At 52.8% G+C, this 115343-nt stretch carries 84 protein-coding genes, 1 tRNA gene and 5 pseudogenes (2 of these 90 only partly in view); 24 read left to right on the top strand and 66 right to left on the bottom strand.

What is annotated here, in order from left to right; translation table 11 throughout:
- The 5 genes from smpB to E6C60_RS01390 all read right to left on the bottom strand — a co-directional run.
- On the bottom strand, nt 1-190 hold the 5' portion of the coding sequence (gene smpB / locus E6C60_RS01410) for an SsrA-binding protein SmpB (protein ID WP_138224128.1). It extends 290 nt beyond the left edge of the window; the window shows 190 of its 480 coding nt (coding positions 1-190); it begins with the start codon at nt 188-190; its stop codon lies off the left edge, out of view.
- A gap of 249 nt (nt 191-439) precedes the next feature.
- Nucleotides 440-3082, bottom strand: a complete 2643-nt coding sequence (gene rnr, locus E6C60_RS01405) for a ribonuclease R (protein WP_138224127.1) — start codon at nt 3080-3082, stop codon at nt 440-442.
- A 235-nt stretch (nt 3083-3317) separates the two neighbouring features.
- Nucleotides 3318-3548, bottom strand: coding sequence for a preprotein translocase subunit SecG (secG, locus tag E6C60_RS01400; RefSeq protein WP_138224126.1), 231 nt, complete (start codon nt 3546-3548; stop codon nt 3318-3320).
- Between the two features lie 163 nt (nt 3549-3711).
- Nucleotides 3712-4137 carry a hypothetical protein gene (locus E6C60_RS01395; protein WP_138224125.1) on the bottom strand — a complete coding sequence of 142 codons (426 nt, stop codon included), beginning with the start codon at nt 4135-4137 and terminating at the stop codon, nt 3712-3714.
- A gap of 12 nt (nt 4138-4149) precedes the next feature.
- A complete protein-coding gene (locus E6C60_RS01390; RefSeq protein ID WP_138224124.1) occupies nt 4150-4443 on the bottom strand; it encodes a hypothetical protein in 294 nt (97 codons plus the stop codon).
- A 101-nt stretch (nt 4444-4544) separates the two neighbouring features.
- On the opposite strand from E6C60_RS01390, the gene E6C60_RS01385 reads away from it, so the two are divergent.
- From E6C60_RS01385 to E6C60_RS01375, 3 genes are read left to right on the top strand one after another with little or no spacing between them, the layout of a single operon-like run.
- Entirely contained in the window at nt 4545-4871 is a 327-nt protein-coding gene (locus E6C60_RS01385) for an ArsR/SmtB family transcription factor (RefSeq protein WP_138224123.1), read from the top strand.
- The gene (locus tag E6C60_RS01380; RefSeq protein WP_138224122.1) at nt 4868-5845 is read left to right on the top strand and encodes a cation diffusion facilitator family transporter; all 978 of its coding nucleotides are present in this window, start codon (nt 4868-4870) and stop codon (nt 5843-5845) included. Before E6C60_RS01385 ends, E6C60_RS01380 begins: the two co-directional genes overlap by 4 nt.
- Before the next feature lie 9 nt (nt 5846-5854).
- Nucleotides 5855-6910 (top strand): flavin-containing monooxygenase, encoded by a 1056-nt coding sequence (locus E6C60_RS01375; RefSeq protein ID WP_138224121.1) that lies wholly within the window; start codon nt 5855-5857, stop codon nt 6908-6910.
- A gap of 101 nt (nt 6911-7011) precedes the next feature.
- Here E6C60_RS01375 and E6C60_RS01370 read toward each other — a convergent pair whose 3' ends face one another.
- A complete protein-coding gene (locus E6C60_RS01370) occupies nt 7012-7371 on the bottom strand; it encodes a winged helix-turn-helix transcriptional regulator (RefSeq protein WP_397331199.1) in 360 nt (119 codons plus the stop codon).
- Nucleotides 7372-7579: 208 nt separating this feature from the next.
- Here E6C60_RS01370 and E6C60_RS01365 point away from each other — a divergent pair, with 208 nt between their 5' ends.
- Nucleotides 7580-8794 (top strand): MFS transporter, encoded by a 1215-nt coding sequence (locus tag E6C60_RS01365; protein ID WP_138224119.1) that lies wholly within the window; start codon nt 7580-7582, stop codon nt 8792-8794.
- A 144-nt stretch (nt 8795-8938) separates the two neighbouring features.
- A complete protein-coding gene (locus E6C60_RS01360; RefSeq protein ID WP_138224118.1) occupies nt 8939-10114 on the top strand; it encodes an acyl-CoA dehydrogenase family protein in 1176 nt (391 codons plus the stop codon).
- Between the two features lie 144 nt (nt 10115-10258).
- Here the strand turns inward: E6C60_RS01360 and E6C60_RS01355 are convergent.
- Together E6C60_RS01355 and E6C60_RS01350 are read right to left on the bottom strand one after the other, a co-directional pair.
- A pseudogene (locus E6C60_RS01355) lies at nt 10259-10894 on the bottom strand (BCCT family transporter); the annotation flags it as partial.
- 1 nt (nt 10895) lies between these two features.
- Nucleotides 10896-11660: pseudogene (locus tag E6C60_RS01350) on the bottom strand (transposase); the annotation flags it as partial.
- A gap of 557 nt (nt 11661-12217) precedes the next feature.
- Here E6C60_RS01350 and E6C60_RS01345 point away from each other — a divergent pair.
- Genes E6C60_RS01345 through E6C60_RS01335 form a run of 3 tightly spaced genes read left to right on the top strand, consistent with a single transcriptional unit; the run spans nt 12218 to nt 14195 of the window.
- Nucleotides 12218-12580 carry a helix-turn-helix domain-containing protein gene (locus tag E6C60_RS01345; protein ID WP_138224116.1) on the top strand — a complete coding sequence of 121 codons (363 nt, stop codon included), beginning with the start codon at nt 12218-12220 and terminating at the stop codon, nt 12578-12580.
- Complete coding sequence (locus E6C60_RS01340) at nt 12574-13440, top strand: ImmA/IrrE family metallo-endopeptidase (protein WP_138224115.1); 867 nt, start codon at nt 12574-12576, stop codon at nt 13438-13440. The genes E6C60_RS01345 and E6C60_RS01340 overlap by 7 nt, the downstream gene beginning before the upstream one ends.
- Nucleotides 13437-14195 carry a hypothetical protein gene (locus tag E6C60_RS01335; protein ID WP_138224114.1) on the top strand — a complete coding sequence of 253 codons (759 nt, stop codon included), beginning with the start codon at nt 13437-13439 and terminating at the stop codon, nt 14193-14195. Before E6C60_RS01340 ends, E6C60_RS01335 begins: the two co-directional genes overlap by 4 nt.
- Nucleotides 14196-14398: 203 nt before the next feature.
- Here E6C60_RS01335 and E6C60_RS01330 read toward each other — a convergent pair.
- A pseudogene (locus tag E6C60_RS01330) lies at nt 14399-14773 on the bottom strand (transposase); the annotation flags it as partial.
- A 167-nt stretch (nt 14774-14940) separates the two neighbouring features.
- On the opposite strand from E6C60_RS01330, the pseudogene E6C60_RS21535 reads away from it, so the two are divergent.
- Nucleotides 14941-15421 (top strand): annotated as a pseudogene (locus E6C60_RS21535) (helicase C-terminal domain-containing protein).
- Nucleotides 15422-15461: 40 nt separating this feature from the next.
- Here E6C60_RS21535 and E6C60_RS01315 read toward each other — a convergent pair.
- Complete coding sequence (locus E6C60_RS01315; protein ID WP_138224112.1) at nt 15462-15950, bottom strand: hypothetical protein; 489 nt, start codon at nt 15948-15950, stop codon at nt 15462-15464.
- Between the two features lie 241 nt (nt 15951-16191).
- On the opposite strand from E6C60_RS01315, the gene E6C60_RS21530 reads away from it, so the two are divergent.
- Entirely contained in the window at nt 16192-16452 is a 261-nt protein-coding gene (locus E6C60_RS21530; RefSeq protein ID WP_138224111.1) for an integrase core domain-containing protein, read from the top strand.
- A gap of 564 nt (nt 16453-17016) precedes the next feature.
- Here the strand turns inward: E6C60_RS21530 and E6C60_RS01305 are convergent.
- The 3 genes from E6C60_RS01305 to E6C60_RS01295 are packed head-to-tail and all read right to left on the bottom strand — an operon-like array spanning nt 17017 to nt 22476.
- Entirely contained in the window at nt 17017-19221 is a 2205-nt protein-coding gene (locus E6C60_RS01305; RefSeq protein ID WP_138224110.1) for a DEAD/DEAH box helicase, read from the bottom strand.
- Nucleotides 19218-20573, bottom strand: a complete 1356-nt coding sequence (locus E6C60_RS01300) for an ATP-binding protein (RefSeq protein ID WP_138224109.1) — start codon at nt 20571-20573, stop codon at nt 19218-19220. The genes E6C60_RS01305 and E6C60_RS01300 overlap by 4 nt, the downstream gene beginning before the upstream one ends.
- A 7-nt stretch (nt 20574-20580) precedes the next feature.
- The gene (locus E6C60_RS01295) at nt 20581-22476 is read right to left on the bottom strand and encodes a TerB N-terminal domain-containing protein (RefSeq protein WP_138224108.1); all 1896 of its coding nucleotides are present in this window, start codon (nt 22474-22476) and stop codon (nt 20581-20583) included.
- 209 nt (nt 22477-22685) lie between these two features.
- Here E6C60_RS01295 and E6C60_RS01290 point away from each other — a divergent pair, with 209 nt between their 5' ends.
- The 3 genes from E6C60_RS01290 to E6C60_RS01280 all read left to right on the top strand — a co-directional run bounded on the left by E6C60_RS01290 (nt 22686) and on the right by E6C60_RS01280 (nt 27106).
- Complete coding sequence (locus tag E6C60_RS01290) at nt 22686-23387, top strand: M50 family metallopeptidase (protein ID WP_138224107.1); 702 nt, start codon at nt 22686-22688, stop codon at nt 23385-23387.
- A 235-nt stretch (nt 23388-23622) separates the two neighbouring features.
- Nucleotides 23623-25413, top strand: a complete 1791-nt coding sequence (locus E6C60_RS01285) for an ABC transporter ATP-binding protein (RefSeq protein WP_217496365.1) — start codon at nt 23623-23625, stop codon at nt 25411-25413.
- The gene (locus tag E6C60_RS01280; protein ID WP_138224105.1) at nt 25373-27106 is read left to right on the top strand and encodes an ABC transporter ATP-binding protein; all 1734 of its coding nucleotides are present in this window, start codon (nt 25373-25375) and stop codon (nt 27104-27106) included. Before E6C60_RS01285 ends, E6C60_RS01280 begins: the two co-directional genes overlap by 41 nt.
- A gap of 946 nt (nt 27107-28052) precedes the next feature.
- On the opposite strand, the gene E6C60_RS01275 is transcribed toward E6C60_RS01280, so the two are convergent.
- The 6 genes from E6C60_RS01275 to E6C60_RS01250 all read right to left on the bottom strand — a co-directional run bounded on the left by E6C60_RS01275 (nt 28053) and on the right by E6C60_RS01250 (nt 39218).
- Nucleotides 28053-28445, bottom strand: coding sequence for a DUF4181 domain-containing protein (locus E6C60_RS01275; protein ID WP_138224104.1), 393 nt, complete (start codon nt 28443-28445; stop codon nt 28053-28055).
- Between the two features lie 220 nt (nt 28446-28665).
- Complete coding sequence (gene chrA, locus E6C60_RS01270) at nt 28666-29880, bottom strand: chromate efflux transporter (RefSeq protein ID WP_138224103.1); 1215 nt, start codon at nt 29878-29880, stop codon at nt 28666-28668.
- A gap of 397 nt (nt 29881-30277) precedes the next feature.
- Entirely contained in the window at nt 30278-31570 is a 1293-nt protein-coding gene (gene ltrA / locus E6C60_RS01265; protein WP_138224102.1) for a group II intron reverse transcriptase/maturase, read from the bottom strand.
- 588 nt (nt 31571-32158) lie between these two features.
- Nucleotides 32159-35176 carry a glycoside hydrolase family 2 TIM barrel-domain containing protein gene (locus tag E6C60_RS01260; RefSeq protein WP_138224101.1) on the bottom strand — a complete coding sequence of 1006 codons (3018 nt, stop codon included), beginning with the start codon at nt 35174-35176 and terminating at the stop codon, nt 32159-32161.
- A 160-nt stretch (nt 35177-35336) separates the two neighbouring features.
- Nucleotides 35337-36902, bottom strand: a complete 1566-nt coding sequence (locus tag E6C60_RS01255) for a sulfatase-like hydrolase/transferase (protein ID WP_138224100.1) — start codon at nt 36900-36902, stop codon at nt 35337-35339.
- 69 nt (nt 36903-36971) lie between these two features.
- On the bottom strand, nt 36972-39218 hold the full coding sequence (locus E6C60_RS01250) for an FAD-dependent oxidoreductase (protein ID WP_138224099.1): 2247 nt from the start codon (nt 39216-39218) through the stop codon (nt 36972-36974).
- 147 nt (nt 39219-39365) lie between these two features.
- On the opposite strand from E6C60_RS01250, the gene E6C60_RS01245 reads away from it, so the two are divergent.
- On the top strand, nt 39366-40169 hold the full coding sequence (locus E6C60_RS01245) for a helix-turn-helix domain-containing protein (RefSeq protein ID WP_138224098.1): 804 nt from the start codon (nt 39366-39368) through the stop codon (nt 40167-40169).
- An 81-nt stretch (nt 40170-40250) separates the two neighbouring features.
- Here the strand turns inward: E6C60_RS01245 and E6C60_RS01240 are convergent, their stop codons facing one another.
- The 4 genes and pseudogenes from E6C60_RS01240 to E6C60_RS21235 form a co-directional block, all read right to left on the bottom strand.
- Nucleotides 40251-42605 carry a beta-galactosidase gene (locus E6C60_RS01240; RefSeq protein WP_138224097.1) on the bottom strand — a complete coding sequence of 785 codons (2355 nt, stop codon included), beginning with the start codon at nt 42603-42605 and terminating at the stop codon, nt 40251-40253.
- A 209-nt stretch (nt 42606-42814) separates the two neighbouring features.
- Nucleotides 42815-48949 carry an S-layer homology domain-containing protein gene (locus E6C60_RS01235; protein ID WP_175415132.1) on the bottom strand — a complete coding sequence of 2045 codons (6135 nt, stop codon included), beginning with the start codon at nt 48947-48949 and terminating at the stop codon, nt 42815-42817.
- A gap of 219 nt (nt 48950-49168) precedes the next feature.
- Nucleotides 49169-49981, bottom strand: coding sequence for a sugar phosphate isomerase/epimerase family protein (locus E6C60_RS01230; protein ID WP_233281092.1), 813 nt, complete (start codon nt 49979-49981; stop codon nt 49169-49171).
- Between the two features lie 299 nt (nt 49982-50280).
- Nucleotides 50281-50460, bottom strand: a pseudogene (locus tag E6C60_RS21235) (SAP domain-containing protein); the annotation flags it as partial.
- A gap of 329 nt (nt 50461-50789) precedes the next feature.
- On the opposite strand from E6C60_RS21235, the gene E6C60_RS01220 reads away from it, so the two are divergent.
- Nucleotides 50790-51461, top strand: a complete 672-nt coding sequence (locus tag E6C60_RS01220) for a L,D-transpeptidase family protein (RefSeq protein WP_138224095.1) — start codon at nt 50790-50792, stop codon at nt 51459-51461.
- A 110-nt stretch (nt 51462-51571) separates the two neighbouring features.
- Here the strand turns inward: E6C60_RS01220 and E6C60_RS01215 are convergent, their stop codons facing one another.
- From E6C60_RS01215 to E6C60_RS01165, 13 genes are all read right to left on the bottom strand, one after another.
- The gene (locus E6C60_RS01215; RefSeq protein ID WP_175415131.1) at nt 51572-51865 is read right to left on the bottom strand and encodes a hypothetical protein; all 294 of its coding nucleotides are present in this window, start codon (nt 51863-51865) and stop codon (nt 51572-51574) included.
- A gap of 264 nt (nt 51866-52129) precedes the next feature.
- The gene (locus E6C60_RS21525; RefSeq protein WP_407669144.1) at nt 52130-52204 is read right to left on the bottom strand and encodes a hypothetical protein; all 75 of its coding nucleotides are present in this window, start codon (nt 52202-52204) and stop codon (nt 52130-52132) included.
- An 8-nt stretch (nt 52205-52212) separates the two neighbouring features.
- The gene (locus E6C60_RS01210; RefSeq protein ID WP_175415130.1) at nt 52213-53847 is read right to left on the bottom strand and encodes an extracellular solute-binding protein; all 1635 of its coding nucleotides are present in this window, start codon (nt 53845-53847) and stop codon (nt 52213-52215) included.
- 309 nt (nt 53848-54156) lie between these two features.
- Entirely contained in the window at nt 54157-54231 is a 75-nt protein-coding gene (locus E6C60_RS21520) for a hypothetical protein (protein WP_407669144.1), read from the bottom strand.
- 8 nt (nt 54232-54239) lie between these two features.
- On the bottom strand, nt 54240-55880 hold the full coding sequence (locus tag E6C60_RS01205) for an extracellular solute-binding protein (protein ID WP_175415129.1): 1641 nt from the start codon (nt 55878-55880) through the stop codon (nt 54240-54242).
- 319 nt (nt 55881-56199) lie between these two features.
- A complete protein-coding gene (locus E6C60_RS01200) occupies nt 56200-58107 on the bottom strand; it encodes a glycoside hydrolase family 127 protein (RefSeq protein ID WP_217496364.1) in 1908 nt (635 codons plus the stop codon).
- Nucleotides 58108-58159: 52 nt separating this feature from the next.
- Nucleotides 58160-59779, bottom strand: coding sequence for an extracellular solute-binding protein (locus E6C60_RS01195; RefSeq protein WP_138224090.1), 1620 nt, complete (start codon nt 59777-59779; stop codon nt 58160-58162).
- A gap of 57 nt (nt 59780-59836) precedes the next feature.
- Nucleotides 59837-60727, bottom strand: a complete 891-nt coding sequence (locus E6C60_RS01190; RefSeq protein ID WP_138224089.1) for a carbohydrate ABC transporter permease — start codon at nt 60725-60727, stop codon at nt 59837-59839.
- 13 nt (nt 60728-60740) lie between these two features.
- Nucleotides 60741-61634, bottom strand: a complete 894-nt coding sequence (locus E6C60_RS01185; RefSeq protein ID WP_138224088.1) for an ABC transporter permease — start codon at nt 61632-61634, stop codon at nt 60741-60743.
- Nucleotides 61635-61823: 189 nt separating this feature from the next.
- Nucleotides 61824-63992 (bottom strand): helix-turn-helix domain-containing protein, encoded by a 2169-nt coding sequence (locus E6C60_RS01180; RefSeq protein WP_217496363.1) that lies wholly within the window; start codon nt 63990-63992, stop codon nt 61824-61826.
- 199 nt (nt 63993-64191) lie between these two features.
- A complete protein-coding gene (locus tag E6C60_RS01175; protein WP_175415126.1) occupies nt 64192-65544 on the bottom strand; it encodes an ABC transporter substrate-binding protein in 1353 nt (450 codons plus the stop codon).
- A gap of 71 nt (nt 65545-65615) precedes the next feature.
- Complete coding sequence (locus E6C60_RS01170; protein ID WP_233281091.1) at nt 65616-66446, bottom strand: carbohydrate ABC transporter permease; 831 nt, start codon at nt 66444-66446, stop codon at nt 65616-65618.
- A gap of 18 nt (nt 66447-66464) precedes the next feature.
- On the bottom strand, nt 66465-67364 hold the full coding sequence (locus E6C60_RS01165) for a carbohydrate ABC transporter permease (RefSeq protein WP_138224085.1): 900 nt from the start codon (nt 67362-67364) through the stop codon (nt 66465-66467).
- 224 nt (nt 67365-67588) lie between these two features.
- Here E6C60_RS01165 and E6C60_RS01160 point away from each other — a divergent pair, with 224 nt between their 5' ends.
- Nucleotides 67589-68809, top strand: a complete 1221-nt coding sequence (locus E6C60_RS01160; protein ID WP_138224084.1) for a GNAT family N-acetyltransferase — start codon at nt 67589-67591, stop codon at nt 68807-68809.
- Nucleotides 68810-68924: 115 nt separating this feature from the next.
- Here E6C60_RS01160 and E6C60_RS01155 read toward each other — a convergent pair whose 3' ends face one another.
- From E6C60_RS01155 to E6C60_RS01105, 11 genes are all read right to left on the bottom strand, one after another.
- Entirely contained in the window at nt 68925-69854 is a 930-nt protein-coding gene (locus tag E6C60_RS01155) for an N-acetylglucosamine kinase (RefSeq protein WP_138224083.1), read from the bottom strand.
- A 12-nt stretch (nt 69855-69866) separates the two neighbouring features.
- Nucleotides 69867-71429: a glycoside hydrolase family 3 protein gene (locus E6C60_RS01150; RefSeq protein WP_138224082.1), complete on the bottom strand. Its 1563-nt coding sequence runs from the start codon at nt 71427-71429 to the stop codon at nt 69867-69869.
- Between the two features lie 18 nt (nt 71430-71447).
- Nucleotides 71448-72590 carry an exo-beta-N-acetylmuramidase NamZ family protein gene (locus E6C60_RS01145; RefSeq protein ID WP_138224081.1) on the bottom strand — a complete coding sequence of 381 codons (1143 nt, stop codon included), beginning with the start codon at nt 72588-72590 and terminating at the stop codon, nt 71448-71450.
- A 63-nt stretch (nt 72591-72653) separates the two neighbouring features.
- Nucleotides 72654-73853: an anhydro-N-acetylmuramic acid kinase gene (locus tag E6C60_RS01140; protein ID WP_138224080.1), complete on the bottom strand. Its 1200-nt coding sequence runs from the start codon at nt 73851-73853 to the stop codon at nt 72654-72656.
- Nucleotides 73853-74713, bottom strand: coding sequence for a carbohydrate ABC transporter permease (locus tag E6C60_RS01135; RefSeq protein WP_138224079.1), 861 nt, complete (start codon nt 74711-74713; stop codon nt 73853-73855). Before E6C60_RS01135 ends, E6C60_RS01140 begins: the two co-directional genes overlap by 1 nt.
- Before the next feature lie 17 nt (nt 74714-74730).
- The gene (locus E6C60_RS01130) at nt 74731-75633 is read right to left on the bottom strand and encodes a carbohydrate ABC transporter permease (protein WP_138224078.1); all 903 of its coding nucleotides are present in this window, start codon (nt 75631-75633) and stop codon (nt 74731-74733) included.
- 109 nt (nt 75634-75742) lie between these two features.
- The gene (locus E6C60_RS01125) at nt 75743-77173 is read right to left on the bottom strand and encodes an ABC transporter substrate-binding protein (protein ID WP_138224077.1); all 1431 of its coding nucleotides are present in this window, start codon (nt 77171-77173) and stop codon (nt 75743-75745) included.
- 59 nt (nt 77174-77232) lie between these two features.
- Nucleotides 77233-78138 carry an N-acetylmuramic acid 6-phosphate etherase gene (gene murQ / locus E6C60_RS01120; RefSeq protein ID WP_138224076.1) on the bottom strand — a complete coding sequence of 302 codons (906 nt, stop codon included), beginning with the start codon at nt 78136-78138 and terminating at the stop codon, nt 77233-77235.
- Nucleotides 78139-78438: 300 nt separating this feature from the next.
- Complete coding sequence (locus E6C60_RS01115; protein ID WP_138224075.1) at nt 78439-79302, bottom strand: MurR/RpiR family transcriptional regulator; 864 nt, start codon at nt 79300-79302, stop codon at nt 78439-78441.
- Between the two features lie 105 nt (nt 79303-79407).
- On the bottom strand, nt 79408-80769 hold the full coding sequence (locus tag E6C60_RS01110; protein ID WP_407669125.1) for a (Fe-S)-binding protein: 1362 nt from the start codon (nt 80767-80769) through the stop codon (nt 79408-79410).
- Nucleotides 80762-82177: an FAD-binding oxidoreductase gene (locus E6C60_RS01105; protein WP_138224074.1), complete on the bottom strand. Its 1416-nt coding sequence runs from the start codon at nt 82175-82177 to the stop codon at nt 80762-80764. The genes E6C60_RS01110 and E6C60_RS01105 overlap by 8 nt, the downstream gene beginning before the upstream one ends.
- Nucleotides 82178-82293: 116 nt before the next feature.
- On the opposite strand from E6C60_RS01105, the gene E6C60_RS01100 reads away from it, so the two are divergent.
- Complete coding sequence (locus E6C60_RS01100; RefSeq protein WP_138224073.1) at nt 82294-83010, top strand: FadR/GntR family transcriptional regulator; 717 nt, start codon at nt 82294-82296, stop codon at nt 83008-83010.
- Nucleotides 83011-83212: 202 nt separating this feature from the next.
- A complete protein-coding gene (locus E6C60_RS01095; protein ID WP_138224072.1) occupies nt 83213-84802 on the top strand; it encodes a sulfatase family protein in 1590 nt (529 codons plus the stop codon).
- Between the two features lie 275 nt (nt 84803-85077).
- Here E6C60_RS01095 and galB read toward each other — a convergent pair whose 3' ends face one another.
- On the bottom strand, nt 85078-87504 hold the full coding sequence (gene galB, locus E6C60_RS01090; protein WP_138224071.1) for a beta-galactosidase GalB: 2427 nt from the start codon (nt 87502-87504) through the stop codon (nt 85078-85080).
- Between the two features lie 20 nt (nt 87505-87524).
- Complete coding sequence (locus E6C60_RS01085) at nt 87525-89033, bottom strand: sulfatase family protein (RefSeq protein WP_175415125.1); 1509 nt, start codon at nt 89031-89033, stop codon at nt 87525-87527.
- Between the two features lie 124 nt (nt 89034-89157).
- Here E6C60_RS01085 and E6C60_RS01080 point away from each other — a divergent pair, with 124 nt between their 5' ends.
- A complete protein-coding gene (locus E6C60_RS01080) occupies nt 89158-90015 on the top strand; it encodes an AraC family transcriptional regulator (protein WP_175415124.1) in 858 nt (285 codons plus the stop codon).
- A gap of 139 nt (nt 90016-90154) precedes the next feature.
- On the opposite strand, the gene E6C60_RS01075 is transcribed toward E6C60_RS01080, so the two are convergent.
- From E6C60_RS01075 to E6C60_RS01050, 6 genes are all read right to left on the bottom strand, one after another.
- The gene (locus tag E6C60_RS01075; RefSeq protein WP_138224069.1) at nt 90155-91558 is read right to left on the bottom strand and encodes a sulfatase family protein; all 1404 of its coding nucleotides are present in this window, start codon (nt 91556-91558) and stop codon (nt 90155-90157) included.
- 21 nt (nt 91559-91579) lie between these two features.
- Nucleotides 91580-92983: a sulfatase family protein gene (locus E6C60_RS01070; RefSeq protein WP_138224068.1), complete on the bottom strand. Its 1404-nt coding sequence runs from the start codon at nt 92981-92983 to the stop codon at nt 91580-91582.
- Nucleotides 92980-93840, bottom strand: a complete 861-nt coding sequence (locus tag E6C60_RS01065; protein WP_138224067.1) for a helix-turn-helix domain-containing protein — start codon at nt 93838-93840, stop codon at nt 92980-92982. The genes E6C60_RS01070 and E6C60_RS01065 overlap by 4 nt, the downstream gene beginning before the upstream one ends.
- A 41-nt stretch (nt 93841-93881) precedes the next feature.
- Complete coding sequence (locus tag E6C60_RS01060; protein WP_138224066.1) at nt 93882-94517, bottom strand: bifunctional 4-hydroxy-2-oxoglutarate aldolase/2-dehydro-3-deoxy-phosphogluconate aldolase; 636 nt, start codon at nt 94515-94517, stop codon at nt 93882-93884.
- The gene (locus E6C60_RS01055; protein WP_138224065.1) at nt 94514-95545 is read right to left on the bottom strand and encodes a 2-dehydro-3-deoxygalactonokinase; all 1032 of its coding nucleotides are present in this window, start codon (nt 95543-95545) and stop codon (nt 94514-94516) included. The genes E6C60_RS01060 and E6C60_RS01055 overlap by 4 nt, the downstream gene beginning before the upstream one ends.
- Before the next feature lie 93 nt (nt 95546-95638).
- Nucleotides 95639-97060 carry an aldehyde dehydrogenase family protein gene (locus E6C60_RS01050; protein ID WP_138224064.1) on the bottom strand — a complete coding sequence of 474 codons (1422 nt, stop codon included), beginning with the start codon at nt 97058-97060 and terminating at the stop codon, nt 95639-95641.
- Between the two features lie 210 nt (nt 97061-97270).
- On the opposite strand from E6C60_RS01050, the gene E6C60_RS01045 reads away from it, so the two are divergent.
- Nucleotides 97271-98059, top strand: a complete 789-nt coding sequence (locus tag E6C60_RS01045; RefSeq protein ID WP_138224063.1) for an IclR family transcriptional regulator — start codon at nt 97271-97273, stop codon at nt 98057-98059.
- 93 nt (nt 98060-98152) lie between these two features.
- Here E6C60_RS01045 and E6C60_RS01040 read toward each other — a convergent pair whose 3' ends face one another.
- A complete protein-coding gene (locus E6C60_RS01040) occupies nt 98153-99301 on the bottom strand; it encodes a mandelate racemase/muconate lactonizing enzyme family protein (protein WP_138224062.1) in 1149 nt (382 codons plus the stop codon).
- Between the two features lie 226 nt (nt 99302-99527).
- Here E6C60_RS01040 and E6C60_RS01035 point away from each other — a divergent pair, with 226 nt between their 5' ends.
- Together E6C60_RS01035 and E6C60_RS01025 are read left to right on the top strand one after the other, a co-directional pair.
- A complete protein-coding gene (locus E6C60_RS01035; protein ID WP_175415123.1) occupies nt 99528-101441 on the top strand; it encodes a glycoside hydrolase family 127 protein in 1914 nt (637 codons plus the stop codon).
- Nucleotides 101442-101869: 428 nt separating this feature from the next.
- Nucleotides 101870-102157: a CopG family antitoxin gene (locus tag E6C60_RS01025; protein WP_138224059.1), complete on the top strand. Its 288-nt coding sequence runs from the start codon at nt 101870-101872 to the stop codon at nt 102155-102157.
- A 293-nt stretch (nt 102158-102450) separates the two neighbouring features.
- Here the strand turns inward: E6C60_RS01025 and E6C60_RS01020 are convergent, their stop codons facing one another.
- From E6C60_RS01020 to E6C60_RS00990, 7 genes are all read right to left on the bottom strand, one after another.
- Complete coding sequence (locus E6C60_RS01020) at nt 102451-103887, bottom strand: hypothetical protein (protein WP_138224058.1); 1437 nt, start codon at nt 103885-103887, stop codon at nt 102451-102453.
- 281 nt (nt 103888-104168) lie between these two features.
- Entirely contained in the window at nt 104169-105455 is a 1287-nt protein-coding gene (gene eno / locus E6C60_RS01015; RefSeq protein WP_138224057.1) for a phosphopyruvate hydratase, read from the bottom strand.
- Between the two features lie 72 nt (nt 105456-105527).
- A complete protein-coding gene (gene gpmI, locus E6C60_RS01010) occupies nt 105528-107072 on the bottom strand; it encodes a 2,3-bisphosphoglycerate-independent phosphoglycerate mutase (protein ID WP_138224056.1) in 1545 nt (514 codons plus the stop codon).
- 1 nt (nt 107073) lies between these two features.
- A complete protein-coding gene (gene tpiA, locus E6C60_RS01005; RefSeq protein ID WP_138224055.1) occupies nt 107074-107823 on the bottom strand; it encodes a triose-phosphate isomerase in 750 nt (249 codons plus the stop codon).
- A gap of 91 nt (nt 107824-107914) precedes the next feature.
- Nucleotides 107915-109096, bottom strand: a complete 1182-nt coding sequence (locus E6C60_RS01000) for a phosphoglycerate kinase (RefSeq protein WP_138224054.1) — start codon at nt 109094-109096, stop codon at nt 107915-107917.
- Between the two features lie 138 nt (nt 109097-109234).
- A complete protein-coding gene (gap, locus tag E6C60_RS00995; protein ID WP_138224053.1) occupies nt 109235-110239 on the bottom strand; it encodes a type I glyceraldehyde-3-phosphate dehydrogenase in 1005 nt (334 codons plus the stop codon).
- Between the two features lie 105 nt (nt 110240-110344).
- On the bottom strand, nt 110345-111391 hold the full coding sequence (locus tag E6C60_RS00990) for a sugar-binding transcriptional regulator (protein WP_138224052.1): 1047 nt from the start codon (nt 111389-111391) through the stop codon (nt 110345-110347).
- Between the two features lie 246 nt (nt 111392-111637).
- Between E6C60_RS00990 and E6C60_RS00985 the strand changes: the two genes are divergently transcribed.
- Nucleotides 111638-111712 (top strand) — tRNA-Arg (locus E6C60_RS00985).
- A 177-nt stretch (nt 111713-111889) separates the two neighbouring features.
- Nucleotides 111890-112486, top strand: coding sequence for an ATP-dependent Clp endopeptidase proteolytic subunit ClpP (gene clpP / locus E6C60_RS00980; protein ID WP_138224051.1), 597 nt, complete (start codon nt 111890-111892; stop codon nt 112484-112486).
- A 110-nt stretch (nt 112487-112596) separates the two neighbouring features.
- Here clpP and E6C60_RS00975 read toward each other — a convergent pair whose 3' ends face one another.
- The 3 genes from E6C60_RS00975 to E6C60_RS00965 all read right to left on the bottom strand — a co-directional run.
- On the bottom strand, nt 112597-113664 hold the full coding sequence (locus E6C60_RS00975; protein ID WP_175415122.1) for a PdaC/SigV domain-containing protein: 1068 nt from the start codon (nt 113662-113664) through the stop codon (nt 112597-112599).
- 203 nt (nt 113665-113867) lie between these two features.
- The gene (locus tag E6C60_RS00970; RefSeq protein WP_407669143.1) at nt 113868-114881 is read right to left on the bottom strand and encodes a polyamine ABC transporter substrate-binding protein; all 1014 of its coding nucleotides are present in this window, start codon (nt 114879-114881) and stop codon (nt 113868-113870) included.
- Between the two features lie 128 nt (nt 114882-115009).
- Nucleotides 115010-115343 carry the 3' portion of an ABC transporter permease gene (locus E6C60_RS00965; RefSeq protein ID WP_138227560.1) on the bottom strand. 428 nt of this gene lie beyond the right edge of the window, so 334 of the gene's 762 nt are visible here — the last part of the coding sequence; its start codon lies beyond the right edge, outside the window; it ends in the stop codon at nt 115010-115012.

Below are 115343 nucleotides of genomic sequence, written 5' to 3'. Positions count from 1 at the left end.
TGTTGTGGATATGAACCTCACCGTTCCGAATCGTGGCAAAAGCGTCCCCGATGTTCGCACGCCCGTTGCGCAATGACTTGATCTCCGTTCCGGTCAGCACCATGCCGGCTTCATACGTATCTTCGATGAAGTAATCATGGGAAGCTTTTTTGTTCTGGGCCAGAACCTTCCCGTCACTTTTCTTACCCATAGGATCACTCCTTAGCTTCATAAATATATGGTCACCCTAGTGAAAAAAGACCTCCGGTAAACGCATCCTGACAGCGGTTCACCAGAAGTCCATTGTATCAACTGCATCCTCCAAAAGCAAGGCGGGGCCTGCACTCCGGCATCGGTGACCCCCGCAAATACACTAGAGTCTCACTGCTGCACTTTAGCCGAGGAAATTGGCCTAAAAGGAGCAGCGACGGGTGTCCCTCCGCTTTTCTGCCTTACACCCTTACTTTTTGTTCTTCCGTACAAAAGCTGCCGTGCCGCCGCCCTTCTTGCGCTTGCGGCCGCCACCGCCATTTCCCGGACCAGGCGATGCGCCTTCCCCGATAAAAATGCCGCTGCCAGACGTCTTCTTGCGTCGGCTGCCGCCTTTGCCGCTGCCGGCATTGCGATCGAAGCCGGTCGAGCTCGCGCCCTGCGAGCTGTAGCCGCCCTTGCCGCTGCCAAAGGCGAAGCTGCGCGGCGTCTCCTCGCTGCGGCCCAGGCTCACGCCGCCACCGCTGCTGCCGCCTGCAGCGCCACCGGCACCGCCGGCGTCACCGCGCTTGCTGCGCCTTGGCTTTCCGCTCGCATCGCCGGCTGCGGCGGGCTGTGCATCGCCGCCGCGCTTGCCGCGGCCGCCCTTGGCCCCGCCGCGCCCGCCATGATCACGGCCTCCGAAGCCTCGGCCGCCACCGCCAGCACCGCCGCTGCGCTTGCCGGCGCCGCCTCCGAAGCCGCCTTCACGGCGCGGCTTCATATCCACCATCTCGAAATCGATGGTGTGCTCCTCCATGTTCACGTTCGCCACGCGAACCTTGACCTCATCGCCGATACGGAACATTTTGGACGTACGCTCGCCGATAAGCAGCATGTGACGCTCATCAAAATGATAATAATCGTCGCTCAGCGCGCTAAGGCGGATCAAGCCCTCAACCGTATTCTCCAGCTCGATAAACATGCCGAAGCTTGTTACGCTGCTGATCATACCCTCAAACTCTTCGCCTACCTTATCGAGCATATACTCCGCTTTCTTCAGCGCCTCGGTGTCGCGTTCGGCATCCACTGCCACGCGCTCCCGCTCGGAGGATTGCTGGGCAATATCCGGCATTTTAGCGCCCAAATATTCCTGACGCTGCTCCGTCAGCGTATTGCCGTTCTCGAACACCTCGCGAATGACGCGGTGAATGACGAGATCCGGGTAACGCCGGATTGGGGAGGTGAAGTGCGAGTAGAACTCCGCCGCCAGTCCGAAATGCCCCGTGCTCTCAGCATCATATTTCGCCTGCTTCATCGACCGGAGCATCATCGTGCTCAGTACAGTCTGCTCCTTCGTGCCCTGAATGTCCTCCAGCAAGTTCTGCAGCGCGCGCGGATGAATCGAATTGCCCCGTCCCTTGACATGGTGTCCGAAATTCGCCGCAAACGCCATAAAATTCTGCAGCTTCTCCGGGTCCGGCTCCTCATGAATCCGGTACAGGAACGGCACCTTCAGCCAGTGAAAATGCTCTGCCACCGTCTCATTCGCCGCCAGCATGAATTCCTCAATAATCTGCTCGGCGATGGAGCGCTGGCGCTTCACAATATCGACCGCCTTGCCGCTCTCATCGACAATGACCTTGGATTCCACAAAATCAAAATCCACCGCGCCCCGCCGCATCCGCCGGTCCCGCAGCTTCATTGCCAGCTCGCGCATGAGGCGGAAATCATCGACCAGCTCGCTATAGCGCTCCATGAGCTCCGGGTCCTCGTCCAAGAGAATTTTGCGCACATTGCTGTACGTCATCCGTTCCTTCGTCTTAATCACGCTCGTGAAGACGTCATGCTTGACGACCTTCATCTGCTCGTTAAATTCCATCTCGCACGACAGCGTCAAGCGATCCACCTGCGGATTCAAGCTGCAGATGCCGTTCGACAGGCGGTGCGGCAGCATCGGAATAACCCGGTCAACCAAGTAGACACTGCACCCCCGTGCATACGCTTCCTGATCCAATGCCGACCCTTCCCGCACATAGTAGCCGACGTCGGCAATGTGTACGCCCAGTCTGTAATGACCGTTAGGAAGACGCTCAACGTTCACGGCATCATCCAGGTCTTTCGCGTCCTCGCCGTCAATCGTCACAATGTTCAGCCCGCGCAGATCCCGTCTGCCCTGCTTCACAATCTCTTCCTCGGTAATGGAGCTCGGCGCCTGCTCCGCTTCAGCCAGCACCTCTTCCGGGAAGCCCTCGGGCAGCTGATGCTTGCGGATGATGGACAAAATATCGACGCCCGGGTCATCCTTATGCCCCAGCACCTCCACCACTTCACCTTCCGCCGCTGCACGGCCTTCCGGATAGCTGAGCATCTTGACGACGACCTTTTCGCCGTCCACTGCTCCGTTCATTCCTTGTCTCGGGATAAAAATATCCCGGTTAATCCGCTTGTCATCCGGAATGACAAAGCCATACACCTCATGGTTCTGAAACACACCCACAATCTGGGTTACCGCACGCGTAACGATCCGGACGACCTCACCTTCCAGCTTGCCCCCGGCATGGCTTTGGGAGGTGACGCGCAGCAGCACAATATCTCCGTTCATTGCGCTTTTCAGGTCATTGGCATGGATGTATACATCAGGATGCTCCCGATCATCAGGAATCAGGAAAGCAAAGCCCTTCGCATGAGCTTGGATCCGTCCGCGCACCAGGTCCATCCGCTCCGGCACTCCGTAGCGGTTCGTGCGGGTCAGCAGAATTTGTCCCGATTGCTCCAGCTCATTCAGCAGCTTCAAAAATTCGCGGAAATCTCCCGCATCCTCAATCCCAAAATGCTGCTCCAGCTCCTGGTATGTCATCGGCTTATAGGCGGTTTCCCGCATAAATTCCAGTAATGTCTGTTCTGTTATCATCTTTTCACCTCAAGAAAACGTGGCATAAGTGTAAACCTGTATTCATCCAACCTTTACCTATATATACCCATAACCTAGTATACACGAATTTAATCGAAGGTATCCTTAGGTCAGGCTCTATGCGAAGCCAGAGTGGGAAATCATTCAATCTCAGGAATTATGTACATTGGAAAAATGGTATAAAAAAACCTCCGCTCTCTTCCGAACTGAAAAAAGCGAAGGTTCTATGTTCATTCTATTTCAGCATCGCGACAATAACAGCAGTGACAATAAAGCCTACAGCGATGACAACGGTGGTGCGCTGCAGCACCAGGTCCATCCCGCGAGCCTTCGTCTTCCCGAAAAGATGTTCAGCACCGCCGGAGATGGCACCAGCAAGACCCGCACTTTTACCCTTCTGAAGAAGAACGACCACGATCATAGCGATCGAAAAAATAACCAGCAGAACCTCCCAAAACATTACCATACCTTCCACCTCCCAAGCGAGTAAACATCATCAATATAAAAAACACCATTATTATTCTACCACAGTGAATTGCAGGTTGACAAGAAAGATAAAGCGACTTCCGGCTCTTTTCCTTATCCCAAAAGCCTATTCTTACCTTAACTTGAGTTCGTTTATTCCAGATTTACCACAATGGCGCGATCGAGTTTGGATTTGCGCGTTTGTTGGGCGCGGGGGTGGCATACGGACTCATCGGGTTCGGTTTTTCGCATTCATTTACCCCAGAACCACTCCAGTGGCGCATCGAGTTCAGTTTTTCGCGTTCATTTACTCCAGAACCACCACAACGGCGCATTGAGTTCGGTTTTTCGCATTCGTTGGGCGCAGGATCGGGCGGCGCGCCCATCGAGTTCGGTTTTTCGCATTCGTTGGGCGCGAGGGCGGCATACGGACTCATCGGGTTCGGTTTTTCGCATTCATTTACTCCAGAACCACTCCAGTCGCGCATCGAGTTCAGTTTTTCGAGTTCATTTACCCCAGAACCACTCCAGTGGCGCATCGAGTTCGGTTTTTCGCGTTCGTTGAGCGCGGGGGCGGCATTCGGATGCATCGGGTTCGGTTTTTAGCATTCATTTGCTCCAGAACCACCACAACGGCGCATTGAGTTCGGTTTTTCGCATTCGTTGGGCGCGAGGGTGGCATACGGACTCATCGGGTTCGGTTTTTCGCATTCATTTACTCTAGAACCACTCCAGTGGCGCATCGAGTTCGGTTTTTCGCGTTCGTTGAGCGCGGGGGCGGCATTCGGATGCATCGGGTTCGGTTTTTCGCATTCATTTGCTCCAGAACCACCACAACGCCGCATCGAGTTCGCTTTTTCGCGTTCATTATGCGCGGGAACCTCCTGCAGCTGCATCGAGCTCTACGAGGCAAAAGGAGTTGCAATCTGTCGCACATCTTTGTATTCTATATATGAGCATATGCTCATATATAGAATACAAAGGGCGGCGAATGCATATGGAGGCTCATGAGCACTCTTTTTTACAAGCACAGACGGTTGAGGATGTATCCCGAATATTTAAAGCATTGTCAGACCCCACGCGCATCAAGATCCTATATATGCTCGCTCAGGAGGAGTGTACGGTGGGTCATATTACGGAGGTGCTGGATATTTCCCATTCAGCAGTATCGCACCAGTTAAGCCTGCTGCGGACGATGCGTCTGGTCAAAAGCCGGCGGGAGGGCACCAGCATGATCTACTCCTGCGATGATAATCACGTCATATCCTTACTTAATCAGGCGGTCTGTCACGCCGAGCAATGTCAGGAGGCTGAAACGCTATGAGCTCTCACTCTCATTCCCATCACGGGCATAATCACGATCATACGTGCCACGGTCATGGCCATGGCCATCATGGACACCACCACGGTCATCATCACGGGCTGGACCCCCAGGGCAATAAAAAGGGCCTGCTTCTCGCGTTAGGCATCACGTTCAGCATTATGCTGCTTGAGTTTTTTGGGGGGCTGCTGACGAACAGTCTGGCCCTGCTCTCGGACAGCGGCCATATGCTGAGTGATACGGTCTCGCTGCTGCTAAGCCTGGTTGCCGTCTCTTTTGCTTCCCGGCCATCCTCTCCGAAGCGGACGTTTGGCTTTTACCGGTTTGAGATTCTGGCAGCGCTGCTCAATGGGGTGACGCTGTTTGTTGTGGCCGGCTTCATTATGTGGGAAGCGTATGGACGTTTTACCGAGCCACCCGAAGTGGCCAGCGGCTCCATGATGCTGATTGCGTCCATCGGTCTCGCCGCTAATGTGCTGAGCGCCTGGGCACTGATGCGAAAAGGCGATGTCAAGAACAACATCAATTTGCGCAGTGCCTACCTGCATGTGCTGGGGGATGCTCTGGGCTCTGTAGGTGCCATTGCAGCAGGCGCGGTTATGCTGCTCTTCGGCTGGTATATCGCGGACCCCATCATCAGCGTAGTGGTAGCCCTCTTGATCTTGCGCGGCGCTTGGGGCGTAATTACGCATACCGTGCATATCCTGATGGAGGGGACGCCGGCTCATGTGAATGCCGCTGATGTTGAGGACGTTCTGAGCCGCATTCCTGGCGTTACAGAGGTGCATGATCTCCATATCTGGAGTATTACCTCGGGCCTGGATTCACTCAGCTGCCACCTGGTTATTACCGATGGACAGAATTCCCAGATTGTGCTGCAGGCTGCGATTACGACCATCGCTGAGCGATTCGGAATTGACCACACCACGATTCAGATTGAAACCCCGGCAACCCGGCATGCCGAGCTGAAGGTATAGGTGCTGCAGATGAATACACATGTGGATATCTTTATTATAGGGGCAGGCCAGGCGGGATTAGCCGCCGCCTACCATCTGAGTAAGACAACGATAAATTTCCTGCTGATCGGGCAAGAATCACGCATTGGAGATCCCTGGAGACAGAGATATGACTCTCTGATCACCTTTACTCCCCGTGCCTACAATGCGCTGCCCGGTCTTTTGCTGGAGGGGAATCCGGACGGCTGCAGCAGCAAGGACGAGATTGCCGATAGCCTGGAGCAGTATGCTCGGCATTACGGCTTCCCGATGCAGCTGGGTGTTAAAGTTCAGAGACTGGAGCGGACAGCCGCTGGATTTGCAGTCACTACGAGTCAAGGTGAGATTCAAGCACGACAGGTCATTGTGGCGACAGGCCCTTTTCAAAAGCCGCACCTTCCTCCCTTTGCTCAGCAGCTATCCGAAAATATCCGCCAAATGCATACCTCGGAATACGTAAACCCCTCCTCCCTTCAGCAAGGCAACGTTCTGATCGTTGGGGCAGGCAATTCCGGTGCACAGATCGCCGCGGAGCTGTCTTTGGAGCGGGAGGTTCATCTCTCTGCAGGGCAGCGGCTGAAATTCATGCCGCTTACTTTTTGGGGTAAAAGCATGTTCTGGTGGTTGAATCACAGTGGCGTGCTTCGTGCCTCCGCTGACAGCCCGGCAGGCCGATGGCTTCGCGCTAAAGGCGATCCCATTTTTGGCACAGAGGTGAAGCGTGCGTTAAGGTCCGATGCCGTCACTATCAAGCCGAGGACCGTAGCAGCCAAACAAGATGTGATGCTCTTTGAGGATGGCACCCAAGCCGTGTATCCCAACATTATATGGGCTACCGGATTTCGGCCTGATTACGGCTGGATAAAGGTTCCCGGGGTGCTGGATGGCGAGGGCAGGCCCCTGCACCAGCGCGGGGTCTCTTCGGTCCAAGGCTTGTTCTTTCTGGGGCTGCCATGGCAGCAACGCAGAGATTCCGCACTCCTGGGAGGAGTGGGACGCGATGCAGAATACATTGTGCAATGGATCAGGAAAAGCCGCCGAGACTGAAGGCAGGAGCACCCGCATTAGAGTTTATCCTTAGTCTCACCGCCCGGTCCATCCTGCTGAGTGCATTTGGTGATTACGGCTGAGCCCTCCCGCCGGTAAAGTCACGATGAAGTTCCTGCAGTCTGAGGCTCTCCCTCCGTCATCAAGGTCTGGCCCGTCTTCTTCATATGGCACTCTCCCCAGGCGCACATCGTATCCAGGATCGGCTTCATCGACCAGCCGTACTCCGTTAAGGAGTACACCACCTTGGGAGGCACCTGTTCAAAAATCTGCCGCTTCAAAAGCCCCGCCTCCTCCAGCTCTCGCAGCTGCTGGGTCAGCATTTTCTGGGTAATGCCGGGCATAAGGCGCTTCAGCTCACTGGTGCGCTTTTCCCCCTTATCCAGATGGCATAAAATAACGACCTTCCATTTTCCTCCGATGACCTCCAGGGTCGCTTCAACCGGTATATTATAGGCCACAAGCCTCGCCCTCCTCATTTCGTATACTCTGATATGTGAAGTGCACCTTTCTCGAGCCTGCAAAAAACATAGGTACTTAAAGGTGCCTACAGTACTTTAAAGTGCGTACTTACCTCTGACATTCTACCGCCCTATAATAGCATTTGTCCGCCGGATGTAAAGCATTCGGGGCTTGGACAAATTTGTTATATCAGGAGGCTTCCTCTATATGAACTCTAGTAGTAACCCTGCAGCCCTGCCTGCTTCAAAAGCCGGGACCCCCTCATCCCGTTGGGCGCTGTTCGCGCTCGCCGTCAGTGCATTCGGCATTGGAACGACCGAATTTGTGCCGGTGGGACTGTTATCTTCCATCGCAGACGATATGAGCATCCGGATCACCTTGGCCGGCCTGCTCATCTCCATCTATGCGGTCGGTGTCGCTGCCGGTGCACCCGTGCTGACGGCATTGACGAACCGGATGAGCCGCAAAAGCCTGCTGCTCTCCCTGATGGTGCTGTTCATTGTAGGCAACACCGCCGCTGCCTTGTCGCAAAGCTTTGCGCTTCTGCTTACAGCCAGAGTCGTTACAGCATTTGCACACGGCGTATTCTTCTCGATCGGCTCAACCATCGCGGTCCAGCTCGTTCCTGCGGAGAAAAAAGCCAGCGCCATCGCTCTCATGTTCACAGGTCTGACCGTCGCCACCGTGACCGGCGTGCCTCTGGGCACATATATTGGTCAGGGCTTTGGCTGGAGAGCTACTTTTGCCGGTGTAGCGGGACTTGGCGTTATCGCCCTCCTTGCGCTATCCGTGCTAATTCCAAAGAATTTGAAGCAGCCGCCTCCAGCCAAGTTCCAGGACATGCTTCGGCTGTTGACTCATCCCTCTATTCTGACCGGACTTGGCATGACAGCCCTTGGCTACGGAGGAACCTTTGTCGCTTTTACCTACCTGACTCCGATGCTGCAGGATGTCGTCGGACTCAAGCCCTCCGCCGTAGGTATTGTACTGCTTATTTATGGCCTTGCCGTTGCTGCCGGTAATGAGATCGGCGGACGATGGGCAAACCGGAATCCGGTGTCAGCCCTCCGTTACATGTTCATCATCCAGGCAGCTGTGCTCATTCTGATGTCTCTCGTTATCCCGTTCCGAGTCGCAGGACTGGCGGCAGTGATCCTGATGGGACTGTTCGCCTTCATGAACGTGCCGGGCCTGCAGCTGTACACGGTGCAAATGGCTGAGAAGTATGTGCCCTCGGCTGTTGACGTAGCCTCGGCGCTGAACATTGCCGCATTCAACGTCGGGATCGCTTTAGGCGCCACCATCGGGGGGATCGCCGTGGATACGATTGGCATCCGGCATACGCCTTGGATCGGCAGCCTGATGGTTCTTGCCGCCGCTGCCCTGGCGATTCATGCCACCCGGCAGTCTGCAAAAAGATAGCACAAGCGCCTCAAGCATTCCCTCTTATGCTTACAGCGTGCTTCTCCCGGCGCGCGGGGCAGAGAGACCGGGTGTCCCGTGCAATGATATTTCCCTTTGTGGTATTATGTGTACGAATCCGATTGGAATGCTAGGAGGGACGCCATGAGCTTGTTACGAGAGCAATATATCCGGAATGATGTTGAACGAGAGCGCCTCAAGAAGGTGCGGGAGCTGGCCATGCGGTTTGCGAAGCGGGCTCCGAAGCATGATGAGGAGGGCTCTTTTCCATTTGATAACTTTGAAGATCTCCGCCAAGGCGGCTACAACGGGCTAACTGTGCCTAAGTCACACGGCGGAGAAGAAATTTCATTATATGAGCTGGTGCAGGTTCAAGAGTGCCTTGGCTGGGGCGACGGCTCCACGGCGCTCGGCTTTGGCTGGCATCTGGGCCAGCTTCTGCATCTGCGCACGAGCGGTAAATGGCCGGAGCCTCTGTTTGAAGAGCTGTGCCGGGATGTCATTCAAGAGGGCTCCCTCCTGAATGTGTTCGGCAGTGAAGCCGGCACGGGCAGCCCAAGCCGAGGCGGCAAGCCTGCCACCACTGCAGAACGTATCACAGGAGGCTATAGAGTCAACGGCCGCAAGACCTTCAGCACTCTTTCACCTATACTGGACCGTTTTGTCGTCACTGCGACGGTCACCCCGGAGGACACCGTGAGTGAATTTCTGGTGAAACGCTCCGAGGCCGTGAAGGTCATTGAAACCTGGAATACGATGGGGATGCGCTCGACCGGCAGTCATGATGTGGTGCTAGAAGAGGTTTTTGTTCCTGAGGAAGCACGCATCGTAACCGGAAGCGGCACCGATGACGGCAGCGGGTGGCTACTCCATATTCCGGCCTGTTATGCCGGAATCGCGATGGCTGCAAGAGACTTTGCCGTGGAATTCGCAGGCACCTACTCCCCGAACAGCCTTCCCGGACCGATCGGAGAGGTGCCGACGGTACGGCAGCTCATCGGGCAGATGGAGGCCGAGCTGCGCACTGCGCGGTCTGTGCTTTATGAAGCGGCGGCTGTCTGGGACAGACAGCCCAAGCTGCGGCCCGGCCTGCGCCCGCAGCTTGGGCTGGCCAAGCATGTCGTCACGAACCGCGCGCTTCAGGTCGTAGACCTCGCCATGCGGATTGTCGGCGGAACCAGCCTCTCCAAGGCTTTGCCGCTGGAGCGTTACGCCCGGGACATCCGGGCGGGCCTGTTCAATCCGCCTATGGATAATATGCTGCTGGACCAGCTCGCTAAAGAAGCGCTGGGAGAGTTTGGCCGCAGCAGCGCACTATAAATATAAGCCAGCAGGCAGTCGTAAAGACCATGCCCTGCTGGCTTGGTTAAATGTAAAGCAGTTCTTCACTGACCTCGCCCGGCGGCGGGGTTTTTGCTGTTCCATTAGATTGACACGTCCTGCGTCCTGCACATTGCTCAAGGCTCACCGCTGCTTCCTGCTCTTATTGACGGCTTCCTCCAGCCGCTTGAAGCGTTTCACGTCGGCCTTGCGGATCGGCAGCGGTTCTCCCTTGAACATGCGGATGACTGCAATCACCAGCAGCAGCAAGATGATCGTGAACGGCAGTGCCGAGATCAGGGAAGCGGTCTGCAGCGCTTCAAGGCCTCCGGTATAAAGGAGCACGCCTGCAATGGAGGCCATCAGAATGCCCCAGACCATTTTTACATAAAATGGGGGATTTAGGCTGCCCGAGGTCGTCATGCTGGACAAAATATACGTCGCCGAGTCCGCCGAAGTGATGAGGAACGTCAGGATCAGAAGGAGAGACAGCACATGTACGATACCTGACAGCGGCAGCAGCTCAATCAATTCAAAAAGCGCTGTCGATACGTCATGATATACGGCTGTAGCAATGCCTGCATTCTGGTTCATATCGAGCCACAGCGCGGTTCCGCCAAACACCGCCATCCACATACAGGCAATCAGCGGCGGCACAACCATAACTCCCAGAATAAACTCCCGGACGGTCCGCCCCCGGGATACGCGTGCGACAAAGGCACCGACAAACGGGGACCAGGCAATCGCCCACGCCCAATAAAAAATCGTCCACTTGCGCACCGATGATCGCTTCGAGCTTCTCCCGCGCTTCATTCAGCAGGTTCAGATCTGTGGGATATGCTACATCCGCTGGCGCGCAAGTGGCATCTACCAGTATGGTCCCTTGATTTTGCAAAGCTGTCGCTTCTGATACTGTCGATACCAGATGCGCTTCAGAAACAGACGTTGTCGCTTCAGGACTCTCTGGCATTGCGGCCGTCTGGGGTGGTCCTGCTTTTGACGATTCATCCGACGCCTCCACAAACATCGTTTGCTGTTCGGCTTGAACGGCAGGGACTTCCTTCTTCGAGCGCTTTACTTTTCCTTGACCACCGCCGCTTGCGTCATTGCTGTCATCATCGTCTTTTGTTTCCTTCGCGCCCGTGGAGGCGACGAGCTCGTTCAGTTCAGCCAGCACTTCCGTCAAGCGCTTTCGGAAATGCGTCATCATGGAATGATGGAACGGCTGCTTCATCGCGAATCCGGGCAGACCGATGAAGTATTGCATATAGGGATTTTCACGAATCGATTCCAAGGTTTCTCTATCCGTCAACTGCATACGCTCTTGAATGATTCATGCACCAAGCCCCATCCGCAAACTGATCGTTTGTCGACCGCGGAGCGTGTCTTTGAAAAACTGTCCGTACTTTTTCTCGGCTTCCACCCAAGGCACCAACCGCGCCAACTGAACCCAGCGATTTTCTTCGTTCAGTTTCCCTCCGAAAGGGAGAAAGAAATCGCCTGGCATGATCAATTGATTTTCGAGATACGCGGTCGGTTTGAACACTTCCATCACTCCATCTGCAAAGTTTTTGCTGTACTTTCGATGCATTCCTTTGCATATGAATTCGACACAAAGCACCAAAAGCCCTTGTTGTTATGCGGTTTCTAGCGATTTTATGAGCGTTCAGCAAGCCCTAATTATAGCCTGCAATTACTTTTTGCGTGGCAAGACTGACATCTGAAGGTCCAATCCTGGCTGAAGAATCCGTAATTGTGCGATTTAACATTCCTGTCAAGTTGCATTATAAATTCATAGAACATATGAGTCATTTGTGAATCCATTGGAAACATTAATTGAATAAAGGTAAAATGGCAACCCACCAAATCAATCAACTGTTTTCGTTAAATTAATGGTCACAAGGTATAGTTAAAGTTAAAGAAGCACGTCAGTGCTTTTTCTAAGGGTTGTAGAAAATTCAACATAATTCACTTTAATAATTATAAATAATGAACAAATGACTCCACCTATTGATATACGAATTGTATAATTCATTAAATTAACTTGTTTTAAAAATATACATAAAGTATAATTTATTTATAAATAGTTTGGAGGGATCTAAAATGAGCATCTCACTCACAAAACTTTCCGAAGTTGTACATCATAAACGTAAAAATGTACGAAAAATTACGTTAGAGGAATTGAGCGGGGAGACCAATATAAACAAAGATACATTAAGCCGTATAGAGAATGGCCGTTTTTATCCAAGTATTGAACAATTGAATATTCTTATGGAGGCCCTACGTTTTTCTTTAAAAGATATTGAGGAAAATCCGGATGAGAAGAAGGTATTTCTTGCGATGATGGGCAGCGCAACAACTGAAATTGAACGTGTAAACTTCGATAAAATGATTTCTATGATGCTTTGCCTCAGAAAACATGATCGTTTGAGAAAGAGACAGAGAGAGGAAATGACTTCGTGTTAACAAAAGAAGATCTTTATACCATTGAAGAGCTTGCTAAAGAAAAACGTAGAGTCCTGGAGCTCGGTATGGGGCCGTTAGGAGATAACCTTTTCAAAGTTATACGAACATTGGGCATTCAGCTGATCCAGATTCCGTTTTTGAATGAAGGAGAAGAATCTGATAACCCTCTTGCAGCTCTGTATCTCTCTTCCAAAGAAGAGGATGGATACTCGATTTGTTATATCGGTTTGAATACAACAGATTATTGGGATAAACAAATTTTTGCACTAGCTCATGAATTATATCACCATTTCGAATCTTCAGACCCTTTTGTTTTATGTAGAGGCCTTGATCATTCAAGTGATATCAGGGAATTAAAGGCAAACCGATTTGCTGCTGAATTTCTCCTTCCTACAGAAAAACTTGTACATGAGGTTAAGGAAAAGAACAAAGGCAATCAAGATTTAAAAGGTTGGCCTACAAATGCATTGCTGCGCCTAATTGCGGAGATACATTGTGATTACCGGTTACCTTTTAAAGCAATCGTTCGTCGTTTACAAGAAGTTGGGGCAATCTCGAAAACTGTACTTGAGAACCTCTTAAAAATTGATGCAAGAGATCACGAAGGCATTTATTATACTCTTGGCTCAAATATAAACTTAAAAGCTTTCCAACAACTAAATACCAGAACCAATCTATTTGGAGCTGAGGGAGAGAATTTAGGAAAGCTTATTGAGAATTATGAAGAAGGAAAAGTATCACTCAGTGAACTTTCAGACGATTTAAATTTATTTGGAAAGTCCTTGGATGACTATAAGTTAATGGAAGAAGCCGACTTCGATGATGATCTGGCCCTCCTATTTAAGGAGGAGGAGGATTGAGAGTCAATGTAATCGATCAAAACCCAGCTCTTGTTTCGCTTATTAATGACTATACTCAACAGATACCTCTCGATGCTAATTTCTTCATTTCTTTTGATCGTTCAAACACAGTCAAAGGTTCATTTGCTATCCCCTTTAAATCATTTCAAAAGTTTTGGCTTGATCCGCTTTTTCTTACTTTCCCTTATCTATCCATCCATAGAGTGGTTATTAATGAACTTGTAAGTAGTGACTCAAGAAATTATGCTCAAAGTCGAATAGATCAGGGCCATCTTATTGTTATGGAAGATAGCGAATTTGATTCGGATACAGAAATTTATAGACAGTCCTTTGAAAAAGCGATAGCTGCCCATACTGCCTATGAACCTGAGTTAGATAACGCTGATGATCGTGGTGAAGTTAAGTCTTTAGCCTATATCGCTACAAAACCACTTAACTTTTTTGCCTCTCATGATTCGAGAGCGTTGAGACTATTAGAATCACCAACCAAAGAAACAATTGGGCTGTCAAATGTTGGGGCAATTGAGATTTATGAACTTTTGTACTATTTACGGCGGATGGAAATGGTACAACCTGAAGATGGCGTAAATGGTTTGAAAATGATTTATAAATATTTATATTATCTTACTAAAAAGGAAAAACTGGAAAATCCCAATTGGGGAGAATTCTATCAGCTAATGGATGGTTTATATGCATCCGAAATTCAAAAAAGCACTGGTAACCCTACTCCTTACAGGTCTTTTATCGATGGATAGACCCCCCCCATTTAGAGTCGCTATTCTAGCGACTCTTCGTATTATTAGGTCAGCCAGAGATTTTCTCGTTGGCCTAATTAGGGCTTGCTGAACGATTCTTTATCCAGCCTTCAGAGCTAGGCGTCCACGAGACTGCATCGTGAAAATGAGGAAAAAATAACGCGGAGCCTACGTTCTAAGTTCATCACCAGAAGCTGTAGCGTAATCACCGATTCACTTGTCTTTGCAAGGCGTGCGCGAATACAATGATGGAACGGCTGCTTCATCGCGAATCCGGGCAGACCGATGAAGTATTGCATATAGGGATTTTCACGAATCGATTCCAAGGTTTCTCTGTCCGTCAACTGCATACGCTCTTGAATGATTCATGCACCAAGCCCCATCCGCAAACTGATCGTTTGTTGACCGCGGAGCGTGTCTTTGAAAAACTGTCCGTACTTTTTCTCGGCTTCCACCCAAGGCACCAACCGCGCCAACTGAACCCAGCGATTTTCTTCGTTCAGTTTCCCTCCGAAAGGGAGAAAGAAATCGCCTGGCATGATCAATTGATTTTCGAGATACGCGGTCGGTTTGAACACTTCCATCACTCCATCTGCAAAGTTTTTGCTGTACTTTCGATGCATTCCTTTGCATATGAATTCGACACAAAGCACCAAAAGCCCTTGTTGTTATGCGGTTTCTAGCGATTTTATGAGCGTTCAGCAAGCCCTATTTAGACTTGGACAGTACACCCCTTACGAGTTATGTGCAGATGACAAGCTTCCATAGCTTGCTGAATGATTGGTTAGCCGAGCAGGATATAAAGCCACTGTTACATACCCGTGATGTAAATCGGGAGACTCTGCCAAGTGATTTTAAATCTTCAGAACGGGCCGTGCTGTTTGGGGCAGAAAGTTTTTGGGAGGGGGTAGATGTTCCAGGAGACGATCTTATCTGCGTGGTAATCGTCAAGTTGCCGTTCTTCGTACCTAGTCGCGGCAAGGTGCCTGAAGATTGTAGAGGTTGGTGGGAATGACTTTGAGGAGTTTATGCTCCCGAATTGCATTCTGAGGTTGAAGCAAGGCTTTGGTAGACTCATCCGGACAGTGAACGATAGGGGCGCTGTGGTAATCCTGGATAACCGAATAGTAACCGCGAGGTTTGGCCAGAACATTCTTAAGAGCCTACCTGCTGCTACAATATCAAGAAATTTAAGTGATGTAATGAAATATACATGCAAAATCTAAGGCCGTACACATGTTGTGTATGGCTTTATCGCCTTTTCATCTATCTTGTAGCTTGATTACCAACACTAATTTCAATGTCATTTTCTATAATGATTCTGTTATTACGTACAGAGAAAAAAATTGTCTTTATATTAGCTTTTTTATTTCCATCAATGCTTGGGGTTTCGGCACTAATATCAATCTGGTAGAGAGTATCATTAATCAGTTTTTCTAATTCAATTGTTTCTACAACTTCTTTGTTCATGGAGAGATACTCTTTAAAAAATGTATCAGTTTGTATAGGTTTGGGTAAATTTTTTATCTTACGAGTGAATAGGGTATACTTTCCTGTTATTTCACGAGTTTCTTCCCGGTTTAAAGAAACGCGAATGTTTAACTTGGTACTTTCATTCGATACGAGATCCGATGGGAAGCTTCCTTGAATAACAATTGTATCTTCTGTAGGCCCTGCTGGTTGTGACTTCTCACTGCAACCTATTATTGTTACTACGACAAGGAGAAGAAACATGCCAAAGTACTTTAGCCTCATGACGATTTATCTCCTTTCGAGGAGTGTAGCCGATATGTAAATCACATATCGGCTACTCCTATTTTAGAAATACGTAATAGAGTTTTGTTTTATAGATTCTTTTGCATTCGTGCTATATCCAAGGCCTTTCCATTTCGACCAATACTCGCTAAATGTATTTACTTTTGCGTTATACATCGCCTTATAGATTGAACTGAACGTGAAGTTATAAGTATCCGTCCCATCGTTTGACGAATCATACATGTCCCACAGTGCGCCTATTACCCGTCCTTCTACACTATCCCCTACGGAGTTTGGTATGGTCCACGAGCGTATTCCACCTAAAACGCTGAACAAAAATGCTCACATCGAGTCCTATCATGCCATCATCGAACTAGAATGCTATCGTCGCAATGAATTCGATACCTATCCGCAGGCTTATGAAATGGTTAGTCAGTTTATTCAAGATTACAACCAAATTCGTCTACATGGTAGCATCTACGACTTCTCTCCCTCCATATGAATGTATACTCCCCATGACCAGTTATACATTCTTTTACAGTTTGGACTGCTGCGCGCCAACAGATTGAATGAGGTTGAGCTTTTAGACACACATATGTACAAAATACCTAATGATAAAATAGTCTGGAAGCAAAATCCTCAAATTTGGCCATTTGGGGCGACGGCATCAGACTAGCTTCTTCAGGATCTGAACCTGTTTACTTCCAAGTTGAGGTTTGAATAAGAAATACTATCCCAAAAATAATCAAAGCCATTAATACAGAGCCCGTCCCTGTTTGATTAATTGTTTCTTCGCCCTTTTTAATGTTCTTAAGAAGTGTGACTGTGTTTATGTACAACCAAACTCCTAAGAAGGGCAAACCAAATAGCAAAAGCATTGTAAGAAAACCGTCCATTATATTCACCTGCCTATAGAAAGTTATAGAGAGGGTCGCTTATGATAGCCACCCTCTGATGAGACCCTATAACTGAATTTATAGAGAGCCATTTCACGTGGATGACGCGCGCCTTTAACCCAGCGGTTATTCTAAAAAACTGCCTGATTATACAGGCAGTTCTCAATCCCTTAATGATCCTTCAAGCCTCGCAGCGCATCACTCAGCCCTTCAAGATCCAGGCCGTCTACGGCAAATGCCGTGCGCAGCAGCTCCGGCTTGACGAATTCATCGTATTTGCCCAAATATGGCGCCTCTTTCGGATCAAGCAGCGACTCGGGCCCGGCGACAAGGCATTCGTCCAGCTCTCCAGCGATGGCATCCATCAGCTGCTCCGGGGTCGTCTTGCCCGCGACCACCATATAATACGGCTCCATGGGTACGATGGACCGCAGGGAGTGGGCGCCAGCAAGATTGTGCTTCAGCAGCCGCTCCAGCGTACGGAATGGCTTGCTGCCCGCCCAGGGAAGGACAAACATGGAGTCTCCCCCCGCAGGTATGACGGTGCTGTTCAGCAGCCCGCTCTCCCGGGCGAGACGCCGGGCCCGCTCCAGCCGCTGCACCGCACCAGGCGCCAGATAAGGATACAGCGTGCTGTCATCGAGAACCTGGCGCATTTTGCGGACGACCCTGGTATGGATGTCTCCGCCTGCACCAAGCCAAAGGGTGTCGACCTTGCCCTTGGACGATTTGACGTACAGCGCCTTATGCCGGGGATCGACCTCCTCCACCTTCCACAGCTTGCCGGCCAGCGAGAAGCAGTAGCCTGGCGGCGGCACGGTCGTGATGGAGCCGATCTCCTCCGACCCGTTATACACGACATGCTCTTCATCGTCTTTGAACACCGCGTAGAAGCGGAAATGGTTCACGATGCGCTCTCCCGTCAGGCCGATAATGAGCGGCCCTTCATCGGTGCGCTGGATATGGTCTGTCTGCAGCAGATAATTCAGAAAATCCCTGTACTCTGCCGCCGTGAAGCCGCGAAAAGCAGGCAGCGTCAGCACCGCCTTCGCCAGCTCGGCCGGCTCGGCTTCCCCCATGCTTTTCAGAATGCTCATCGTCTGATGATACAAGAGCCCGACCGGCTTCTGCCGCAGTGTCAGCGGCTCCACCCACCTCTCGCGAACATACAGCTCAATGACCGCGATCGCGCGCAGCAGCATCCAGGGCATGCGCGCCGGGAGCTGTGCAGTTTCATCCTCTTCCTCCGGACATAGAAACAGCATCTCCGATGCCTGTCCACGTCTGCCGGAGCGCCCCAGCCGCTGCACAAAGCTGGAGCAGCTGTACGGGGCACCGAGCTGCACGACCCGCTCCAGCTCGCCCAGGTCAATGCCCAGCTCCAGCGTCAGCGTGGCGGCGGCTACAGCAGGACCGGGGCCGCTGCGCAGCGCCGCCTCGGCTTCCTCCCGCAGCATCGAGGAAATGCTGCCGTGATGAACATGAAATACATCCGGCTCCTGACGCTTCGCAGCCACCCGCCGCATTTCCAGTGTCGTCAGCTCGGCATCGGAGCGGCTGTTCGTAAAGATGAGCGCTTTATGACGGCGGGTCGTGTCATACATATAATCATAATATGCTTTCTCTGCGTGCTCCCGCTGCTCCGCCTTCTTCTCATCCCGTGCATCCGGAAATGAAAAATGCTCGACGCTGATCCGCAAGCGGCGTGATCCTGGCGGGGACACCACCTCCGCCAGTTCCTTCGTGCCGGCAGCAAGCCAGCCGGCCGCCGTGTCATAATCCTTGAGGGTGGCAGACAGCCCGATACGGCGCGGCGTGCAGGCTGCCATCCGCTCGATTCGGGTCAGCTGGCTCAGCACCTGAATCCCCCGGTCTGCCCCCATAAAGGCGTGCACTTCGTCAATAATGACATACCGCAGGTCGTGAAACAGCGCCGGAATGGCATTCGGGCGATTCATAAGCAGTCCTTCCAGCGATTCCGGTGTAATCTGCAGCACGCCGGAAGGATTTTGCATCAGCTTGGTCTTCTCCTCCTGCGACACATCCCCATGCCAGTGCCATACCGGCACCTCTCCCTCCCGAAGCAGCTCCTGAATCCGCTCAAACTGGTCATTGATAAGTGCCTTCAGCGGACCAATGTACAGAATGCCAACCGAGGACGAGGGGGCTTCATACAGTCCTGTCAGTGCCGGAAAAAAAGCCGCCTCCGTCTTCCCCGACGCCGTCCCCGATGCGATTAGAAGATGATGAGAGGTGTCCAGCAGCACCCGGCAGGCCTCCACCTGTGCTTCGCGCAGGGTGTCCCAGCGTTTGCGGTACATGTATTCGCGGATGAAGGGAGCCAGCCTGTAGAACAGATGACCCTGGCTGCTCATAGCTCAAACTCCGCCAGGAAATCATCACTGTCATCCTCCTGGTTCTCATCGGAGCTGGATTTGGCGCCTGTAGACGCCGAAGTCTGGGCCGGTGAGGACCGCTTCCCGAGCAGCGTGTCAAAATTACTGTCCGGGTGCTGATGCAGCGTATGCAGCAGATCCAGGAAATCCCGGACGACCTCGCGCGGAGTCAGCAGCTCCTCAGCGCCGAGGCGGTTTACCGCATTTTGCATAAAGGCAACCAGCTGCGCATCCTCCAGCGCCGCCGGATATTGATAATGCAGTGCATGAATGTCCCGCAGCTTCTGAAGCAGAATGAGAATCTCTTCATGCGACAGCATGCTCAGCGTAAGAATGGGCGAGCTGTAGGTGCGGTACGACTGCGAGCCGTAGCGCCCGTCGATCAGGCGCGAGCGCAGCGCGTCATAGCTGAACAGCCCCCGCCGCTCATCCTCGACGAACTGAGGCGTACCGCCCAGCAGAATACCAAGATGCCGGGCCTTGCCCTGCATCGTATCATTGAACAGCGTCAGCAGCTTCTCATAGTTGCTTTGGCGGGATACGGTATTCGTGATTTTGTACAGATTGACACCCTCGTCGATGAAGAGCAGCAGCCCCTTGTAGCCAATCAATGCTGTAAATTCCGCCCAAAGCTTCATGTAGTCGTACCAGCTCTCATCATCAATGATCATTCCGACTCCCAGCTCCTGCCGCGCCTCTGTGCGCGTCCGGTATTCCCCCCGAAGCCAGCGCAGCGCTGCCTGCTTGACATCATCATCTCCCAGCTTGCAGCCTTTCCAATACGCCGTCAGCACCTTGGCAAAATCAAAGCCGTGCACTAGGCTCTGCATACTGCCCGTCACTTCAAAAATCCGCTGCTCCACCCTCAGGCTAAAGCCCGGATCATCGGCGGAGATGCCCTCCTTCTGGACCAAGGACTGCTGGATGGCAGAGATCCATTTCTGGAGAATAACCTCCAGCGCTCCGCCGTCCGGTCGTGTCCGGGTGGACAGGTGAGTCATAAGCTCACGGTAGGTGGCAAGACCCTGTCCCTTCGTCCCCACCAGGCGCCGCTCCGGCGACAGATCCGCATCGGCTACGACGAAATCCCGGTCCATCGCATAGTTGCGAAGAATCTGGAGCAGAAAGCTCTTGCCGCTGCCGTACCGCCCGCTGATCAGGCGAAAGGCTGCACCGCCCTCCTGAATATTGTCCATATCCTGCAATAGCGCTTCGACCTCCGGTTTGCGGCCCACCGCAATGTGCTCCAGCCCCACTCGCGGCACGACACCGGCCGTGAACGAGTTCATCAGCGCGGTCGTCAGCCGCCGCGGAATTTTTAACTCAGTCATCTCTTGATCACCTCTTCGTGAAATCCAGCATATCTGCATAATCCTCCAGCAAAGCATCTCCATCTATTAAAAGATCGCCGATCCACTCCATCGCCGCCTCGTTAATCTCATCCAGCAGCAGCTCTGGCATGGATCCGGCACGCTCTGCCGCTGCCTGCCGAGCAGCAGGCCCCAGATTGTGCTTCAGTGCATACAGCATCTCCAGCTGCGGAGGCGTCAGTCTCAACGCCAGCTCCTGCCACTCCTGTCCCAGCTGCTCCGTATTCCAGTGTATCCCGCCATCGGCCGTGTTGTCCCAAGAAGGAGGGACAGGCGCCGCCCCGGCAAAAGATTCGCTCTCATCCGGTGCAGGAGATCCCTGGTCCTCAGACTCCGGCTCTTCCACCATAAGCAGGTCCCGCACGAGATCCGACTCCTGCTGCAGCCGCTGCAGCTTGTCCGGATCAATAGTGACCACGGGCGCCGGCGGCTGGGGCGCTTTCACGCCGGCGCCGAGCGCTTTTTCCAAATAACGTCGGATGAGCTTACCGAGCTCTGGCTCGACACTCACGCCCTTCAGCCGCCCTTTAAAGTGCATCAGCTCTCTCAGCACGTTCTCGGTCAAGCGGACCAGCTGTGTGAGAAACGCCCGGAGAGGGGAATAGGCGGACAGCTTCATATAGCGCACAGTTACCGTGCGTCCAAACAGGCTCTCGTCGTATACTGCCGTCCGGAACAGCGGCCGCTCCGCGTTAATCTCAGGCGGTCTAAAGCGCTCCAGCAGGCGTCCGGCTCCCGTCTTCTCTCCGTAAGCATCTGCCAGAGCAATCACTTTGGGGGCATAGGTCTTCAGCGCCTTACTGCCGGATTCCTGAAAAAAACGGCTCTTCTCGGGATCGACATCCAGCAGCTCCCGAAGCACGTCCCAATTCAGCTCAACGGGACGGGCGCTGAACCGCCGCAGCCACTCCCGCTCCCGAAGCTCGGGCGAGAGGCTGCGGGGGAGCTTGTCCAGGACGTCCGCTTCCGGCAGCTCCAGGCCGTGCACCCGGGCAAAGTCAAACCGCCACTCTCTCAGATAACTGTCGAGCTTACGGTACCGGCCGCGGTAAGCAAGCCAGACCTGATTCAGCAGCTGCCAGCCCTGCTGCGGTCCGCTCCAGCCGATGCCGTGAATTAGCTCATAAATATAGAGAAACAGGTAGGAAAGGTCCGTGTCCGGGTAGCTTCCGGAACGCACCTCCTCCCTCCAGTAGAAATACCAGCGCTCCTGCGGCGGTGACATTTCACTGTACACCGGCCAGTAGCTCTTGAACGGAGTGAAGGGCGCCTGCGGCTCCGCATGCCACTCCAGCTCCTTGGCCCGCAGGTAAAACTGCTGCTCACGCGTGTAATATCTTACACCATCAAAAGACGGGGGCACGCTGGAGGCCGGCAGCGTCGAAACCTCGGGAGAAGGCGGCGTCGGTCGCGTCAGCGCGTGACCAGCATGGCTGGCTGCGCCTGAGGGCTGCTCCCCTGACGGTCCAAAATCCAGCTCCGCCAAGGTAAGCTGTCCTGTGAAAGCCTCTTGGCTGTCGCCCGTGAATTTCTCTGGCTCCCGCAGGGCAGCCTCGGTCTCCTGCATGGCCGCTTCTGTTTCCTGATGCCTGCGTACTGCAGACTCCTCCGGAATTCTCAGCTCCCGCTCTTCGCCGCCCAGCTGAAACTCAGCAAAGGTGAGCTGCAGGTCATGGCTCCGCCATGACTTCACTTTTGGCCCCTCCTGGCGGGAAACTTCGTGTACCTGACCCGGTCCGGGGCTTTGATGCCGCTGCTCCGATCTGGAGCTTTGATGCGGCTGCTCCGACCTTGGGCTCACGCCTCCGCTGCTCTCTCGCTTGGCGTGGCGGGGTCTGCGTTCCGGTTCCTGTGGCTGCGTCACGGCCTCTCACCTCCTTTTTGTCCACTTCGTCTCTCTATTGTACCACTCCCCGCGAGGAGCTGGATTCGTTTGTACAATGACTGTATTGCCGTCTATACTTGATATAGGCGAGCTTCCATGGAACATACGTTCCATTTTATCACAACATGAATCGCCCTGTCTGTATGTTCCACAGCCCATCGCAGACTTCCTGTAGAAAGGATTATGATATGAACAAGTGGATCAAAACGATTCTGTATCTGGTTGGCGCCGCCATCTTGACCCGCCTCATTCCTTTTTCCTCCTGGTTCCGCATTATGGACACCATGGTGCATGAGCTCGGTCATGCGCTCGCGACCCTCGCCTTGTCCGGACGGGTACTGAGCATCGAGCTGAATCCGGATCACAGCGGCGTGACCTACTCCCTTGTAGCACCGGGATGGAAGTCCCTCGTCGTTTCCATGGCAGGATATATTCCGGCCTCCCTGTTCTCTGTGCTGATGTTTTACGTTTATGCCCGCCAGAAGCAGGGACAGGGGCTGCTAGCTATAACCGTAACTGCACTGCTCATGATTATCCTGTTCGTCCGCAACGGCTACGGCATCTGGTGGCTCTCCATCTTCATTGTGATTACCCTTGCCTTCTATTTGATTGGTGGAAAAATCCGAAATGCCTACTATCTCTTACTCGCTTTCCTCTGCCTGGAGGAATCAGTCATGGGACCGGTAACGCTACTCATCTATGGAATCATTACTCCGGCGCGTGCCGGCGATGCGGCGAATCTCGCCCATCAGACCCCTCTGCCTGCAGCCGTGTGGGCGCTGATCTTTTTAGCCTTTGCCCTGTGGTGCGCCAAGCTCGCGCTGCAGCTGTTCTGGGGCAGGCGGTCAGCATCAGGCCGCAGCCTGGACATGAGCGCGCGGCTGCGCTAGCACCGCGCCAGGCGCCCGATCCTCTGCTCGATGCTCCAGCGCAGCAGAGCTACCCTCTTTTTTTGCAGCTGGTTGCAGCTGCCAACCGCATAATGATAGCGCTTAAATTCTCTGTTGACGGAAGTCAAGCGGCTCCTGTAATATGGAATTCACTTGGAATTTATTCGGTGTCATAGCAGAAACTGGGGGGGGTAACCGGGTGGACGCAGCGGGGGATGGTCAAATCAGAAATACCTTGAAGAACAAATGGAGCGCTTATCAAGAACGGAGACAGACCTATTTCTGGGTGCTGTCTTATTTGAAGCCTTACCGCGGGAGTTTGATCGCCCTCATTGTGATGGGACTTGTTCTCGCGCTTGGCGAGATTAGCATTCCGCAATTTTTACGCTATCTCATTGATGTAGTAGTTCCTGAGAAGAGCAACACACTATTTTTCACAGCGCTGGCCGTATTGATCCTTGTTCTGGGATTGATGTTTGCAGCGACGGCCCTTTGCAACATTCTGGAACGCTCGGTGCAGGAGAAGGCCGCCCGGGATTTACAGCTCAGCCTGTTCACACATCTAAGGAAGCTGGGCTTTGCTTACTATGAGCAGCACCCGACCGGAGAAACCCTGTCTCTGTTCAACCACAACCTGACGGCGGTTCAGAAGATCTACACCCAATACCTGCCCCTCATCATCCGGCATCTGCTACTCATTCTGGTACCCCTGGTCATGGTACTCCATATGAACACGAAGCTGACGCTTTTCATTCTTCCATGCTATTTCCTCTACTATTTGATAGGTCCTACTATTGATGGAAAAACAGCGATGTATTTTAAACAGCAAACCCAGGAGCGGGAACGACTAAATCAGAAAATTTATAATTCGGTCAGTTCACTGGTAGAAGTGCGTGCTTTTGGCGCGACCTCCTGGGAAGTGGGGCGTTTTACGGAAACGTATGAGCAATATGCAAAAACCCGTCTCGGCTCCCTGCTCTACCGGCATCTGCAATTCTCTTTTCGAATGACGGCTACAGCCGTCGGAGTCATCCTGATGTACATCCTCGGCTCTCAATCAATTACGAGTGGCAGCATGAGTGTGGGCACTTTCGTATCATTTACCATCTACATATTGATGATCTTCCGCTCGATCGGGCGTTTGACTTTTCAACTGCTGGAGCAAAGCTACTGTATAGGCCAGGCACAGCTATTGTATCAATATGCTCAGCACAAGCCTGTGGTTCAAGAAGACCGAAAGCCCCGGTTCCTCTCTGACATTGCCGGAGCGTTGACGTTCAGCGAGGTTCATTTCAGCTACAGGGGACGTTCACCGGTGATCACGGGATTTACAGCACAGATTCTTCCCGGGCAAAAGACGGCTCTCGTAGGGACTAGCGGCGGCGGAAAATCGACACTGCTCAAGCTGGTAGGCCGGTTTTACGATCCGGATCAAGGCCAGATTCTACTGGATGGCGTCCCCTTGACCGAGCTCTCCCTAAGTCAAATTCGGGAATCGATCGGCATCGTGTTTCAAGAAACGTATCTATTCGGTTTGTCCATCCAGGAAAATATCCGCTTCGGTCGACCGGATGCCTCTCAAGCGGACATCATTGCGGCTGCAAAGGCCGCCTTCATTCATGATTTCATATTGGAGCTGCCAGAGGGATATGACACCTTGGTCGGTGAGCGGGGCATCCGACTTTCCGGCGGCCAGAAGCAAAGAATTGCTATTGCAAGAATGTTTATCAAGAATCCGTCCATCATCCTGTTGGATGAAGCGACTGCCTCACTGGATACAGTCAGTGAAAAAGCGGTACAGCATGCGCTGCAGGCGCTGCTAGCAAGCCGGACCACCATTGCGGTAGCCCACCGGATTTCTACGATCCGTGATTACGATCAGATTATCGTGATTGATCAGGGAAAAGCGGTGGAGCAAGGTACCTATGAGGAGCTTGTCAGGCAGCAGGGCATCTTTTATCAGCTGGTAAAGGGGGAGGAGCTTCATGAAGAGCAGCTTGGCTTGGATATGGCCATTCATACGTAGAAGCAAGGGCTGGTATCTGTTCGGTTTTGTCATTATGATGGCAGAAACGGCCTTTTCCCTTGGGGGAACCTGGGTTCAGAAATGGATCATTGATGATGTTTTTATCGCGGGTGAGACGGAGCATGCCCTGACCTACTTTGTACTGCTGGGGGTTTGTCTGTTTGCGGCTCCTGCACTCTTTACAGCGACAGCCATGGTGCATCACAGAATCGGCTATGCACTGCGCATCACGTTGGGAAAGCTTGTTATGAATCATCTGTACCACCTGCCGCTTTCGCATATTCAGAAGGAACGAAGTGCGCGGTTCACAGATTATCTCGTGAAGGACATTTATACGGTGGGCGGCGGCGTTTCATACCTGATGCCAAAGGCACTGCAGCGTGTAGTGTCCGCGGTCGTGATCATGATCATTATCGGCAGCGTCAGCCTGACGTTGCTGCTCTCTACCACCGTGCTGTGTCTCAGCTTCATGGCGTTGGGACGCTATTTGGGAGAAAAGGTTCGGTCAAGCTCACGTCAGGTAGCCGATCGGAAAACAGCGCTCACTGTACATATGGAAGAAGGTATTGCCGCTACCAAGGAAGTCGTCGCCTTTCACCGGGAAGCCTGGGAGCTGGAGCGGTATCAGCGGTTGTTTAAGCCTTATATGGAAGAAGTAATGAAAGCAGGACGTCTGGAGAACAAGCAAATGATTCTCAGTCAGCCGTTGAAATGGTCTGCCACTTTAGTCGTTCTGGCCTTCGGTGGCTATCAGGTGATGCAGGGCACGATGAGCGCCGGCTTGCTCATCGTGCTATGGCAATATTCCTCGGGCTTAATGGATGATTTCCATATGATTTTTGAGCATGCCATGCAGGGCGCGCGCCTGGTCGGTACCATTGACCGCCTGAAGCGGATTACAGACGTCGAGAAAATGGCGGATGGAAGCCAAGCCTTCACGGAACCGATCACCTCTATGGAGCTCAAAAAGGTAAGCTTCTCCTTTCAAGCGGAGGCGGGGCAGCCCATCCTGCAGGAGCTGGACATGACACTGAAGGTGGGCAAGAAAAATGCCATCGTCGGAGCCAGCGGCGGCGGAAAATCCACCATATCCAAGCTGCTGGCCCGGTTCTATGAGCCAGAGGCAGGGGACATTGAGGTGAACGGTCATTCGCTTTCTCTCCTGCAAAGGCAGGATTGGTCGGAGCGGGTATGCATTGTCCTTCAGGAGCCGTACTTCTTCCCGGAGTCCATCCGCACCAATCTGACGATGGGACGAGCTCACATCTCGGACGAGGAGTTGATGGCGCTCTGTAAGGCCATGTATATTGACGATTTCATCAACTCACTGCCGCTGGGTCTGGATCAGGAGATCGGAGAACGCGGTGTAATGCTCTCCGGGGGCCAGCGTCAGCGTCTTTCACTCGTTCGCGCACTCGCTGCACGGCCAGAGGTGCTCATTCTGGACGAGGCGACCTCGGCGCTGGATTTGGAAACGGAGCGTAAAATTCAGCGCAGCCTGGATACGCTGCGGGAAGGGCTGACAACCATCGTCATCGCTCACAGATTGTCTACGATCCGCAACGCCGACGTCATTTTCGTCATAGACAAAGGTGCATTGGTGGAGGAAGGGAACCACGACATCCTGCTGGCGCAGGATGGGCTGTACCGAAAGCTGCTGCGGGGCGAAGAAGAAGCCACCGGCGTCGCCTGAAAGGTGGTGGAGCAATCCACCGGCCTATGAATGCGAAATACCGAACTCAATCCTGCCATAGCCCCCCACGCGCCAAACGAATGCGAAAAACCGCATTCGTTGCGCCGCTGGGGCGGTTCTGGAGTAAACGAATGCGATAAACCGAACTCGTTGCGCCACTCGGGCGGTTCAGCACCAAACGAACTCGAAATACCGAACTCGTTGCCCCACTCGGGCCGGATCAGCACCAAACGAATGCGAAAAACCAAACTCATTGCCCCACTCGGGCGGTTCAGCACCAAACGAACTCGAAATACCGAACTCATTGCCCCACTCGGGCGGTTCAGCACCAAACGAACTCGAAAAACCAAACTCATTGCCCCACTTGGGCGGATCAGCACCAAACGAACGCGAAATACCGAACTCATTGCCCCACTTGGGCGGTTCAGCACCAAACGAATGCGATAAACCGAACTCATTGCCCCACTTGGGCGGTTCGGCACCAAACGAATGCGAAAATCCGAACTCATTGCCCCACTCGGGCGGTTCGGCACCAAACGAACTCGAAAAACCGAACTCGTTGCCCCACTCGGGCGATTCAGCACCAAACGAACTCGAAATACCGAACTCATTGCCCCACTTGGGCGGTTCAGCACCAAACGAACTCGAAATACCAAACTCATTGCCCCACTCGGGCGGTTCAGCACCAAATGAATGCGAAAATCCGAACTCGTTGCCCCACTCGGGCGGATCAGCACCAAACGAACTCGAAAAAACGAACTCGTTGCCCCACTTGGGCGGTTCAGCACCAAACGAATGCGAAAATCCGAACTCATTGCCCCACTCGGGCGGTTCAGCACCAAACGAACTCGAAATACCGAACTCATTGCCCCACTTGGGCGGTTCAGCACCAAACGAACTCGAAATACCGAACTCGCTCCGCCGCTAGATCTCACCCTGTCGCACTCTACTGCAGCCGGAAGCTCATTAACACCTCCCGATCCGCTGCCAAGGTGGCCCATGCCAGAAACGCAATCAGCAGGAAGGCTATTGTAAAGCTGATCATATGCCGCCGCGTGTGCCGGATATATTTCTTCTCCAGCCAGCCGTTAAAGCATAGGTACAGTGCACCCGCAGCCAGAATACCCTGCATCATTCTGAACGGGTCTATTACAACATTGAAGTCAATCAGCAGGATGCCGAACACAACGGTACCCATCATCAAGGTTGAAGCGATATACCACTTTTTCCCCGCTGTGTCACTCAGCTTCTCATGACGATGCTCGCTCTTGACGAGAATTAGGTTTAAGACGATCGACACTACAGATGTAACGAACCCTACAATTCCAATGACGTTCATGGTTTGTCCTCCTTCTTCCACGCATGGATGACAGCCCTGCTGGACTGCATACCGCCTTCTTATATTAACGTCTCCAGCTTGGCAGAAGTTTGTACCATTTTAGACAGCCGCAGACGATGCCTATGCTAATGCAGGAGCACAGCTTCAGCCGTCTTGCCGCATGTGAAAAGCCCGGCACCGCTTGTACAGCGAGTCCGGGCTTTAAATAACACGAAGTGCCTCAAATCAAAGTCAGCAGCGTGCCGCCAAGCGCTCCCGCGATGACGATCACCCACGGCGGAAGCTTCCAGAAGACGAGCATGAGGAAAAAGACAGCGGCCATGGCAAAATCCGCCGGCGACAGAATCGTCGTCGTCCAAAGCGGATCATAAAGCGCGGCCAGCAGGATGCCGACGACTGCGGCATTGATTCCGACCAGGGCGCCTTGCACCTTGGGGTTGCGGCGCATAGCGTTCCAGAACGGCAGCGTGCCGATAATGAGCAGAAACGCAGGCAGAAAAATCGCAGCGGTGGCGATCACTGCGCCGGAAATGCCACCAGCCAGTGTCCCCAGAAATGCCGCGAAGGTAAACAGCGGGCCCGGCACGGCCTGGGCTGCACCGTAGCCGGCCAGGAAGTCCTCTTTGTTCACCCAGCCCGCCGGTACGACCTCTCGCTCCAGCAGCGGCAGCACGACATGACCTCCACCGAACACCAGCGATCCGGACCGGTAGAAGCTGTCAAACAGCGGCAGCCAGCCGCCGACCGCTCCCTGTCGAAGCAGCGGCAGCGCTGCCAGCAGCGCCGCGAACAGCACCAGACAAAAGAGTGCGACTCCGCGCTTCACGGGGATATTCAGATCCGTGACCTCCGGGGTCTCGGCTTTGCGGTACATCCACAGCCCGAACAGTCCCGCTGCGACAATGATGCCGACCTGACTGAACACCGACTGCCACAGCAGCGCGATAGAGGCTGCCGCGATAGCCAGTGTCGCCCGGCTTCGATCCGGAGCCAGCTTCTGGCCCATCCCGAGTATCGCATGGGCCACGATCGCTACGGCGACCAGCTTCAGTCCGTGAATCCAGCCCGCATTGCCCAGATCCATCCCCTGCAGCAGCAGAGCGAACAGCACCAAGGCCACAACGGAAGGCAGCGTGAACCCGAGCCAGGCGATCAGCCCGCCTACAAGCCCTCCGCGAATGACGCCAATGCCGATGCCGACCTGACTGCTGGCCGGTCCGGGAAGGAACTGGCACAGCGCGACCAGATCTGCATAGCTTCGTTCATCCATCCATTTACGCCGCCGTATGTATTCGTTGTGAAAATACCCAATGTGCGCAACCGGTCCGCCAAAGGACGTCAACCCAAGCTTCGTGGACACCGCCAGTACCTCCAGATAGGTGCCTGCCTTCCCTTTTGACCCGTAACGGGCCGCAGCTTGCTCCTTGCTCTCCATGAGCTCTCATCCCTCCAAATCTTATAGTCTCTCTACCACACTTTATCCACCCACTTCATCACAGCGTCCCGATACCGGCTCTCATAGGAAAGCCAGCGGTCGGTCTACTCATGACACATCCATTTTGTGGGTCCCACACTATCTATATCATGGACGATATCATCCGGAAAAGTAAATACACCATGCTGTTTTTTTATGGGAGCCATGAGCCTGTAGCCCTTCCCCCATCACAGGGGACTACAGGCTCATTATGCATACAGATCGGCTCCTTTGCTCTAGAGTTACCAAGCCAGCGGCTAGAGTAAAGGGCTGAAAATTTCAGCCCCTCCTCATCAAACCGTACGTGAGGTTTTCCCTCATACGGCTTTCCGATGTTCGTCATTCATGTGCATGCAGATTACAAGAGCGTTTTGAGTCCATGTTGTCTAGCCATGAATTTAACCTCGCGCACAGAACTCATCCATCGTGCGCGTTGCCGCTTCTTCGCGTACCATCTCGCAAGCCTCTGAAGAATGTACCAATCCAGCTTTGCCATCTTCCGCTGACTGTGGGCGGTGTAGTAATAATTCCGCCAGCCTTGTATCTTGGGATTTAACCAATTGACCTGTTCAAGTAACGACTTGTGCCGCATACCCGGCGGTGCCAGACGGTCTTTTACGACTTCCCGAATGCGTTCTTCTGCTTTCCGAGTCAGCCATTGCTGAGTGGTGTAATACACTTTTCCTTTGGAGGTTTCTGCTTTCGTCTTGCGATGATGCATACCGAGAAAGTCGAAGCCTTCTTCTCCTGTCCACAGTCCGACGATGCGCGTTTTGGTTGGATGCAAGGTGAGTTCGAGACGATCCATAATCGCACGAATAAGTTCGTACGATCGGTCTGCGTCTTTCTTCGTTTTGCATACAACCACGAAGTCATCCGCATAACGCGTTAGTTCTCCGTGACCGCTCCCATGTCGTTCCCACAGAATGTCGAAGTAATTGAGGTAAATGTTCGCAAGCAGCGGAGATATTACCCCGCCTTGCGGTGTTCCCAAATCTGAGCGCCTTACCGTCCCTTCTTCCATCACTCCCGCTTGTAACCACTTCCGAACCAGCTTCAACATTCGTCTGTCACTGATTCGCATTTCAACCAGTTTCATAAGCTTCTCTTGATTGATGTTGTCGAAGTAGCCTTGGATGTCGACGTCGATCACCCAATTTCCCTTGCGATTGCATGCCTTCCGGATCCGGTCCAGCGCTCCCTTCGCACTTCTCTTCGGACGGAATCCAAATGAGGATTCCTGAAAATCGGCTTCAAAGATCGGTTCCATGACTAGTTTTGTTGCCATTTGTATGACGCGATCTCGAATGGTCGGAATACCAAGCGGTCTTTGCTTCCCATCTTTCTTCGGGATGTAATGCCGCCGAACAGGCTGTGGGTGGTAGCGCCCCTCTTTTAAAAGCCGTTGGCATTCAAGCAAGAAGAGGTATTCGCCTTGCTTCTCGATGTCCGTCAGCGTCTCACCGTCGACGCCCGCCGAGCCTTTATTGGCTCGCACCCTGCGCCATGCTTCCCACAAAATGTCCATTCGGTAGACCTTGTCATACAAAGCGTGGAATCTGCGTTTCTTGTTTTCCTTGGCCGCATGACCTAGTTTCTCTTGGAGTTGTTGAACGTTTTCCTTTGGTGTTGTTAGCCGATTGGCATTCACTGACTCGTACCTCCTTAAGAAACGTGAACAAAGCAGAGCTCCTTCCCTCCCGCAGGTTATGTTGTCCTACGGTTCCTTGGTACTACGAGCCCCTCGGACTCCCTTCCTGCAGACATCTCACTTCACCTTTTTTTTTTTTCAGCTTATAGAGCGCCTCGCTACGAGTTTTTTTTTTTCTCGTGCAGGGGAGGGCCTCCCCAGTTCACTACATCCTCTTTCATACCATGCCGCTCCCTCTACGCCGGAGGATTCTTCACTGCCGTTCCAAGTTCAGAGCAGTTTCCCTGGCCTTCGTCCATGTATGCGGGACTCGGCTTCCTCTTGTCCCTCTTGCGAGGCCTTTTTGACGACGCGGCAGGATTCACTTCATGTTACGGCCTGGTATTTCGCTCGCCCTGTCTCCGACAGGTACTTTCGTCGATACGCTTCTACGCACAGATTTCGCCGTACGCAGGTATCCTAGCTACGCGGGGGCTTGGCCCCTCCCGCGACCGGACTTTCACCGGCTAGAAGATGCGTGCTTCTGGGCACGCCAGACAAAAAAAGCCGCCCTGCTGTGAAATCAGGACGGCTTAGATGCAAAAGCTGCTATTCGTCTTCGGTCAGAATGGGAGTCATCCGCAGCTCAAAGGCCATGTCCTTATCGCTCAGCTGATACTGCTCCAGGAGATCCGTTCCGCAGGAGCTGGAGCCGATCCCGTTCATTTTGTAATCCAGATGCACGATCGTCTCCTTGCGTCTACGCAAGGAATACGTATGCTTCGCCTGAGTCATATCCTCTGGCGTGTAGTGCAGCGCCTGGAACGAGAACTCCGAGCCCAGGCTGGTGAACAGAAGGCCCATACCGAGTGCATTGCTGACAGAAGCCCACTCTGTTCCATACCGCGAGCCATTCTCCTGCGGCACAACATAGGAATGGTGCATCTGATCGACGGTCAACTCATATTTGCTCTTTCTAACACTTTGGCGCTTGTCGATATAGCTTTCATGCGGTCCGTAGCCAAAGTACTCCACCTGCTCATTGCCTGCCGGCATGACGAGCTGCAGCCCGAAGCGAGGCAGATACGGCAGATCCTCCCGCACCTGAACGGACGTCTTCAGCGTGATCGCTCCGGCGCCGTCCACCTCCCACACAGCCTTGCCCTTGAGCAGCGGCAGCTTGATGTTGCAGGTCAGTGCGAAGTCCACCTCGATTTGTACCCGCTTCTCTGATACCTCGGTGACCTCGGCGCGGTAGACCTTCGTGATGGCGCGGTCATAGCCTTCCTTGCTCCAGAGCACCTTGATCTTGCGGTCATTATCTGCGGGCGCCCGCCAAATGCTGAACTGCGGCCTGCCCTGAAGCAGCGGCACACCATGCTTGGTGATCTTCGTAAATGTCCCGGCGTGAAGATCGAATACATGCAGGAAATCAAAGCCCTCCACGATCACCTCATCGTCCCGCTGCTCTACCGTAATATCCGGCAGTACCCGCAGATCGGCAGCCGGTGCAGGCACAGAAGCCGGCATTGGCAGCTCGAACTGCTCACTGGTCAGCTCATGCCCTGCCGCTGCCCATGGCTTGTCGGTGCGCTGCGTTACGAACAGATTAAGGAACCAGCGTCCTGCCGTATGAGGAACCGAATAAGGAATGGTCACGATCTCTGTGCCATGAGGAGGCGTTTGCAGCGACGGCAATTCTCCCTGCTCCACGGTTTCGCCGTCAAGCTCGACCTTCCAGCTCATGACGACATCTGACAGGTCGATAAAGTCATAGCGGTTACTTACGCGAACCTTGCCCTCGGCGGCATCCTCCGCCTCCAGCAGCACGGGCGCCATCACCTTTTTCAGCTCCAGCAGGTTCGTATGAGGAATCCGGTCCGGGCTGACGAGCCCGTCAATACAGAAGTTCCCGTCGTTCTGCACATCGCCGAAATCGCCGCCATAGCCATAGAACGTCTGCCCATCCGGGGATTCCGCCTTGATGCCGTGGTCACACCACTCCCATACACAGCCGCCCATCAGCTTCGGATAGGCATAGATCACGTCCCAGTAATCCTTCAAGTCTCCGCAGCTGTTGCCCATGGCATGGCTGTACTCGCACTGCAGCAGGGGCTTGGTCTGGCTCTCATCGCTGCCGTAAGCAATCAGCTCCTGCACGGTGGCATACATTCTGCTGTTCATATCCAGGCAGCTGGTATCAGGATGGCCGTTATATTTCAGCGCCGCCCCTTCGTAGTGCACGGGACGTGTCGTGTCGCGCTCCCGGGTCCAGCGTGCCATCGCAATATGATTTACGCCATAGCCGGATTCATTGCCCATAGACCAGATCACTACGGACGGGTGGTTCTTGTCCCGTTCAACCATGCGGACAGCACGGTCGAGGAAGGCTGCTTCCCACTCCGGATTTTTCGTAAGCATATGATAGTCTCCAGCATGCAGCACACCGTGCGCCTCCAGATCCGCCTCATCAATGACATAGAAGCCGTACTGGTCGCATAAATCCAGAAATCTCGGGTCGTTCGGGTAATGGGAGGTCCGGATCGTGTTGATGTTATGCTGCTTCATCAGCTTCAAATCCTGAATCATATGCTTCAGCGGAATCGTCTGTCCCAGCTCCGGATGGGAATCGTGACGGTTGACGCCCTTCAGCTTGATGTCCTGGCCGTTGATGCGGAATACGCCGTCCACCACTTCTACTTTGCGGAGTCCGACATGAAAATGCAGCACTTCACCCGCACCGCTGACCAGCAGCGAATACAAATACGGATTCTCTGCACTCCACAGCACCGGGCTTGCGATGTCCAGGCGCAGCGTTTCCTTACCCTTCACCCGGGCCGTGCTGGAGCTGACCTCATGCCCCGCTGCATCCAGTAGCTGAACCTGCACCTCCACAATGCCATGGCTCTCGACATCGCAGCGCAGTGAGGCCTGCTTGTAGTCCGCCGATAAATCAGCCTGATAGAACACGTCACGGATTCTTTCCTGACTGCGGGCAAGCAGATACACATCTCTGAAAATACCCGAGTAACGCCAGGCATCCTGATCCTCCAGATAGGTGCCGTCGCACCATTTGAGCACCATAACAGCCATGCGGTTCTTGCCGCTGCGCACATAAGAGCTCAGATCGAATTCCGCCGGAATGCGGCTGCCTTGGCTATAGCCGACAAACGCACCGTTCACCCACAAATAGAAGCAGGAATTCACGCCTTCAAAGACGACATGCGCTGCCTGGTCCTTCCAATCGCCGGATACGTTAAATTCCCGGATGTACAGCCCCGCCGGATTCTCGTCCGGGACGAAGGGCGGATCGCACGGAATCGGATAATTCACATTGCAGTACTGCATCTGGTCATACCCGTTAGACTGCCAGCAGGAAGGCACCAGCAGGTCGTCCCAGCCAGAGTAATCATAAGCCTCCTCGTAAAAAGCCTCCTTCACCTCCTGCACACTGCGGTGATAGCGAAACTTCCATTGTCCATTCAGGGTTTGGTAAAAAGGGGATTTGCCGCGCTTCCCCTGTCTTGCCGATTCTGTATTGGCATACGGTATATAGTAAGCTCTCGGGGCTTCCCGATTGAGATGAAGCACGTCAAGATTTTCCCAGACCTTCTGCAGATCCTTCATTAAATAACCTCCCGAGTACAAAAAATGATGTTTCCAAGACCCGGATACCTGACCTCGGCATCGCAGGCCTTATTCCCATCATATCTGCTGTGCGGTCTCTTTTCCCATGCACATACCCTCACAATAGTAGTACTATTTTTACCTCGTTGCTGAAGTAGTACTATCTTGACTTCTCTGCGCCGGCTCGCCCCAGCTGCCTGATTGTTCCGCCGGCCCGCATCAGGGTCTGCATACGGGCCAGATTGTCTCCCTGCAGCAGATGATAGCTGTTCACCGTATTACGGGCCTGCTGCATATCGTCAAGATCAGCCAGCGGCCCAAGGCCCGCCCGCCAGGCTAGAAGCCGCTGCAGCAGTGCCTCCCTGACGGCGGCATGGGCGGGGTCCTGGAACAGATTATGTGTCTCCCCGGGGTCCTGATCCAGGTGATACAGCTCGCCTTCCACCACGTCTTCGAGGAACATATGCGTGTACTTCAGATAGTGGTCGTTCATCAGCCGGTCGTGCAGCTCTTCCTGCCCCGGATACCAGGTAAGCTTCCAGGCTCCCTTGCGGATCATCAGCGCCGGCTCGCGCTGCAAGCCGCCTGTAAAAATATGCCCGAACACCTCATCCTTGGCGGCTCCCGGCTCTCCCTGGAGCATGGGCAGAAGAGACTGTCCCTGCACGCCGCCCGGAATGTCAATTCCGGCAGCATCCAGGAGTGTCGGCATAATATCTATAATTTCTGCGAAAGCCTCATACGTTCCCTGGTGCCTGCTCTTCGGAAACTTGATCAGAAGGGGAATCCGGGACACCTCTTCATAGAGGATCCCCCATTTCTCGATAAAGCCGTGCTCGCCCATCATGGAGCCGTGATCCGATGTAAAGACGATGATGGAATCCTCGTACAGCCCGAGCTCCTTCAGCCTGCCCAGCACCTGCCCGACCCGGTCATCCACATGCGTAATCAGGCCGTAATAGCTGGCCAGGCTGCGGCGGTAATCCTCCTCCGTCAAGCGGTCAAACCCCCGCGCCCGGTAATAATAACGGTGCAGCAGCGGTTTGGTGGAGAGATCCTCCTTCCACGTATCCGGCAGTCGCATTTCCCGGTAGTCATACATCGATGCATAAGGCTCTGCCGGAAAATACGGCGTATGCGGATCAATGATCGACAGCCGGTGGAACAGCGGCCGTTCACTGTCCTTGAGGTCGTTCAGCCGCTCTACATACGCTGTGGTCAGCAGCGAGTCGGCCGTTTCCCCGGGCTTTTGCGGATTAACGCCGTGGATGACGAGTGAAACCTCGCCTTCATTTTTTTTGTAGACACTGTTCTTCAGCAGCTCGCGATTCGTAACGCCGAACACCCCGACCTCTCCGCCGGCAAACTGGCCGCGGGGGTAATGCTCCTCAAAGCCGAAGGTGCCCGGTGTGTTAAAGTGGATTTTGCCGTAGTTGATCGTGTGATACCCGTGTTGACTCATGGTGCTGTACAGCGAGTGCTCATCCTCCACCGGAGCGAAGGCGTTGTCCAGCACGCCGTGACTGAGACCGTAGCGTCCGGTAGCCAGACTGACCCGCGCCGGAGCGCACATCGGGCAGCTCGTATACGCATTCGTAAATACAGCACAGTCCTTGGCGAATTGATCCAGATGGGGCGTCTGCACCGTGCTGTGGCCCCGGAATCCCAGCGTGTCGGCCCGCAATTCATCCGTCATTATAAAAAACACATGCGGCTTCTTGGCCATCCCATTCCTGCCTCCTTTAGCTGCAGCTTCTGCAGTTTTGTCCTTTGCGCCGCCACGTCTGACACCATGCTACTCGTAGGCCCGAATCTCATACACACTCACCCGCTTGGCGCCATTCGTCTTATGGAAGACGACCTTCAGCTCATCCGTGAGGAACGGCTGAAAGGACAGCTTGTTCACCCGCTTGTAATTGTCTGTTACGGTGATCAGCTCGTGGTACGCTCCATTTTTCTTGCCATAGACGGTATAGTCCTTGACCAGGGTCGGGAAGATGTTGAAATCCTGATAAATCTCCAGATTGTCATAGTGGTAGTTGAGATTGGAGTCAAAAACAAGCTGCATGCGGCTGACGTTCCGCGCCTCCTTCAAGCTCACCGTAATGCTTTCATCCCCCTCAGTCGGTGCAGAAAGCCACAGATTAGGCAGCCCATGGTTTCTCGACAGGCCATTGTTCAGGTTACCGCCGTTATAGATGTCCTGCTCTGTACCCGTCCGGTAGCAAGGAAGCCCCTTCTCCGCGCGCCACATTTCTTTCTTCACTTCCAGGGTGTCAATATCGCAGAAGGTTGTGCGGCGGTTCATGGCATGCTTTTTGAGGAAAAATACACCGTTCAGCTCGTCATCACACATGCCCAGCTGAATCGACTCATTCGGCTCGAATTCGATGAACAGCTTGCCGTTCTCGCTCTCGCCGCTTAGAGGCAGGTTCACCCACTGCAGCTCGGAGCTGGCCGGAACGGTAATCTCCCCTTCATACAGTTTGTGCTGCGGCGAGTAGTTCTGCAGCTTGCTCGGGACGTAAACGGTATACCGCAGCCGGGCCTCCCTCTGACTGCTCAGACGCAGCGCCAGCTGCTGAACAGGCTCCTTCACCGGCAAGATGAACGCGTACCGGCCATCCAGCGGCAGACTGAAATCTGCCTGCTCCAGGAAGGAAGGCTGCACGGAGCTGACCTGAATGTCAGCTTGACGGCACAGATCAAGCGGATCGTGGCTGCGCTTTCCGATGATGTATTGGTCATTCGCCAGCAGCAGCTGCTGCAGCTCCTCCATATGCTGCTCGTAAATATCTCTTGGCTGCACATGGTACTTCTTGCACAGATGAGCGGCTGCCGCGCAGGACTGGCCCAGCACCGCCAGCGTAGCCATAACGCGCGTCGTACCAAAGGCTACGTGGGTGGTGGACATGCAGCGGCTGGCTACAAACAGATTGTTTACATTTTTAGAATAGCAGCTGCGGTAGGGAATCGAGTACACGCCCCGCAGCACGAAATGGCGGGTTGTCATATCCTTCGAGAAGAAGCCCTCCACCGCATGCAGGTCGATGGACCAGCCGCCGAAGCCGATCGTATCCTCGAAATCCTTCTGCTCCACAATATCCTCTTCTGTCAGGATATAATCGCCCATCAGCCTTCTGGATTCTCTCTTGCCCGGAACACCGCTCACATACTCCAAATCGTACTGGGAAGCGTCATAATTGCCGCTGTTCTTGATATGATTCCAGATCCCGTAGACGAGTTCTCTGTGGTTTTGCATAATTTCCTCGTTCTCGCGGATGGGGTCCTTTCCATGGCCAATTTCGTAAAACCACTGCATCCGGTATGCCTCATAGCGGGAATTCCCCGGGATGCGGTCGGGAATCTGGCGGTGCTGCAGCGCCTCCTCAACCTTCAGGCTTTGGGCAAATTCCGGCATCACGAACCGTGCAGGACGCCCGGTGTCTTTGGAGTACCAGGACAGCGTGCTCAGCAGCATGTTCTGGTCTGCCTCATCCGGAGCAATCCGTTCGTTAAATTCCGACTTCGCTTCCCGCCCTGTACGGTACTCCGCTCCGGCAAGATAGCCGACCGTCCCGTCTCCGGTATCGTCGAGAAACAGCGGGCTGTAGAAGTCAAAGCGCTTCTCCGCGCCCAGCTGTGATCCGGACACATACAGGATGTTACCGCTTCCATCGGTTTCGACTTTATCTATGTTGGTATTCAGAAACAGCGATACATTCGGCTCCCCCAGGACAAAATCCAGCAGAATCGTTTCCCATAAATACGCATTGCCCTGCGGATTTCGATACAGATTCTCCAGGCGCAGCTCTTCCATAATGCCCGACTCCCGGGCGTAGAAGTTAAACTCCTGGGCACCGTCGGCGCCGACCACATTGATCCGGTTCTCAGGGCTTGCATTGCCGCCTAAATACCCCCGGTTATTAATTAAGGATACTTTCATGCCAAGTCTTGCGGCCTGGATCGCCGCACAGATGCCCGGCATTCCGCCTCCGACAATCGTCAGGTCCCGCTCCACCTTGATCGGTGTAAATTCCATCAGACTTCCTCCTTCGCATTTACCATATATCCATATGATAGTCCAGCGTCCCGTCTTTAAAAATGCACGCAACTGCAAGATTGATATCTTATATCAACTTCTATACAATGTCTCTTAAATAGAGGCTATAAAGGAGGAGTTGTCCCCATGGAGCAGCGTGTCATGATGAACCGCAGCGAGCTGCCTGCTTTAATTACAATGGGGGTGTTCAAGCCGGCGCAGCCCTGGATTCACGTCGACCGGATCTTGAATATGGATACCCTGCTGTATGTCGTGGACGGAGAAGTGACCGTGTGTGAGGAGGAGATTGACTATACCTTGAGCAGCGGACAAGCTTTTTTTCTCAAAAATCAGTGCCGTCACTGGGGCAAATCCCCCGTCGCGCCCGGCTCGACCTGGTACTGGGTCTCCTTCGTGCCGTTTCAGCCCCGGGCAGAGCAAGAGCCGCTCTTTCTGCCGAAGCAGCTTACCTTGTCCTCCCCGGAGTCGTTTATGGATATCCTGAACGCCATGCTGCGGCTGTACCGCTCTGCCGCGCCGTTCAGCACGGAGCGCATGAACGGCCTGCTCTATCAGGCGCTGTACGAGCTGCTGCAGCAGGACCTGCAGCAAAGAGAGAAGCACCGCGGCTCCGCGCTTTCCTCTCGGATCATCGCCTGCCTGAAGCAGCAGCTGGAGCAGCCCTTTGACAGCAAGAGAATTGCCGACCGTCTGAGCATGAACTACACCTATTTGGGGCGGGTGTTTAAAGCCGATACCGGCAGCACGATCAATGAATACTACCGGAAGCTCAAAATCCAGCGTGCTATTGAGCTGATGCACGCCGAAGCGCTGAACCTATCCCAGATCAGCGAGCAGCTCCAGTTTCCGAATCCCTATTATTTCAGCCGGGTGTTCAAGCAGGTCACCGGCCTGTCGCCGCGTGATTATCAGCAGCAGCTGTATCGGTAGCAAGAGAAAGGGACGCTCCACCGGATCAAGCTTCGGTGGAGCGTCCCTTGTTGTTACTTGAGATACAGCGCGGCCTGTGCCTTACGGCACCGGCTTCACCTCCAGCAGTAGCACCTGCTCTGAACCGAGGCTGAAGCTCGCTGGCGAGCTTTTGCCGGTCATCAGGTTTTTGACGGTAACATTTTTGTTGTTCGCCATTTTGAGGCTGATATTGGAGGTGTTCTTTCCAACGTTCACGATCGTCATCAGGTAGGTGTTCGTGCCATGCGGCACAACCCGCCAGAAGGCTCCCTTAGATGGCAGGCCATTGTTCTCGGTCAGGACCACCGGTGGCAGCTGACCTTTGGCCGACAGCTCTGTTGTTACTCGGGATGCAATGCCGGACACGGCATTGTTTGTCATCTTGATCAGCTTGCCGGTACCTGCGGTCAGGGTCTTCGCGCGCGGCTGCTTGTATTCATTGAACTTGAGGCTGACATCATCCAGGATGACGGTTCCCCCGTTATCCAGATAAATTTGCAGTGCGTTAAATTCCGCTTCGGTGACTTCCTCCGTCTTGCGGACTACGATGACATCCCAATCCGAGTTCGGCTGCTTGAAAATAATGTTCTTCGTGGCAAAGCCGAGCGGTACCCCACTAAAGTACATGGACTCATACAGATCAAATTGATCCTGCATGTAATTGAAATCGTTGATTGCGGCCGCTTCAGAGTAGAACAGCCGAACCGGCTTACGCTCCCGCTGGAACTTGACGATCTCATTCGAGAAGGCGTTCATGTCCATCATCGTCTTGGTCAGCTCCTGCGCCACTCTTGGCTGCTGGGCTACCGAAGCCGCATAGGACTCGCCGAGACCGCCAGTAGCATTCTGCAGCCGCTCCTCGATCGAGCCGTCAGCGTTACGGCCCCAGAACCAGGTCAGGCCCCCGTTCAAGCCGTGAATGGTCGTCTGCCAGTATGTGGAGCGCACATACTCGGGCTTCATGTACAGATCCCGGTACTGCGTTGTCGACAGCAGATGCACCTCGGAATTAAAGTGAGGCTTGTTCGGGCTGACGGAATCCATAAAGTCATACGACATCGCCATCTCTTCCCAGTAGTAGGCGTACTTGGACTCCCAGCTCTCCGGACCGGTGCTGTTCATGTTCCGCTTGCGAATCTTTGCATCGTCGCCGATGATCTCGGTCATCTCGGTCAGGGCCTCAAAGTCGATGCCATGATCCCGAGGGCCCTCGACGAAGAGGTCTGGCATAAGCTTCAGCTGAGTCCGGGCTGCAGGATCATATTTCTTGATCTCATCATGCAGGAAGGTCAGCCATTCAGTTCCCCGATCCATGTTGAAGCGTGACCAGTCATACCAGATCGGAGTGTTCTTGTAAGAGGCATCCAGTGGAATGGCAAGATTCACCTGGCTGAAGCTGCTGTAGCTTGTCCCCCACAGCCCGTTCAGCTTGGCAATCGTGCCGTGCTTGGCCTCAAGCCATGTTCTGAACTTGCTCATCGTATACGTAGACACATTGGAAACGGCCGCCCAATGCCCTTTCGCCGTAAACCAGTGCGGTTCATTAGCGAGAATGTAGCCGAGCTTGGTGTAGTTTTTGCCGGCCGTCGTCGGGATGGTTCCCTTGAAGACATCCTTCCAGATCTCCCGCACCTGCGGGTGGTCAATGTCATACTTCGTGAAGAAGCTCTGCCCCTTCAAAATCTCTGGTCCATACTTGGTGGCTGCCCATTGCGGCAGCGGATCATGCCACAGCATGAGGTAGCCGGCTGTATTGGTCGGGCGATTCTTCAGATCAGCCAGCTTCGTCTGATCGATGGTTCCGGCCTCGTCCAGCGCGAAGATCGGGCTGATGGCCTTTGGATGATCCAGCTTGCCTAAATATTCGTTATACAGTGTCGGATCGGAGGTTGGAATATTCAGCGGCTTGGAGAAGTAATCGTACAGGAACACCGGCTTTCCGTTAGACATGAACTGATCATTCTGCACCGTAATGTTCGACCAGTTGACCTTGGACACTGCGCGGCGCGTCACCGCTCCGCTCATGACCTGATTCAATTCGGTTTTGGCTGTATCCAGCATCTGACTGACTTCTCTGCGCTCAAAATTGGGCAGGTCATTCGCCAGCTGCTGCGCATTATTCTGGAACAGCTTGACCCGCTCGAACTGGGCCTTGTTCTTCGCAACGTTGGCGGCGTCCCAGTCTGCGTATTTAATAAATTCACTTGCCATCCATGCCGCACTTTCTTCCCGGGTGGTGTCAATGCCACTTCCTTTCGCTTGTGTGATCAACGCGTTCAGCTCGCCCAGCTTTCTGACAGCCTCCTGCTTCGGGGTTTCAGCAGCGAACGCGATCGAGAAACGGTCTGCTGCGGTCATGCCCATGATCAATCCGACACATAAGGTCAGGCTGATCAGCTTCTGTTTGGTCCCCATCCATGCACCTCCATTTAAATTTAAAATTTAATTTCACACTTAGAATATTTAACATTGGATGTTAAGTCAATACATTTTTTATATATTTTTCAAGTTAATATTAGAGCAGCTTCAAGGCATGAAGGAAAAGAAGCACGCTCTGCTGTAGAGCGGCTTCTTTCCAATGCTTTGCCTCATTCCTATGCTTTGCTAGTTCCTGTATCCTGCATTTATGGAAGCTCCAGCAGACGCTCCACCAGCACGGCCGCCTGGGCGCGCGTAGTGAGCTCCTTCGGACCAAATTGCCCGTTGCCTGAGCCCTGCAGCAAGCCGGAGGCCTGCATGGCCTTCACACTGGCTGCCGCGTAGCCGGCAATCAGCCCCTCATCCTTAAAGGCCTTTGCAGAACCGCTGCCCTCTGGCAGTGAAATCCCCTCTGCTGTCAGCAAGCGATGCACGATGACTGCCATCTCTTGTCTTGTGATGGAGTCATGAACACCGAAGCTGCCATCCGGCTTGCCGGAAATGATGCCGAGCGACTGTGCTGTGCCGAGCGCACCACTGTACCAGGCTCCCTGCTTCACGTCGCTGAAGGTAGAGGCAGCCTTCTCGCCAGAGCCAAGCTCAAAAGCGTTAACGAGCATTTGAACAAACTCGGCACGGCTCACTTGCTGCGCTGGCTGGAAGGCTCCCGAACCAGTGCCCTGCACGATTTCCCGCGCTGCCAGAGACAGAATGCTTTCCTCAGCCCATGGGACCGTTGAAAGATCCTTGAAGCTGACGTTTGCTGACGCTGCGGTATAGTAGCTGAAATGCTTCACATGGAATACGAGCGTTCCCGTCTTCTCGTCATAGCGGCTGTTCTTCACGGCCGTCAGCTCACGGTTGTCGTTGATGTAATAAGCAACGACATGCTTCGGCTTCTCGCCTCCCTTCAGCGTATAGGGAAGCTGCAGCTCCACGGATGCCCCATTGCCGAAATGGCTGATTGCCGCGCCATCCACAGACAAGGTGAAGTCGTAGACCGGATTGTCTTTGACAATAGCCCGTGCCTTCTCGCTGTCCAGCGTTACAGAAGTCTTCTTGACGGTGAGCTCTACGGTTTGGGCGTTAGGGCTCAAAGCTTTCTGCAGCATGGACGGCGGGATCGAAACGACAGCGAGACCGGTGTCAATACTCAGCTTGGTAATCTGCGCCATGCCTGCAGCGCTCACGCTGGAAGCCGGAAGCTGCAGCTGCACTTCATTGGCGGCAGCCGGCAGCTCTACCTGGATACGCACGCTGCCGTTTACAGCCTGTTCCACTGCACTTTGCAGCAGGCTGCCAGACAGCTTGGAGCGCGCAACACCGTTCACAATGGTGTCTGCTGTCACTTTCACTGGAGCGGCAGGCTGTTTAACAGGTCCGCTATTGCCTGGGACCGAGCTTCCGCCTCCTGCTGCTCCGCCAGTCGTTCCGCCAGGAGTTCCACCAATCGTTCCGCCAGGAGTTCCACCGGAGCCCGGATCACCGTTTGTTCCTCCATCTGTGCCGTCACCGCTGCCTGGCTGCCCGGATTGTGGCAGCACTTGAAGCTCCAGCAGCATGACTCCTTCCGGCTTTACTGTCCAGGACGTGCCGAGGCTTTGGCCTGTCATCATGTCTGTCACTGTAAATGCGGCATTGCCGGCCATCGCCGCCTGCAGGGAAGCCTCGTGCTTGCCCAAATTCACAACCGTCATCATGTAACGGTCGTCACCCTGAGGCACAACACGCCACATGGCCCCGCGCTGATTGGAAGGGTTCGTCTCCATCAGCTTGACCGGTGACAGACTGCCTTGCTGCTCCAGCACAGTAAATGCCTGCTTGGCCAGGCTGGCAGGGGATGTGTCCGCCGGCTGATACAGCACACCGCTTCCTTGTGTCAAGGATGCTGTGCGCGGCTTTTTGTACTGAGTTAGCTTCAGGCTGGCATCATCCGTAATCACCGTTCCGCCTGCATTCAAATAAGACTGAAGCGCCTCAAACTCAGCGTCTGTCACTTCCTCGGTCTTACGGATCACGACAGCATCCCAGCTGGAATGCGGCTGCTTCTCCAGCATGCTTGCTGTCACAAACCCGACCGGTACTCCGTTAAAGAACAGAGCCTCGTACAGCTCGAATTGATCCTCCATATAATGCGTATCATTAATGGCCGCCGTTTCAGAGTAGAAGATCCGCACGGGCTTGCGCTGCTCCTGAAACTTCACAATCTCTTCAGAGAACGCGTTCAGATCCATCATCGTCTTGCTTAACTCATTGGCTACCCGTGGCTGCTGAGCCACCGTTCCCGGATAGGACTCCAGCAGCCCCTGCACCGAGGTCGTCATCAGACGATTCTCAATGGAGCCATCCGGATTGCGTCCCCAGAACCAGGTAAAGCCCGCATCCATACCGAGCAGTGTCGCCAGCCAGTAGGTGTTGCGTACATACTCCGGCTTCATGTACAGATCGCGGTAAGCGACAGTGGACAGGAAATGCACCTCTGAGTTGATATGCGCCTTATCCGGGCTGACCGAGGACATAAAGTCGTAGGACATGGCCAGCTCTTTCCACATATAGGAGTAGTGCTCCTTCCAATCCTCCGCCTGTCCAGTTGATTTGAAATTCTCCTTCCGGGTCTTCGCATCATCGCCAATGATATCAACCATCTCAGTCAGCTTCTCAAAGTCGATGCCATGGGTCCGGTTGTCCTCTACGAACAGGTCCGGCATAATCTTAATATGCGTATTCGCCTGCGGATCATTTGCCTTCACCTGCTCATGAAGGAAGCCCAGCCATTCTGTTCCCCGCTCCATATTGAACAGGCTGACATCATAGCCGATCGGTGTGCCTTTATACTTTTTATCCATAGGAATGACGCTCTGCGCAGCGGCATCAAAGCTTGCATAGCTCGTTCCCCACAAAGCATTCAGATTGCTCAGTGTTTGATGGCGCTCCTCCAGCCACTCCGCGAATTGCTTCAGAGCAAGGTCGGAAATCCCCTCTTGGCCGTTTGCTTTTCTAGGAGTTGCCCAGTGGCCCTTCTCCAGAAACCAGTGCGGCTCGTTCGCCAGCAAATATCCCAGCTCCGTATAAGGCTTTCCGCTCGTGATGGGTCCGGTCTGCTTCAGCACATGGCTCCAAATCGAACGAATTTCCGGGTGATTAATATCGTATTTCGTAAACGTCGTAATACCGTCACGCAGCGTCTCCCCGTGCTTGCTGGTCGCCCAGGCCGGAGCAGGATCATGCCACAAGATGGTATAGCCCATATTGTTGCTCGGACGATTCTGTAAATCACCGTACTTGTCTGCCGTCGGCGTACCCTTTTCATCGCTTACAAAGCTAGGATTGATGGATTTGGGCAGGTCGATTTTGCCGAGATAGTCATTGTACAGGGTTGCGTTGTCCTTCGGCACATCAAGCGGCTTGGAGAAATAGTCGTGCAGGAACACCGGCTTGCCTTCACTGTAGAAATTACTTCCCTTCAGCTCAATGCCGTCCCAATCCACGAGCCGCACCGGCCGCCGCACAATCGAGCCGTTCAGCACTCCGGTCAGCTCGGCAATCGCCGTATCCAGCAGCGCGATGACTTCTGTCCGCTGGAACTCCGGCAGCTCCTGAGCCAGCTCCTCCGGTGACTTGCCGCCCGGGCTGTAGGATGGAATCACGCCGAACATCTTTTTGTTCACATCTATATTTTTCTCATCCCAATCGGCATACTTGTCATACTCTTTCGCGAACCAGACCGCACCCTTCTCCCGCTCGGTATCGAGCTTACGGGCCTGTGCTTGCAGGATCAAAGCTTCGAGCTCGCTGATCTTGGACTGAATGCGTGCTTTGAGCTCCGCGGCGGACAATGCGCCGTATTTCAAAATACTCTTCGATATAACGCCGCCATTGTTCAAGTCCGCTTCAACCGTCGCCGTCCGGCCATCCTCCGCCTTCACAGTCACGGTCACCTTCTTCTGCTCCATCGACTTGACGGTCAGATAGATGCGTCCGTCCTGAATCTTGGCGGTCAGAGCCGTTTCATCCGAGGATTCAGCTGATTGTCCAACCATACCCAGCTTGGACTCTGTATTGGTAATGCTGGCATCGATGTAGGTTCCGCTGGATTGCACGGCAATTTCCTTCGGAATGGAACCGATCACCGTCAGCTCCGCACCTGACTGTACACTCAAATCCGTGGTCAGTGATGTGATGAGCGGCTTCAAGACCGTTGCTTTACCTGATGTAATCTCCATGCGATTCTTTGCATACATGCTGAGAATAGAGTTTGGCTCTACCCGGAGCATCCCGGTGTTCCCAATCGTTTCGCCCTTGCCCTTGATATACATCGCACTGCCCGGCTCAAACACGGCAGAGCCAATGCCGCTTCCTCCGACAATACCATTGCCGATAATGAAGCCCTCGTCCCGGAAGTCCTGCAGCTGACCCTTGACCTGGATCATGGCATGAACCGTCATCTGGGCCGTGAACTTCAGCCGCACGTTCGCGGGCACCGTCAGCTTTTTCGTTACCGTTACCGGCTTGAACACTTCCACGACCTGGAACGTCTTCTCGCCTACCCTCTCATCGGCCAAGCGTTTAGCCACAGGCTCTGCGCTGCCGCTCAGCCCGTTCAGGGCCGTCAGGAGCTCTTCTGCCGTCGTAATCTCTGCGGCCTGCACCGCCCCTGGCTGCTTCGCATCGTTAAAGGCTTGAACGGCAGCCTCTAATGCGGCAGCGGCAGTCTGATAATCGCTCTCCGCCGCTGAGCTGTTGTTCTTCGTCACGATTGCGGCATCCACACGGTCTGCGAGGGCATCTTGGTCCGTTTGGGTGACCCAGTATTGATCCGACGTAAGTCCCGCCCCGTCCACGCTGACCGGCGTGGAGTCCAGATTTGCCGCTGCCAGACGGATCAGCTCATTCAGCCTGACCAGGCCAGCGCTAACCGGCGTATAGTCCACACCGGCTCCAATATGGGAAGAGACGGCATTAAATACGGCCTCTGAGGCTACCGTAATCCGCTGCACCACTGACGCTTCCACCGGCTTTGCCAGCGTAACTATACCGGAAGCGATGCGCAAATGATGATTTCCTTGCACCTCTACGCTAGAGTCTGAACCCAGCTTGAATATACCGTTTGGACCTACCACCTCGGTGCCCTGCTGATAGTAACTGCTTCCCGTGCGGAACACCATGGCACCGGAGCCGTTACCGGCAAGACCTGCTCCCCGTTTGTCCGGTGTACGGCTGTCCTGAACGGTGCCGAGTACAGTGACGGATGTATTCACCGTCAGGTCGGCAAAGCTTTGCAGCTTCACGCCCGCCGGAATAGACATCGGCTCTCCAATAGTGATGGCTTCATACAGCTCCACGGTATTTCCGCTTAGCTTCACCTTCGTATCATCCACTGTGATATGCTTCAGCGCATCCGCCAGATCCTGTGCCGTCTTGATCTCGGCAGGTACACCTGTACGCGTGCCATTCTGCTTGGCAGCATCAAAGGCTTGGACTGCGGCTGTCAATGCAGCCTCACCTTCCGTGACCTGACTCTGTGTGGCCGCTCCATCGTCTCTAATGCCGATAGCCGATTGAATGGCTGTCATGAAAGCATCTGCAGCCGAGGCAGTGACCCATTTTCCGGTGGATGGCACCTCACTGCCGTCCACGCTGACTGCCGTGGCGTCCTTGTTCGCCATCGCCGCAGAGATCGCCTGGACCAGTGCTGCCTTGTCTGCTGTCGGACCGGATCCTGGAGGGGAAGGCAGGATCAAGGCAACGTCGTTATTGATGACTCCGTTAACCTCGAATTTGGCTCCCTCTGCAACCTCAATCACCTTGAACATGTCTGATGTCACCGTCTTGCCGGCCGGCACGGTAACCGTCCCGGAGGCTACGTACAGCCGGCTGTTCGCCAGCAGCTTTACGCTGGAATTCGGCCCCGGCTGAATGACGCCGGCTGCTCCTACAATCTCAGCGCCTTGCTGGTAGTAGCTGCTTCCCGAATTCAGCAGCACCGAGCCCGTGCCGGTGCCGACAACACCGTCCCGGCGAAAATCAAGGCCCCGGCTGTCCTGCAGCTTCCCGTCTACTATCATTTCATCCTGAATGCCGATCTTTAAGAATAGCTGCAGCTTCACGCCGCTCGGTACGTTAAAGGTCTCGTTCAGCGTCACAGGAGTACTGACCTGCACCGTTGCATTGGCGTCAGCCAGTTTAATCTTGGTAGCATCCCCGCCTGCGTCCACTTTCGTGCGCAGATAATCCATAAGCTGCTGTGCATCCGCAATCACGGCAGCTTGCAGCGGAGCAGGTGGAACCACCAATGCTGCAATGAGACTCAGGCTCAAAAATAAGGACAATAATCTTTTCATGTCGGCCTCCTTATAAAAGCGTTTACATTTTGTGAGCTTATGGTACTTCATTCCTTAACCTGTCTACAATCAGCGGTTTTTTGCGGGCGTATGCGAAAACAGGAAAGCCCCAAACCCCTTGCTGCATAAGGGGTTTGGGGCTTTATCCCGATTTGGCATACTGCATGCCATGACAAAGCGGAGGCCTCTCGACGAGAGCCCCCGGCCATTCGTATCAGACTATAAGGACGCGAACCTTTCCCCAGCACGATGGGCCATCCAGAGATTAACCTCCCATAGACTCGACACCGGCTGATTCGTAAACGCCAGGGTCGGCATGTAAGGCACCGGTCCAAATTCAGGCGTAAAGGTCGTTACCGTTTCTCCCTGCTCTGAGCGGTGCTTTAGCATAGACTCCCACCAGCCTTCGAAGCATTCCCGCTCCCGGGTCCATTCCGGCGCGCCCGGATGCGGAACCTGCGGCCCCTGGGTATGACCAATCCGGCCGTGAATATGATGAGTATGCCGGATGGCGAGAGCCAGATCCTCCTCCAGATCTCCCAGCAGCGATTCACACACATTCGTCCAGTGACTGAAATCCGCGGTAATCTTCAGCTCCGGGAACTTGCGCAGCAGCCTCGCCGTCGTCCATGGGGTAAACATGGCCCGGTGACGATGAGTTTCATGGGCAATAATCATCCCATGCTGTTCCTCGGTACGCAGGGCGCTTTCGAAAAATGTATCCTGCTCGGCATCGCTCATGCGGTCCCTTGCACTGTGCGAAACGATATGTACCGGCTGGAATGCCGCTGTTCTCTCCACTTGTTCCTGAAAGCTTCGGATATGGTCCTCCACGCTGTCTCCGCCGCTGACCACCTGAGCGATATACCCCAGCGAATGAGACTGTAACGCTTTCCGAAATTCCTCTTCCCGCTCCTGCGGCGGCAGCGGACATTCAATACCCGTAAAGCCGGCCTCTGCGGCCTTGCTGCACAGCTCCTCAAAGCTTCCATGCAAGCCCCATAACGCCATATACACATTCAGCTTCATCATTGCATATTCCCTCCTCTGATGTCTGTAACGCACCCTCACTTGACGGGGCCTCTTCTCCGCTTTCGACAGCTGCATGTGCAAGCGGCTCCATACAGTGTATCAGATTACACTTCCTTCAATATACAATCCTTTTCAAGGCTTGGATTTAAACGTTACCGATAGGATGTTGTACTTTACCGACCTCTTGAGTCCTTCAGAGCTTAAAATTCCATCGTGATTCTAAATAATCATGGAATAGATCTCAAAGACGTGATCAAGGAAATTCATCAAGGTACATTTAGCCATTTGAAACAATAGCACCTAATAGGTTTTTTTATTTCTCCTGTTCGAAGAAATGTTTCAATCCTATTGGAAATCTCTATTTTTGAACCCGAAGCACTTATTCCATTTCCCCTGCAAAATGACTGTAATTCTTCTTTCAACCAATAGAAATCTTTAAAACTATCTACACTAATATCTTGTGTTAGATTTGGTCTCATATTCCACATCTCCATATTCAATCATTTCAATTATAGAACAATTGTTCTTGTAATCAAAAATAATCATAATCAAAAGCAACAAAGTTTACGAAAACAGCCTTTCTAAACTATACGTAGTATTAGTAATAATCCTGCAACTCCTTTATGTTGGCAGTACAATTAGTAATTCACTCTTTTTTAAGAAATTAATTACATTTTATCAACTTTTATGGGTTATGTATGATTTATAGTAATCTTTGTAGAATAGACTAACATTTAGAAGGGAAGCGATTTTAATTTTTAAGAAGTATTCAGTTTTTTTAAGTTCCATAGTTGTAGCAAGTATTTTAATGTCTAGATGCAGCACTGAAAGTTCAGATAAAACGATTCATAAAACAGGGAAAACATCGACAGCGACGAATGAGAGAGATGAAATTAAAAGTCAAACTCCGGATTCGCCCTATGCTAATGTAGTTAAGATTGATATTAACCAGAAAACCCCTACCATTCGAGCACAGATAGATACAGATAATGGTGAGTTATATGTTGTTTCAGATGGAAAAGAGGCAATTGGACATGTTACTACACCTAGTGTTCTAGGGAAAGAAGGCGACTTCTATTACCAAGGTCATTACTCCGTGATTTACAAACATAATGAGGATAAAAAAGAAATAAAAGATTTGCAGAACATTGTTTTTATTCAACCTTCTGAGCAACCTATTTCCTTCGAGAAAATCAGTTTTGAATCAATGGACGTTTTCTTACTCACTCCTGAATATACAGCTTCAAGAGGTTATAATTCTTATGCTTTTGGCATTGATAAAAAAAATGGAGAAGCATTTGCAATCACTTTTAAAAATGCTGAAAAGGTCCAGGATACTATCAATTATGAAAAAGATAGTATTCCAATGAATAAAAGCGAAAAGCTGGTCGTAACCACGAGAAATACAGAAGGACAGGGTGATACATTAACCACAGAATATATTTTTAATAAAGACAGCAAACAATTCGTTGCGAAATAGTAGGATGAATAAAGATTAGGTAACCCGTACACATTCCATGACCCAGCATACAGGAGGCGCTTTTTTGTTTCAAACCGCAAATTAATTCATTACAGGAATGGCTCCTAATTTCATTTCAACTTACGTGCCGATGGCTCAAATTCGCCATTCAATGGGTCAAAGCGATGCGTCACTGACTCTCCTTCGACAGTTACATAGATGTAGTAGGTATAGTGAGTTGTACTTAAGTAAGATCGCTTTCCGACGCCAAGTTTATCTTCCCTATGCTCTGGAATTTGTACTTGAACAGATTTTCCGGATTGTGATTCATACGCTTCCACTTTCTTTACCGCTTCTTCGTAGGTATAGGCCGGTAGGTTAGCATAATAATAAACTCCCAAGCCCGTAAAAATAATGATTGACACCACATAAAGAGCCAATAATTTTTTTAGCGGTCTACCTTCTATCCAGTCGTTCTACTTACTATGACAATCAATGGAACCTCTGCCTAACTCATTTTGGTAGCGTCAAGAAGTTTGTGTAAAACAACAATCATTTGTGGTCCTTGTATTGCTGTAGATGGATTTGGAACGCTCTAAGGGGCAGATTACAGGCAATATAAAGGGACTGCTCCCCGGAGATTTGAAATCTTTCGGGAGCAGCCCCTCTTCAGGCTTCGGCGGGAACCATTATGCTCTCAGGAACCAGACGCTCATATCACTTTCCTCCCGGTTCGCCCAGGAGAAATACGGGATCAGCTTGATGTAAAGATTTATTTCCCGTTTGCTGCATCATAGTATTTCTGATAAAGAGCTACATACTCATCCACTCTCAGCTTCTTCAGCTGAGCCAGGTGTTTATCCCAATCGGCATCGCTGAAGCCATTCATAACGAATTTGGCAAAGGTGCTGGCATGGTATCCATTTCTACCGTTCAAGTCCAGGTTAATGGCAGCCAGCTTCTCGCCGTCTTCGGCGGACCACAGCATATCCTGAATAACCTCCCTGGATGCGAACGGATCATACATTTCATAATATTTCCGCTTCTCATCCGCCTGCTCGTCGATAAGACGCTTTACCATATCCTTCAGAACCATGACGGTTGCGCCGTTTCCTGGAGCCTCAGAGTGCTTGAAATCACCCGAGTTCATGCCGTCCGGAATCGGCATTTTCTCGAACGTGCCATCCGAGTTTTCCTTCACCGTCAAACCAATCGGGCCAATTTCAAACTGGAAGCTCAGCATTTCTTCAAACATGGCATCCATCCACTTCATCGTCACTTCCGGATGCTCATTTGAAGAAGTGATGGCAAAGGAGCCTTTGCTCACCGCAGCCGGCATCCGCAGCCAGCCTTGCTTATTATCCGGTCCCTTCAGCGGAGGAACCGGCACATAATCCTCATTCAGGCCCCCAAAGATGCTTATCTTCGAGAAACCGAAGAAGGCGCCAATCGGAACATCCGTGCTTCTTACCTTTGTCAGGTACGTATTCTGGTCATGCGTGAACACTTCCTGATCCACCAGGTTTTCCTTGAACAGCTTGCCCAAGTATTCCAGGTATGCCTGATATTCCGGCTGCTCCGGAGCATATTTAACGGTGCCGTTATCCACATACAGGTTGTTTCGCGGATCATCCAGCTTGATTCCGAAGGAGCCAGCCAGCGAGTTCGAGCCGTTCTGTGCATTGTTGAACAGGAAGGAGAATGGAACCTCGTCTGCCTTGCCGTTGCCATTCGGGTCTTTCTCCTTGAACGCTTTCAGAGCTTCATAGAATTCGTCTGTCGTCGTAGGAACTGCTATGTCCAGCTGGTCCAGCCACTTCTTGTTAATGAACAGAACGGATGGGATTTCGTTAAAATCACGCTCCACGAACGTAGGCAAAGAGTAGATATGACCATCGGTAGCCGTCAGCATCGTTTTGAAATCAGGGCGCTGCTCGAACACCTTTTTTACGTTCGGCGCATGCTGTTCGATGAGATCCTCCAGTGGAATAATAGCTCCCTGGCTGCCGAGCTTCACGATTTCCTGATCCAGCAGTACGCCGCGGCCGTAAAATGCGTCCGGCAGGTCTCCGCTGGCAATCACGATGTTCTTCTTCTCAGCCAACTGCTCCCACCCAACCTGAGTCCATTCTACATCGACATTCGTCATCTCTTTCAGCTCTTTGAACATCTGCATTTCGTTATAGTTCTTTTTAACCTGCGGCGCTGTATTGGCGAGAATTTTTAGCTTCACCGGCTCCGCCAATGGAAAATTGAGATTGTTCTCTGCGCCCGCGCTCGGTGCTTCTCCCTGAGCCTTCGGTTTCTCCGCAGCCGTCGGCGTACTGCCTCCTCCCGAGCACCCGCCAATGAACACCGTCATCGCAGCCATTACACTTACACAGGGGACCAGCCATTTTTTTCTCATGTGTATAACCTCCCGAAATGATGGATTATCTACCATGACCTTTCTCATTAATAAAGCGCTTACATATAACATTAGCAGAGAATGGAACCTCCCCGCAATCAGCCAAAATCGCCAGACATATGCGAAACCTTGTAGTTCTAAAAAGCCTTCTGTATCAAGCTTTTCAGCTTCTTAACCCCCAATTGGTGAAATTCAGCAGAGGGATTTGGAACGCTCTAAGGGGCAAATTACAGGCAATATAAAGGGACTGCTCCCCGGAGATTTGAAATCTTTCGGGAGCAGCCCCTCTTCAGGCTTCGGCGGGAACCATTATGCTCTCAGGAACCAGACGCTCATATCACTTTCCTCCCGGTTCGCCCAGGAGAAATACGGGATCAGCTTGATGTAAAGATTTATTTCCCGTTTGCTGCATCATAGTATTTCTGATAAAGAGCTACATACTCATCCACTCTCAGCTTCTTCAGCTGAGCCAGGTGTTTATCCCAATCGGCATCGCTGAAGCCGTTCATAACGAATTTGGCAAAGGTGCTGGCATAGTAGCCGTTCTTGCCATTCAGATCCAGGTTAATGGCAGCAAGCGTCTCGCCGTCTTCAGCAGACCACAGCATATCGTGAATGAGCTCAGTAGATGCAAACGGCATATACATCTTGTAATGCTCCCGCTTCTCATCCGCCTGATCATCAATCAGTCGATCTACCATATCCTTCAGCACCATTACCGCAGCGCCGTTGCCCGGGGCCTCCGAGTGCTTAAAGTCACCGGAATTCATGCCTTCCGGAACCGGCTGCTTGTCAAAGGTACCGTCCGGATTCTCCTTCACGGTCAAACCAATCGGTCCTACCTCGAACTGGAAGCTCAGCTTTTCTTCATACATCGTGTCCATCCATTTCAGCGTTACTTCCGGGTGTTTGTTATTGGACGTAATAGCGAATGCTCCCTTGCTGAGCGATACCGGCATCCGCAGCCAGCCTTGCTCGCCGTTGGCGCCCTTCAGCGGCAGCACAGGAACATAATCCTCATTGAACGTGCCAAATGCTCCTTGGTTGGAGTAGGTGAAGAATGAACCGATCGGAACATCCTCACTGCGCACCTTCGTCAGATACGTGTTCTGGTCATGAGTAAAGACCTCCGGATCAATCAGCTTCTCTTTGAACAGCTTGTTCATATACTGCATGTAGTTCTCGTACTCCGGCTGCTCCGGCGCATACTTCACAGTGCCGTTGTCCACATACAGATTGTTGCGCGGATCATCCAGCTTGATGCCAAAAGAGCCTGCCAGAGCATTCGCCCCATTCTGGGCATTGTTAAAGAGGAAGGAGAATGGAACCTCATCCGGCTTGCCGTTTCCGTTCGGATCCTTCTCTTTAAACGCTTTCAAGACCTTATAGAAGTCATCAATTGTCTCTGGCATAGACAGTCCGAGCTGATCCAGCCATTTCTTGTTAATGAACAGGACAGATCCAATTTCATTGAAATCTCTTTCGACAAAGGTCGGAAGCGTGTAAATATGACCGTCCGGTGCGGTAAGCATCTTCTTGAACTCCGGACGCTGCTCGAACACCTTCTGCAGATTAGGCGCATACTGCTCAATCATGCCCTCCAGTGGAATCAGAGCACCCTGACTGCCCAGCTTGACGATCTCCTGATCCAGCAGCACACCCCGTCCGTAAAATACGTCCGGCAGATCGCCGCTCGCGATAATAATGTTTTTCTTCTCCGCCAGATGCTCCCAGCCTACCTGAGTCCATTCCACGTCTACATTGGTCATCTCATTCAGCTCTTTGAACATCTGCATTTCATTGTAGTCCTTCTTGACCTGCGGCGCCGTATTGGCCAGAACCTTTAGCTTCACCGGCTCCGCCAGTGGAAACTTGAATTTGTCCTCTGCATTCGCATTCGCGTTCGGCGTTTCCCCCTGAGTCTTAGGTTTCTCCGCAGCCGTCGGTGTGCTGCCTCCTCCCGAACACCCGCCGATGAACAGCGACATTGCAGCCATTACGCTTACACAGGGGACCAGCCATTTCTTTCTCATGTGTACAACCTCCCAAAATAATGGTTTGTCTATCATGACCCTCGTCATTTATGAAGCGCTTACATCTGGTTGTGAGATCACAATAGCAGACAACAGCTGCTGCCCGCAATCAGCCAAAATCGCCAGGCATATGCGAAACCTCGACGTCCCAAAAACCCTTATATATCAAGCTTTTCAGCTTCCTAACCCCCAATTGGTGAAATTCAGCAGAGGGATTTGGAACGCTCTGAGCGGCAGATTACAGTCAATATAAAGGGACTGCTCCCCGGAGATCGAAATCTTTCAGGAGCAGCCCCTCTTCAGGCTTCAGCTGGAACCATTATGCTCGCGGAAACCAGACGCTCATATCACTTTCCTCCCGGTTCGCCCAGGAGAAATACGGGATCAGCCTTACCGTCACGGTCTGATTCTGATCCTGCACCAGCGGATGATACAGTGCATCGCCCTTCGGCCGGATCACCATCTCTGTCTGCAAGCCTACCATATGATAAGGCATCTCGGCAATTGGCACCTCTTGGAAAACAGCTTGGGTAGGAAGTGCCAGCTCATCCAGAGTGGCATCCCCGGAAATATCACAGCCCTCCAGGCAGTAGACGACCGGTCCCCGCTTCACGGCAACCATTCCATTCGCCTGCTCGACCATCGGATTAGCCTGATACAGCTGCGCCTTCATCGGCAGCTGGATGTTGATTTCCTCTCCCGACTGAACCGTCACTTCATGAATACCGCTTTGAATCGGCTGGCCGTTGCAGGTCGCATCGGTGCACCACGCCGGGATCCGGAAGGAGAGCTTCATGCCCCCTGCCGGCGCCTGGTCAACGTAAATCTTGACCTCCTGATCCCACGGGTAATGGGTTTCCATGCGCAGCTTCACCGGGTCTCCGTTCGCCAGCTGGGAGTCCAGCTCACAGCCTGCGAACAGGTTAATCGCTACCCCTTGCTCGGAGGTGGAGTAGATCCACTTCGGCATGCCTGTCAAGGTTCTCCACAGCTGCGGCGGACAGCACCAGCAGCCAAACGTGACAAACCGTTCATTCGGTGCATGCGCGTATTGGCGGAAGGTCGGCTTGATGCGTTCATGAACACGGTGTGACAGCGGATTCGCATAGAAGTACCGGGTCATGTCCAGGCTGCCGCCAGAGATGCCGGCATTGTAGAGAATGCTTTCCATCCAGTCGCCGTATACAGCCTTGTTCGTCACATGCAGCATCCGGTGTGCCCACATCGCAGCTGCGATATTCGCACAGGTCTCATTGTACGCGATTCGGTTCGGCAAATTGAATTCATCGCCGAACGCCTCTTGAACCCGATCTCCCCGCTCGGACACCCCTTCATAAATCGGACATACGCCGCCTGTAATATAAATTCTCCGGCTGATCATATCATTCCAGATTCGTTCCAGTGCCGTCAGCAAGGTCTCATCCCGGGTATAGGCATACACATCCGCGGCCCCGGCGTACAGATAAGAAGCCGTTACCGCATGACCGACAGGCTTATATTCCTCACGCAGTGCGATGCGGTTCTGATTCTGGTCTCCGTTGCCCTGCTTCGTGCCGCGCATGGTCACGAAAATGTCTGCCAGCTCCAAATAACGCTGTGTTCCGGTCAGACGATACAGATCCACGAGTCCCATGATCTGACTCGGGTTGAAGCAGAAGTCGCCCAGTTCCGCATTCAGCGGCATAAATACCGTGCACAAGTAATCAGCACAACGGACGGCGACCTTCAGCAGGCGGTCATCCCCTGCCGCTTCATACAGTGCGCAGGCTGCCGTGAATAAATGCCCGATGTTATACAGCTCGTGATGACCCGGATGCTGCCACCGCTCCTTGTCTGTCAGCAGAATCTGGGTGTTGATGTATCCGTCCGGCTCCTGGGAGGCTTCGATCCAGGGAATATACTTGTCCAGGATTTCCAGAATCTTCGGATCCTTGGTTACGGCATATTGATTGGCACAGCCTTCTATAAATTTATAGCAATCGCCATCAGACCAGTCATTGTCGTGAAAAGTTCCTTCCAGCTCTCCGGCAGCAATGCCGAAATTAATCAGGCGCGCAGCATTGTCCGGATGCATCAAAGAGCTTTCCATGCTCTTGATGACGTGCATGTAATCATCTACGCGATTTCCCCAGAACCCTCCAATTAATTTCGCTTCTCCCAGCTTGACGGGCTGAAACTTGGCGATCGTGTGCGTACTCATAGCGATTTCTCCCTTCATCTTCTTCATATTGAATAAAAAGCTGGACCTGTTCATACCCAGGTCCAGCTCCAGAGCTCAATTATTTACCGTTTGCTGTATCGTAGTACTTCTGATACAGCGCAACGTATTCATCCACCTTCAGCTTCTTCAGCTGTGCCAGGTGATTGTCCCAATCGGCCTGGGTGAAGCCGTTCATGACAAATTTGGCAAAGGTGCTTGCATAGTATCCATTTTTACCGTTCAGGTCGAGGTTGATGGCGGCCAGCTTCTCGCCGTCCTCAGCGGACCATAGCATATCCTGAATGACATCCTTGGATGCGAACGGATCGTACATTTCATAGTACTCCCGCTTCTCATCCGCCTGCTCGTCGATCAGGCGGTCTACCACATCCTGCAGCACGATCACCGTTGCACCGTTACCTGGCGCTTCGGAGTGCTTGAAATCACCCGAGTTCATGCCGTCCGGAATCGGCATTTTGTCAAACGTACCATCCGGATTTTCCTTTACCGTCACACCGATCGGACCAATCTCAAACTGGAAGCTCAGCATTTCTTCAAACATGGCATCCATCCACTTCAACGTCACTTCCGGATGCTCGTTCGAAGCTGTGATAGCAAAAGATCCTTTAACAACTGCAGCTGGCATACGCAGCCAGCCTTGCTTCCCGTCCGGACCCTTCAGCGTAGGAACCGGCACATAATCCTCATTCAGGTTCCCGAATACGCTGCGTTGGGAATAGCCGAAGAAGGCGCCAATCGGAACATCCGTGCTTCTTACCTTTGTCAGGTACGTATTCTGGTCATGCGTGAACACTTCCTGATCTACCAGGTTTTCCTTGAACAGCTTGTTCAAATATTCCAGGTATGTCTGGTATTCCGGCTGCTCCGGAGCATATTTAACGGTGCCGTTATCCACATACAGGTTGTTCCGCGGATCGTCCTGCTTGATTCCGAAGGAGCCGGCCAGCGAGTTCGAGCCGTTCTGTGCATTGTTGAACAGGAAGGAGAATGGAACCTCGTCTGCCTTGCCGTTGCCATTCGGGTCTTTTTCCTTGAACGCTTTCAGAGCTTCATAGAATTCGTCTGTCGTCGTCGGGACAGCCATGCCCAGCTGGTCCAGCCACTTCTTGTTAATGAACAGCACGGAAGGAATTTCGTTGAAATCACGCTCGACGAACGTAGGCAGAGAGTAGATATGGCCGTCTGTAGCCGTCAGCATGGTTTTGAAATCAGGGCGCTGCTCAAACACTTTTTTCAGGTTAGGTGCATGCTGCTCGATGAGATCCTCCAGTGGAATAATCGCTCCCTGGCTGCCCAGCTTCACGATTTCCTGATCCAGCAGTACACCGCGGCCGTAAAATGCGTCCGGCAGGTCTCCGCTGGCAATAACGATGTTCTTCTTCTCAGCCAACTGCTCCCAGCCTACTTGAGTCCATTCCACATCGACATTCGTTAATTCTTTCAGCTCTTTGAACATCTGCATTTCGTTATAGTTCTTCTTGACCTGCGGCGGGGTGCTTGCCAGAATCTCCAGCTTAACCGGCTTCTCCAGCGGAAATTGAATTTCTGTTGCCTCTGCGGCCTTGCCCTGATCCTTATCGGATGACGACGGTGTGCTTTCCGAGCTAGAGCAGCCGCTCAGCAGCAGCACAGCAGCCAGCATGGCGCTCATGCCTGCAGACCATTTTTTGTTTCTCATTTCTCATGACCTCCTGGGTATAATTTCTAATGAAGCTTGTATATTCATGAAGCTCTATTAGCCTTTAACAGAGCCGATCATGACACCTTTGACGAAATAACGCTGCAGGAACGGATACAGCACAAGCACCGGCAGACTTGCCACCACGACCATACCGTATTTGACCAGGCCTGCTACCTTCTGTTCTTCCACCGCATCCTTGGAGCTGTCGATCATATCCAGCTGGGCTTCGCTGACGATCAGAATTTTGCGGAGAACAATCTGCAGCGGATGCAGACTCGCATCATTCAGATAAATCAGAGCCTGGAAATAGGAATTCCACAGTGCCACGGCATTGAACAGCACCATAACGGCAATGATCGGCAGAGACAGCGGAATCACCATCCGAATGAAAAATTTGAAGTTACCGCAGCCGTCCATCATGGCGGCCTCCAGCATCTCGCCCGGAATCGTGTTCTGGAAGAAGGTTCTCACGATAATGAGCTGATATACACTGACCGCACCTGGAACGATCATGGCCCAGATGGTGTTCACCATGCCAAGCTCCTTCACCAGCAGGTACGTCGGGATCAGTCCGCCGTTAAAGAACATGGTGAACAGGATCAGGATCATCAGCACCCCGGAGAATGGAAGATCCTTGCGTGACAAGGCGTAACCGCCCGTGATGATCAGGCTGACACGGAACAGGGTTCCGAAGAAGGTATAAAAGATCGAGTTCGAGTACCCCCGCCAGATCTCATCATCGTTAAAAATCCGTTCATAGCCGATCCAGGTCACATCCCTCGGCAGGAAGCGAATCTGTCCGGAATTGACAAGATCCGGGCTGCTGATGGAGGCCACAATAATGAAATACAGCGGATAAATGACCACGAACAGGATGCCGCAGAACAGCAGGACATTGAACCAGTCAAACAGCCTGTCGGATCTACTTTTGTTTAATACGTCCATTTCTTTTCCCCTCCTACCACAGACTCGCCTTGCCGAAGCGTTTGGCAATCAGATTGACAGTGACCAGCAAAATACAGTTTACAACGGAGTTGAACATCCCGATCGCCGCAGAATAGCTGTACTGTGCATTGAGCAAGCCACTCTTGTACACATACGTCTGAATGATCTCCGCCGAGTTGATGTTAAGCGGATTCTGCATCAGGTATACCTTCTCGAAGCCGACGGACATAAAGCTGCCGATGTTTAGAATGAGCAGGACGATGACCGTAGGCATGATGCCCGGCAAATCAATGTGGATGATGCGCTTTAATTTGCTTGCACCGTCCACGACAGCGGATTCATGAAGCTCCGGACTGATGGACGTCAGTGCTGCCAGATAAATAATGGTGCCCCAGCCTGCGTTCTGCCACACCCCGGACCACACGAAGATCGAAGCGAACCATTCCGCTTTGGCCATGAAATACTGGCTTTCAATGCCGAGGCCCATCAGCATGTGGTTAATGACTCCACTGCTAGGCGACAGGAACAGGTACAGCATCCCGACGACAACGACAGTGGAAATAAAGTGCGGTGCGTACGTGACGGTCTGGACCAGCTTCTTGAAGCGCTGGCTCGTCAGCTGATTAATCAGCAGCGCGAGGATGACCGGAATCGGGAACAATGCGAGCTCGTACAAGCTGATCGTCAGCGTATTGAAGAGAATTTCCCAGAACTTGTAGTTCTCAAAGAACCGCTGGAAGTTCTCGAAGCCGACCCATGGACTGTCGGCAATACCTTTGAATGGCAGGAAATCCTTAAAGGCGATTTGTAAGCCATAAATCGGGCCATATTCAAAAATGGCGAAATAAATCAGTGTAGGAAGCAGCAGCAAGTATAGTTCATAGTGCCTTTTCCATTGCTTCAGCAAAGCATTCCCCTCCCGTGCGTTTTCAAAATGTTGATCGTGGTTTTAAGCGCTTTCACCGTGATGCAAATTATAATACCAACCACCTGATCAAGTGCGCAATCAGCGAAATTCAGAGCGATATGCGAAATTTAAAAAGCCCGAAAACCCTTGATAGATAAGGGTTTTCGGGCCTGCCTAAGGAGGGACTGCTCACTTCTTGTCTTCATTCTGCTGCAGCCGCTTCCGGTACTCTCCCGGCGTCAGCTGAACCTCGGCCTTAAATTTGCGAATGAAGCTTGAAGGATCGCTGTAACCGATTTTTTGAACGATTTCGGCAATCGACAGATCGGTGTCGATGAGCAGCCGTTGGGCCTTGTTAATTCGAATGGCATGCAGATGCTCCGAGATCGTCTGGCCGGTCTGCTCCTTGAAATATCGCGACAGCGAAGAAATCGACTGGGAGAAGTGACTGGACATGCTCTGGATGCTGAACTGCGGATCGGCATATTTCTGCTGCAGCAGCTCGATCATCTCCTGAAGCAGAATACGGTCCTGCTCTACTGGCGCTTCCTTCATCAGCAGCGGCCGAATCTGCTCGAACGTGCTCCAGACGATATCGTCCATTTGCTGATAAGAGGTGCAGGAGGTCAGGGCAATGACATCAGGGTATGCCACCGACATTCCCCGCTCCGCTCCAGCCTCGGCCGCAGCCTTCACCAGGGTATTAATCAAATCAAAATAAATGTACTTCGCGGACAGCAGTGAGGAGCTGCTGCTATGAATATGCTCCAGCAGCTGCTTCATATGCTGCTTCACCTTGTCGGTATCATGGTCACGCAGCAGCATCGGCAGCGTCTGGAACTGCTGCGCAGAGTATACGGGCAGCTTCTGATGCTCCTGATTCAGCTGATGCGGCAGAATAACACGGTCTTTTCCCAGAATAAGCCGGTACTGCAGCGCTGTCGTTGCGCTGATATACGATTTCGGAAGCAGGGTCAGATCGTCCACGGCCTCTCCGACCCCGATCGTCCACATCAAATCCGTCGCTTCCTTCAGCCTCTGATGCCACTCGTTCCAGCTCTCGACCCCGCCGGATTCCGGCGGGCAGGACTGAATCCAGATCCACTGCTCCGGCTGAATCGTATCTATGGAGTATAGCTCCATGGATTCCGGCACCATCGACCTCCACAACGCCGGAAGACGTTCCCGGATCAGACTCATCTCGCCTCCCGGATGAGCCTGGATACAGACTACCCGGTATTGATCGGCCTTCAAGGTGATGCCAAGCGCAGTCCCCTGCTCCTGAAACGCGGACCATTCCCGAATCTGTCCCGACAGCAGCTGATTCAGCAGCTGCTGCCGCAGGGCTGGGCGTCCGCGCTCCACCTGGGATTCCAGCGTGTGGCTGCGATCGCTCATATAATCGAAGGCCGAGCGCAGCTTCTCCAGTCCGCCGGAGGGGCTCTCGCCCTGGGCAGGCTGGAGCTTGCTCTCTACCACATCAATCAGCTTGCGCAGCGGATGATAGTGAACGTTCATATTGATATAAATAATGCTGGACCCCACAAACAGGATAAGGGCCAGTGCAATCCCGGCCTTCAGCTGCACCTGGTCAATCGGCTTCATCAGCTCCGTCTCCGACACAACGGTCACATAGGTCCAGCCGGAGGAAGCCGAGATCACTTTGGATACATAATATTGGTCGTCATCCAGCCTGCGGATTTCACTGCTTCCCGCCTCTACATCCAGCAAGCCCTCCGGAACACCTTCGGCATCGGCTAGAGAAGCGACCAGCTGTCCCTGTGCATCCAGAATGTACACATTGCTCTTACGGTAAGGCAGGAAGGAGGAGAACATCTGCTTGACCTTCTTCTCCTTGATTAGAAAGAGCAGGGTGCCCTTGTTCTTGCTGGTGGAACCGAAGGCCGGAACAGGAACGGCATAGCTGATATACCGGTCCGAGCGCGGATGCTCCAGCGATTGGCTGGCATTCGCGGCATTGACCGCCGGTACGTCCGACCCCAGCAGAACCAGGTATTGATCATAGGTCAGATACTGGCTCAGAAACATGTTATAGAACACGACGGACAGATAGGTGCTTTTGGAAGAGATCAGAAGGTCCTGATTTCTGGCTTTATACACGACCTCCGAGAAGAACGCATTGGCTTCCGCATACAGGCTGATCTTGTCCTTCGCCTCATAAATGGAATAAATACTGCTCAGCCGCTCCGGATCAAATTCCCGCCGCACGGACAGCTGAACGGCAATGTTTCGCATCTCCGCCAATTGGCCATCCATCGTATCCCTCACCTGCTCAAGCATCGCCCGGTTGGACTGCTGCACCTGAGTTTGAAGCGTTGACACAATATAATGATTCAAAAAAAGGCCGATGACGATAACAGGAAGGATCAGCAACAAGGCATAGGAAATTAGATATTTGTAAAAAAGCGACAGGTTCTTTAATTTCTTCAGCCCAGCAAATCGCACCTTTCATCTCACCTCTTCTCTCCAAATCCCGGCATAAAGACCTCTATCCAGTGCGAAAAGCCGCACTGGATAGGATATTTTTGCCGGTAGCTTACTTTTCCTGGATGGTCTTGTCACCCCGGGTCTTGATGTTCTGAATCGTTTGCTGCATGTCCTGCTCCTTCACGAGGTACTTCTCTATCTCCTCGTTGATGACCTTTTCGTATTTCACGTTGTTTGGACCCATGACCTTCTCCCCGACAAACTCAGTCTCTTCGTTCGCAAAAATGCTCTTCAGCTGCTCTACCGTAATATCATCCTCCGCGAGCGCTTCACCGAATACCGCGAACAGCTCATCCTGGGAAACCGTACGGTTTGCGGATTCAGAGGAATCCGCATACTTTGCGGCCAGTCTGCTCAGCTCGATCGCAATGTCCAGCGCAAGCTCCGGATTGGCCGAGGTTGGCGAGATACCGAAACCGTTTACGATGCCCCAGGTTTTGGTCTTCTCGCCGCTGTCTACCGGAAGCGGAGCGACGCCGAGCTTCCAATCGCGAGGGAACTTCTCTTTATCTGCAGCCCATGGCAGCACCCAGCCACCCTGGATATTCATACCGTACTGGCCATTCATAAAGGCCGGAGGATCGATCTTGGATGTTACGGTATTGGCATGGGTCGGCATACTCTGATCGACATGCATCATATTATAGATTCGTTCCATGGATCTTGTAAACACAGGGTCCTCGATATTGGACAGCCCTTCAGCGGTATAGAACTGCTCGCCGCCGCCCAGTGCCATGATCGCATCGCCATACCAGAAGGTGCCCCACGGCAGGTAGAATGCGCCATATTTCTTGGCTGCCCCTTCCCCTGTCGTCAGCTTTTTGGCCACCTCGCGGTATTGATCCCAGGTCATTGGCACTTTTGCATCCGGATAAGGTACACCCGCCTGATCAAAGAGCGATTTGTTATAATACAGCGCCCATCTTGTAATGTTATGCGGCACTATGAACAGCTCGCCATTGTTGCTGGCGTTGTCTGCATACGGGCCGAACTCTTCTTTAAAATCCACCCCGATCGACTTGGACAGCTCGTCAAGCGGTACAATCGTGCCGGCATCCGCCCACTGCTGCTGAATCATCGGATTCGCCACCACGATAATATCCACCTGGGCCCCCGAGGCGATCGCAATCGGCACAGAGGTCAGGAAATCCGCTTCTCTCCCGTGGAAATCAAACGTCACATGGCTGTACTTGTCCAGCTTCTGGATTTCCTCCATCGCCTTCTTCATCTTGATATCCTCGTCGATGCCGTTCAGATGAATGACCATCTTGACAGGTTCTTTCCCATCCGTTCCCTTCGCACCGCTTCCCTGGGTCTTGCCCTCCTCCGAGCCGCTGCTGCAGGCTACAACTGAGGTCAGCACCAGCATCAGACAAAGAAGCTTGAGCATCGTAGTTCTCACATTGAACATCCCCTTTTTATTTCATTATAAGTTCACTGCACAAGACGGCAGCCGCCGAGCCCGCACAGGAGCTATCCCTTGACGCCGGACAACGCAACCCCTTCTACAAAATGCTTCTGTGCAAACAGATACACCACGATGATCGGAATCAACGCCAGCGTTGCTCCTGCCATCTGGACCGCAAAATTCGTAGAGTACTGTCCCTTGAAGCTTGCAATTCCGACACTGAGCACCTGCTTCAGCGGATCATTAATGTAGATCAAAGCGCTGAAGTACTCATTCCAGCCCCACGTAAACGCCAGAATGAACAGCGCCGTAATCTGGGACTTCGCAAGCGGCAGAATGATTCTCAGGAAGGTGGTGTACTCGTTACAGCCGTCGATTCTAGCGGCATGGATGAGATCATTCGGAATCGAGGTGAAGAACTGACGCATCAGGAAGATGGAAAACGCATTGAACATCCATGGCAGCGCTACGCTCAGTACGTTGTTAATCAGCCCCAGAGACTTAAAAATCATAAACTGCGGGATAATCCGAACCTCCACCGGAATCATCATCGTGGCGATGAAGAGAAAGAAAATGATATTCCGGCCGGCAAAATCCAGCTTCGCAAAAGCATAGCCTGCCAGTGTGCTCACGAACAGGACGAAGAAGACGATGTACACCGTAACCAGCGCGGTGTTCATATACCAGTGTGCGAACGGGAATTCAGTCACCGCTGCGACATAGTTGCTTGTATTTAAGGTTTCCGGAATCCACACAATCGGCATCTGGAAGACTTCGCTCTCATACTTGAAGGAAGCGGAGATCATCCAGGCCAGCGGAAATACCATCACGATGCCCAATATAGCAAGCAGTACGGTACGAATCAGTCCGGATACCATGGTGAAACGTTGAACCACTGCTGCCACCCCCTCACGTTAAGTGTATTTGACCCACGCCTTCTGACCGATCCACTGCACCATCGTGATGATGACCACAAGCACGAAGAACACCCAGGAAACGGCAGACGCATAGCCCATCTCATATTGCTTGAAGGCGGTATCGTAGATGTGATACACCATCGTCACCGAGGCCGTACCGGGCCCGCCCTGTGTCATAACCATAACCTCTGCGAAGATTTGAAAGGAGGAAATGATCGACGTAATGACCAGGAAGAAGGTGGTCGGCGAGATCATCGGAACCGTAATCCGCAAAAATTGCTGCAGCCGGCTCGCTCCATCTATTGAGGCGGCTTCATAATATGTACTTGATATTCCCTGCAGGCCTGCCAGATAGATGACGATGCAGTACCCGATATTTTTCCAGATCCAGAACAAGGCAATCGTGGGCAGCGCCCACTTTACACTCGTAGCCCAGCCCGGCAGTGCTTCCACGCCCAGAGAACGCAGAACCCCATTGACAGGACCGTACTCCGGATGGAACAGCGCCGAGAACACCAGCGCCGCCGCTGTGATCGTTGTGATGTAGGGCACGAAATACATCGCCCGCAGCAAGCCCCGCCCCAAGATTTTCGTATTCAAGAAGGCGGCAATCACAAGCGACAGGATCAGCAGCACGGGAACCGCCATCGCGACCAGCAGAATGTTGTTCACAAAGCCGATGCGAAAGTATTCGTTCTGAAATACATCTCCGTAGTTTTCCAGCCCGACGAATGTAGAGCCTGACGCCCCTTTGAACATGTTCCAGTCCATAAAGCTTAAATATAAGGAGCGGAACAGCGGATAGGCCATGAACAGCACATATCCGATGACAGCCGGCAGTACAAAGGAATAGCCAACCAGGCTGTCCCGCAGGCTCACCTTCACTTTGGTCTCCATAATCTACCTCCCTAAAACTTCTGCCTTGAAGCCTAACTCCAGATCTTTAAATTAAATATAAAATGACATTACATATTTATATATTAAAAAAAGCGCTTACAAATGTCAACGAATTTAAAAAATATAATGCCCGATTTCATTGACGAAATTTTATTTCAATATTAAGCTCTTTATTAGAAAGTATTTTTCAGAAGTTACCTTGATGGCTCAGGAGGGAATCAGTGATGACGAAAGAACCTGGCAGAAGCATTGTCGTAACGAACCAGCCTACCCGGGAACAGCTCGATGCTATTTTTGATATTTTGGACCAATGCTTTTCTGCAGGCCGTGCCTTTTTTCAGGAAAGATTGGAGCTTGACAGCACCTATCATCCGGACACCACATGGTTTGCAACGGTCGACGGCCAGGTCGCGGCTAATGTTCAGATCTTTCCGCTTGCGATCCGGGTCGGTAAGGCCGTCCTGCATACAGGCGCCATAGGCAGCGTCGCTGCAGATCCCAACTATCGCGGGATGGGACTCACCCACAGGATTCTGGATGCCCAGACCCAATACATGAAAGAAGCCCAGTACGATCTAAGCTTTCTTTTGGCCAGTAAGCATGCATTCTATGAGAAGGCGGGATGGAGACTTATACCACAAACGGCTTACGCTATTCAGCCGCCACCGCCCCGGGAGCAGACAGAGAACTACGAAATCATTCCCTTCGAGCCTCGTTATCTTGAGGAGATCTCTTCGTTGTATGAGCAATTTAATGAGAATCGCACCTATAGCGTGGTTCGCAGTGAGTCCTATTGGAAGGATCTGATACGCTGGCCGGAATGGAAGAAGGGGGACTGTCTGCTGCTCAAAAAAGAGGATCGCATTGCAGCCTACGGCATCATTGAAAAGAAGGATTCGGAGCAGGTATTTATGAATGAATTCATTTATCTCGATGAAGCAGGGGACGGTGTTGAACACTTGTTTCACGCTCTCTGCCAGCTTCGTCCAAATGCCAAGCAAATACTAGCGATGCTGCCGGACGACCATAAGCTGCATTCCTATTTCCACCAGCATCAGGCACAGCCTGTACCCATTCATTTGACCATGTGGAAAATGCTCCGCCTGTACTCGACGTTCCACAAGCTCCAGGCAGAATTAGAGGAGCGTCTAAACCGTGATGACTTCATGGCCGGTCAAGAGATGCTTATTGCGCTGCAGTGCGGAGAGGATACCATATTCCTGGACTACCGCCAGCAGCGGCTTGTCATTTCCGAGGAAATTTCTTCATTTCCCGATGTTTCCATCAAGATGGATGAACGGAGTCTGATCACTTATCTCCTCTTCGGTTATGAGGCAAAGAGCAGAGAGGAAGGCGCGCCTGAGCCTCACGCGGGGCAAACTCATATCCTGCAGGCGCTGTTCCCGAAACAGAACGCCGTGTTTTATTTGACGGACAAATTCTAAGTGACTCAACGCCTTCATATCGACCGGTATGGCGGCTTACATGATCAAAAGGGTGTGTTCCAAGTCCAGACTGCAGGACTTGGAACACACCCTTCTCTTACTTTATTCATATGAATCACATGGATTTCCCGCTGAGGGCTTGTGATTGTGCGAGCAGAACCGCGCCATAGGCTGCATCATGAAGAGGCATGATCAGCTTGGTCTGCGGATAGCTCTGTGCAAGCCTCCGCTCCAATGCTTCTCTTACGAAACGGGATTGCTGCAATACGCTTCCGGCAGCTGCAACCGGGCTCTCATGTAATCTCAGCCGCTCTATAACAGGCACCACAAGCTCAAACAAGCGGGCCGCACACTGCTCAGCCAGCTGCAGCGCCAGGACATCTCCCTGCTCGCAGGCGGTCGTCATCAACGGGGCGAGACGGGCGATCTCTTTTTTCGTGGTGCTTGAATGATAGACAAAGCCGATAATTTCCTGCACCGTGCTCCGCCCGAGCTGCTCGTACACGAGCGCGGGAATGATTGAAGCTCCCTTCCTTCCGTCCTCTGTCTGAACCAGTATGGACAGAAGCTCCCGCCCAATAAAGTAGCCGCTTCCTCCGTCATCAATCAGATGCCCAAACCCTCCGGTGCGGTGCCGTTCTCCCTTGTCATTAACCCCGAAGCAGATGGAGCCTGTACCGGCAATCAGAATAATACCCTGCATATCATTGTGGGCTCCGTACAATGCGGTTTCCTGGTCACCGGTAATCGTTAAGGGACCTGTATATCCGTTCTCTCTGACCTGCTGTTCCAGATACCGGGCTACATCCGGGTGACTCACTCCCGCCGCTCCTATGCACAGATGAGCAATCTCCTCTAAATGCGTGCAGACCTGCTTGATGTGATGAAACATGTCCCGGAACGACGCGGCAATGGCTGTTGCGTCACCGCCGTTGTAATTAATAGGACCTGCCGTAAAGGTGCATACCACGACATTCTGATCCTGATGTGTTACCGTGACCGCAGTCTTGGTGCCGCCCCCGTCAATGCCAACAATAAATGCCATACCCCTCTCCTCCTACAGCTGAATCGTCATACGGGCAGCTGGAGCCACCTCACCTTTCAGGATCGGAACCAGCGATTTAAAGGCATCCAGGGTATACTCAAAGGCTGCAATGCCGCAGAACTCGCCTTCCAGGAGAGCTAGATCATAAGGCCGGCCTAATGTAATTGCCGTGACGCGGGCGCCTGCCGCCAATAGCTTCTCCACAAGTGATAGCTGGCCTTTATGTTCACGCGCATTGAACAGGCCAATAACAATATGCCCGTACCCTTCCGCCTTTTGCAGCATGGCCTTGATTTCCTCCTCATCGGGGTCGATCCTGAACATCTCATACGCTGCATCCCAATGCTTGCCCATATAGGAAGGAAAAGAAAGCTCCTCCGTTATGCTGCTGGAAGCCTGATCTGTCCGATAAGCATGGGAGCCCATAAACAAGACGTTCTGCTCTCCTTGTGGAATAGGGCTGATTTCCCCTTTAACAAGACAGATCGTTTCCAGGCGCATGCACTCATTCGCCCGGCGATGGGCTTCGCAGCCCACGATCTCATAATCCGGCTCCTCAATTATGGCAAACCGGGATTTGTAGGCTAAAATTTTGGAAACTGCGGCATCAATAACCGCCTCCTCCAAGTCACCCGCTGCTACCGCGTCTTCAATGAGATGCACCGCTTCTTTAACGACTGCGGCCGTATGGCTGATGAACACGAGATCTATACCTGCTTTGACGGCTCCTAGTGCTCCCTTTGCGGTCCCATAATAGCGCTTGATCGCATCCATTTCCAAGCAGTCCGATACCACCAGCCCGGTATATCCCAGCTTCTCTTTCAGCAGCTCGGTAATGATCGCATACGACATCGTTCCCGGTACACCCGACTTCTCGATTTGCGGAAACAAAATATGTGCACTCATGATGCCCTGCGCTCCTTGCTCGATCGCAGCCTTAAACGGCAGCAGCTCAAGCTGCTCCAATTGCTCAACAGTCTTATGAATGACAGGCAGGCCAATATGTGAATCAACGTCTGTATCTCCGTGACCCGGAAAATGCTTCAGCGAGGACATGACGCCTCCATCCAGCAGCCCCTTCATCATCTGAGTTCCGTACGCTGTTACGGTCTCCACAGAATCCCCGTAAGAACGGACGTTGATGACCGGATTCAGCGGATTGTTGGTCACATCCATCACCGGTGCAAGATTGAAATTGATGCCTAACGCTTTTAATTCTCGGGCTGTTATTCTGCCTGCTGTATACGCATGCTCAGGACGTCCTGAGGAGGCAATGGCCATAGCTCCGGCCACATTCGTGGCGTCCTTGGGCATTCGAGTTACCCGGCCGCCTTCCTGATCAATTGTAATAAAGCCCGGGATCCCTGTATGTGTGGTGAACCACTGCTGCAGCTCAGTCACCAGTGCGCCTAATTGACGCTTATGCTCGACGTTATGTGAGAATAGAATAATATTACCGACTTTATACTCCTCAATGACCTGCTTCAGCTCCAGAGACATCTCTGTAGAAGGGAAGCCTGTTACGATCATTTGTCCGATTTTCTCACGCAAGCTCATCTGTTCTATCGTTTTCATGCACCGCTTCACCATCCGCTAGTCATATAAATGATATGGCTGTTTCATTGCTGCAAATTGCCTGCTTTCCTCTGCAAACTGCTGAAGCAGCTGCTTGGCTTGAATATGCTCCGTCCGATATACACTGCTTCCACCCAGCAAATCGATAAATGGGCGGGAGCCTTCTTTCACGGGAGGGAGAAAGGCAAAGGACTCATACAAATCTCTTATCGTCAATAACAGGGTGACGCCAACCTCAATCGGCTTGACTTCATGCCGATCTGTAATATAGATCTGGACACCGCCGCACAGCTTCCCTGCATGCTTGGAGGAGGTCGGCTTGAAGTGCACAGGCCGAAAATAAACGCCTGGAATTCGCTTGGCATTCATCTCATCTGCCAGCTGCTGTGCCTGAATGAAGGGAGCGCCGATCATTTCAAAGGGAAACGTGGTGCCCCGTCCTTCAGAGCAGTTCGTCCCTTCAAATAAGCATGTTCCGGAATATAGCAGGGCCGTTTCATACCGCGGCATCCCCAGGGAAGGATGTACCCATATCAAGCCTGTGTCCGGAAAAGACATGCGCCGTTCCCAGCCTTCGAGACGCACAACACGAAGCGAAGCCTTCCAGTTCATTTGATCGTTGGCCATGACGGCCAGTTCACCTGCTGTCAAGGCGTACCGGACAGCCAGCTCGTAATTCCCGACGAAGGATGTAAAGCCCGGCTTCAATATATTCCCTTCAACATGAATCCCGTTCAGCGGGTTTACCCGATCAAGAACGACCATTTCTACACCCGCGGCAGCGCAGTCCTCCAGCGCATAAAGCATCGTATAAATGAAGGTATAATACCGTACACCCACATCCTGAATGTCATACACCAGAATATCAATTTCATCCAGCATGTCCTTCGTTAAACGTTTGGAATCTTTCCGATATAGGCTGTATACCGGAACGTCCGTGTAAGGATCTCTATACGTCTCTACAATCGCCCCGGCGTCCAGATCGCCGCGAACCCCGTGTTCAGGTGAGAACATGGCCGTGAGATTAAAGTTTTCATGGAAGATCGTAATGGTGGACCGGAAATGCTTGTCCAGCCCTGTGGGCGCTGTAATTAACCCTATACGCTTGCCCTCAAACCAATGACGATACTTGTGGATAGAATCGATCCCGTTCAGCACCATATTCCTCGAGACACCCCCTTACCCATCAAGATTATTGTTATTCCGCAGCTAACCTGCCCCTGGTCAGGGCCAGGAAATCTTGCCCATGACTGCGGGCTGCGATGCCCCCGTAACTTGTGGAATATTATTCGGCAGGCGCTTCATCGTATAATAGGCCAGCACCGCAAATGCCACGGCTTCCTTGGCATCACTATTGCCGCCAAGATCCTCCTGGGTCAGCACCTGCACGCCATAAGGAGCGAATAATTGCCGCAAATCGCGCAGCAGGGTTGGATTGTAGCTGCCCCCGCCGCCAATCAGCAATTGATGAGCCTGATGCTGGGGTGCAATATACCGTTCATAGCTGTCCGCAATGCTCCATGCCGTCAAGCGCGTAGAAGTAGCAATCACATCCTCAGCCTTCCAGTTACGCGCCTTCATCATCTCCACAATCTGATCCGCATATTGCTGTCCAAACCGTTCCCGGCCTGTTGATTTCGGCAGGGGCAGCGTATAATATTCATCCTGCTGCATCCACTCCAGTAGCGCATCAATGACTTGACCGCTTGCAGCAATGCTGCCGCCGGCATCCATCGTCATGGGAGGAAACAGCCTGGATACCAAGGCATCCATAATCATGTTTCCAGGTCCCGTATCGAAAGCGTACACCTCCTCCGGAGAAGCATTCGCAGGCAGAACGGTCACGTTGCCTATACCGCCGATATTTTGCAGCAGCGATGTGGTCTCCGGGTGGGCGAACAGCAAGTATTCAGTAAAGGGCACCAGCGGTGCCCCTTGTCCACTTGCCGCCATGTCAGCAACCCGAAAGTCGGAGACGCAGGGAATCCCGGTGCGGTTCGCAATTAATGCACCTTCGCCAATCTGAATCGTACAGTGCAGGTTATAGCCGTCCATCATGTTCTTTTCCGGAGCGTGGTAGATCGTTTGGCCGTGCGATCCGATGGCAGCAATCTGTGATGGCTCAAGTCCGCTCTGGTCGATGACCGATAACGCGGCCCGGGCGTAAAGCTCGCCCAGCCACATATTCATAGCGCCTACTTTATCGACCGTAGCCTTGGTTACATCAAACAGCTGAAATATCGAATTTCTGACATGCACCGGATATGGCGTGTTCTCAAAGGCCAGTAATTCCACTTCGATTCCATGCTCTTGTCCGGGCCTTTGCGCTATCTGAATGACCGCGGCATCTATACCGTCTACCGACGTTCCGGACATAAGGCCAACGAGGTAGGTTACATTGCGACTCGGAGAGGAGTGATTCATCAGCCCTTCACCGCTCCCACGGTTACTCCTTCAAGGAAATACTTTTGCAAGCTGAAGAACAGCACGAACATCGGCACTGCAGAAATTGTTGCTCCCGCCATCATAGGCGCAAAGTACGTCGTATTGGCAAAGCGGAAGTTTTTAAGGCCCACCTGAATCGTTTGCATGTCCATTGTATTGGTCACCAGGAATGGCCAGAAGAAGTCATTCCATGCTGCCATAAATGTCAGAATCGCGAGTACAGCCATGACGGTTTTGGACAGGGGCATAATGATATGCCAGAAGATTTTAGGCTGAGAACAGCCTTCAATTTTTGCAGCCTCAATAATTTCAACCGGAATGGAGGACATGAACTGCTTCACCAGAAAAATGTTGTACACCGTAACCAGGCTCGGCATAATCAGCGCCGTGTAGGTATTCTGCAATTCAAATATATTCACGATCAAGATATAGAGCGGAACCTGTGTTACTTGTGTCGGGATCATCATGGAGCCCAGCAGAATCGCGAACAAGATGTTTTTTCCTTTAAATTTCATTTTTGCAAAAGCATATCCCGCCAAAGTAGCGAAAAGTACGTTAGATACCGTAATGCACGCAGCCACAATAAAGGAATTGACGAGCCAGTCCCATGAATGCGGACTGAAGTTAAAGAAGAACGAATACGATTCAAATGAAATTTTGGAAGGGATGATCGAGTAGCTCATGGCCCCCGCCTCAACCGGATCCCCGAACGAGGAAATGATCATAAAGTAGATCGGAAAAATCGTCGCTGCGGCAAAGAGAAGCAGAAATGTAATGATCAGACCATTGCGGGCGAACAGAGACCCTTTGCTTTTAATACTATTGTTGAACAAACCCATCGGATTTCGCCCCTTTCTTAGTACTCTATATCTTTACCTAGAACCTTGAATTGGAAGTAGGAGATGAATGCAATAACAAGGGCCAGCAGCAGGGATTGGGCCGCCGCCTCACCAAACTCGAAATATGTGAACGCATTGTTAAAGATCAACAATCCTACCATGGTTGTGGAATGGTCTGGTCCGCCGCCTGTCATCAGATAGGCGTTCTGGAATACCTGGAAGGAACCAATGACCCCTGTAACCAGCAGGAACAGCGTTGTTGGCTTAAGGAAAGGAATAACGATAAACCACAGCTTTTGCAAAAAAGTCGCGCCGTCAATGTCTGCTGCTTCATAGTAGCTGTTATCAATTCCGAGCAGTGCAGCCAGATAGATAATTATTGCTGTACCATGACTGGAGAGCCAGGACATTAAGACAAGGGAGAACATGGCCGTCGCACTGGAGCCCAGCCAGTTCTGATTATCAATTCCAAAGAAGCCGACCACTTGATTGGCAATCCCCGATTTCAAGGGATCGAAGATCCACAGCCAAACCACCGCAAGCGAAACTCCTGACGCAACAGCCGGCAAATAGTATACCGCCTTGAAAATCGTCTGTGTTCTTTTCTTGAACGGGATAATGAGAATTGCGATCAGAAAGGACAGGAAAATATTAAACGGAACGGTTAACAGGGTGTACACTAAAGTGTTTTTCAGTGCTTTCCAGAACAGCTCGTCTGAAAAGGAGTTAACGAAGTTCTCCAGGCCGACATAGGTGGACCCCAGTGGACGATATTCCTGCAGGCTGATCATAAATGCATTGATGACCGGATAGGCGGTAAATAAGGAAAAAGCAATCAGCGCTACGGCGATAAACGCGTAACCCCAACCCGTGTCACTTTCGAGCTTTAATTTTTTTCGTTTGGTCAATATTTGATTCATTGGGCCGCACCTCTCTTCTTCAACAAAAATACCAGCTGCTGATTACACTTAGAAGGAAAGCTGTACGTGTGTAGTTACGTACAGCTTTCACAGGACAGTCTATGGAAGTCTAGTCTGCTACCACGCCATCTTCACCAAAGGATTTGATAGCAGCCGCTTTAACGGCATCGTACATCTCTTGCGGAGAAATTTCATTGGCAAGTAATGCCTGCAGTTTAGGGACGATGACTTCGGTCTCGATCTTAATCGCTTCAGCCGCCTTATCCGTTGGAATATCTGTACGAGCCGGAACCGCTTTAGCCATCATAGCCTCGTCGGCTTTCACATTATCTTCGTTACGAGGATATTCCTCGAGAACTTCCGAATTACGTGCAGATTCTGTGATTGGCGACAAGAACAGCTCATTGCTGTAGTTCGCCGCGATGGAACCGGAGGACAGGAAATGGATGGCCAGGCCGATATTCTTGACATGCTCCTCGGATGGCTCTTTTTTACCGCGCAGGGCAACGTAACCATCCACGACCGAGGTAGGAACGTAGTCAGCACCGTTGAAGGTTGGCACAGGCAGTACAATGTACTCGGCTTCAATGGAATCTGCTACGGCAGAACCATCATTTGCTTTGATTTTTTCATTGTTCAGTCGAGCAGAGTTCTCAAAGCTGGCCAGGCCCTTACCGGTGATCATCGTTTGGCCCGTCAGGAACATGTTCCAGCGCTTGCCGGCATCGATCGAGCTGAGCTCTTTAGGCATGGAGCCGTCATCAATCATTTGACGAATGGCTTCCAGCAGACCTAAGAAATTTTTGCTGGTATAGGTGAACTTCAGATCTTCATCGAAGTACTCCGGCAGTCCGGCGGATTTCGCCATGATGCTCAAGTAGTCTTTGGATGTTACGCCGGAAGTAGCGAAGACAAATCCGTAGCGGCTTGTTTCCCCGCTGTCACTTTTAACTACACCGTTATTGATGGCTTCACGGAATTCATCATAGGTCCAGCCATTTTGCTGAACGTTCTTCCAATCGACACCAGCTTCCTCCAGGAACTTCTTGTTACCCCCGATGGAGTGAATAGCCAGGTAAGCCGGCAAGCCATATTGAGCATCTCCCAATTGGAAGTATTTCATGGCCACCTCATCATAATCTGCCTTCACTTCGTCGGAGAGCACCGGATTCAGATCCAGAAGCACGTCCAGTGCTGCGTATTTGGAGATGGCTGTAGAGCCGACCCAGGCAATATCGGGAGGAGAGCCTGCGTTCACTTGTGTATCCAGCTTCTGCGTCATGTCCTCCCAGCTCGCCGGTTCGATTTTCAGTGTCAGGTGAGGATAGAGGGCATTAAATTCTTTTTCCATATCCGAAAAACGGGCCTGGTAATTCGCGGAGACCGGCGGCAGGAGTGCGGTAATGGTATCTTGCTCGGCACCGCCGCTGCCTCCTTGTCCGGCGTTCTCAGATTCTGCAGCGCTGCCTCCGCAAGCCGATAACAGCGAAACCATCATGATTGCTGACATAAATAACGTGAACACCTTTTTCGTTTTCATAACTAGCAGCCTCCTTTATTTTCAAAAAGCTCCACGGGGTCTTTCATACTTTCTGCTTGTTAAATCAGTGATACAATCGCTTGCTTCAGCCGTCCGCCATTTGCGTTCAGCGCTTGTTCTGCTGCCTTCGCCTCTAACCCCGTCTTGATCATCATGATGGCCAGCTTGCAATTCATGCCTGCCTTCTCCAGTGTCTCGGCAGCCGCTGCGGGATCGACGCCCGTCGTCTTCACGATAATGCGAATGGAGCGGTCGACCAGCTTGATGTTACTGGCCTTTAGATCCACCATTAAATTGTTATACGTTTTGCCTAACTTGACCATGGTACATGTTGTCAGCATATTGAGCACCAGCTTCTGCGCCGTGCCTGCCTTCAACCGGGTTGAACCGCTAATGACCTCGGGACCTACAACCGGTGAGATGCAAATATCTACGATGGGCTCAAGCTTGGAGCCTTTGTTGTTACACACACCGAGGGTTGCTGCTCCAAGCTGCCGGGCCTTCGTCAGTGCTCCAATCACGAATTTCGCACTGCCGCTTGCCGAAATGCCAACCACCACATCCCGGTCGGTTACACCAATACTCTCGATTAAGGCGACTCCCCCCTCTTCATCGTCTTCACAGCCTTCAACCGCATTCCGTAAAGCCGTGTCACCGCCAGCGATATATCCCTGCACCAGGGAAGGATCTGTACCAAAGGTAGGAGGACATTCAGAAGCATCTAATACCCCTAACCTTCCCGATGTGCCGGCTCCGATATAGAACATTCTCCCACCAGCAGACAGCCTGTGATGCAGCACGTCTACCGCCTTTGCAATCTGCGGAGTTTCTTTAGCGATGGCTGCGAATACCAGAGCATCTTGTTGATTCATTAACTGGACCATTTCTTCTGTGGTGCATTCATCAATCAACAAGGTGTCTGGATTCACGGCCTCTGTCGTTAGCCCCGCAAGGTAATCATTCATTGCCATCCCCCTTCTCAGCATCCAACGTAACACATGAATCACATTCTATGTTAGAATTATTAACATCTCTTTATAAACTTCATACTAATACACAACCTGATCACCGTCAATAGATTTTGAAATAAAATTTTATTAATGAATATTATTACGATTTTTTATTTCGAAAGGGTCATTCACATTTATACCACATAAATAAAGCGCTTACAAGTAGTCAGGGCAATTTCAATTTATAAATTGGACACAAAAAAGCACGGATCGAGAGGCTCGAACCATGCTTGTCTGCACTTATTCGGATAGCACCTAATATCGGAGCTTCTTTTTTAAAATATTATGGGTCTTGGTTAAGGACGCTTTAACCTGGTCGTACTCCGCACTCGCGACACCCGCAAACAAAATATCAATGATCGTCAGCATGGCGATGCGCGAGCCCATTGCGCCACTGCGAATGGTGATTTCAGGTGTTGATATGCTGAGAACAATATCCGCCCGCACAGCCAGCTCACTCTTATTGTATTTCGTAATCGCAATACAGGTAGCTTTGTTCTTCTGCGCAATAATCAGGGCATCAATAATATCACTGGTTGCCCCCGAGTTCGAGATGAAGATGGCAACATCCTCTTCTGTAAGTAAGGTGGCTGCTGTAAGCTGGCTGTGGCCATCCGTATAGGCATGACACATCTTGTTAATCCGGGAAAATTTCTGCTCGCCGTCCATCCCTACAATCCCGGAAGCCCCGATGCCAAAGAAAACAATTCTCTTGCTATGACACAGCACTTCCACCGCTTTTGCAATCTCTTGCCGGTCCACGACACGAAGTGTGTCTTCGATCGACTTGCAGTTATTCAGTGAGATGTTCGAAATAATGATCGAGAGGTCATCCCCTGGCTGAATATCGGTATACTGGGCTTTTGTATCCTCATCCAGCGAGCCTAAAGAAGCGGATATACTCACTATAAAATTGCGATAGCCGCTGTAGCCCATCGTTTTGCAGAAACGCAGGACGGAGGCATCACTGGTCTTGCTGGCTTGGGCCAATTCTTTGATTGACAAGTGAGGGATTTCCTCCTTGTTCTCCAGAATGTAATCCCCCACCAGTCGTTCCACCGGAGTCAAGCTGTCTCTCATGTCACGAATCTTGATTAATATATTGTCATTTAAATTCATAATCTACCTACTCAAGGTTTAATGAACATCGTAGATACTATCATAAACAACATAGACTGCCGATTTCAATAGCCAAACCCTGCGGGCTGTCTGAAATTCAAGAGGTTATTGCGATTTGACCATTCGCTCGTGTAAAAAATCAACAATATGCATCGCCTGCATGTCATGATTACATGAATGCTGTTCAATGCCCAGCTTCATCTGCAGCAGACAGCCAGGGTTACTCGTTAGCATGAAGCCCGCCTGCGTGTTATTGGCATGCTCCATTTTATGCTCAAGAATCGAGCCCGCCATCTCGGGCTGTACGATATTATAAATCCCGGCAGACCCGCAGCAGCGGTCCGCTTCTGCCATTTCCACGAATTCCGTATTAGCTACCTGCTTCATCAGCACGCGCGGGGCGCTGGCCCCTTTCATCACATTGCGCAGATGACAGGAGTCCTGATACGTCACTTTTAGCTTGCTGTCCTGCAAAGGAGCTTCAGGCTGTGCAAAGGTCGGAATTCGCCCCTTCTCAACGACCAGTGTGCTGACATCCACCACTCTTGAAGCGAACCATTGGGCTGGATCCCGGTACGCTGCATCCTCCTGCATCAGATGGTCATACTCCACAAGCAGTGCCCCGCAGCCGCCTGCGTTCGATACAATGTAGTCGATTTCCAGCTGTTTGAAGGTATCAATGTTCGTGGCAGCCAGCTTTCGGGCATCCTTCATTTCTCCACTATGGGCATGAAGCGCCCCACAGCAGACCTGGCTTTCAGGAATGTACACATCAAACCCGGCAGCAGATAGCAGCTCCACGGTGTTGACATTGGTATTTGCGAACATCACATCCATAATACAGCCGCGAAACAGGGCAACCTTGGCAATCGGCTCACCCTGGGCCGGATAAAAAGTACCAAGGCGCTCCACGACGCCCTTCGAGCTGGCCTCCGGCAGTACAGCCTCCATCTCCGATAGGGATCGGGGAAGCAGCTTCATCATGCCTGTGGAGCGCACGGCTCTTCGAAGGCCGGATTTCTGATACAGCGAGAGCGATCCTCCGAGCAGCTTCAAGCTGCCTCGTTTGGGGAACAGGTGCTTGAATACGGTTCGGCGAACGACCTTCACCGGCAGTGAGTGAGAAGCATGCTCCTCGATCGCTTCCCGGGTCTGTTCAATTAATTGACCGTACTTTACATCTGCCGGACAAGCCGGCTCACAGGCACGGCAGCCCAGACACAGACTCATCTGATCCTCAAACTGCTGGTCCGGCACCATAATGCCGTCCACCGCCGCCTTCATCATCGCAATGCGTCCGCGGGGAGAAGCAGGCTCCATGCCTGTTTCGCTAAAGGTCGGACAAGCCGGCAAGCAGAAGCCGCAGCGCATACAGTTCGTGAGCTGATCATAGTCCAGCTTCTCCAGTAACGTCCGGGCGAGAGGATTCTTATGCTGGACGGCCGGTTTTCCTGTTGTCTTATCCACGCTGTATCACCACCCTTTTCTTACGTTCCTTCGCAAATATTTTATCGGGATTCAGAATGTTCAATGGATCAAAAGCATGCTTAATGCCTTGCATCACTTCTATGCCGGCTTCTCCAACCTTCCATTCCAGATAAGGTGCTTTCACCACACCCACTCCATGCTCGCCGGTAATCGTCCCGCCAAGCTCAATAGCAGCCTCGAAAATTTCTGCAAATGCCTCCTCCACCCGATGCACTTCTTCCAGATCCCTTGCATCGGTCGTGGCCGTCGGATGCAGATTTCCATCCCCGGCATGCCCGAAGGTTGCGATATTTACATTGTACTTCTGAGCGATCGCGTTGGTCCGCAGAATCATTTCGGCAATCTTCGAACGGGGAACCGTGGCGTCCTCCAGAATGGTCGTCGGACGCAGACGGGCCAGTGCAGTAAATGCGCTCCGTCTGGCCGTCAGCAGCTGCTCCGCTTCCTGCCGATCCTGTGCGACCTCGATTCGGTCCGCCAGCTCTTCCCTGCAGATCTGCTGTATTTTCGCAATATCCCGCTCCACCACCTCAGGCTCCCCATCCTGCTCAATGATGAGAATAGCCGCCATATCCAGCGGCAGGCCGATGTTAGCGAAGTCATCCACCACCCGAATCGTCGGATGATCCAGAATTTCCAAGGTCGCCGGAATGATCTGCTGTTGAATGATGCTGGATACGGTACGCGCCGCGCCATAAATATCCTTGTACATGGCAACCATTGTTTTCTTGGTCTTGGGGTAAGGAATCAGCTTGAGAATCGCTTCTGTAATGACAGCCAGGGTTCCTTCCGAGCCCACCAGCAGCTTCGTCAGGTCGTATCCGGCAACGTCCTTGGTCAATTTCCCACCCGTAACCAGGATGGAGCCATCAGCCCGTACCGCGGTTAAGCCAAGCACATAATCCTTCGTTGTTCCGTACTTCAAGCCTCTTAGACCTCCCGAGCATTCAGCAATATTACCGCCGATGGTCGAGATCTTCATACTGCTTGGATCCGGGGGATAGAACAGCCCCAGTCCTTCCACATGGGAAATCAGTTGTCCGGTAATGACGCCAGGCTGGACTACGGCCGTCAAGTTGTCCAAATCTACTTCCAGAATGCGGTTCATGCGGTGCATGACCATCACAATGCCGCCTTGCAAGGGCACTGTACCTCCGCAAAGATTGGAGCCTGAGCCTCTCGTTACAACCGGAATTCGATGGCTGCTGGCAATTTTCATAATTTCTGAAACCTGCTCTGTGGACTTCGGATAAATAACACCATCAGGCAAAGCCTGCAGCATGGGCGTTCCGTCATAGGAATGGGCAATTAAAGCCTCCTGATCCGTCCGAAAATAGGTCTCTCCTACGCACTCCCTCAATTGTCTTACCGCTGTTTCATTCAACATGATCCATTCCTCCACCGTAAAATTGAACAGGTCATCTGATGACTTTGTATTGATAATAATGTATTAAAGTTGTACATTATAGTCAATAGTTATATCTTCGGGAGGTTGTACGTGGTATGGATCCGGTAAAGGTAGAAACGGAAAAAGGACATGAGCTTGTGCGCAAGGCTATTCTTGCCCAGATTGAAGAAGGCCGCCTGCTTCCGGGGCAAAAGCTGCCGTCTGTCGTAGACCTCAGCACCTCCTTTGGCGTAGGCCGCTCTACGATTCGAGAAGCGTTGAGCGCACTTAAGGCTACGGGCTGGATTCAGGTTAAGCATGGCGGAGGCACTTTTGTACATCAAGTGCTGCCCTCCTCACAGAGCAGCTCGCTGGATCCTTTTAAGGAATCGAAGAACGTTAAAGAATTACTGGAGGTCCGGATATGGCTTGAAAGCGGCAGTGCGGCATACGCGGCCGAGCGCCGGAACGAGGAGGATCTGAAGAAGCTAAAGCAGATTATGGCGCACATGGAGCAAGCGCTGGCCGCGAATGATACACGAATGAGTGAGCAAGCGGATATTGAGTTTCATCTGGCAGTAGCTGCGGCCTCCCATAACGAGCTGCTTAATACATTGATGAGCTCCCTCGCCTGCAGGCTGACCGAAACGATGGGCAAAACTCGTCAGCTGTGGTTTTTCAAAAACCAGTCTTCCGCCGCATTGCTACTACAAGAGCACCAATCAATATTTGATGCCATATCAGCTCAAGACAGCAGGCTGGCCAGCCAGCTCATCCAGTCTCATCTGCTTAAAGCGGCTGACGTACTGAACCAGGGGATCCTGCAGGACTAGTTCCTGACATTCATGCACTGAGCTTAACACCAAAAGGCTTTGCACGAGTTTATTTACTTTGTGCAAAGCCTTTTATACTATGTGCATCGAGCTTTTTCGATCCGCTTCTATTTAATTATAAAAGTGTTGACTATATATAAACGTAGGAGTATGTTTAATTTATACGTTCGTTATCGCCGCACAATCTATCATCATTAAAGGAGTGATCCCGTTGACGTCGAATGCCCGACCGCATGTGTTTTTTCTAATGTGTGATGAGCTTAGAGCCGACAGCCTGGGGTTCATGGGGAATTCTGTAGTTCAGACTCCTCATCTTGATGAGCTCTCCCGGGACTCTGTCATTTTTGAGAACGCCTACACGAACTGTCCGATGTGTGTCCCTGCTAGGGCCAGCATGATGACAGGACGCAATCCGCTGAGCAACGGCGTGCTGGACAATGCCATGAGGATGGTAGAGGATGAGAAGCCTCTTCCCGACCTGCTTCGCAAGAGCGGCTATACAACCACGATGTTCGGCAAGCTTCATGTCCACCGGACCCCGGAGGAATGCGGCTTTGATGAATTCAAGTTTGGATATCCGGACCCGAACACCAGCTTCCTCGGCATCCAGGACCCGGAGGTCCGCAAGAAGGCCACCTTCAAGAAGAATGAAGGCGATATCCCGTTGGTCATTCACGGCGAGAGCCCTACGCACCCGGATCAGACCTCATGCTCCCGTCTGACGGAGGACTACATTCAGCGCATGGAACGGATTGCTGCGGATGAGAAGCCGATCTTCCACTACCTGTCGCTGATGGACCCGCACACACCGTACATGCCGACCAAGCCTTACTCGGAGATGTATAACCCTGACGAGCTGCCGCTGCCGCAGAATGCCGGACGCACGCTGGCTGACAAGCCGATTACACAGCGCTACTTCCACAAGGTGCGCGGCTTTGACAAACTGAATGAAGAGGATTACCGCAAGAGTCTGGCCAGCTATTATGGCCTGGTCACCCATGTGGATGACCGCATCGGCAAAGTCATTGCCCGGCTGAAGGAGCTGGGGCTGTATGAGGATTCACTCATTATCTTCACTTCGGACCATGGATCGATGATGGGGGAGCACGGCTTTATCGAGAAATGGGGCCATATGTACGAGCCCGTCGTCCGCATTCCGCTGCTGGTCAAGCTGCCGGGCAATCTGAATTCCGGATCTCGTCTGGATACGTTCGCGGAAATCATCGACCTGCTGCCAACCGTTCTGGATGCAGCCGGGGTAGACATCCCGGAAGAGGTTCAAGGCATGAGCCTGCTGCCGGTCTGCCGGGGCGAGCGCAAAGTTCACCGGACGGAAGCGCACAGCCAGTATTTCTGCGGCTCCATCCACGTTGAGCCTGCCCTTATGATTCGGAATCATGACTTCAAGCTGACGGTGTATCCAGAGCAGGAGTCCATTCATGAGAAGCTGTATGGCGATCATTATCTAAAGTACTCTGCATTCTTTGATCAGCCGCTTGTAGAGGGAGAGCTTTACGATCTCCACAACGACCCTTATGAGGAGCGCAACCTGTTCGATGACCCGGCTTACGCACAGCAGCAAGCCCAGCTTCTGTCCAAGCTGACAGAGTGGAAGGCAGGGCTAGGCCCGCTGGCCGATTACCGGGGACTGAAGCAGGCGAATATGAAAACCCTGTACAAATTTATTCTGGATCAAGCGAACAACTGGACCAAAGTGTCGGATGCCTTGAAGGCAGACCAGGGACTGACCCAGTGCGCCAGACAGAAGAGAGAAATCTCCGTAGAACTCTAAAAAAGCATTGTTCGCTACCCGGATATCAGCATCCGGGTAGCGTACAGATCAAAAGCGCCGGAATCCTGATAATTCACTCGGATTCCGGCGCTTTTTAAATGAGACGGTATCAAATAAAAAAAAGATGACCTCTACAGAAAACAGAGGTCATCTACGTGCTCACTCTATAAAACTTTCTACAATCCAAGCCACGATCACATTCAAAGCCTAGATATTGGAATTGGAACTTCATACGGTGGCTTGTCAGCCTGACTGCTGACTATCCGCCGCGGCCGTCAGATATGGCAAGCGATGTCCAGTCTTCCGGACTGGAGCGACGGCACCTCGGCAAGGATCACTGCGTTCCCTCCCTCCCCCGCCCTGGACCGCACAATAACCAGGCATTTGCCGTGGAACGCCTGCATGTCACGGGCACTGAAGGGAATGATGCTGGTGGGGTCGCCGTTATCTACGGCTGCAATTTCACCCGGTCCCTGCAGCAGGAAGGATACGTTGTGATCAGCATGGGGACAGAGTTTTCCCTGTTCATCTACAATGCTCACTGTAATAAAGGACAGGTCCTCTCCATCCGCCTGAATGACAGTCCGGTCCGCCTCCAGCAGAACGCGGGCTGGCGCTCCGGCAGTATGGACCTCATGTGTCATGACCTGTGATCCGTCTTTATCATACGCGATGACCGACAGCACCCCGGGCTCATAAGGTACCGCATCCCAGCGCAGACGGTAGCGCTCCGGCAGCGAAGCCGGGGATTTGTGCCGGATGCCAAGGGATTGTCCGTTCAGGAACAGCTCGGCAGCCGGATAAGTCGTGTAGCAGACCACAGGAATCGGTCTGCCTTCCTCCCCTTCCCAATTCCAATGCGGCAGCAGATGCAGCATCGGCTTCGTGCTCCACTGGCTCTGGTACAGATAATACCGATCCTTGGGAAACCCGCATAAGTCCACAATGCCAAAATACGAGCTGCGGCTCGGCCACTCTGTCCGGTAAGGCGTCGGCTCGCCCAGATAATCGAACCCGGTCCAGACGAATTCGCCCAGCATATACGGCAGATCGTCCTGGGCCATAAACTCCTGATCCGGTGTCGTCCCCCAAGGCGGAGCACTCAGATCATAGGAGCTGGCCTGCAGATCCCGCTTCGGCTCCATGGGGATCTCTTTGACGGCAGGCAGGTGATACACACCCCGGGAGCTTACCGTTGAAGCCGTCTCGCTGCCGTACATGATCCAGTCCGGATGCTGTCGATGATATTCCTCATACCGGTGCGGCTTGTAATTCCAGCCCGGGATGTCGACAGCGGCCGCCAGGCCGTTCGCAATGGCATCATCGGACATGCTGAAGCCTGCGGTCACAGGACGGGTCGGGTCTGCATCATGGGCAATGGCGGTGAGAAAAGCTGTCGTGGAGGCCCCGCTCTCCAGCCGCTGCTCGCGCATCTCGTTCCCGATGCTCCACATGATAATGGAGGGATGGTTGCGGTCGCGGGTGATCATAGCCCGTAAATCTTTTTCCGCCCAATCCTGGAACAGCCGGTGATATCCGTTCTGCACCTTCCCTTCACCCCATTCGTCGAAAGCCTCATCAATGACCAGCAGCCCCATCTCATCACATAAATCGAGAAGCTCCGGTGCCGGCGGGTTGTGGCTCATCCGAATGGCGTTGCAGCCCATGGCCTGCATCAGCTCCAGCTGCCGCTCCATGGCTCTTACGTGGACAGCCGCTCCCAGCGGACCCAGGTCATGATGCAGGCAGACCCCTTTCAGCTTGAGCCGCTTCCCGTTCAGCTGAAACCCTTCCTGCGCGTCAAAGGAAATGCTCCTTATGCCAAAAGGCGTCTCGTACCGATCCACCTCCTCCCCGTTCAGCAGCAGCATAGAAACCGCCCGATAGAGCCGAGGGTGCTCCGTACACCACAGCTCCGGATGCTCAACATAAAGATGCTGCTCAAGCTCCGCCTGGCCGCTGATCTGCTCAATAATAGTGTCTTCAGCGCACATATGGCCGCTCGGATCAAGCAGCTGCGTGACCAGCTGGGCCAGAGCCGGCTGGGCCCCGGTGCTACTTACGCTCGTACGGATGTTAATGGCTGCGCCCTGCTCTGTTACCTCAGGCGTCGTAATATAGGTACCCCAAGGATTGACATGCAAGGATTCCTTGATGACCAGCCTGACCTGCCGGTAAATGCCGGCTCCGGGGTACCAGCGGGATGCGCTGGGCAGTGAGCAGACCTGCACCGCCAGCACATTATCTTCGCCATAGATTACATGGTCGGTGAGATCGAAGACAAAGGATGTATAGCCGTAGGGCCAGGACCCGCAGGATACTCCGTTCATATACACGGTGCTGTTGGACATCACCCCGTCGAACTCCACCGTAATCCGCCGGCCTTCCCACATCTTCGGGATCTTTAGATGCTGGCGGTACCAGCCCATCCCGACGATCGGAAGCGCCCCGGTCCGGCCGACATGCGTAATGTGGTCTTTAATGCCATCCTCCATCACGGAATTGACATGGACATCATGATCCTCGTGAAAGGGTCCTGCAATGGCCCAGTCATGCGGTACCCGGACCGTCTCCCAGCCGCTGTCATCCAGGTGAACCTGATATCCCCGCAGCGGATCGGCCTCCTCCAGCGCATGGCGTGTAAATTTCCAGCCATCCTTCAGCGGGATGATCTGCCTTCCCTGTCTGGCTTCATCGGTCATGGCGGTCTCCTCCCTCACGGTTACGCTCCAAAAATCCGCGGCATCGGCATCGGCTCAATGCCCAGCTCCGCCCATGCATATTTGAGCAGCAGCTCGCTTTTCAGCTGCTGACTGTCCGGATCATCCCATACATTGTTCAGCTCCTGCGGGTCCTGCTGCAGATCGAACAGCTCGCCATAGGTCTGGTTATAATACACCGTCAGCTTGTAGCGGTCATTGACATAGGATTTTTGATGGATCGTCGTCGGCTCATGCCGGAACTCGCACAAAATGTGATCCCGGGCACGGCTCTTGCGTCCCAGCCACACCTCGGATTGATCCACACCCGTCATCTGAGGGGGAATCTTGAGGCCGGCAAGGGACAACAGGGTTGGCGCCAGATCCACCAGCGATACCATCGCATCGCTCTGCAAATCCGCTTCCACCTGTCCCGGGTACCGGACAATGAACGGAACCTTGATCAGATCCTCATACATGAAGCCGCCCTTGGCCTGAAGCCCATGCTGGCCGAAGAAATGTCCATGGTCTGAGGTGAAGACGATGATCGTATTGTCCGCCAATCCCAGCTCGTCCAGAGAATCCAGAATACGGCCAATGTATTTATCCATCATACTGACCATGCCATAGTAGGTTGCTACCAGCTGCTTGCGTTCCTCCTCCGGCAGCAGATGGGAGTGGTATCCATGAATGGACTGGCCGCTCTCGCGCAAGGAAGAGAAATCCGGAGAGGCCTGCTGGGTTTGGCCAAAATGCGGCGGATTGCGGTCATGCTCTCCCGGCACAACAGCCGGAATGCTCAGCTCATTGGGATCATACATCTTATCCCACGGCGCCGGCACCAGATATGGCGGATGCGGATCAAAGAAGCTCGCCCAGAGGAAAAAGCTCTCGTCCTCCTGCTGGTAGCGCTGCAGCTGTGCCTCAGTTCGCTCGGCAATCCAGGTGTTATAGTGGTATTCCTCCGGAATGTCCCAGGTGTGCTGCTTCTTGGGATCCATGGTGCCGGTAGGCGCCATGAAATAATCTCTCCAATGGGTGCAGCCCTTCTCCTCCAGCCAGATGGCATAGTGCTGTCCAACGTGCGCCTCATTCGTATGGTTCCGGGCCAGCTCCACGTGGTTAAAGCCGTAGAAATTCTCGTTAAACTGCCGCCAGAACTCCAGGTCCTGCAGCAGCGGATACGACTCCAGCGATGGATACTCCTCCGTGCTGCGCAGCGGCTGAAAGTGAGCCTTTCCAATCAGTGCAGTCTGATAGCCCGCGCTCTGGAAGGAGTCACCGACGACCTCCCGGTCCTCCATAAGCTTGGTCCCGAGCGTCCAGGCCCCATGCTGGCTCGGGTACTGGCCTGTGATGATCGATGCGCGTGTCGGGGTGCAGGTCGGGTTGGGACAATAGGCACGCTGAAAGGTAGTACCCTCCCGCACGAGCCGGTCCAGATTCGGGGTGGACAGCTCCGGTTGAAAAGCTCCGATCGTATTCCAGTGCTGCTGGTCACTCGTGATTAGCAAAATGTTGGGCTTCTTCATGATTTCACTCCTTACATTTCTTGTTCTTATCCATGATCGTATAGCCAACTCTCCCTTTAATACATGCCAAAATGTTATAATAATGTACAAAATGTTAGCTGTAAGCCAAAGGGGAGAAGAGCATATGAAGCTGGAGGAGAATCCGCAGGAGTATGCCGACGTCCGGCTGCAGGTGCCCAGTGAGTTCCAGCAGCGGAGCGGCCTGTGTCTGCTGCGCTCCGGCATGAGCCGGACCAAGCCTCATTACGAGATCGGACCGCGGAAATTAATTCACTACAGTTTGCATTTTGTCATTAAAGGCACCCTGGAGCTGCAGGACGAGAATTCCACCTACCTTCTGGAAGCCGGCACGATGTTCTGCTTGTTCCCGGACATCACCTACCGCTATAAAAAAGCCTCCGACAAGCCGCTGGAGCTATGCTGGCTCTTACTCGACGGCTTCCTGGTACGCCCTGCCCTTTCCATGCTCGGCATTCAAGAGCACAAGCCCTTCGCCGTGCAGCCCTGGGGCCAGCAGATGAAGCTGCTGCATGAGCGCATTCATCACACCGTCGGCAAAGACTCGCCGCTGCTGCAGCAGAGCCTGCTGTACGAGCTGCTGCAGCTGCTGCAAACCACCCAGGAGAGCGGAGCCGGACGCGAGCCTTCCGCATGGCTGGAATACTGCGCGCTCTACATGCAGCTGCATTATTCCGAGCCGCTGCGCGTCGAGGCGCTCGCTGTAGAGGCGGGAGTGCACCGGTCGTATTTTTCCGCTGCCTTCCGCAAGCATTTCGGTCAGTCGCCCAAGCAGTACCTGACCTCCATCCGCATGAAGAAAGCGCTGGAGCTGCTGGAGAGCCCCGGCCTGCCCATCCAGGAAATTGCCCTGACCGTGGGCTATCCCGACCTGTTCATGTTCACACGCGCCTTCACCTCCTACTTCGGCGAGGCGCCGACGGAGTACCGGAAGCGGGGCACCCGCTCCGGCGAACCGGATTAGCAGCCCTGAGTCGAAAGCGCCTGCCCTGCACCTGAACTCCCAATGAATCGCAAGCCCAAAAAAGCCGCCCCCCCTTCCTCGGGAGAGCGGCTATAGAACCGGCAGCGGAACGGCTGCCCGCGGATACGATGGTACAGGGTTAAATCTCCGGTGTTCCGATATTCCACGGAATGTTCCATTTCGGAATCGCCCGGTACATGTGGTTCAGGATAATGCGGGTGCCTTCGAGCTTATGCTGCTGATAGCTCGGATCATCCCACAGATTGGTAGTCTCCTTCGGATCCTGCTTCAGATCGTACAGCTCGCCGTAATCCCGGTCCATATAGTGCACGGTCTTAATGCCGTTATAGATGCAGCCCTTGATTGCACCGGCTTCCATATAGACCGCATCTCTGACCTTGATCTCCTTGGCATGATCCCAGTAGCCGTTGTACGAGAAGCCAGACAGCTCCTTTGGCACCTGGGCTTCAGCAGCTTCCAGGCAAGTGGCTGCAATGTCGATATTCAGCACCTCATCCGTAATTTCCATGCCTTTGAAGCCCTTGATCGGCGGCTTCACGAACAAGGGAACACGCATCAGGCTGTCACTCAGGCATTGCAGCTTCTCCACCATGCCGAAGTCGCCCATAAAATCGCCGTGATCCGAGGTATAAATAATGAGCGTATCCTCGTACATATCATGATCCTTCAGCATTTGGATCACTTCGCCGATCTTCTGATCCATCAACGTAATGTTCGCGTAGTAGGAGCGCTTCGTTTTCTTGAACTGTTCTTCGGTGAAGTCCTTCAGATATATTTGGGCATAGGAATCCATGCCCTTGAATTGAGGCGGCTTCTGGTCCAGCTGCTCATAGGTCGTCTCCGGAGACGAAAGGCCATCCAGCTCATACCGATCCGCATACTCTGTGCCTTCCAGATCGTAAGGATGATGCGGGCCGGAGAAGGACAGCGTGAAGAACCACGGCTTGGCGTCCGCGTCTGGCTTTTCTTGAAGCTTTTTTCCCAGCCAGGTCTTGCCCAGCTCTCCTAAGAAATCATCCAGATGATACTTCGTATCCACGTTCCACCGGCCGCCGCTGATGAATTCCCGCGTGTACACCGATTTGCGGTCGATGCCGTTTTGCTCAAGGAAATCCAGGTACGGCTGAATATACTGATTCTCGGCGAACGCGCCGTGGCCATCAATGATCATCTCATCATCAAAGCCCCGCCGGATCTCGGAGCCTGCAAAATGCTGCTTGCCGACCACCGCCGTATGATAACCCGCCTCCTGCAGCCGAGTCATAAAGGTCGTCTCCTCTGCTGGCAGCTGGGTGATATAAGAAGGGCACTGACATTCCGACGGGAATTTCCCGGTCATAATCGCAGCCCTGGAGGGCACACAGGACGGGTTGGCACAGCGGGCGTTACTAAAGAACACGCTATCCTGAATCAGGTTATCCAAGTGGGGCGTATGTACCTCGGGATTAATGCAGGAAAAGGTATCATTGCGCTGCTGGTCAGTCATTAGAAATAAAATATTCGGTCTTTTTTTGATGGACATATCAGGTTGACTCTCCTTCTGCTATATTTGTGGAGCTTTGTCATTCCAGGGCATATGAGAGCGCTCTCCAAGTGCCAGCAGCTCATCCATCAGCAAGGACTTCAGCTGCTCCTTCACGCCAGAGGCGCTCGCATTCTCCCACAGATTATGCCGTTCCCAAGGGTCCTCCTTGAGGTGATACAGCTCGCCGTACGGACGTCCCCGGTAATAGACCAGCTTCCATGACTCATTCCGTACCGCGCGCAAATCTCCGGCTTCCAGGTACACGATGTCCTTGACCGGCCTTTTAGCACCCGACTTCCAGAACGGGCTGAGGTCTACACTGTCCATATTGCCGGGCACCTGTGCGCCTGCGGCGCTCAGGCAGGTCGCTGCAATATCGAGATTGGAGACGAAGGCCTCCTCGGTTCTGCCCGTAAATCCGGAAACCGGCGGCTTGATGAGAAACGGAACGCGCATCAGCACCTCGGACAGGTACTGGCCCTTGCCCATCATCCCGAAATCGCCCATATATTCCCCGTGATCGGATGTAAACAGAATCAGGGTGTTGTCATATTCGCCGGCGGCCTTCAGCTCGGTGATCACCTCGCCGATCTTTTGGTCAATAAGACTCATGTTGGCATAATAGGAGAGCCTTGTCTCTCTCAGCTCCTGCTTCGTCATCCCGTTTGCCATAGCCCCGCCGGGATTTCCCTGCCCCGTGACGAGCTGCTGCCTAAAGTGCGGCGGCTTGCTGTCCAGATCGCTCTCTTCGGTCAGCGGCAGGTCGATGTCCTCCAGCCGGTAGCCTGTCTCCTGCGGCAGTCCCGCTCCGTCAAAAGGCATATGCGGACCGGGGAAGGACAGGCAGCAATACCAGGGCTGTCCCTTAGGCCGCTGGTGCCTTAGCCAGGACTTGCCCAGCTCGCCGATATAATCGTCAATATGGTACCTGGCCTCCGCAATCCAGCGCTGGCTGTAGCGGTTCACCCGCTCGCTGAGCTGTGAGGTTCTGGTGAAGCCCGCAGCTTTCAGAAACTTCATGTATGAGGTCTCCGACTCTCCCTCGATGTCCCAATCCCCCGGCCCGTGCAGGTCGATAATATCGGCATGATCATAGCCCCGATCAATGAGCGAATCCCCAAAATGCTGCTTGCCCAGAACCGCGGTATAGTAGCCTTGCTGCTGCAGCAGAGATGTAAAGGTCACCTCATGAGGGGGGAGATGGGTGATATAGGTTGGAGCACCGCACTTGCTGGGATAACGCCCGGTTATAATAGCCGCTCTTGCCGGTACACAGGACGGATTCGTCGTATAGGCCCGCGTGAAGGAGATTCCTTCTCGTGCCAGCTGATCCAGGTGCGGGGTTCTTACCGCAGAATTGACGGTGCCCAGCGTGTCGAACCGCTGCTCATCGGTCATGATGAACAAAATATTAGGTCTCAAGCCTGTTCGCCTCCCCGCTCCTTAACGCCCGATCCGGTGAAATCGCCGCTGGAGGTGTAATCGTAATATCCTTTTTTCAAAAAGGAAGTGGGATTGGTGCCCGTGACCTGCTTGAATACACGCGTGAAATAGTACGGATTCGAGTAGCCTAGCTTCTCGCTGATCTGCGAGATGTTCATGGAGCTTTCGCTGAACAAGCGGATCGCTTCCTTGATCTTCTGCTCCATGATGTACCGCTGGATGGACAGACCCGCCGTCTTCGAGAACACCCGGCTGATATAGGAGTAATTCATCGAGAGCGACTGGGTTAAGTCCGTCGAGCGGATTTCCTCGTGAATATGGCTGTGGACGAACTTTTTTACGTCGGTGACCAGCTTCTGATTGCCGCTCTTCCTCCGGTTCATTTCCCGGTACAGATCCAGCAGCAAATCCAGCGTGCCGACCTTCAGCTTGAGGTCATCATAATCCGAGCCGCTGATATAGTGGTCCAGCAGCTTGGTCAGCCGGACCGAGGTGCGCTGGTAATCCTCCACCTCCAGCCATTTCATTTCTACCGAGCCCGGGGTAACGGCTTGCGCCGGCGTGAACGTAATCCAGTTCCACTCCGAGCCCGCCTGGGTTTTCTTATGGCCGTAATGCCGGACACCGTGCTTCATGAAGAACACCTGTCCGGGGCCGATGTAGTACTCTTCGTCAGCCTCAATAATATGGACGAGCCCTTTTCTGACGAAAATGAGCACATCACTGTCTACGATCCGGTCCATATGGGCCCAGACGTCTTGAGTGCGAAACAGCCCCATATTTTGTACGTCGGGAAGAGCATCCAGATTGAATCGAACGCCGTTTATCACCGGCACTCACCTCCTTCTCCTTACCTTGAAGCCGCGCCGGGCCCGACTTAATTTCCGGAGAGGCTTTGCACCATCTTGGCAGTATTGGACTCAATGCTTCCATAATCACCGGCATGAATTTCCTTCATCGTAACCAGGCTGCTGCCCAGGCCGACACCGACTGCGCCATTTCCAATATACTCCCGGGCATTCTGCGCATTCACACCGCCGACGGCAATAATCTTCGCCTGATTTAACGGAGCCAGGATTTCCTTCACATAGCTGGGTCCGAAGGAAGAGCACGGGAACAGCTTCACGTACCTGGCACCCGCTTCCATCGCCCGCACGACCTCTGTCGGTGTCATGGCACCGGGAAGCGGCAGCACCTCGCGCGCAAGAGCGCTCTCAATCACCGCCTCGCTGACGTGAGGGGAGATCAGGAACTCTGCTCCCGCCGCCATGGCCTCCTTGGCATCCTGAGCGTTCATGACCGTGCCGGCTCCAATTCGCATGCGTCCCTCGAAGGCTGCTCTCATCTCGGCAATGCCAGACAGCGCACCCTCCGAATTCAGCGTAATTTCAGCCAGGCGTACTCCGCCGGCGTACAGGGCCTCCATCACCTTGTTCAAGCGGTCCGGGGGAACATTCCTTAAAATAGCTATAATTTGATGCTGCTCGATATTTTCCTGTACAGTCTTTGTCATGACGTCATACCTCCCATGTAATATTGATACAGCGCAGCAGCTCCGTACACGCTCAGCAAGTCGGACTCTTCCTCGGAAATGACTTCAATCTGCAGTCCGGGATAGGCTTCAGCGAGAATCGGGGCTGTGAGCGACGGATACAGCGGTTTACCATAGAGCACAATCCGCTCCACGCCTTCCAGCAGGTACGGAGTCAGCATGGCCAGATCCATGGCGATTACCACGCCCAGCAAGAAGCTGCTTACTGCCCCCTTGCTGTGGCCGGATAACAGCCTTAGGGTCCGTACCGAGAAGAGCGCATGACCCGTGCCATACGTCCGGGCTGCCTGGAGCCCCTTCTGTACCCAGGGAAGCTCCGGCACCACCTCGTCCAGCGAAAGCACGCTGTCCTTCAGGATGGTATGCTGGGACACGGCCATCAGAAGCTCCCCGGACACAGAGGTCAGGCAGCCCTCGATGGATGATCCGCGCACCTTCATCCATTTATGGTGAGAGCCGTAATGCATCACGAGCTGGCCGTCGTCACGGCGGATCGGATGCTCCTTGTCTCTCTCTGCCAGGGAGGATACATCGTGATCCTGTGCTGCATAGCGGCTCAAATATCCGCATAGCTCCGTCTCTTCTCCCCGCATCATATCACATTCCTCTTCCGGCTCCCGAATGAATTTAATGCCCGGTACGAACAGGATCGGGTGGGGAATAACATCAGCGAACAGCTGCTGCTCCATCCGTGCTGCTACAGCTCTGCCATCCACCGGCCCCGGCACATGAGCCACTTCATGCAGCCCGGCGTTCGACGTGATCATGCCGGAGGCAACCACCGCCTCCACCTGTGACATGAGCTCAGGATGGAGCGCGCACAGCTCAGTATAGCTTTCTTTCAATGCAGCCTTTAACGGCTCGCTGCTGCCGGCAATCGCCACATCCTTGGCCCCGGCCGGCTTCTTTATGCTTGCAACCAGTGTATGGTGATCCAGCAGCCTCATCCGGCAGTTGGTCGTCCCGCAGTCAATGACTAACAGCTTCACATTGCTTCCCCCTAAATCCCTAAATAAACAGCAAGGGACGGGCAGATGTGTCTCAGCCCGCCCCCGCTTGATGGGATCCCTTATGGTTGAATCCTATTTACGAATAGAAATACGCTTGATGTAGTAGTACTCCTCCAGGCTGTAAGTGGAGCAGTCTTTACCGACGCCGCTCTCCTTCATGCCGCCATGCGGAAGTGCTACAGTGTAGTGCGGACCGTTGACACATACCGTTCCGGCCTCCAGCGACTCCGAAATGTACAGAATATGCTGCAGATTCGTGCCGAACACATAGGAAGCAAGGCCGAACTCCGTGCTGTTCGCTTCCTTGACGACCTCCTCAACCTCCCGGAACGTCATCAGCGACAGCACCGGACCGAAGATCTCTTCCTTAAAAATATCCATATCCGGGCGCACGCCGCTGATGACTGTCGGCTCCAGATAGTAGCCTTTGCTCTTGTCTGCAGGTACGCTGCCGCCAGCTTCAATGGCCGCTCCTGCCGCTAATGCAGAAGCAATCAGCTTCTGTACCCGGCTCCGGTGCCCATCTGTAATCATTGGGCCCATACCAGCGCCGGACTCCCGTCCCCAGCCCAGAGTGATCTGCTTCGTCTTCTCTACAACCTTTGCTTTGAAAGCCTCCTGCACGGATTCGTGAACAAAGACGCGGTTCGGGGAGACACAGATCTGACCGGCGTTCCCGAACTTCAGGGATACCAGCTGGCTCGCAGCCTGCTCCAGATCAGCATCCGCAAGCACGATGGCCGGCGCATTGCCGCCCAGCTCCAGCGAATAGCGCTTGATCGACGTATTGGATTGCCCGATGATCGCTTTGCCGGCCGCGGTTGAGCCGATCAACGTGATCATCCGCGGAATCGTGCTCTGATTCATCACGGCCGCGAGCTTCAGCGTGTCCCCGGTAATGACATTGATGACACCTGCCGGGAATCCGATTTCTTCAGCGATCGCACCGATCATTAGTGTCGAGAGCGGTGTTAACGGCGACGGCTTCAGCACGCAGGTGCAGCCCGAGGCCAGCACCGGACCGAGCTTGTAGGCAAGGTTCAGCATCGGGAAGTTCCAGGCCAGATAGCCGACAACGACGCCGACCGGCTGTCTTTTGATCAGATTCATATATGAATTGTCTTCGTCTTCAATAATTCGTCCATGCAGGCGTTTGGCTTCCTCATAATAGTAACGCAGGCAGCGGGGCAGCATGTCGAAATCCTCTTCCGCTTGAGCCAGCGGCTTGCCGGTCTCGCTCATCAGCACATCCAGGATCTGCTCCCGCTTCTCCTCAATCGCTTGTGCCAGACGCTCCATCCACTCTCCACGCTGCTGCAGCGGAGTTTTGGACCATGCCGGGAATGCCTTCTCGGCGCTCTTTAATGCAGCTTCGGCTTGAGCTTCTGTGGCCATGCGCAGTTCTCCGGCCAGCTCCTCTGTCGCAGGATTGTGGACCGACATCACATCGCCCAGACCCTCTACGGCAATTCCACCAATATAATGACTGTACATTGCCTCCAACTCCATTTTTAAATTTGTATTCTATATTTAAATGATAACGACAGCGTTTTCAGCTGTCAATGCTTAACTTTAAATATTGAGGTGGTTTTTATATATAGTTCACGCAATGAATGCGTTTTCTACAATGATTGGGCTTCATTTATGGTATAATCCCTAGTATGAGTAACGAAAGAACAGGAAGTCGGAGGCGGCTCTTCAATCATGACAACGACAAAGAAGTATAAAGCTCCCGCTGCGGAGAAGATGCTGGACATTTTGGAGTTAATGGCAAAAGAGAACAAGTATTTCTCAGTCACTGAATTGAGTCAGCGGCTGAGCATTTCGTCCAACTCGGTCTTTCGGATTATGAAGGAGCTGGAGGACAAGAAGTTTATTCAAAAAAACCCATTGGACAGCTCGTACCAGCTGACCGGCAAGCTGTATTATCTCGGCAGCTCCATCGGTAACCGGATTGCGCTGAAGAATATTGCGGAAGCGTCCATGCTGCTCCTGCGCGACTACACCCGGGAAACCACCCTGCTCACCAAGCTGGGCTCCCTCGGCCGGACGCTCGTGGTGGATCAGCTGGAGAGCCTGGAGCCGATCAAGTTTCTGTCTACGGTGGGCCTGGAGTACCCTTCCCACACCTCGGCGATGGGCAAATGCCTGCTCGCCTTCAGCCCGCCCAGCGTGCTGGAGCAATACCTGGAGCATAACGAGCTGACGCCCGTTACCTCCTCCTCGATTGCACATCCTTCCAGGCTGAAGGAGCAGCTGGAGCAGATCCGCGAGACCGGCTATGCGACCGACATGGAGGAATCCTGCGAAGGGCTGCGCTGCCTTGGAGCGCCGATCTTTAACGCTGTCGGCGAGATCGAGGGCGCGATCGGTATTTCCGGCCCGATCTTTCGGATGTCCAAGGATCACATGAACCGCTATAACAAGAAGCTGCTGGAGCAGGCCCGGCACATTTCCGAGCTGCTGGGCTACGATGCTTCACGGAAGGCTTAACAGCTTGACGCGTCCTGGCGCATTGGCCAGCAGATGACAACAGTCCCGGCACCATATGGTGCCGGGACTGTTTGTTGTATGTGCAGGGCTTGTTTATATCGTGGTGCCGTACTGCTCAATAATATCCCGGTTAATCTCAATACCAAGGCCCGGTGCCGTTGGAATGGCAACCATCCCGTTCTGCAGGGTGATGGCATTATGGATCAGCGCGGCCCGGAACGGATGGGAGGACTGGTCGTACTCCAGCATGGGCTCCTCCGGAGCCAGTGCGAGAGGGGCCGGAGCCAGGGTAGCGATGAACTGCAGCGAGGCCGCAAGGCCAATGCCGGAGCCCCAGACGTGCGGGATGACCATCGTATTCCACGCCTGCGCCATGGCTGCAATTTTGCGGCACTCGGTAAACCCGCCGGCCGAGCACAGATCCGGCTGCAAAATATCCAGCGCTCCTTGCGAAATCCAGCTCCGGTAGCCCGTTTTGCCGAACAGATTCTCGCCGGCGGCGATCAGGGTGCCGGTGAGGTGGCGAATGGACAGATATCCCTCCTGATCCTCCGGCGCCAGCAGCTCCTCCAGGAAATACAGCTTCTGCTCGCGGCACTCCAGCATCAGTCTTCGGGCGAGGCCCGCATTGTACGCTCCGTTGGCATCAGCCATCAGCCGTACGTCAGGCCCGATGGCTTCCCGCACGGCAGAAATGAGCGCGAGATCCTCCTCTATGCCGAAGCCGATCTTCAGCTTCATCGCACGCAGCCCGTTCTCTTTATGGCGAAGCGCCTCCTCTACTCCATCCTCAGGATAACGCCCCTTCTCGGTCCGGTAAAACCCTGTCGCATAAGGCATGACCTCTTGACGGTACATGCCGCCAAGCAGCCGGCTGACCGGCTGGCCGCATGCTTTCCCTTTAATGTCCCACAGGGCGATATCAATCCCGCTAATGGCATTCACAGCCGCCCCGCCCTGTCCGTAGGGTCTGGATTTATTGTACATTTCCTCCCACAGCACATCAGAGTCGAATGGATTTCTGCCGATCAGCAGCGGAGCAAACGCATGGCGGATAAACGCTCCGGCAATTTCTGGCGGCTGCAGCCCATGGCACAGGCATTCACCCCAGCCGGTAATGCCTTCATCTGTCTGAATTTCTACAATAACCGAGGAACGCTGGTGCACCCAGCCTTGCGAGAAGTAAAAGGGCTCATCCAGCGGAGATGTAAGAATGTGCACGCGCAGATCCGTAATGTTCATGGGAAACCTCCAGGGTACTATTTTTTTACCAATGTATATCTATATGATTTTTATGTCAATTGCCTATTTATATTTAAATAGATGGGGATTGTAAACGCAACCATTGCTTCTAGCCCTAACAGGTAAAAATAGTACTACTTTTGTTCTTTCTACTGCATGGAGGGGGAAGGGAAATGAGACTACAATGGCTGTAATAACATTACTTTTTTCTACAGGAGGGCTACCCTTGAAACATGACATTCGTAAAGTAAAACCTCTTCAAATGACAGATGCCCGCTGGACGTCCGGATTCTGGGCGGACCGCTTTGGACTTGCGCACCACGAAATGATCGACTCGATGGAGGAGGCGCTCCAGGTCAAGGAGAACGGTGCCTATATGCCTAACTTCGAGGTGGCTGCCGGCCTGAAATCCGACAGACATTATGGTGAGGACTGGTCTGACGGTGACTGCTACAAGTTCCTGGAAGCGTGTGCACATGTTTATGCGCTGACGAAAGACCCTAAACTGGATGAGAAGATGGACAAGTATATCGGCTTTATCGCCAAGGCTCAGGACGAGGACGGTTATATCAGCACCAACGTCCAGCTTAGCCATAAGCAGCGCTGGGGACAGCGGATTTTTCACGAGGATTATAACTTTGGTCATCTCCTGACTGCTGCATGCGTACACCACACAGCGACCGGCAAGGACAATTTCCTGAACGTTGCGATCAAAGCGGCGGACTATTTGAATCATACCTTCAATCCTTGTCCGAAGCATCTGATCCACTACGGCTGGAACCCGTCCAACATTATGGGCCTGGTGGATTTGTACCGCATTACAGGCAATGAGCAGCACCTGAAGCTGGCTGATATTTTCATGACTATGAGAGGCGCAGGCTACGGCGGCGAGGATCAGAACCAGGACCGCACTCCGCTTCGTGAAGAGTCTGAGGCCACTGGCCATGCGGTAACTGCGGTGTATCTGTATGCCGGGGCGGCAGATGTGTATGCTCATACCCAAGAGGAAGCAATTATGAACGCGCTGGAGAAGATCTGGGACAACATGTACCTCAAAAAGATGTACATCACCGGCGGCATCGGCTCCATCTACAACGGCCTTTCTCCGAACGGGGACAAAATCTGGGAAGCCTTTGGCACGGACTATCATCTTCCGAACCGTTCCGCATATACCGAAACGTGCGCGAACATCGGGAATGCCATGTGGTCTATGCGGATGTTTGACCTGACTCAGAATCCTAAATATATGGATGTCTTTGAAAGAGTCGTATATAACAACCTGCTGGGCTCCATGTCCATTGACGGCCATCATTTCTGCTACACCAACCCGCTGGAAACGCGCGGCGGCAAGCTGTTTAACCACTCCTCGCTGCAGACCCAGCATTTCCGGACGCAGCGCTGGTTCACCCATACCTGCTACTGCTGCCCGCCGCAGGTGCTGCGTACAGTAGCCAAGCTGAATCAATGGGCTTACGGACAATCCAGTGAAGGCTTGTACGTTCATCTCTACAGCGGCAATGAGCTGAAGACGGTTCTGGAATCCGGAGAAACATTGGAGCTGGACGTGCAGACTGCCTTCCCGGCCGAGGAAACCGTCTCGTTGACCGTGAAGAGCAGCCTGAGTCAGGAAACCTCCATCTTCCTGCGCATTCCGGCCTGGGCGGAAAAAGCTTCTGTGAAGGTTAACGGCAAGGCGCTGGAAGGCGTTGCGGCAGGAAGCTATTTCGAGATCCGTCAGGCCTGGAAGTCAGGCGACGTTATTGAGCTTGTCCTGCCTATGCAGATCCGCATGATCGCAGCGAATCCGATGGTTGAGGAAGCGCGCGGACAAGTCGCTTTCACATACGGTCCTTTCGTCTACTGCCTGGAGAGCATTGATCTTCCGGAAGGCACTGGCATCGATCAAATCCGGATTCCGCATCAGATCCAGCTGAGCGCCCAGTACGACGGGGAATTGCTGGGCGGTGTAGCCCGTCTGCAGGGAACGGCTGTGAAGCTTCCCGCTGCGGATCATAGCGATGCACTGTACAAGCCGTTCTCGCCTGTACAGACCGAAGACATCCAGATCAGCCTCGTCCCTTACTACGCCTGGAACAATCGCGGGCAAAGCGATATGTCGGTCTGGCTGCCACTGATTTAGCAATCGAGTAGGAGGCTGTCTATGAATTGAGCAGCCAACCTCTCACACCACCGTACTTACCGTCCGGTATACGGCGGTTCAACCGTATAAGTGCAAATGACGTAGACGCTCATACTGCGCAGGGAAAGCATAGTACCCTGCCTGTATGAGCTTTTCGTTCGTTATGATTTCAAGTTCTTTACGATATGTAACTTTTTTTCTCCATTTTTTAAAAATCGGGCTTGAGTAGCGTATTCCTTCGCTGTAAACTGTATATACTATGGTATATACAGTTTGGAGGATCACTGATGTTTAATGACGTCGAAGATCTTTTCATTTGGGACGATCACAATATCGAGCATATTGCGCGGCAATCGCATTGGGGTTATTACCGCTCGAAATGCCGAGGCTGATGAGAAAAGACTCTATAACAAAAGGAGGTCATCACGATGAAACGCATAATATCTAAAGAGGAGATCCCGACGAATATGACCGACGAAGAGGCTGCCGATTTTTGGGCGACGCACACGATGAGCAGCGAACTTCTTGAATCCTCTATGGCCGAGGATGATCTGCCGCACCGTCACGGCCGTACCAAAACGATCTCTATCCGTCTTGAACACGATTTGCTTCAGCGCATCCAGGAAGTCGCGGCGCAGAAGCATATGGGGTATCAGACGCTTATGAAGCAGTTCCTAATCGAACGCGTCTATGAGGAAGAGAAATTGGTTCGTTAACCTGTAAGGATACGTGGCCGCGAAGCGCGTCGAGGTTTAGGGAAACGTGCTTTTCGTTTTCCCCCATGCTTCGTGCTTCGCCTCGGCCGGTACGCTCGTCTACTAAGCTTTGGCCGCTGCGGTACGTAGCCATCCGAGCAATATTGGACTTCGCTTTGATTGGCAAGCTCGTCCATCTCACCATTCCTAAAATGTGATTACTGTTCGCTCAGCACGACTGACACCCTTCATTTCAAGAAATGTAAAAAGGCAGCGAGCCGGTTCTCCCGGCCGCTGCCTTTTTTGCATCTAACCTAGTAATCCTTGATCTGTGCATCGGTCAGAGGCTGATTGTTCTTGTTTCTGGCATCCTCCCGATACAGCACGCCGCCGTTTGTAGCCAGGGAATGACTGAAGCCGACCGACTGGATGTTAGCATTGCTGTAGTCCAGCGTGTAGGTTCCGCGCTCGACACTGAAGGTTGTATCACTGCGGTACTCATGGGACAGCATCAGCACGGGAACGACCGGCGAGGTGATCCGCTTCGTGCCGCAGATAGACACAGCATAGTCGCTGTAATCTCCGTTGCCCTCACGCTTGTTGTAGTCGATATAGAACAGGTCTGAAATTGCGAACCACGCCAGCTTGTTCGGGCTTTGCTTCGTCAGCTTGATATTGCCCTTCAGCTTCACATTCTCGAAGCGGCCGCGGTCGCGGTGAACATCATAGGTTTGTCCGTTATAGGTTACGGTCACCTTATCATCCGCATGGAACTCGGACACATCGGAATGAATCGCAAAGGCACTGTCTGTAGCCGTAATATTCGTTAGCGTAATGTCCCGGTTTACCTTCGCATGCGCTTTCAGATACACCGCCGCAAAGCCGTTCTTGTTGTGGACATTGACCAGCTCAACATTGCGGATTGCGCCCAGGTTCGGTCCGGACATGCTAATATTGTCTGTGTCCTTGCCGCTGCCTGGCTCCAGGCGGACGGTAACGCCGTTCTCTCCGTCGATGTTGCGGAGCAGAACATTATCGCCTGCAAACAGCTGCACCGTAGCATAGCCGCCATGAATCTTAGTCGCACTGACATCCTGTACCACTCCTTGCGTCGGAACCAGGCCAAAGATCGGGTTATAGACCTGCTCTCCGTTCACCAGCAGCCTGCCGGGACTGCCATCCTGATAAGGTACAAGCACGACGAACGGCTGGCCTTCATAATTCCCGTTAATATGAATGCCCGAGACCGCGAAGTTCTTGACGTTCGTGAGGCGCACGGGACGCTTGTCCCCGCCCTTATTGCCCTTGGTATTGATTGTGAAGCGGCCCGGGCCGATGGAGGACAGCTCAATATTCTGAATACGGGGCGCATCCACCGTTGCCGGGCGAATATCGAACAAAATATTGCTCGACATATTGAAGACGGCTCCCTGGTTCACTTCAACTCTCGTATTGGATTTATTAATCTTCATTGTGCCCAGATTATACGTTCCTGCAGCGAACTGGATAATGCCGCCGCCATCCAGCTTGGCTTGAATCGAGCTGAGACTCTCTCCAGGCGATACCAGCTTTTTATTTCCCGCCGTTACTTTATTCTCGAAGTACACCTTGCCGCCGTAAGACGTGGTGCCGATACCCTGGAAGGTCGCGGGATCTCCCGCCGCTGCAGATGCCGGGGCGGGAGTCATTCCCGCGGTCAGCACCAGTACCACAGCCAGACAAGCTTTACTTAACCATGAACGCTTTTTCATTATAGTCCTCCTCTATCATCTTAAAAGTGATCCTGCAGCCTGCGGCCTTTCTCGTTCTTGTGTCATCCTCTCCCTTCCCGATTACATCGCGCTATACTTCATACTGTAGTTATATAGCGCTTACATTTGAAGCAGCAAAAAGAGCTGTCTCTAGTAAGAATATACATCCCAGTTTATATATAGTCAATACTTTTATATTTGGTTATCGAGATATGGGCTTCTCCACGACAAAAAAAAGCCCGGCTTCACCTGCTAGAGCAGGGAACCGGGCTTGCCTTCAATTACTTCTTCAAGTTGTAGAACGACTTCAGGCCGTTGTACTGAGCGAGCTCACCCAGCATGTCCTCAATGCGGAGCAGCTGGTTGTACTTCGCTACGCGGTCGGTACGGGATGGAGCACCGGTCTTGATCTGACCCGCATTGGTTGCCACTGCGATGTCTGCAATCGTGCTGTCCTCGGACTCGCCGGAACGGTGGGAGATTACAGCTGTGTAGCCTGCGCGCTTCGCCATTTCGATAGCGTCAAAGGTTTCCGTCAGCGTACCGATTTGGTTCACTTTGATCAGGATGGAGTTACCGATACCTTCTTGAATGCCTCTGCCCAGACGCTCGGTGTTCGTTACGAACAGATCGTCACCCACCAGCTGGATTTTGTCACCCAGCTTCTCGGTCAGCAGCTTCCAGCCTTCCCAATCGTCCTCGGAGCAGCCGTCCTCGATCGTAACGATCGGGTATTTGTCTACCCACGAAGCCAGAAGGTCTACGAACTCTGCAGGCGTGTAGGACTTGCCTTCGCCTTCCAGCTCGTATTTACCGTCTTTGAAAAATTCTGTGGAAGCTACGTCCATACCGAGCAATACGTCTTCGCCTGGCTTGTAGCCGGCTTTCTCGATCGCTTCGATAATGGAAGACAGTGCGTCCTCATTGGACGTGAAGTTCGGTGCGAAGCCGCCCTCGTCGCCAACAGCCGTGTTGAGGCCTTTACTTTTCAGTACGGACTTCAGGTTGTGGAAGATTTCAGCGCCCATACGCAGCGCTTCCTTGAAGGATTCAGCGCCGACAGGCAGAACCATGAACTCTTGAACGTCTACGTTGTTGTCCGCATGAGCACCGCCGTTAACGATGTTCATCATCGGAACCGGAAGCTGCTTCGCGTTGAAGCCGCCCAGGTAAGTATACAATGGAAGATCCAATGCATCTGCTGCAGCGCGGGCTACAGCCATGGATACTGCCAGAATCGCGTTCGCGCCCAGCTTGCCTTTGTTCGGCGTGCCGTCGAGCTCGATCATCAGCTTGTCGATGCCAACCTGATCCAGCGCGTCCATGCCGATCACTTCTGGAGCGATCACTTCGTTCACGTTCTTCACAGCTTGCAGAACACCTTTACCCAGGTAGCGGCTGTTGTCGCCGTCACGAAGCTCAACCGCCTCGTGCACCCCGGTGGAAGCACCGGATGGTACGATAGCGCGGCCAATGGCGCCGGATTCCAGATAAATTTCAACCTCTACAGTCGGGTTGCCGCGGGAGTCCAGGACTTCGCGTGCGTATACGTCAGAAATAATGGTCATGAGTAGAGTCTCCTTTATATTATATTTTCATCTTGATGTTAGTGTAAGCTTACCACAGCCCGGGGGCCTGTTTCATCCACGCGCCGCGATCATGGAGGTGCCTGTCATTTCCTGCGGCTTCTCCAGGTTCATCAGATCGAGAATCGTTGGAGCGATGTCGGCCAGAATGCCGCCTTCCCGAAGCGTGATGCTCTCATCGGTAACGATGAACGGAACCGGATTCGTGGTGTGTGCCGTGAACGGACGTCCGTTCTCGTCAAATACCATATCCGCGTTACCGTGATCCGCTGTAATCAGGACAACGCCGCCCTTGGCAAGAACCGCATCCACGACTTTGCCGACGCACTCATCCGTCGTTTCCACGGCCTTGATTGTAGGCTCCAGCATGCCGGAGTGTCCCACCATATCAGGGTTGGCAAAATTCAGGATGATCGCGTCATGCTTATCCGCCTCAATCTCCTTCACGCAGGCATCGGCGACCTCGTAAGCGCTCATCTCCGGCTGCAGGTCATAGGTAGCGACCTTTGGCGAATTGATCAGCACCCGAGTCTCACCCGGCAGCTCAACATCCCGGCCGCCGCTGAAGAAAAAGGTGACATGCGGATACTTCTCCGTCTCCGCAATCCGCAGCTGCTTCTTGTTGTTCTGCACGAGCACTTCTCCAAGCGTGTTGTCGAGATTCTTAGGCTTGTAGGCAACAAAGCCCTCTACCGTTTCACTGAACAGGGTCAGGCAGACGAAATGCAGCCCTTCCGGGGACTTCGGTCCGCGGTCAAAGCCGGGGAAGTCCTTGTTCGTAAACACCTGAGACAGCTGAATCGCCCGGTCTGGACGGAAGTTCAGGAAGATGACCGAATCCCCGCTGTCCACCGTAGCTACCGGCTGGCCCTGGCTGTCCACCATAACCGTCGGCTCAAGGAACTCGTCATAGATCGATTTCTCATACGAGTCATGAATGGCTTGCAGAGGATCCACATATTTCGGGCCCTCCCCATATACCATAGCACGATAGGTCTTCTCGACCCGATCCCAGCGCTTGTCACGGTCCATGGCAAAATAACGCCCCGATACCGTAGCAATTTTGCCCACGCCGACCTCTTCAATCTTGGCAAGCAGATCGTGAATGAACTGCTTCCCGCTGTCCGGTGCCACATCGCGGCCATCCATAAAGGCATGGATATAAACCTCGTCCAGCCCTTCCTTCTTGGCCAGGTCGAGCATCGCGAACAGATGTGCAATATGGCTGTGTACGCCGCCGTCCGATACGAGACCGTACAGATGAAGCTTCCGATTGTTCTGCTTGGCCGCGCGAATAGCTCCTACCAGCGTCTCATTCTCGAAAAATTCACCGTCCCGGATCGACTTCGTAATCCGGGTCAGATCCTGATATACGATTCGGCCGGCACCGATATTCAGATGACCTACCTCGGAGTTGCCCATCTGGCCTTCCGGCAAGCCTACGGCTTCGCCGCAGGCTGTGAGCGTCGTGTTAGGATACTGCTTCAGGTAACGGTCATAATTCGGCTTATTCGCCTGGGCGACGGCATTCCCTGTAGTCGTGTTGCGCAGGCCGAAGCCGTCCATAATGATTAATGCGACGGGTCTTGATGCAGACATCTTACTTCGCCCCCTCAACGAGCTGGATGTACGAAGCAGGCTGCAGGCTCGCCCCTCCGACCAACGCACCGTCGATGTCGCTTTGTCCCATATACTCTGCCACGTTCTCCGGCTTCACGCTGCCGCCGTACTGAATGCGTACCTGGGAAGCAACGCTCTCCCCGTACATGCCCTGTACCAGCTCACGGATATAGGAGATAACTTCATTGGCGTCCTGGGAAGTGGAGGATTTGCCGGTGCCGATGGCCCATACCGGTTCGTATGCAATAATAGCCTGCACTGCTTGTTCTGCAGTCACATCTGCAAATGCAGCTTCCGTCTGAACCTTGCATACATCCTTCGTCTTTCCAGCTTCACGCTCTTCCAGGCTTTCGCCGACACAAACGATAGGCAGCAGTCCGTGGCGGAATGCCGCATGCATTTTCTTGTTGACGCTCTCGTCGGTTTCGTTGAAATACTGGCGGCGCTCGGAATGGCCGATGATGACATAATCCACGCCCAGGTCCTTCAGCATCCCTCCGCTGATTTCGCCTGTGAATGCCCCTTGATCTTCAAAATGCAGGTTCTGCGCACCGATCTTGATGCCCGTGCCTTCTGCTGCTTTTACCAGTGCAGGAAGAGTAGTGAAGGGCGCACAAATCACGCTTTCTACACCTTCTACAGCGCTGTTCTTGATTTCTTGCACGAATGCTTCTGCTTCCGGAATCGTCTTGAACATCTTCCAGTTGCCGGCAATAATAGGTGTTCTCACACAGTTCAACTCCTTTGATTCGCTGGAGCATCCGGACCTTCATCTGTGCGCCCGCATGCCCCTGCTGTCAAAATAACTCTATCTCAAGATACTACTTATCGTTCAGGGCTACAACACCAGGAAGCGCCTTGCCTTCCATAAACTCTAAGGAAGCGCCGCCGCCTGTAGAGATATGATCCATCCGGTCTGCCAGCTGGAATTTCTCAGCCGCAGCTGCGGAATCGCCACCGCCGATCACCGTGTACGCTTCCGTCTCCGCACAAGCCTGTGCGACCTGACGTGTACCATTGGAGAACGGCTCGATTTCGAACACGCCCATAGGTCCGTTCCATACGACCAGCTTGGAGTTCTTGATCACATCGGCATACAGCTCACGGGTCTTCGGTCCGATGTCCACGCCTTCCCAGCCGGCAGGAATGCCGTCGATGCCTACGATCTGGGTATTCGCACTTGCGCTGAAGTCATCAGCCACGACAATGTCCACCGGAAGGTAGAAGTTCTTGCCCAGCTCCTTCGCCTTTTCCAGGAAGCCGAGTGCGGTATCCAGCTTGGAATCATCACACAGGGACAGGCCGATTTCATGGCCTTGTGCCTTCAGGAAGGTGTAGGTCAAGCCGCCGCCGATGATGATGTTGTCAGCCAGGGTAAGCAGATGGTTGATGACGTCAATTTTGTCTTTTACTTTGGAGCCGCCAACGATCGCTGTAAAAGGACGATCAGGGTTAGACAGCGCCTTGCCGAGCACGGACAATTCTTTCTCCATCAGAAGGCCGGATACGGCCGGAAGATGATGCGCAATGCCTTCTGTAGAAGCATGGGCACGGTGAGCTGCACCGAACGCATCATTGACGAACAGGTCTGCCAGCTCTGCGAATTGCTTCGCAAGCTCAGGGTCATTCTTCTCTTCGCCCGGGTAGAAGCGAACGTTCTCCAGCACGAGCACCTCTCCAGCCTGCATGCTCTGGATCTTGGATTTCACCGCTTCACCAACAGCCTCATCGGCTTTGGCTACCGGCTGGCCCAGCAGCTCGGACAGGCGCTCGCTTGCTGGTGTCAAGCGGAGTTCTTCTACAACCTCGCCCTTCGGACGGCCCATATGGCTCGCCAGAATGACCTTCGCACCCTGCTCTACCAGGTACTTAATGGTCGGCAGCGTTTCACGGATCCGGGTGTCGTCGGTAATTTTGCCGTTTTCGAGCGGCACATTAAAATCAACACGGACAAATACCGCTTTGCCTTTTACTTCTACATCACGCACACTTTTCTTGTTCATCTCCACGTTCCTCCTAAGAAAACTATTCTCCTCACCAACAGCAGGCGGCTCTCTTTTTCTCTATAAAAAACGTTTCATTACAAACCAAAGAGGAGCACCTCAGGGAACCCCTCTTCGATTTATAGCACAATCTAATAATTACAGACCTTTGCTTGCGATGTAAGCAGCCAGGTCAACGACACGGTTGGAGTAGCCCCACTCGTTGTCATACCAGGAAACGACTTTAACCATGTTGTCACCGACAACCATAGTGGACAGGGAGTCGATGGTGGAGGAAGCTGGGTCACTGTTGTAGTCGCTGGATACGAGCGGCTCTTCAGAGAAGTTCATGATGCCTTTCAGCGGGCCTTCAGCAGCAGCCTTCAGCGCACCGTTAACTTCTTCCATCGTTACGTTCTTGGACAGCTCAACAACGAGGTCTGTCACGGAAACGTTCTTCGTAGGTACACGCATAGCCATACCGTTCAGCTTGCCTTTCAGCTGTGGCAGAACCAGGCTGACGGCTTTAGCTGCGCCCGTTGTGGAAGGAATGATGTTCTCGGCAGCAGCACGGGCACGACGCAGGTCTTTATGCGGCAGATCCAGTACTTGCTGGTCATTGGTATAAGCGTGAACCGTTGTCATCATGCCTTTTACGATACCGAACTGCTCGTCAAGCACTTTCGCGAAAGGAGCAAGACAGTTCGTTGTGCAGGATGCGTTGGAGATTACATTGTGGTTCGCTGCATCATACTTGTCTTCGTTTACGCCCATAACGATCGTGATGTCTTCGTTCGTTGCCGGAGCGGAGATGATAACCTTCTTCGCGCCGCCCTTCAGGTGAGCTTCTGCTTTCTCCTTCGCAGTGAAGATCCCTGTGGATTCTACTACGATTTCAACGCCATGCTCGCCCCAAGGCAATGCTTCAGGGTTACGCTCTGCAAATACCTTTACTTCGCGGCCGTTTACGATCAGCACGCCCTCTTTAGCTTCAACTGTCGCGTTCAGTCTGCCGTGCGTCGTGTCGTATTTCAACAGGTGTGCAAGCGTGCTTACGTCTGTCAAGTCGTTGATTGCTACGATTTCTACATCGTTGTTGTTCAGCGCTGCGCGGAACACGTTACGTCCGATACGTCCAAATCCGTTAATACCTACTTTAACCATGAGTAATTCCCTCCATATAGTGAAAGTTTTATTTATTCAAGACAGACCGTAAAGCCCGTCGAGACAACACATTCATAAAAAACACATTCTGTGAATTCCAAACATCTACGGCTCACGCCTGCATGCAATTCTTGCACAGAGCTCCATGGCCGCCGCTTCATCGAGAACCAGAATGTCCTCTTGTCCGAACTTCAGCACGGAGTGAATGGCCTGTGCCTTGCTCACCCCGCCTGCGATTCCGATAATAATCTCTGTCCGGACAATGTCCTCCAGCCTGAGGCCCAGCGTCAGCATGCGGTGCACAACGGTGCCTTCTTCACTAAAATAGTAGCCAAAGGATTCCGCGACCGCTCCCTCCTTGCGGAGGTCCTCCATCGCCTCGGGCCCCAGCCGGCGCCGGCGCGCCATCTCCATGGCATCCCCGATGCCGTGAATAATGATTCGGGAGCTGCGAATGGAATCTACAATTTCCTGGATATTGGGATCCTGGACCAGGGACTGATACGCATCATCGCTCAGTAAATCCGGTACATGCAGCAGGCGGTATTCAGCTCCCACCTTCTTGGCCATCTTGGAAGCAATCGTATTCGCCTGAATCTCCACGCTCTCGCCGAGACCGCCCCGCGCTGGCACGAACCATGCGCCCTTCAGGGGCCCGCCAGCCGGCGAGCCCATCTGCTCTGCCACCTCAGCCAGCGTGGAGCCGCCGGTCACCGCGATCGTATCTCCGATGCGGGCCTCCTGCAGCAGCGCTCTCGCGCCGGCGCGGCCAAGCTCGCGCTTGACATCCGGCGAGGACTCGCTGTCTCCTGGCACGACGACGACCTTGCGAAGCCCGTAAGCCTCGCGAATCTGCTCTTCAAGATCGTCCAGCCCGAACAGGTCCTTCATTGCCGGCTCCAGCTGGTCCAGCAGCAGCTCACCGCTGCGGCTGATGCGCATGCCAAGGCTCTCGATTTCCAGCAGTCCCTGGGACTTCAGGAAATCGGTCTCTGCTCGCAGCACCCGCTCGGTCATAGCCAGAGACGCTGCAAGGGTTCGGCGGCCGACCATGCCTTGAGAGCGAATCTGCCGCAGCACCGTATATCTTCGCTTCAGAGTGTCCATCAGATCGGGCAGAAGCTGCTCTTGTATTTCTAATAAATGACGCATACCTTCCACTCCCGCAACTTCGTCTTTGGAGTTTGGTCTGGTGGTCAAAAAATGTCCCAGCTAAACTTTTTCAGTCCCACTAACATTCTAACGAATATCCGTGGCGGTTGCAAGTGTACCGAAAGTATATTTCTCCGCCCTTCTCCTTCTTATTCATGTCCATGAGAGATAAAATATAACGCCCGCTTGTATTTTAAAATGTCATCTGCTATAATCAATTCTGTTGCTAAATTTTTAACTGAATATGCGCCCGTGGTCCAATGGATATGACGTAGGCCTCCGGAGCCTGAGATCGAGGTTCGATTCCTCGCGGGCGCGCCATTTTTACTTACCATCTTCAGTTTTCCCAATATTGTTTTACCCATAAGCGCCCTGAACGGCTCTTTTTTTTACCCATTAGTTTGACTTTCTTTGACTTTTTGATTTCAATTGTTTATCATATGGGTAATACGGTAACAGTATTTTAATGAGGAATGTACTTTAGAGGAGGTTTCACGAATGAGTTTTATCCCTATGGTCGTAGAACAAAGCAACCGCGGTGAGCGGGCCTATGACATCTATTCCAGACTGCTGAAAGACCGCATTATCTTCCTCGGCTCCGATGTCAATGACGTGGTCGCCAATTCCATCATTGCGCAAATGCTGTTTTTGACAGCGGAAGACCCAGAGAAGGACATTCATCTGTATATTAACAGTCCGGGCGGCTCCATCACGGCCGGTATGGCTATTTTTGATACAATGCAATTTATTAAGCCGGACGTATCCACAATCTGTGTCGGCATGGCTGCCTCGATGGGCGCGTTCCTGCTGAATGCCGGCGCCAAGGGCAAGCGCTTCGCGCTGCCAAACAGTGAAATTATGATCCACCAGCCGCTGGGCGGTGCTCAGGGACAGGCTACGGATATTGAAATTCGCGCCCGCCGCATCCTGAAGATGCGCGATAAGCTGAACCACATTCTTGCCGAGCGCACCGGACAGCCGCTGGAGCGCATCGAGAAGGATACCGACCGTGACTACTTCATGACCGCTTCCGAAGCGAAGGAGTACGGACTGGTGGATCAGGTGCTGGAAAGCACACCGCCGCAAGGCATCTAACATCCAATCAACTTTTTCTCACAGCAAGAACAGGGGCTGTCTCTTGAGATCCGTAATCTCAAGGGACCGCCCCTTTTTCATGTGCCTAGATGCTCCTGCCAGAAACAGGCCTACTTCTTCCAAACGCTGAAGGGCAGCTTGATCTCCGGGAAGCCGTAGGCGTACGCCGTATATTCATACAGCTGGAAGTAGAGCACCGCCGCATCCCCTTGAATATAGAACGATGCATCGGCCGGCACACCCTGGAACCCGCCGAGGTAACCGCCTCCTTCCTCCAGCGTTTCCAGCACATACGTATCCAGCTTTTGTTTACGGTCACCCTGCAGGTTGATTACATCAGCAAGCTGCAGCTTCTTTCCATCTGGAAGTGAGAATGTCCAGCTGGTGCGATAGGTCATTCCGTGCGCCCCGCCAGCATAGGTATACTCATGTGCAGTCAGGCTCAGAATACCGTCACGATTATGGTGCACGATAAAATCTCCGGTATACTCATACGGTATCCCTTCCCGCGGAGCCGGCATCTCCTTCAATCCCTCGACCGATTCCGAGATAAAATCCTCGGCATGCTGTCTGAAGACGGCATTCATATCCGCCTCCGCCTTGGCATTCGCCATCCCGCTCAGAACCGGGTAGCGAACCGAGATGTCCGCCTTTGGCGTCACTTCACGAAGAGTCCGGGTTTCAAGGGTGAGCTTATTTTGCGGCAGGCTGGTCAGGCTCAAGGTTTGTTCTGCAGAGCTCCAAGCTCCCTGCACGCCCATATATTGATGAAGCAGGTCGTATGGCAGGTATAGTCGTCCATTGACCAGCTTTGCGTCTTTGCTGTTGCTGTAATAGCCGTTCACGAGCAGTCCGATCTCATCTCCCCCGTACACGTAGATCTTGATTTCGTGAAGAGCTCCGCTCAGCGTATAGGAACGCTCTTTGGCATCATAATGCAAGGACAAGCCCAGGACATCCCGCACCTCGGTGATTGGAACATATGAAGAGCCGCGGCTGACTATGCCCTTGCGGGAGAGCTCTTTTCCATCCCAGGTTACGGTAATCTCATTCACGGCCTGCAGGTGGCTCCGGGAGACCGTCGCGGCCTCAGCGCCCTGCGCCCCGCCGTCCATGACACTCCCCAAGGCAACGCCAGCTGCCAGCATCGCTGTGATCCATGTTCTGCGTATGTTCATTTCCATCACCTTTTCCTTATTTTGAAAAATTATGTATATGTCATTACCCGTCTCCCATTATATCTAACGGCACAGGGGTGAAAGGTAACAATGACAGTGACAATTCTGCAATGCAAAACAATGCAAAAAAAAGAACTGCCTCCGCATCGGATTTCTCCGCTTCAGGCAGCTCTTATGCACATTCAAACTCACCGCTGACGGTCTTAACGTCCGCTCTTCAGCTCACTCCAGGCCCGGTCATACACCGGCAGCGCTTCGCCGACATCGCTGAGCCACTCCGTGCGCTCCAGCTCTTCCGCTGTAAGATTAATCATGCGGTCATTGCGGTATTCTTCACTGTGAAATTCCATTGCCTTGACGTTCGGGTTGCTGTAGCCGATATATTCGTAGTTCTTTGCGCTGACCTCCGGCTCCATCATGTAGTTCATAAACTTCTCGGCGAGCTCCTTGTTCTCTGCTCCCTTTGGAATGGCATAGTTGTCAGAGAAGATGGTCGCCCCCTCTTCCGGCACGACAAAGCCGAGATCCGGCAGCTCTTTCGCAATAAAGGAGGCATCCCCGGACCATACAGTAGCGATCCAGCCTTCCTCCTGAATCATTTTCTGCTTGATGCTGTCGGTATCGAAGGCCAGTACATTCGGCACCAGGCTCTTCAGATCATTCACTGCCTCTTGAATTTCGGCCTCATTCGTAGAACTGTTGGAATAGCCATTCTTCTTCAGCGACATGCCGATGACCTCGCGATTGTCATCCAGCAGCAGCAGCTTGCCGCTGTATTCCGGATTCCACAGGTCGTCCCAACTACTAATGTCTTCCTTCACATAGTTCTTGTTATAGGCGATACCGGTAACCCCGGAGGTGTAAATGATTGAATACTTGTTGCCCGGATCAAAATCCGGGTTCTTGAAGGTATCCGACAGGTTCGCAAAATTAGGAATGTTGTCCAGCTCCAGCGGCTCCAGCAGATCCTCGCTGATCATCGTCTTCACCATATAATCGGAAGGCTGAATCAAGTCATAGCCGCCGCCGCCCGCCTGGAGCTTCGCCAGCAGGTCCTCATTGTTGGCGTAGTTGTCATACGTCACCTTGACATCGTACTTCTCCTCGAAATCCGCCAGCACCTCCGGGTCAAAATTATCCGCCCAGCTATAAATATTCAAGGTTTCCTTCTCCGAGCCGCAGCCGGCCAGAGACAAAGCTGCCACTGCAGACAGCATTCCGGCCAGCAGGAGCCGGGTCCATTTGTTTTTCAGATTCAATTCCATCCATCTCCTTTCAAAATAAACCGCCAGCCTCAGCTAAGCTGAATGCAATGCGGACATCCATTTGCTGCGTGGCTTGCAGACTAGAACGGAAGCGCCTTTTGCTTCTTCTGTCCTTTGCCGCGATTGAGCATATACTGTGCAAGCAGAATCAATATCACGCTGACGAGAATAAGCAGCGTACACAGTGCATTAATCTCCGGCGAGATGCCGCGCTTGACCTGTCCATAAATATAGATCGGCAGCGTGGTAGAGCTGGGTCCGGCCACAAAAAAGCTGACCATAAAATCATCCAGCGACAGCGTAAACGCGATCAGCGCACCGGCAATCATGCCGGGAGCAATTTGCGGCAGGGTCACATGCCGGAAGGTCTGCCAGCCGCTCGCACCCAGATCCATCGCCGCCTCCTCCAGCTGC

It is taken from the genome of Paenibacillus algicola, assembly GCF_005577435.1.
In the GTDB taxonomy this organism is placed as follows: Bacteria; Bacillota; Bacilli; order Paenibacillales; family Paenibacillaceae; genus Paenibacillus_AQ; species Paenibacillus_AQ algicola.
This window is presented reverse-complemented; position numbering and strand designations above follow the sequence as displayed.

Excerpts from the sequence above, each read along its gene's own strand:
- rnr (WP_138224127.1), bottom strand. The coding sequence starts at position 3,082 with ATGATAACAGAACAGACATTACTGGAATTTATGCGGGAAACCGCCTAT.
- secG (WP_138224126.1), bottom strand. The coding sequence starts at position 3,548 with ATGGTAATGTTTTGGGAGGTTCTGCTGGTTATTTTTTCGATCGCTATG.
- E6C60_RS01395 (WP_138224125.1), bottom strand. The coding sequence starts at position 4,137 with ATGCATCCGAATGCCGCCCCCGCGCTCAACGAACGCGAAAAACCGAAC.
- E6C60_RS01390 (WP_138224124.1), bottom strand. The coding sequence starts at position 4,443 with ATGCAGCTGCAGGAGGTTCCCGCGCATAATGAACGCGAAAAAGCGAAC.
- E6C60_RS01385 (WP_138224123.1), top strand. The coding sequence starts at position 4,545 with ATGGAGGCTCATGAGCACTCTTTTTTACAAGCACAGACGGTTGAGGAT.
- E6C60_RS01380 (WP_138224122.1), top strand. The coding sequence starts at position 4,868 with ATGAGCTCTCACTCTCATTCCCATCACGGGCATAATCACGATCATACG.
- E6C60_RS01375 (WP_138224121.1), top strand. The coding sequence starts at position 5,855 with ATGAATACACATGTGGATATCTTTATTATAGGGGCAGGCCAGGCGGGA.
- E6C60_RS01365 (WP_138224119.1), top strand. The coding sequence starts at position 7,580 with ATGAACTCTAGTAGTAACCCTGCAGCCCTGCCTGCTTCAAAAGCCGGG.
- E6C60_RS01360 (WP_138224118.1), top strand. The coding sequence starts at position 8,939 with ATGAGCTTGTTACGAGAGCAATATATCCGGAATGATGTTGAACGAGAG.
- E6C60_RS01345 (WP_138224116.1), top strand. The coding sequence starts at position 12,218 with ATGAGCATCTCACTCACAAAACTTTCCGAAGTTGTACATCATAAACGT.
- E6C60_RS01315 (WP_138224112.1), bottom strand. The coding sequence starts at position 15,950 with ATGAGGCTAAAGTACTTTGGCATGTTTCTTCTCCTTGTCGTAGTAACA.
- E6C60_RS21530 (WP_138224111.1), top strand. The coding sequence starts at position 16,192 with ATGTCCCACAGTGCGCCTATTACCCGTCCTTCTACACTATCCCCTACG.
- E6C60_RS01305 (WP_138224110.1), bottom strand. The coding sequence starts at position 19,221 with ATGAGCAGCCAGGGTCATCTGTTCTACAGGCTGGCTCCCTTCATCCGC.
- E6C60_RS01300 (WP_138224109.1), bottom strand. The coding sequence starts at position 20,573 with ATGACTGAGTTAAAAATTCCGCGGCGGCTGACGACCGCGCTGATGAAC.
- E6C60_RS01290 (WP_138224107.1), top strand. The coding sequence starts at position 22,686 with ATGAACAAGTGGATCAAAACGATTCTGTATCTGGTTGGCGCCGCCATC.
- E6C60_RS01280 (WP_138224105.1), top strand. The coding sequence starts at position 25,373 with ATGAAGAGCAGCTTGGCTTGGATATGGCCATTCATACGTAGAAGCAAG.
- E6C60_RS01275 (WP_138224104.1), bottom strand. The coding sequence starts at position 28,445 with ATGAACGTCATTGGAATTGTAGGGTTCGTTACATCTGTAGTGTCGATC.
- chrA (WP_138224103.1), bottom strand. The coding sequence starts at position 29,880 with ATGGAGAGCAAGGAGCAAGCTGCGGCCCGTTACGGGTCAAAAGGGAAG.
- E6C60_RS01260 (WP_138224101.1), bottom strand. The coding sequence starts at position 35,176 with ATGAAGGATCTGCAGAAGGTCTGGGAAAATCTTGACGTGCTTCATCTC.
- E6C60_RS01255 (WP_138224100.1), bottom strand. The coding sequence starts at position 36,902 with ATGGCCAAGAAGCCGCATGTGTTTTTTATAATGACGGATGAATTGCGG.
- E6C60_RS01250 (WP_138224099.1), bottom strand. The coding sequence starts at position 39,218 with ATGGAATTTACACCGATCAAGGTGGAGCGGGACCTGACGATTGTCGGA.
- E6C60_RS01245 (WP_138224098.1), top strand. The coding sequence starts at position 39,366 with ATGGAGCAGCGTGTCATGATGAACCGCAGCGAGCTGCCTGCTTTAATT.
- E6C60_RS01240 (WP_138224097.1), bottom strand. The coding sequence starts at position 42,605 with ATGGGGACCAAACAGAAGCTGATCAGCCTGACCTTATGTGTCGGATTG.
- E6C60_RS01235 (WP_175415132.1), bottom strand. The coding sequence starts at position 48,949 with ATGAAAAGATTATTGTCCTTATTTTTGAGCCTGAGTCTCATTGCAGCA.
- E6C60_RS01230 (WP_233281092.1), bottom strand. The coding sequence starts at position 49,981 with ATGATGAAGCTGAATGTGTATATGGCGTTATGGGGCTTGCATGGAAGC.
- E6C60_RS01220 (WP_138224095.1), top strand. The coding sequence starts at position 50,790 with ATGTCTAGATGCAGCACTGAAAGTTCAGATAAAACGATTCATAAAACA.
- E6C60_RS01210 (WP_175415130.1), bottom strand. The coding sequence starts at position 53,847 with ATGAGAAAAAAATGGCTGGTCCCCTGTGTAAGTGTAATGGCTGCGATG.
- E6C60_RS01205 (WP_175415129.1), bottom strand. The coding sequence starts at position 55,880 with ATGAGAAAGAAATGGCTGGTCCCCTGTGTAAGCGTAATGGCTGCAATG.
- E6C60_RS01200 (WP_217496364.1), bottom strand. The coding sequence starts at position 58,107 with ATGAAGAAGATGAAGGGAGAAATCGCTATGAGTACGCACACGATCGCC.
- E6C60_RS01195 (WP_138224090.1), bottom strand. The coding sequence starts at position 59,779 with ATGAGAAACAAAAAATGGTCTGCAGGCATGAGCGCCATGCTGGCTGCT.
- E6C60_RS01190 (WP_138224089.1), bottom strand. The coding sequence starts at position 60,727 with ATGGACGTATTAAACAAAAGTAGATCCGACAGGCTGTTTGACTGGTTC.
- E6C60_RS01165 (WP_138224085.1), bottom strand. The coding sequence starts at position 67,364 with ATGGAGACCAAAGTGAAGGTGAGCCTGCGGGACAGCCTGGTTGGCTAT.
- E6C60_RS01160 (WP_138224084.1), top strand. The coding sequence starts at position 67,589 with ATGACGAAAGAACCTGGCAGAAGCATTGTCGTAACGAACCAGCCTACC.
- E6C60_RS01155 (WP_138224083.1), bottom strand. The coding sequence starts at position 69,854 with ATGGCATTTATTGTTGGCATTGACGGGGGCGGCACCAAGACTGCGGTC.
- E6C60_RS01150 (WP_138224082.1), bottom strand. The coding sequence starts at position 71,429 with ATGAAAACGATAGAACAGATGAGCTTGCGTGAGAAAATCGGACAAATG.
- E6C60_RS01145 (WP_138224081.1), bottom strand. The coding sequence starts at position 72,590 with ATGGTGCTGAACGGGATCGATTCTATCCACAAGTATCGTCATTGGTTT.
- E6C60_RS01140 (WP_138224080.1), bottom strand. The coding sequence starts at position 73,853 with ATGAATCACTCCTCTCCGAGTCGCAATGTAACCTACCTCGTTGGCCTT.
- E6C60_RS01135 (WP_138224079.1), bottom strand. The coding sequence starts at position 74,713 with ATGGGTTTGTTCAACAATAGTATTAAAAGCAAAGGGTCTCTGTTCGCC.
- E6C60_RS01130 (WP_138224078.1), bottom strand. The coding sequence starts at position 75,633 with ATGAATCAAATATTGACCAAACGAAAAAAATTAAAGCTCGAAAGTGAC.
- E6C60_RS01125 (WP_138224077.1), bottom strand. The coding sequence starts at position 77,173 with ATGAAAACGAAAAAGGTGTTCACGTTATTTATGTCAGCAATCATGATG.
- murQ (WP_138224076.1), bottom strand. The coding sequence starts at position 78,138 with ATGAATGATTACCTTGCGGGGCTAACGACAGAGGCCGTGAATCCAGAC.
- E6C60_RS01115 (WP_138224075.1), bottom strand. The coding sequence starts at position 79,302 with ATGAATTTAAATGACAATATATTAATCAAGATTCGTGACATGAGAGAC.
- E6C60_RS01105 (WP_138224074.1), bottom strand. The coding sequence starts at position 82,177 with ATGTTGAATGAAACAGCGGTAAGACAATTGAGGGAGTGCGTAGGAGAG.
- E6C60_RS01100 (WP_138224073.1), top strand. The coding sequence starts at position 82,294 with ATGGATCCGGTAAAGGTAGAAACGGAAAAAGGACATGAGCTTGTGCGC.
- galB (WP_138224071.1), bottom strand. The coding sequence starts at position 87,504 with ATGACCGATGAAGCCAGACAGGGAAGGCAGATCATCCCGCTGAAGGAT.
- E6C60_RS01085 (WP_175415125.1), bottom strand. The coding sequence starts at position 89,033 with ATGAAGAAGCCCAACATTTTGCTAATCACGAGTGACCAGCAGCACTGG.
- E6C60_RS01080 (WP_175415124.1), top strand. The coding sequence starts at position 89,158 with ATGAAGCTGGAGGAGAATCCGCAGGAGTATGCCGACGTCCGGCTGCAG.
- E6C60_RS01075 (WP_138224069.1), bottom strand. The coding sequence starts at position 91,558 with ATGTCCATCAAAAAAAGACCGAATATTTTATTTCTAATGACTGACCAG.
- E6C60_RS01060 (WP_138224066.1), bottom strand. The coding sequence starts at position 94,517 with ATGACAAAGACTGTACAGGAAAATATCGAGCAGCATCAAATTATAGCT.
- E6C60_RS01050 (WP_138224064.1), bottom strand. The coding sequence starts at position 97,060 with ATGTACAGTCATTATATTGGTGGAATTGCCGTAGAGGGTCTGGGCGAT.
- E6C60_RS01045 (WP_138224063.1), top strand. The coding sequence starts at position 97,271 with ATGACAACGACAAAGAAGTATAAAGCTCCCGCTGCGGAGAAGATGCTG.
- E6C60_RS01040 (WP_138224062.1), bottom strand. The coding sequence starts at position 99,301 with ATGAACATTACGGATCTGCGCGTGCACATTCTTACATCTCCGCTGGAT.
- E6C60_RS01025 (WP_138224059.1), top strand. The coding sequence starts at position 101,870 with ATGAAACGCATAATATCTAAAGAGGAGATCCCGACGAATATGACCGAC.
- E6C60_RS01020 (WP_138224058.1), bottom strand. The coding sequence starts at position 103,887 with ATGAAAAAGCGTTCATGGTTAAGTAAAGCTTGTCTGGCTGTGGTACTG.
- eno (WP_138224057.1), bottom strand. The coding sequence starts at position 105,455 with ATGACCATTATTTCTGACGTATACGCACGCGAAGTCCTGGACTCCCGC.
- gpmI (WP_138224056.1), bottom strand. The coding sequence starts at position 107,072 with ATGTCTGCATCAAGACCCGTCGCATTAATCATTATGGACGGCTTCGGC.
- E6C60_RS01000 (WP_138224054.1), bottom strand. The coding sequence starts at position 109,096 with ATGAACAAGAAAAGTGTGCGTGATGTAGAAGTAAAAGGCAAAGCGGTA.
- gap (WP_138224053.1), bottom strand. The coding sequence starts at position 110,239 with ATGGTTAAAGTAGGTATTAACGGATTTGGACGTATCGGACGTAACGTG.
- E6C60_RS00990 (WP_138224052.1), bottom strand. The coding sequence starts at position 111,391 with ATGCGTCATTTATTAGAAATACAAGAGCAGCTTCTGCCCGATCTGATG.
- clpP (WP_138224051.1), top strand. The coding sequence starts at position 111,890 with ATGAGTTTTATCCCTATGGTCGTAGAACAAAGCAACCGCGGTGAGCGG.
- E6C60_RS00975 (WP_175415122.1), bottom strand. The coding sequence starts at position 113,664 with ATGAACATACGCAGAACATGGATCACAGCGATGCTGGCAGCTGGCGTT.
- E6C60_RS00970 (WP_407669143.1), bottom strand. The coding sequence starts at position 114,881 with ATGCTGTCTGCAGTGGCAGCTTTGTCTCTGGCCGGCTGCGGCTCGGAG.